Source organism: Streptomyces sp. NPDC059010, assembly GCF_042740355.1.
GTDB lineage: Bacteria > Actinomycetota > Actinomycetes > Streptomycetales > Streptomycetaceae > Streptomyces.
This window is the reverse complement of sequence record NZ_JBHYJA010000035.1, coordinates 1-106,619: the sequence shown is the minus strand read 5'-3', so window position 1 is coordinate 106,619 and position 106,619 is coordinate 1. Positions and strand designations below refer to the sequence as shown.

Here is a 106,619-nt window from a genome sequence, read left to right as displayed (position 1 = left end):
GCACAACACAACACACCACGGATTGGCGTCACTCTGCCTGGGGCCAGCCGGTGTTGACTTTTCCTTTGCAGACGGGGGCCCCGCCGGAGCAGTTCCGGCGGGGCCCGGGGAAGCCTTCTGGGCCACACGGCCCATGTCCGGGTGGACTACTTGCCGGTGAACTTCTCGTACTCCTTGAGGACCTCGTCCGTAGGCCCGTCCATCCGCAGCTCGCCGCGTTCCAGCCACAGGACGCGGTTGCAGGTGTCCCGGATCGACTTGTTGTTGTGGCTGACCAGGAACACCGTGCCCGCTTCCTTGCGCAGCTCGCGGATCCGGGCCTCGGAACGCTTCTGGAAAGAACGGTCGCCGGTGGCCAGCGCCTCGTCGATCATCAGGACGTCGTGGTCCTTGGCCGCGGCGATGGAGAAGCGCAGCCGGGCCGCCATGCCGGAGGAGTAGGTGCGCATGGGGAGGGTGATGAAGTCGCCCTTCTCGTTGATGCCGGAGAAGTCGACGATGTCCTGGTAGCGCTCCTTGATCTGCTCGCGGGACATGCCCATGGCGAGGCCGCCCAATATGACGTTGCGCTCGCCGGTGAGGTCGTTCATCAGGGCCGCGTTCACACCGAGCAGTGAGGGCTGGCCGTCGGTGTAGACCTTGCCCTTCTCCGGCGGGAGCAGGCCGGCGATGGCGCGCAGCAGGGTGGACTTGCCGGAGCCGTTGGAGCCGATCAGGCCGATGGCCTCGCCGCGGTAGGCGACGAAGGAGACGCCGCGCACGGCGTGCACCTTGCGCACACCCCGCTCCTCGCCGCGCTTGACGATGCGGCTCAGAGCCGCGGTGGCGCTGCCCTTGCCGGTCTTGGCGCCGTTGACGCGGTAGACGATGTGCAGCTCGTCGGCGATGACGGTGGGGATGTGGGCATCCGGGTTCTGCTCAGCCACGGCCGTACCTCTCTTCCGCCTTCCAGAAGTAGACGAAGCCGCCGACCGCGAACAGCACGGCCCAGCCGAGCGCGGCCGCCCAGACGTGGTGGGGGAGGTTCTCACGGCCGTAGCCGTCGATGAGGGCGAAGCGCATCAGGTCCATGTAGATGGCCGCCGGGTTCCACTGCAGGACGGTCGACACCCACTGCGGCTTGTCGGCCAGCATGACCGGGATGGAGAACATCACGCCGGAGGCGTACATCCACGTACGCATCACGAAGGGCATGAGCTGGGCCAGGTCCGGGGTCTTCGCGCCCGCGCGGGCCATGATCAGGGCGAGGCCGGTGTTGAAGAGGAACTGCAGGGCGAGCACCGGGAGGATCAGCAGCCAGCTCGCCTTCGGGTAGCTGCCGAAGCCGATCGCCACGACGAACATCACGATCATCGAGTACAGCAGTTGCTGGAGCTGCTGCAGCGCGAAGGAGATGGGCAGCGAGGCGCGCGGGAAGTGCAGGGCGCGCACCAGGCCCAGGTTGCCGGAGATCGCGCGTACGCCCGCCATCACCGAACTCTGGGTGAAGGTGAACACGAAGACGCCCGTGACCAGGAACGGGATGTACACCTCGCGCGGCATGCCGCGGTCGGCCTGGAGGATCACGCCGAAGATGAAGAAGTACACGGCCGCGTTCAGCAGCGGGGTGGCCACCTGCCAGATCTGGCCGAGCTTCGCCTGGCTGTACTGGGCGGTCAGCTTCGCCCGCGAGAACGCGAGGATGAAGTGCCGCCGGTCCCAGAGCTGGCGGACGTACTCGAACAGCGAGGGGCGGGCGCCGCTCACGGCCAGCCCGTACTTGGCGGCGAGCTGCGCCGCCGTGAGTCCCTCGTCGGGCGACGGAGGCTCGCTCACCGCGACCGAACCGTCGTGCGTTGTCTCACTCACCAGTTGAAACTTTCGTCTTCGAGATGCGCAGCCTGTGCCGGCCTGGCATGTACCTGGGGCCGGGTTGCGGCCCTGTGGCTCTCAGGGTCGAGCTTGTCAGATGACCGGAGGTCGGCCCAGTCGAGTCAGCCGCCACACCGTACGCCACTTCATGGGCCTGCGGGGACCGCACGAGGTGGTCCACCCTTCCCGGAATCCGCCGAACCATGCCCTCAGGGCGGAGCGGGAGGGGCGGCGGACGAGGGTGAGCAGCATCCAGACGCCCAGATAGACCGGGACAAGGGGGGCGGGGAGGTTGCGGCGGGCGAGCCAGACGCGGTTGCGGGCGACCATGCGGTGGTAGACCGCGTGCCGCGAGGGTGCGGTCGTCGGGTGGTACAGCACCATGTCGGACCGGTAGTCGATCATCCAGCCCGCGTCGAGAGCCCGCCATGCCAGGTCGGTTTCCTCATGGGCGTAGAAGAATTCGTCCGGGAGCCCGCCGACTTCGGCGAAGACCTGGGTGCGTACGGCGTTGGCGCCGCCGAGGAAGGTGGTGACCCGGGAGGAGCGCATCGGGTCGGAGGCCCGCAGCCGGGGGACGTGGCGGCGCTGGGTGACGCCGGTGTCGGGGTCGGCGATACGGAAGCTGATGATGCCGAGCTTCGGGTCGGCCGCGAAGGCCTCGCGGCACAGCTCGGCGGTGTCGTGCTGGGCGAGGAGGCCGTCGTCGTCGAGGAAGAGCAATATGTCGACGTCCCGGCCGCTGGGGCCGAAGGCCTCGATGCCGACGTTGCGGCCGCCGGGGATGCCGAGGTTCTCGGGCAGCTCGATGGTGCGGACGCCCTCGGGGACGTCCGGGACCGGGGAGCCGTTGCCGACCACGACGACCTCGACGCGGTCGCCGTCCTGCTTGGCGACCGAGTCGAGCAGGGCGCGCAGCTCGTCGGGGCGGTTGCCCATGGTGATGATGACCGCGCCGACCTTCATGGGCGCGCTCACTTGAGCCTGCTCGACGCGAGGATCGACACCAGGTGCAGCAGGGTCTGGAGCAGCGCGATGCCGGCGAGCACGGCGACGCCGAGCCGGGAGAAGAACAGGTCGCCGCGGATCTGGTCGGCGATCGCCAGGACCAGGATCAGCAGCGAGGCCTCGATGCCGAGGATGAGGCGGTGGAACTTGAGCAGGGCGGCGGCCTTGCGGGCCATGGCCATGCCGGAGGAGCGCATCTCGGACGCCGACTCCTGGACCGGGGGCTTGCCGGCCTGGTGGCGGGCCACGCCGACGAGGTCGGTCTCGGCCTTGATCAGGATGGCGCCGAGCGCGGCCAGCGTGCCGAGGAAGGCCCACAGCCAGTCGATACGGCCGCTGCCCCACAGGTCGGCGGCGCGCAGGCCGAAGCCGACGAGCACGGCGGCGTCGGTGAGGTAGGCGCCGACGCGGTCCAGGTAGACGCCGCTCAGCGAGTACTGCTTCTTCCAGCGCGCGATCTCGCCGTCGACGCAGTCCAGCAGCAGATACATCTGGACGCACACCACGCCGAGCACGGCACCCGGGATCCCCGGCACCAGAAGTGCCGGGGCCGCGAGCACACCGAAGACGGTCATCAGGTACGTGAGCTGGTTGGGCGTGACCCTGGTGTTCACCAGGTAGCGGTCGACCCGCAGGGACACCTCGCGCATGTAGAGGCGTCCCATCCAGTGCTCACCGCTGCGCCGGTCCTTCACCCCCGCGGGGTGAACGACGGGGCGGAGTTCAGCTACCGATGGCCTTGACATAGTCGGCGTAGATGTCCTTGATCTGGTCGGTTGTCAGGTCGAGGTGTTCGAGGATCGTGTAGCGGCCGGGCCGGGTCTGCGGAGCGAACTCGACGGCGCGGACGAACTCGTCCACCGTGAAGCCGATCTCCTCCGGCAGTACCGGCAGCCCGTGCCGACGCAGCACCTCGGCCATGTAGGCCGACTCCTCGTGGGCTCCGCGCAGGTACATCGCGAAGGCCGCGCCCAGTCCGCACTGCTCGCCGTGGGCGGCGGCGCGCTTGGGGTAGAGCAGGTCGAAGGCGTGGTTGATCTCGTGGCAGGCGCCGGAGGACGGGCGGGAGTCGCCCGACACCGACATGGCGATACCGCTGAGCACCAGCGCCTCGGCCAGCACCTGCAGGAAGCCGGTGTCCCCGATGCCGCCGGGGTGGCGCAGCACCGCCTCGCCGGCCTGCCGGGCGATCGCGGCGGCGAGGCCGTCGATCTTCTCGCCCTTGACCCGGTTGGCCAGCTCCCAGTCCGCGATCGCGGAGATGTTGGAGACGGCGTCGCCGATGCCGGCCCGCACGAAGCGCACGGGGGCGTCGCGGATGACGTCCAGGTCGATGACGACCGCGATCGGGTTGGGCACGCCGTAGGAGCCGCGCCCGGCGTCGTTGTCGAGGGTGGCGACCGGCGAGCACAGGCCGTCGTGCGCGAGGTTCGTCGGTACGGCGACCAGGGGCAGGCCCACGCGCGCCGCGGCGAACTTGGCGCAGTCGATGATCTTGCCGCCGCCGAGCCCGACGACGGCGTCGTAGTGGCCGGCCTTTATGTCGCCGGCCAGCCGGATCGCGTCGTCGAGGGTGCCGCCGCCGACCTCGTACCAGGAGGCGCCGGGCAGCGCGGGAGCGAGCCGCTCCCTGAGCCGGGCACCGGAGCCGTTGCTGACCGCGACGGCCAGCTTGCCGGAGTGCGAGATGCGCTCGTCGGCGAGCACACAGGCCAGGTCGTCCAGGGCACCCGGGCGGATGTCCACGACGACCGGCGAGGGAATCAGCCTCGTCAGTACTGGCACGCGATCTCCCGTCCGCGGGCGAGATCGTCGTGGTTGTCGATCTCGACCCACTTGACGTCGCCGATCGGCGCCACGTCGATGCGGAAGCCGCGGTTCACGAGCTCCTGGTAGCCGTGCTCGTAGAACTGCTGCGGGTCGGTCTCCCACACCGCCTTGAGGGCGTCGGCCAGCTCGGGGGCGGCGTCGCCCTCGATGAGGGTGACGCCGATGTACTCGCCGGTGGCCTCGGCGGGGTCCATCAGCTTGGTGATCTTCGTCATGCCCTTCTCGGGGTCGACGACGACCTTCATCTCCTCGTCGGCCAGGCTCTTCACCGTGTCCAGGGCGAGGATGATCTTCTTGCCGTCGCCGCGGGCGGCGAGCAGCGTCTTCTCGACGGAGACCGGGTGGACGGTGTCGCCGTTGGCGAGGATCACGCCGTCCTTGAGGGCGTCACGGCCGCACCACAGGGAGTAGGCGTTGTTCCACTCCTCGGCCTTGTCGTTGTCGATGAGGGTGAGCTTGAGGCCGTACTTCTGCTCCAGCGCTTCCTTGCGCGCGTACACGGCTTCCTTGCGGTAGCCGACGATGATCGCGACCTCGGTCAGGCCGATCTCGGCGAAGTTGCCGAGGGTGAGGTCGAGAACCGTGGGTTCGCCCTCTATGCCCGCAGGCCCCACCGGCACCAGCGCCTTGGGAAGGCTGTCGGTGTAGGGGCGCAGACGCCGTCCGGCGCCGGCCGCCAGCACGAGGCCGATCATGCGGGTTCTCCTTCATCGTGTACGGCGGGCGCCCCTGCGGACACCCAGAAGCGGATGCTCTCGACGAGCACCACGAGGGCCACGGCCACGGCGAGGGCCGTGAGCGCGACCGTGAACTGCGAAGCGGTGAGCGCGGCGGCCAGGACGGTGACGAGCAGCGTCCGCCCTTCGTGCCCCCCGACGGCGCGCACCAGCCAGGCCGGTGGCGCTCCGGCGTTGCCGCGGATGCGGTACACCGTGTCGTAGTGATGGTAGGCGACCGCCGCCACCAGGCCGAAAGCCGCAGGAAGGGCTCCGTTCACGTCCGCTTCGGCTGCCAGTACCAGGACGGTGCAGTACTCGGCGGCGCGGAAGACGGGCGGGACGAGCCAGTCGAGGGTGCCCTTGAGAGGGCGGTACAGGGCCTGACCGGCGGTGATCGCGTAGACGACGGCGCCCGCGACGGGCGCCCAGGTCGCCCCGGAGAGCAGGGACACGGCGAGGACGGCCGTCCCGCCCAGCGCGATCAGCAGCGGGGCGCCGAGCACGGCACGCGTGACACGGGCCACGAAGGAGGCCAGCGGTCCGTTGTCCGCGAGGTCGGCCAGTGCCTGCGCGGCCCGGGCCGTGCGCCTGGCCTTCCGCGTCACCGACCGCAGCACCCGGCCCGCGGTGGTGTACGTCGCCGCGAACGCGCAGCCGATGAGCAGCGCGTAGAAGGTGATCCGGGGCGTGGTGACCGCCGTGAGGACGGCGATCATCGCCCAGCGCTCGCCGATCGGCAGCACGATCATCCGCCGCACCCACACCGTCCAGCCGACGCTGTCGAGCTTGTCGGAGAGGGCGGCCGTGGGGCTGGTGTTGGCGGTGGCGTCGTGGTTGGCCTCGTTGAAGGAGAAGTCCACGACGTGCCGGCAGGTCTGGAGGATCATCGCGCCGAGGGCGAGGGCCCAGACGTCGTCGCCGCCGCGTGCCGCGCCGAGGGCGAGTCCGGCGTAGTAGGCGTATTCCTTGGCCCGGTCGAAGGTGGCGTCGAGCCAGGCGCCGAGCGTGGAGTACTGCAGGGAGTAGCGGGCGAGCTGGCCGTCGGTGCAGTCCAGGACGAACGAGAAGATCAGCAGCAGGCCGGCCGCGATGAATCCGCCGCGGGTGCCGGTGGCCGCGCAGCCCGCCGCGATGAGAGCGGTGATCAGGGACGCGGTGGTGACCTGGTTCGGGGTCAGGCCTCGGTTGGCGCACCAGCGGGCGATGTAGCGGGAGTAAGGGCTGATGAAGTACGTCGTGAAGAAGCCGTCACGGGCCTTCACGGCCGACTTCAGGCGTACGGCTTCGTCGTCGACGGCGGCGACGGCCTGCCGTGCCTCGTTGCGGGCCTGCGGGTCGGCCGGGACGGCGGCGACCAGGCTGCCGAGCTCGGGGCGGTGGACGTCGGTGCCGTCGTCGTGGAGGGCGGTGACGACGCGGTCGGCGAGGCTGTCGACGGCGACGGCCGTACCGCCGCCCGCGGAGGTCTCGCGGGCCATCGCGCGGGTCAGGGCCTTGCGGCCGGCCGGCTGTGCCGTCACGGCGCCCGGGATCGCGGCGAGCGGGAAGCGGGGGTCGGTGAGGCCGAGGCGCAGCGCGTGCAGGTGGCCGACGAAGCGGGCGTCGACCAGGGCGACGCGCTGGTCGCCGGGCACCTGGGCGAGGAGCGTCTCGGTGTCGGCCGGGTCGGCGGCGACCCGCACGTCGTAGCCGAGGGACCGCAGATCGCCCTCGATCGACGATCCGGGCACCGGCTGACCGGTGAGGATGGCGGTCGACAACCGAACTCACTCCCTGGGTGCCGGCATGTCCGCGCCGGTCATGTACGTGGGTGGCGGCGCCCGTCGGCGGTGGCGTCCGGGCGGCGTGTCGGCAGAGGCTATCGGACGCATGGAAGCCGACGTTCACCACCCGTTTGGCGGGGCGATCAACGCGGTTTGCCCAGAGCAATGCCGCGATCATCATCGGGGATTCGGGGCCCCACCCACAAACTCGTACTCACAGACGGGACATCGGGGACATTGGTTCCACCGCCGGTCCCCCGGCATAGGGTGGGCGACCATGACATGGCTGATCACCGGCGGAGCCGGCTACATCGGGGCACATGTGGCGCGGGCCATGACCGACGCCGGGGAGCGGGTCCTCGTACTGGACGATCTCTCGGCCGGGCATCCCACGCGGCTTCCGGCGGACGTGCCGCTCGTCGAGGGGTCCTCGCTGGACGGTGACCTGCTGAAGCGAGTGCTGGCCGAGCACTCGGTGTCGGGTGTGGTGCATCTCGCGGCGCGCAAGCAGGTCGGTGAGTCCGTGGCACAGCCCGCGCGCTACTACCGGGAGAACGTGGGCGGTCTCGGCACGCTGCTGGAGGCGGTCGCGGAGGCCGGGGTCGGGCGGTTCGTGTTCTCGTCGTCCGCCGCCGTCTACGGCAACCCGGATGTGGATCTGATCACGGAGGACACCGCGTGCGCGCCGGTGAACCCGTACGGCGAGACCAAGCTCGCCGGGGAGTGGCTGGTGCGGGCTGCGGGCCGGGCACACGGCATCTCCACCGTATGTCTGCGCTATTTCAACGTCGCGGGCGCCGCCGCGCCCGAGCTGGCCGACACGGGCGTCTTCAACATCGTCCCGATGGTCTTCGACCGGCTCACCCGCGACGAGGCCCCGCGGATCTTCGGCGACGACTATCCGACGCCGGACGGCACCTGCGTCCGTGACTACATCCATGTCGCCGACCTCGCCGAGGCGCATCTCGCGGCGGCTCGGCGGCTGAGCGCGGCGGACGCGGACGGTGACCCGGGCGGCGATCTGACGGTCAACATCGGTCGCGGCGAGGGCGTCTCCGTGCGCGAGCTGATCACCGTGATCGGCGAGGTCACCGGCGACCGGCGCCCCGCGGTCATCGAGCCCCGGCGCCCCGGCGACGCCCCGCGCGCGGTCGCCTCGGCCGAGCTGGCCGCCGCGGAACTCGGCTGGACGGCTCGGCGCTGGGTACCCGAGATGGTCGAGTCGGCGTGGCAGGGGTGGCTGCGGCACCGCCGGGCCTGATCCTGCGCAACGCCCTGACCTGCATATCGTTTCCGCAGGTCAGGGCACATGACAACGGTGTTCAGTGCCGCGTTGCCCGATACCCCCCACCCGTAGTTCACTGTGATCCCGGACCGACATTCCGATCGTCTACGGACCGCAGAAGGGCGGCATTTCCATGGGGGCTGGGCACGATCACGGCCATGCGCACTCGCACGCACCGACGACCGGCACGGCGGCGGCCGCGTACCGCGGGAGGCTCCGGGTCGCGCTGTCGATCACGCTCGGCGTCATGGTGGTCGAGATCATCGGCGGTGTGGTCGCGGACTCGCTCGCCCTGATCGCCGACGCGGCGCACATGGCGACGGACGCGCTGGGCCTGGGCATGGCTCTGCTGGCGATCCACTTCGCGAACCGGCCGCCGAGCACGACACGCACCTTCGGCTACGCCCGCGCGGAGATCCTCGCGGCCCTCGCCAACTGTCTGCTGCTGCTCGGCGTCGGCGGCTATGTGCTGTACGAGGCGGTCCAGCGGTTCCTCACGCCCGCGGACACCGAGGGCGGCCTGATGATCGTGTTCGGTGCGATCGGCCTGGTCGCGAACATGATCTCGCTGACGCTGCTGATGCGGGGCCAGAAGGAGAGCCTGAACGTGCGCGGTGCCTTCCTGGAGGTGGCCGCGGACGCGCTGGGCTCACTGGCGGTGCTGATCTCGGCGGTGATCATCCTGACCACCGGCTGGCAGGCCGCCGACCCGATCGCCTCGCTGGTCATCGGCCTGATGATCGTGCCGCGCACCTTCAAGCTGCTGCGCGAGACCCTCGACGTACTGCTGGAGTCGGCCCCCAAGGACGTCGACATGGCGCAGGTGCGGGCCCACATACTCGCCCTGGACGGTGTCGAGGACGTCCATGATCTGCATGCGTGGACGATCACGTCCGGGATGCCGGTGCTGTCGGCCCATGTGGTGGTGCGCTCCGACGTCCTGAACGCGATCGGCCACGAGAAGATGCTGCACGAGCTCCAGGGATGCCTGGGCGACCACTTCGACGTGGAGCACTGCACCTTCCAGCTGGAGCCGGTCGGGCACGCCGAGCACGAGGCCCGGCTGTGCCACTGAGGCCGGGATACGGCTTCGGCACTGAAACAACCGTACGGTCCGATAAAACGTCAGTACGGGCGGAATGCAGCGATCCGGTGGTCGGTCGCGTCCTCATGCTCACAGCGCCCCCGCGGACGGTTCCGTGCCCGCCGCGCCGGGCACGATCAACTGCCGGGAGTGCCGGATTCGTACGGCACACTTGGGGCGCGAAGACCGATGCGAAGGATGGGTATGCCGATCACACCTGCGACCGCGACGCACAGTCCGTCGAACGGCGCCGCAGACGCGATTTTGCTGGAACTGGTCGACGAGAACGGTGTGACGATCGGCACCGCTGAGAAGCTCGCCGCCCATCAGCCGCCGGGGCAGCTGCACCGCGCGTTCTCCGTGTTCCTCTTCGACGAGCAGGGCCGGCTGCTGCTCCAGCAGCGGGCGCTCGGCAAGTACCACTCCCCCGGTGTGTGGTCCAACACCTGCTGCGGACACCCCTACCCCGGCGAGGCCCCCTTCGCGGCCGCGGCCCGGCGCACCCACGAGGAGCTCGGTGTCTCCCCGTCGCTGCTCGCCGAGGCGGGCACCGTCCGCTACAACCACCCGGACCCGGACTCGGGCCTGGTGGAGCAGGAGTACAACCACCTCTTCGTCGGCCTGGTGCAGTCCCGGCCGCGGCCGGACACGGAGGAGGTCGGCGACACCGCCTTCGTGACCTCGGCCGAGCTGGCCGAGCGCCACGCGAAGGACACCTTCTCGTCCTGGTTCATGACCGTGCTCGACGCGGCCCGCCCCGCGATCAGGGAACTGACGGGCCCGTCGGCCGGCTGGTGAGGGCCTAGGGGACGCCCACGGGCTTGAGCGGGACGGCGGCCCAGATCACCTTGCCGCCGCTCGCCGTGTGCTCGACGTCGCAGACGCCGCCCGCCTCCCGCGTGACCTCGCGCACCAGGAGCAGGCCGCGGCCGCCGGTCTGGCCGTGGTCCGCCTCCAGGGCGGTCGGGCGGTAGGGGTGGTTGTCCTCCACCGACACCCGCAGCCACTCGGCTCCGACGGCGACCTCCACGGCGAGCATCGGCGACAGCAGCGCCGCATGCCGTACGGCGTTCGTGACCAGCTCCGAAACGATCAGCAGCAATCCTTGGACAAGGTCGTCCGAGACCGGCACGCCCTGGCGGTACAACAGGTCCCGGACGGCGTGCCGCGCCTGCGGGACCGAGGCCTCGACGGCGGGAGCGGTGAACCGCCAGACGCCTTCGTAAGGCAGTGGATTCGGCGGCCGCTGCCCGAGGGGCTCGTCAGCGTCGCCTGCTGGGCGTGGGCCGGACCCGCGCCCATGGTTCTCCATCGTCCGGTCGCCACCCTCGCGCTCGATTGTCACCACAAGTCGAGTGTTGGTAACGCGCACGTCCGGACCGTAGAACTGAACACAAGTCAGCAGGTATCGAGCGTTTCTGATCGTTGGCGTATGACGGCGTCAGGTGGGGGACCGCTCCTGTCGCGCTGGTGCCGACTTGGCGAACTATTCGGGTTGTACGGGTTTGCCGACGCTGTCGCCCGGTTCCTTCTGCCTGTCCCCTTCGGGGGGCATTTGCTCGGTGACCATGCTGACGACCCGCCGTCCGCCGAAACCGGTCGCGAGCAGACCGAGTCCGTCGAAGAGCAGGGCGAGGGAGAAGAGGGTTCCGACGACGTATCTGCTGCTGGGCCAGGAACTCAGCACCAGGATGCCGAGGAACAGGTCGAAGGCGCCCTGCAGCAGGGTCCAGCCGAACTGCGGACCGCGCACCACCAGGCTGCCGACCACCCGGAACAGCCCGCCCGTCAGGAACAGCAGGGCGGCGAACATGGCCAGCGCCTCGGCCGCCGCCTCCGGTCTGCGGATCACCACCACACCGGCCGCGATATTGAGCGCCGCGACCGCCACACCTAGCCAGAAGAAGTTGCTGCCGCGCGCCTGGACCGCGTGCAGCAGGCCGACGATGCCGCCGATCAGCAGCAGCCAGCCGAACAGAAGCATCGAGGTGAGCGTGGCGAAGCCGGTGTAGAGAAGACCGACGACTCCCGCGACCACCAGGATCACGCCCAGCGCCGCCAGCCAGCCGAAGCCACGGCTCAGCTTGGCGGTCTCGTCCTTGTCTCCCCGCATCCGGGGCCTCCTAGCGCTGCGGCCCCCTTCTTGATCGTACGGTCATGCGGTGCGGCTAGCATCCGACGCATGGAGCCCCAGCTGCAGCACAGCGTCGCCGACTCGGTCGCCACCGTCGTCATCCACCATCCGGCCAAGCGCAACGCGATGACGGCCGCGATGTGGCAGGCGCTGCCGCCGCTGCTCGACACGCTTGCCGCCGATCCCGCGGTGCGGGCGCTGGTGCTGACCGGTGAGGGCGGGACGTTCTGCGCGGGCGCCGACATCTCCACGCTGCAGGGGTCGCCGCAGGAGGCACAGTCACTGGCCGTGGCCGCCGAGGAGGCGCTGGCCGCCTTCGCGAAGCCGACGCTGGCGGCGATCCGGGGGCACTGTGTGGGCGGCGGGTCGCAGCTGGCGGCGGCGTGCGATCTGCGGTTCGCCGAGGAGGGGTCGCTGTTCGGGGTGACTCCGGCCAAGCTCGGGATCGTGTATCCGGCGTCCTCCACCCGGCGGCTGGTGTCGCTGACGGGGCCGGCCGCCGCCAAGTACCTGCTGTTCTCGGGCGAGTTGATCGACACGGCGCGGGCCCTGCGTACGGGCCTGGTGGACGAGGTGCTGCCGGAGGGCGAACTCGGCAAGCGGGTCGTGGAGTTCACCCGGATCCTGGTGTCGCGCTCACAGCTGACACAGGCCGCGGCGAAGGAGTTCGCCGGCGGGCGCACCGACCGGGACGAGCACTGGGCGGAGCAGGCGCGCGCGAGCGGCGACACCGCGGAGGGCGTCGCCGCGTTCCTGGAGCGCAGGCGGCCCCACTTCACCTGGACTACGTCAGGCTGAAGCGGCTGTTGGTGCGGAACTCCTCCACGAGGTGGGCGGGCGCCTTCTGCGGGGAGCCAGCGTCGTAGGGCGGCTGCGGGTCGTACTCGGTCAACAGCTGTACGGCCTGGGCGTGTTCGTCGCCGGCGATCTTCCCGACCAGGGTCAGGCCCATGTCGATGCCCGCGGAGACACCGGCCGCGGTGAGGTACTTGCCGTCGAACACCACGCGCTCACCCGTGGGCTCGGCGCCGTACTGCGGCAGGTAGTCGAGGGTGAGCCAGTGGGAGGTCGCGCGGCGGCCCTTCAGCAGGCCCGCGGCGGCGAGGAGCAGCGAGCCCGAGCAGACGGAGGTCGTCCAGGCGCTGGTGGAGTCGGCGGTCCTGAGCCACTGAAGGAAGGTTCCGTTCTCCAGCTCGGTGGGGGTTCCGGAGCCGCCCGGCACCACGACGACATCGGGGCGCGGTACCTCGGCCAGGGACTTGTCGGCCGTGATGGCGAGGAACCCGGTGTCGGCGCGTACGGGTCCGGCCTGCGCGGCGACGAAGTCGACCTGCACCTCCGGGATACGGCTCAGGACCTCGTAGGGCCCGATGATGTCGAGGGCGGTGAAGCGGTCGTACAGGACCATCGCGATCTGCATGGATTTCCCTTTCCGGGGGGCGGTCTTGGGCTGTGCTTCGGCCGGGCTTCGGCTGTGCTCCGGCCGGTTCACCGGACGGTCGTGGGGCGGAACCGGCGGCGGTACTCGGCCGGGGCCGTCCCGAGGCTCTTGACGAAGGCGCGCCGCATGGCTTCGGGGGTGCCGTAGCCGCAGGCGCGGGAGATCTCCTCGACGCCGTCGTGTGTGTCCTCCAGAAGGCGGCGGGCGTGTTCGAGGCGGACCCGGTCGACGTACCGGCCCGGGGTCATGCCGGTCTCGCTCTGGAAGGCACGGGCGAAGTGACGCGGCGAGAGGGCCGCGCGGGCGGCCAGCGACCCGACCGTCAGGTCGTCGTCGGGGTGCTCGGTGATCCAGCGCTGGACCTCCCTCAGCGGCTCGCGCTGCGCCGTCTGGGCGGCCAGCTGGGCGCTGAACTGGGCCTGGTTTCCAGGTCGGCGCAGGAAGACGACGAGATGGCGGGCCAGGTTGAGGGCCACGTCGCGGCCGAGGTCCTCCTCGACCAGGGCGAGGGCGAGGTCGATGCCCGAGGTCACGCCGGCGGAGGTGGCGACATGGCCGTCGCGCACGAAGATGGGGTCCGGGTCGACCTCGACGGCCGGGTGGTCGCGGGCGAGCTTGTCGCAGTAGGCCCAGTGGGTCGTGGCCCGGCGTCCGTCCAGCAGGCCCGCGGCGGCGAGCAGGATCGCGCCGGTGCAGACGGAGACCAGGCGTTCGGCGCGGGGGCCGCGCTCGCGCAGCCAGTCGGTGAGGGCCGGGTCGGGGTTGCGAGTGCCGTTGCCGCCCGGGACGACGAGGGTGTGCGGGTCCCGGGTGTCGGTGAGCGCGTGGTCCGGTACGACGGTCAAGCCGCTGGAGGTGCGTACGGGAGCGCCGTCCAGGGTGGCCGTACGGATCCGGTACGTGCCCGGAGTGTGCTTCTCGGCTCCGGCGAAGACCTCCAGTGGCCCGGTGACGTCGAGGCTCTGCACGTCGTCGAAGAGAACGAAGAGAACGGTTCGCTGTGCCATGCCGTCGATTCTTCGGGGCGGGAGCGATGGCGGCAATGACGTGCTTCCCACCTTTTCTGCCATCGGCTCGCGCGCGCAGGGGCGGCGTACCAAGCGGTTGGTAACCTGCCGGGCATGACTACTGCCGTCCTCGAACCCCGTGCCGGGCGCCGCTGCCACAACGTGCTCAACTCCCTGCACGCGATGTCGTACTTCGCTCCTGAGCTGGGCACGGAATGCGCCGCCATCGGGATCACGCACCCCAGGGCCGTCAACTTCGCGGTGCGGGCGGCCGCGCTGGGGGCGGTCGGTGCGGGGGCGGTGACGGCGACGTTCTACAACTACAAGTACGAGTTGGTGGCGCGGCACGTCCCTGCGGTCTGGGCCGTCGCCTCGCCCGAGGAGGTGCTGGCGGCACGCACGCGTGCGGTCGACGGGGCGTTGCGGCGGTTGCTCGGTGCGCAGGCGGTGGCGTCGGCGGAGATGGGCGAGGCCGCGCGGCTGGCGCTGCGGGCCGCCGAGGCGTGTTCGCGCAGTGCTCGGCCGTTGTACTCGGCGTATGCGGATCTGCCGGTGCCCGAGGAGCCGCATCTGGCGTACTTCCATGCCGCCACCTTGCTGCGTGAGCATCGGGGCGACGGGCATCTGGCCGTGCTGATGGCGGCCGGCCTCGATGGGCTGGAGGCCGTGGTGACGCATACGGCGACCGGCAAGGGCATGGCGCCGAAGTGGGTGTTCACCACGCGTGGCTGGGCTCAGGAGGACTGGGATGCGGCGTGCGGGCGGCTGCGGGAGCGGGGGCTGCTGGATGGTGAGGGGGGTCTGACGCCGGCGGGTGCTGCACTGCGTGAGGAGATCGAGGCCGAGACGGATCGGCTGGATCGGGGGCCGTATGTGCACCTCGGGGTGGAGGGGGTTGGGCGGCTGACCGAGCTGGGGGCGGGGTTTGCTCGGGCCGTGGTGGCGGCTGGGGCGTTTCCGGTGGATCTGCTGGGCAGGGGGTGAGCGGTCGGGGGTAGGAGGTTGTGCGGGGTGGTGCGGGGTGGTGCGGGGTGGTGCGTTGATGGGGTGCCGCCGGGTTTTCTCGCCCCCGCCGCCCCTACCCGTCCCATCCCCAGGGGCGCTGCCCCTTCGACCCCGGCCCTCCTGGGTGGATTCCTACGAGTCGCCGCCCGGTCTCCGGGACGCCCTGGCTGCTGATCGGACCCGAGTGTTCCCTCGTCCACAGCCCGCGGCCTTCTCCAGCAGTATGCGCTCGGTATGCGCTTCAGTAGGAGATGACGATCTTGCCGAGCCGCTCGTTGTGGGTCAGGTCGGTGAAGGCCGTGCGGAACCGGCCGATGTCGTGGACCGCTTCCACGACGGGCGTGATCTCACCGCGGACGACCATGTCCAGGATGCGGGTCTGCGCCGCGGTGGAGGAGTGCGGGACGTAGACGAACGGCGCCTTCCTCCTGCTGAACAGGGATGCGGCCATGCCTCCGGGGTCCTTGTGCGGATTGACGTTGACGAAGGTCCCGCTCCGGGACAGCTTCTTCCTCACCTCGCCGAAGCGCAGCCTCCCGGAGAGGTCGAAGACGGCGTCGTAGGTCCCGGTCAGGTCCCCGAAGGACGTGTCGCGGTAGGAGTGGACGGTCGTCGCGCCGAGTTCCTTGAGACGCGAACCGGAGTTCCGGCCGCCGATCGCCGTGACGTCGGCACCGAGGGCGGCGGCGATCTGCACGGCGTACACGCCCACACCACCGCTCGCGCCGACGACGAGGACGCTGTCCCCGGGGCGCGGTGCGGCCTTGTCCAGGCCGGTCAGCGCGGTCTCGGCGCCGATGGGCAGGGCCGCGGCCTCGGGAAAGCCGAGGTTGTCGGGAAGCTCGGCGAGGTACTCCTCACGGATGGCGACGTACTGAGCCAGGGCCTTCTCACCCTTCGTCAGATGGGGGCCGCCCATGACCCGCTGCCCCCGTGTGAAGCGCCGGCCGTCCGAGCGGACGACACCGGAGAACTCCAGGCCCAGGCTGACCGCTCTCCGTCTGGTCCTGCGGGTCAGTGAACGCGGGTCGTCGTCCTGGACGAACCCCTTCTCCCAGGCGCTCAGGGCGACGGCCTTGACCTCGACGAGCACCTCGCCGTCGGCGGGCCGCGGGGTGGGCACCGCACCGAGACGGAACTTCTCGGCACCCTTCCCGGCGGGGTCGATCAGCATCGCTTCCACGCGGAGTTCTCCGTTCAACGGTCGGGCAGCCTCACTGAGCCGGCGTCGGAAACAGCCGCATCAGGACGTCGGCGGCCTCGTCCTCGCGCAGACGACGGGCGATGACCGCTTCGCACAGACGGTCCGCGGCTCCCAGGAAGGCCGCGGTCAGGGCGTACGCGGTCCGCTGATCGACCCCGGTCAACTCGGCGACGAGAGGGCAGTACCGTTCGGCGTCGTCGGCGAACACGGCGCCCGGGCGCTCGCCCGCGGCTGCGAGAGCGGCGCCGATGTCCGCGTGGAGGGCGCCGTTCTCCAACGTGCACGCGATGTAGGCATCGCACAGTGCCCGCAGCGCGCCGTCGGCCGCGGTCCCGGTTTCCCGGTAGGCGGCCATCACCTCCATGACGGTGTCCTCGTACTCGGCACCCACACGCTGGAACATGGCGTCCAGCAGCCCGGCGAGGGAGCCGAAGTGCTGGTAGGCGATGGGCTTGCTGACACCGCAGGCATCCGCGAGCCGGGCCAGCGTCAAGGAACCGGCCCCCTCCTCCCGCGCCGTACGCAGCGCGGTCTCCAGCAGCAACTCCTTGCGCGTCGCGGCCGACACCCGCCGCCGCTTCACCGGACTCTCCGAGCCGGCCCCTCCCATGTACACCCCTCTCGCTCCGGACTCCATCGTTATTACCATTCGTAACTTACAGATAGCAGCTTAGGGGCAGCCGACACGGTCAGGACGGCCGGCATTCTGGTGTGTTCGTAGGCGGGTACTCCCGTTGCCGTGCCCTGTCCTCTAGACCGTCTGGTCCTCTAGACCGTCTGGGCCGGAGCGGCTGAACCGGCCTGGCTTCGGGAGAGTTCCGTGAACCGCACGCCCATGGACTGCATGGCGGCGACATCGGCCATGACGTCGTTGGCGCCCTCGGGGAAGGAGATTCCAGGGTGGGGCCGGTCGCGACCGTTCAGCCCCAGCACACGTTCCAGCTGCGTCACCGTGCCGGCCGCCGTGAGATGGGCTTGCCCCTCGGGGTCCTTCACCAGGATTCTGCGGGTGGCCGGGCCGTTCTTGATGGTGACGACGAACTCGTGCGGGGCGCCGTCCTCGTCTCCCGGGTTGTACAGGATCCCGAACCTGCGCTCTTTTGAAAGCCTCGCCCACAGACCGGAGTTCACCAGCGCGGTGAATGCCGCGTTGGCGGGACGGTTGTCGAAGGCCATACGCACCGACACTCCTCGCGCGTGACCCGTGGCGACCAGCGTTGCCTGCTCGGGGCTGCTGAAGAGACGGCAGGAACGGGTCTGTCCGTCACTGAAGTCCACCGCACGAGGTTCCGACATGCCTCGCACGGTGCGTGTCTCGCCGCGCTCCCAGAGCTCGAACGGCAGGTGCACGTCGACGAAGCCGGTCGCGGAGTCGGGGCCGGTCCTGTCCTGGAGGCTCAGCAGGATGTCGATGTCGACATGATCGGCCGGTGCGCCCCATCCGTGCGCCGCCGCGGTCACCGCTGCCGCGCTCGCCATCCAGCCCGAGGCGAGGACGACCGGAGCCGTGACCGTTTCCTGCGCCAGCGTCCGGTGCGCGTCCTCGATGCGCACCAGCCAGCGGGCGATGTCGACGACAGGGATGCCCCGCCGGGCGGCGGAGTGCAGCAGACGGTCGTTGTGATCGTTGACGGCCACGAGGACCGCGTCCGGCAGCGGTTCGACGTCGGCGAGTGGATCCTCGTCCGTGACTTCGATCCGCACCGCACCCGCGAGGCCGTGGAGCCGCGCGGCTGCTTCCGCCGTGAAGAAGCGCCGGCCTCCGACGACCACATCCACGTCCGGATGCCTGCGGGCGATCAGGTCGCTGATGAGCATCCCCACTGTGCCGTACCCACCCACCACGAGAACTCTGTTGCTCTTCGCCATCTCGACGACCCCATAAGTTACGACTGGTAAGTTACTAGTCGTAACTTACCATGGAGGTCAACCGCTGCGGCAGAGCGAACACCTCGACGCCATCGGTCAAGGGGGCCGTGCCCCACTCCGGCCACGACCACCCAAGGAGCTGCTCGCGACCAGGTGACATCCATCCCGACCCGTCACAGCGACGGGCCGGGTTGGTGCCCTGACCCCCGCTTGTCGGTGTCACCTGCCACAATTGCCGCGCAACCTCAGTGAAAAGGCGGACGGGATCGTGATGACACCCCTCGTAGGGTCCATCGAAGGCAGGATCGCCGCGGAGCTCGGCGTACGGGAGCGGCAGGTGAAAGCTGCCGTGGAGCTGCTCGACGGCGGTTCGACGGTGCCCTTCATCGCCCGCTACCGCAAGGAAGCGACCGAGATGCTCGACGATGCGCAGCTGCGCACGGTCGAGGAGCGGCTGCGCTATCTGCGGGAGCTGGAGGAGCGGCGGACGGCGATCCTCGACTCGGTGCGTGAGCAGGGCAAGCTGACCGAGGAACTGGAGGCGCAGATCCGCGGCGCCGAGACCAAGGCGCGGCTTGAGGACATCTATCTGCCGTACAAGTCCAAGCGGCGGACCAAGGCGCAGATCGCCCGGGAGGCCGGTCTTGAGCCGCTCGCCGAAGGGCTGCTCGGCGACCCGGGCGTCGACCCGCTGGCGGCCGCCGCCACGTTCGTCGACGCCGACAAGGGCGTCGCCGATCCACAGGCCGCCCTCGACGGTGCCCGGGCGATCCTCACCGAGCGGTTCTCGGAGGACGCCGACCTGATCGGCGAGCTGCGTGAGCGCATGTGGGTGCGCGGGCGGCTGGCCGCCAAGGTGCGGGACGGCAAGGAGGAGGCGGGCGCGAAGTTCGCCGACTACTTCGACTTCGCCGAGCCGTTCACCGAGCTGCCCTCGCACCGGATCCTCGCCATGCTCCGCGGGGAGAAGGAGGAGGTCCTCGACCTCGTACTGGAGCCGGAGGAGGCCGTCGAGGGGCCCTCGTCGTACGAGGGGATCGTCGCCCACAAGTTCGGGATCGCCGAGCGTGGTCGCCCCGCCGACAAGTGGCTGACGGACACGGTTCGCTGGGCCTGGCGGACGCGCATCCTCGTCCACCTCGGCATCGACCTGCGGCTGCGGCTGCGGACGGCCGCCGAGGACGAGGCCGTGGGTGTGTTCGCGGCCAACCTGCGTGACCTGCTGCTCGCCGCGCCCGCCGGCACACGCGCGACGCTCGGCCTGGACCCGGGCTTCCGTACGGGTGTGAAGGTCGCCGTGGTCGACGCGACCGGCAAGGTCGTGGCCACCGACGTCATCTACCCGCACGTCCCCGCCAACAAGTGGGACGAGGCCATCGCCAAGCTGGCGCGGCTGGCGAAGGAGCACTCCGTCGACCTGGTCGCGATCGGCAACGGCACGGCCTCCCGCGAGACCGACAAGCTCGCCGGTGAACTCATCACCAAGCACCCGGAGTTGAAGCTCACCAAGGTGATGGTGTCCGAGGCGGGTGCCTCCGTGTACTCGGCCTCCGCCTTCGCCTCGCAGGAGCTGCCCGACATGGACGTCTCGCTGCGCGGCGCGGTGTCCATCGCCCGGCGTCTGCAGGACCCGCTCGCCGAGCTGGTGAAGATCGACCCCAAGTCGATCGGTGTCGGCCAGTACCAGCACGACCTGTCCGAGGTGAAGCTGTCGCGCTCGCTGGACGCGGTGGTGGAGGACTGTGTGAACGGCGTCGGTGTCGACGTCAACACCGCCTCCGCGCCGCTCCTCTCGCGCGTCTCCGGCATCACCTCCGGGCTCGCCGAGAACATCGTGTCCCACCGGGACGCCAACGGCCCGTTCACGTCCCGCTCGCAGCTGAAGAACGTGGCGCGGCTCGGCCCGAAGGCGTACGAGCAGTGCGCGGGCTTCCTGCGCATCCGCGGCGGCGACGACCCGCTGGACGCCTCCAGCGTGCACCCGGAGGCCTACCCGGTCGTGCGGCGCATGGTGAAGACGTCGGGCCAGGAGGTGGCCGCGCTCATCGGCAACACGGGCGTGCTGCGCTCGCTGAAGCCGAACGAGTTCGTGGACGAGACGTTCGGTCTGCCGACCGTCACGGACATCCTCAAGGAGCTGGAGAAGCCCGGGCGCGACCCGCGTCCCGCGTTCAAGACGGCCACCTTCAAGGAGGGCGTCGAGAAGATCTCCGACCTCGCGTCCGGGATGGTCCTGGAGGGCGTCGTGACGAACGTGGCGGCCTTCGGGGCGTTCGTGGACGTCGGTGTCCACCAGGACGGGCTGGTGCACGTCTCGGCGATGTCGAAGACGTTCGTGAAGGACCCGCGCGACGTGGTCAAGCCCGGTGACATCGTCAAGGTGAAGGTCCTCGACATCGACATTCCGCGCAAGCGGATCTCCCTGACGCTGCGGCTCGACGACGAGGCGGCCCCGCAGGGCCAGCAGCAGGGCGGGGGCGGCGGCGAGCGTCGCCAGCGCGGCGGGCGTCCGCCTCAGCAGCGGCAGGGCCGCGGCGCCGGTGGCGGTGGGGGCGGCGGCGGTAACCGAGGTGGCGGTTCGCGCCAGGCCGCGCCTCCGGCCAACAGCGCCATGGCCGACGCGCTGCGCCGCGCGGGTCTCCTCGACCCCAAGCAGGGCAAGCGCTGAGCCCGCACGCCAGGCCGGGGCAGCACTGACGCGACACACGGGCCCGGACCCTCCGGTACGACTCGGAGGGTCCGGGCCCGTTCGCCCGTAGGGTGACCGCATGCCGACATCGCGTGTCATCACCTGGGAAGTGTCGGAGAGCAAGGGCATCGAGACCGCCTGGACCGAGTTCGGCGGCGCTGTCCTGCGGGCCCGCGGCCGGGCGGTCGGGACGACGCCGGAGCCTTACTGGGTGTCGTACGAACTCGACACGGGCGACCGTTTCGTGACGCGTCGGCTGTCCGTCGGGGTCGACTCCGCGGGCGGCATGCGCACGCTCGATCTGCGGCACGACGGAGCGGGCCGGTGGACGGCGAACGGTGAGCGGCTGCCCGATGTCGACGGCGCCCTCGACTGCGATCTCGGTCTGTGCCCGCTCACCAACACCATGCCGGTGCTGCGGCACGGACTGCATCGGGCGCCCGGGGAACGGGAGTTGCTGATGGCGTGGGTGTCGGTGCCGGATCTGACCGTGCTGCCGTCGCGGCAGACCTACACGCATCTGGAGCCGGGCCGGATCCGCTTCGTCTCGGGCGACTTCCGCAGTGACATCGAGTTCGACGACGACGGCTTCGTCCTCGACTATCCGAGCCTGGCGAGGCGACTGCGCTGACCGGACCGTGCGGATGATTCGGGCCATCCGGCGGGCCACGGCGGCCCGTTGCGCCAAGTGCAGTAGCACGAGCGGCCGCCCGGCCGCGGGCGGGCAAGGCTGGACGCCCAGTCCTGTGTCCGCCGCCGCTCAGGAGAGCCGATGCCGACCCCGTTGCGCCGCCGTCCCCCGATCGGGCCCCGTCTTGGGGCGGTCTCCCTCATCACCGTCTGTCTGACCCTGCTGTGCCCGCTGTCCCCGGCCGCCGCGGGCACCGCCGCGGAGCCCCGACCGCACCCCGATGAATCCCTCCAGCGGCAGCTGGAGCAGCTGGTCCGTGCGCCGGGTGGCCCGCCGGGCGTCATCGCCGTTCTGCGGGACGGCAGGGGAAGCCGGGTCGTACGGGCCGGTGTCGCGAAGCTGGGCAGCGGGCGCCGGCCCGAGCCGAACGACCACATGCGCATCGCCAGTACGGCCAAGGCGTTCAGCGGGGCGGTGGCGCTGTCCCTGGTGGACCGCCGCCATCTGCGTCTGGACGACACCCTGCGCGAGCGGCTGCCCCGGCTGCCGCGGGCCTGGGGTTCCGTGACGCTGCGCCAGCTGCTGAACCACACCAGCGGCCTGCCCGACTACAGCGAGGCCCCGGCCTTCCTGGACATCCTGTTCGCCGACCCCCGGCACCACTTCGACTCCCGCAGACTGCTCGACTTCGTGGCCGACCGGCCGCTGCGGTTCCCGCCGGGCTCCCGGTACCAGTACTCCAACTCCGACAACATCGCCGTGGCCCTGATGGCCGAGGCGGCGACCCGTGTCCCCTACGAGCGCCTGCTGGACGATCTCGTGTACCGGCCGCTCGGCCTGCGCCGGACCAGCCTGCCGCAGGGCTACCGGATGCCGGTGCCCTATCTGCACGGCTACGACGTGACCCCGCCCGCGCCACCGGTGGACGTCAGCGAGCTCATCAGCATGTCCGGTGTGTGGGCCTCGGGCGGCATCGTCTCCACGCCCGCCGACATGACCCGCTTCGTGCGCGGCTACGCCGGAGGCCGGCTCTACGGCCACCACGTCGTACGGGAGCAGCGGCGCTGGATCCCGGGCGGGGCGTCCGAACCCGCCGGCCCGGGCCGCAATGACGCGGGGCTCGGCATCTTCCGGTACACGACCCGGTGCGGCGTGGTGTTGGGGCACACCGGCAACACCCCCGGCTACACCCAGCTGATCGCGGCGACGCCGGACGGGCGGCGGTCGCTGACCTTCTCCACCACCACCCAGATCAACCAGCGCATGAAGCCCGCTCTGCTGCGGCAAATGCGTGCCGTGCAGGAGAACTTCGTCTGCGCCCTGCTGCGCCGGAGGGGCTGACGGGGGTCGGCACAAGGGCTGATGCGGTCGGCCGGGGCCGGTGGGCACGCCCTAGCGTTCGGTCACCTTGCCGTCGGCGACCTCCAGGCGGCGGGTGACGTGGACCGCGTCGAGCATGCGCCGGTCGTGGGTGACCAGGAGCAGGGTGCCCTCGTAGGCGTCCAGCGCCGATTCCAGTTGCTCGATGGCCGGCAGGTCCAGGTGGTTGGTGGGCTCGTCGAGGACGAGGAGGTTGACGCCCCTGCCCTGGAGGAGGGCCAGGGCGGCGCGGGTGCGTTCGCCCGGGGAGAGGGTGGCCGCGGAGCGCAGGACGTGCTCCCTCTTCAGGCCGAACTTGGCCAGGAGGGTGCGTACTTCGACCGGTTCGGTGTCCGGGACGGCCGCGCAGAAGGCGTCCAGCAGGGATTCCTCGCCGTGGAACAGCTTGCGGGCCTGGTCGACCTCGCCGATCAGGACGCCGGAGCCGAGCGCCGACCCGCCCGCCGTCAGGGGGACCCGGCCCAGTAGGGCGCCCAGCAGCGTGGACTTGCCCGCGCCGTTGGCGCCCGTCACCGCCACCCGGTCCGCCCAGTCGATCTGGAGGGACACCGGGCCGAGCGTGAAGTCGCCGCGTCGTACCTCGGCGTCCCGCAGGGTCGCGACCACCGCGCCCGAGCGGGGTGCCGAGGCGATCTCCATGCGCAGTTCCCACTCCTTGCGCGGCTCGTCGACGACCTCCAGGCGCTCGATCATGCGCTGGGTCTGGCGGGCCTTCGCGGCCTGCTTCTCGCTGGCCTCGCTGCGGAACTTGCGGCCGATCTTGTCGTTGTCGTTGCTCGCCTTGCGCCGGGCGTTCTTGACGCCCTTGTCCATCCAGGAGCGCTGCGTCTGCGCCCGGTCCTGGAGGGCGGCCTTCTTGTCGGCGTACTCCTCGTAGTCGTCGCGGGCGTGCCGGCGGGCCACCTCACGCTCCTCCAGGTAGGCCTCGTAGCCGCCGCCGTAGAGGTTGATCTGCCCCTGGGCCAGGTCGAGTTCGAGGACCTTGGTGACCGTGCGGGTGAGGAACTCGCGGTCGTGGCTGACGACGACCGTGCCGGCGCGCAGGCCGGAGACGAAGCGCTCCAGGCGCTCCAGGCCGTCGAGGTCGAGGTCGTTCGTCGGCTCGTCCAGCAGGAAGACGTCGTAGCGGGACAGCAGCAGGGAGGCCAGTCCGGCGCGGGCCGCCTGGCCGCCGGACAGGGATGTCATCGGCTGGTCCAGGTCCACGGCCAGGCCCAGCGAGTCGGCGACCTCCTCGGCGCGCTCGTCGAGGTCGGCGCCGCCCAGGTCGAGCCAGCGCTCCAGGCTGGTGGCGTACGCGTCGTCCGAGCCCGGCGCGCCGTCCACCAGGGCCTGCGTCGCCTCGTCCATCACGCGCTGGGCCTCGGCGACTCCGGTACGGCGGGCCAGGAACTGCCGTACGGTCTCGCCGGGCCGCCGCTCCGGCTCCTGCGGAAGGTGACCGACGGTCGCCGTCGGCGGGGACAGCCGCAGCTCGCCCTCCTCCGGCGCGATGAGTCCGGCGAGCAGACGGAGCAGCGTGGACTTGCCCGCACCGTTGGCCCCGACCAGGCCGATCACGTCTCCGGGCGCGACGACGAGATCGAGCCCGCTGAACAGGGAACGGTCGCCGTGGCCGGCGGCGAGGTTCTTGGCGACGAGGGTGGCACTCACAGGGAGCGATCCTAATGCGCGCGCCACCCGGAGCGCGTCGGCGTTTCCCGGCCCACAAGATCGCCGGGGGCAGCAGCGCCCCGAAGGGGCGCGGGGCTGCATCGATATGCGGCTCCGCCGCGTGGGCGCGACCAGCCACGACGAGCCCGCGGACGACGACGGCCCATCGCGGCACCCACCTCATCGCGGCACCCAGCGGAGCACTACCGCGCAACCGACTCCACCAGCACGCTCCCCGATGTCCGAGCCACCACGAACGACTCCCCCTTCACCGCCTTCGCGTCCAGCGCGATCCGGTGCCGCCCCGCCTCCAGAACACCGTCGAAGACCTCATGCGCATGCGTCCGGTACAGACGGTCGACGCGATACGCGGTGAGGCTGACCCGGCAGGGCGAGGTGACCTCGACGCCCGCCTCGCCGTCGGCCGCCACCAGCCCGGTCAGCCGGCGCTGTTCGACCGGGCTGCGGTCCAGGGCGTGCTCGATCTGGGCGACCAGCAGCGGCACGATCGGCGCGAGGCCGTCGACGTACGCCACCTCGACGCCCGCGTCCGCGAAGACGCGGCGTACGGCGGCACGCTGCTCCTCGCCGATCGCGCGGCCGAAGGCGACGGCACCGTAGACGCGCAGTTCGTCGGCGGGGACGCCGCCCACGTCATGGGTGATGTCGGCGCCGATGCCGATGGTGCGCAGGGCCGCGGCGAGCTTGGCGAGGAGGGCGACGCGGGCGCCGATGAGGAGGACTCGGCGGCGCGGTGCCTCGGAGCCGGCGTCGAGCAGGGAGCCGAGTGCCGCGCGGTACTCGGCGCCGTGGAAGCGGAAGGGGCCGATGCCGTGGTAGCCGTTGAGTTCGAGGTCGGCGTGTTCGTCGGTCTGCCAGGCGAAGTCCTGCCAGATGTAGTCGTCACCGTCCTTGCCTATGACCGCGGTGACCGCGCCGCAGGCGAGGTCCTCGCAGTCGGGGCAGCCGTAGATGACGTACCTGCCTCCTGGAAGCGGGGCTTCCGCCTCCAGGAGCAGGCTGCGGACCTGGGCGGTGAAGATGGCGGGCGGGACGTCGGAGGCGAGCGGGGAGACGGCGTCGAGGTCGGACAGCTGGAACAGCAGCGGGCGACCGTCGACGATGAAGTCCACGAAGTCCCGGTGCACCTGGTAGTTACCGTTGGCGAGGACGCCACCGGCACGCATCGCCGGTGCCAGGCCGAAGGTCGCGTACTCGGCAGACATGCTGTGAGTATCCCCAGAGCGGGACCGATATGAGCGCGGCATGACATATTCCGGTACGTCCCGCCATGAGAGGCGAACAGGCGGACGACGTGCGGCCGCCCGTACGCCGCTCAGCCGTGGTCGTGGCCCACCGGGTCGCCCTCCGCATCGGTCCCGGGTCCGGGGCCGATCTTGAACTCGAACTCGCCGTCGTACTTCTTGTGGCCCTCGATCACGGCCAGCTCGACGGCCTCGGAGCCCATCTCGCCGCGCACGATGACCGGGTCCCGGCGCAGATCGCGCATGAGGGCGACGCACATGCCGATCATCACGAGGACGAAGGGCGCGGCGGCCAGGATCGTGAGGTTCTGCAGGCCGGTGAGCGCGTCGCCCTGGCCGCTGCCGACGAGCAGCATGATGGCGGCGACGGCTCCGGTGACCACACCCCAGAACACGACGACGAAACGGCCGGGTTCGAGGGCGCCCCGCTGGGAGAGCGTGCCCATCACGATGGACGCGGCGTCGGCTCCGGAGACGAAGAAGATGCCGACCAGGATCATCACGAGCAGGCTGCTAGCGGTGGCGAGGGGGAACTCCTGAAGCACGCCGAAGAGTTGGCCCTCGGGGGTGTCCTCACCGCCGAGCCCGCCGCCCTCCTTCAGCTTCATCGCCGTACCGCCGAAGATCGCGAACCAGACGAGGCTGACGGTGCTGGGCACGAGGATGACGCCGCCGACGAACTGCCGGATGGTGCGGCCACGGCTGATGCGGGCGATGAACATGCCGACGAAGGGCGTCCAGGAGATCCACCAGGCCCAGTAGAAGACGGTCCAGCTGCCGAGCCAGTCCGCGACGCCCTCGCCGCCGCTGGCCTCGGTGCGGCCGGCGAGCTGGGGCAGGTCGCCGAGGTAGGCGAAGATCGAGGTGGGCAGCAGGTCGAGCACGATGATCGTGGGACCGGCGATGAACACGAAGACGGCGAGGATCAGGGCGAGCACCATGTTGGTGTTGGACAGCCACTGGATGCCCCGCTCGATGCCGGAGACGGCGGAGGCGACGAACGCCAGGGTGAGCACGGCGATGATCGCGACGAGCAGGCCGGTGCTGACGTCGTCCATCCAGTTCAGTTCCTGGAAGCCGGAGCCGATCTGGAGGGCGCCCAGGCCCAGGGAGGCCGCGGAGCCGAAGACGGTGGCGATGATCGCGAGGATGTCGATCACCCGTCCCGCCGAGCCGTTCGCGTGCTTCTCCCCGATCAGCGGGGTGAAGACGGCGCTGATGGTCTGGCGGCGGCGTTTGCGGAAGGTGCTGTAGGCGATGGCGAGTCCGACCACCGCGTAGATCGCCCAGGGGTGCAGCGTCCAGTGGAAGAGGGTGGTCGCCATCGCCGTCTCCATGCGTTCGCCGGAGTTGGCGGGGTCCGTGCCCGGGGGCGGGGTCGTGTAGTGCGAGAGCGGTTCGCTGACGCCGTAGAACATCAGGCCGATGCCCATGCCGGCGCTGAACATCATCGCGACCCAGGACACGGTCCTGAACTCGGGTTCCTCGCCCTCGGCGCCGAGGTGGATGCGGCCGTAGCGGCTCATGGCGAGCCACAGCGCGAAGACCACGAAACACGAGGCGGCCAGCATGAAGGCCCAGCCGCCGTTGTGGATCAGGCCGCTCAGCATCTTCGTGGACACGCTCTCCAGCGAGTCCGTGGCCGCCCAGCCCCAGATCACGAAGGCCACCGTTATGGCGGCGGTCACCCCGAACACCACTTGGTCGGTGTGGTGGCCGGGAACGTCGACAGGACGTTCCTGGCCGCCACCTCTCTGCTTCAGATCCTCAGTCATCTGCGGCACCTTCCCCGGTTAACGGTGGATACGCCGGTTCCACGTCGGCTACCAGGGACTACCACAGAACCTGTCGATCTTGGCCGTTTCAGCAGTCGGTGTCGGGCTCACCGACCGTGAGGTGGTACGGCGCCCGCTCGTCGAGGAGCAACGGGATCAGGGCGCGCAGGGACTGGCGGAGCGGCACGTAGGTGCCGTGTGTCCGCACTCCGTGCAGGGCGAGTTCGTCCTTGACCTCCGCGTACTGGTCGTCGGTGAGCCGGTAGCCGCAGGGCGGGTCCTGGATCACCTCGGCGGGTTCGGCCGGGTCGTTGTCGGCGCCGCCGAGGTAGACGGGTCCGGTGTCGGCCCAGCCGGCGAGCCGGGCCCTGCCCGTGGCCGCCTCGACCTGCCGGCGGTGCTCGTCGGCGAAGCCGAACAGGCCGTCCAGCGCCGCGAGTTGGGACGTCACCCGGCGGCGGTTGTTCAGCGCCTCGTCCGCCTTCTCCGCGTCCGTGAGCGGATCGACCCGGCTCTCGATGAGCAGGCCGACCGAGTGCTTGATGCCGGACATGTTGCGCAGGATGCGTTCCTGGCCGTCGCCGGCGACCTGCTTGACCGGGTCGCCGGTGACCGGGTCGGTCCAGATGCCGTAGGTGCCCGTCGAGTGGCCGGCGCTGCGCGCGGCGGGGCGTACGTAGGACTCGGACAGGGCCTGTGCCTCGTCGTGGACGTGTGCGTCCGTGTTGAGGTTGCGCGGCCACAGGTCGAACAGGTCCTTGTCGTAGTACTGCGGGGTGGCGCCGTACTCGTGCAGGTCGTAGACCACGTCGGGGCGTTGGTCGCGGATGACCGCGGCCATGGCGCGGCCCTCGGTGGTCTTCAGCGCGATGTGGTCGCGGTTGATGTCCACGCCGTCGCTGTTGCCGCGGGTGTCGGCGGCCCGGCCGTCGGGGTTGGCGGTGGGTACGACGAGCAGGGTGGTGCGCTCCAGGAAGCGCCGGGTCTCCTGGTCCTCGGCGTAGGCCAGGTCGCGGATGGTGGACAGGCAGGCCTCGCGGCCGGAGGGTTCGTCGCCGTGCTGGCTGCAGACGAGGAGCACCTTGTTGGGGGCGGGGCGGGTGCCGACGCGGACGAGTTGGAGGGGGCGGCCCTGTTTCGTCGTGCCGATGCGGGCGAGGGAGATCCGGTCGCTCGCCTTGTCCACGGCCGCGAGGAAGTCCTGCTCCTCGGACTGCCCGGTCCATCTCGCGCCGGCCGACTGCTCGAAGCCGGTGCGGGGCGGGGATTCGGCGGCCTGGGCCGGTACGGCGACGAGGGATGCGGCGAGGGCCGCCGCGGTGAGGGTGAGGGCTCGGACGCGGGTCACCGGCCTCCCTCCGGGATGCGGTGGGCGCCGCGCGGTGCGGTCACACCGTCGAGGGGCGTGGCCGCGGGAGCCGCGGAGACGGAGCCCGCCGTGGCCCGGGCGAAGGCGGTAGCGCCGCCGACCAGCGGGACCCGGGCCTTCGTACGGGAGAGATCGAGGGTCAGGGTCGGCTTGGTCGACGGAGGGTCGATCAGGTCCTTGTCCGTACCCGCGACGATCAGGGCGAGGCGATGTCCGGCCGGGACGACGTGGTCCGTGGCCGCCAGGTCGAGGGTGATCGTGTACGCCTTGCCCGGGGTGAGCGGTACGCCCTTCAGGTCCGAGGCGTAGTTGCCGAGGTCGGCCCAGCCACGGCTGACGACCGTGTAGTCGACGTCGGCGGTCTTGGCCTTGGTCTCCTTGAAGCAGGCGCTGTCGCCGGTGGTGCTCAGGCCCCAGCAGGTGCGGTCGGTGAGCGTGGAGATGCCCTCGCCGCTGGTCGCGTAGTCGCGGATGGTGTCGGGGCCGAGGTCCACGAGGACGGCGGAGAGGTGGGCCGTCGAGGTGGTCGGGGTGGCGGTGACGGTGACCTCGGAGGAGCCGGACAGTCGCAGGTCGCGGGTGAGCGGCCCGGTCACGAAGCCCGCCTTGTCCGGGGTGGACCGGTCGATGTTCGCGGCCCAGTCGGTCTCGCTGTGCTGCGGGTCGTCGGTGAAGGACTCGGTGCCCTTGCCCTTGGCGGTGCCGAGGGTGCCGACGCCTGCCTGGGTGCCCTTGGCGGGGCGCAGGGTGGTGGTGTCGGTTCCGCGCGGCGGCCAGGCCTTGGACGTCACCCACTGGTCGGGGTGGCGCTCGATGTCGGCCATCGGCTCACGGTCGATGCCGTTGTCGTAGCCGAGGAGTTCGTGGTCGAACCAGCGGTGCAGGGTCTGTACCCACTGGGCGCGTCGGAAGTCGAAGGGGTCGACGTGACCGGTCTGGGAGAGCCAGATCTTGCGCTCGACGCCGTTCTTCGCGAGGGCGTCCCACCACTGGCCGACGTGCTTCATACGGACGTTGAGGTCCTGCATGCCGTGGATGAGGAAGACGCTCGCCTTCACCTTGCGCGCGTCCTTCACGTAGTCGCGCTCGGTCCACAGCGGGGTCCAGTCGCCGGTGCGCGGGGCCCCGTCGACCAGCATCTGCTGGACGGCGCCGCACTTGGCGCGGGCGTCGGGGCTGTCGACGTAGTCGGAGAGCCACTCGGGGCCGGAGTCGTACAGCGGGGCGCCCTGCTGGAAGTAGTAGTCGTACCAGGAGGAGATGGCGCTGATCGGGACGATGGTCTTCAGTCCCTCGACGCCGGTCGCGGCGACGCCGTTGGCGATGGTGCCGTCCCAGCTCTTGCCGATCATGCCGGTGCGGCCGTTGGTCCACCCGGTCGCCGTGGCCTTGGTGGTGCCGGTGCGGGTGGTGTACGCCTTGGCCCGGCCGTTCAGCCAGTCGACGACGGCCTTGGCGGAGAGGATGTCGGAGCGGCCGCCGACGTCCACACAGCCGTCGGAGCGGTTGGTGCCGGCGAGGTCGACGCCGACGAAGGCGTAGCCGCGCGGCACGAAGTAGTTGTCGTAGAACAGCGGCATCTGGACCACGTTGCCGCTCGCGTCGTACGTCTTCTTCTGGCTCTCGTTGCCGCGCCCGCAGCAGGAGTAGTACGGGCTGGCGTCCATGACGACCGGCACCTTGCGGCCCTGCGCGGCGGCCTCGCGGGGCCGGACGATGTCCACGGCGACGCGGTCGTGCTTGCCGTCGCGGTCGTGGTCGAGTCCGGTGTCCACCCATACGGCCTCGCGGATGGCGTTCTCGTACGAGTAGACGGGCTTGCTCTCCCGCGGGGCGGCGTGTGCCGTCATGGGTGCGAGGAACGCGGCCAGCAGGGCGGCCGTGACCGCCGCCACGAGCGGTCTCCAGATCGTGAAGCGCATTCGTTTCGGCATGCGCGGACGCTACATCGATCAACTCCTGTACAGAAGGGGGCGGCTGATGACACGTGAGGTCCATTCGTGGCCTATCGGGTTCCTCGTGGCCGATAAACATCGCTGGTGCGGGATCGGCTCATGTCGGCCGAATGGCGATCGTGTGACAGCGGGGGACATGGACACACCGGGGACACAGGTGGTGAATAGGCTCCGGACAGACTCCACCCCCTACGACTTGGAGCTTTCGTGCACCGCAGAATCATGGCGCCGGGCGCCCTCGCGGCCGCCTCTCTGATGCTGGCGATCCCGGCGTCGGCCGCGAGCACCGCCCCCGGCGCTCCGGGCATCGGCGACCCCTACTACCCGGCCTACGGCAACGGCGGATACGACGTCTCCCACTACGACCTGCGGCTGAAGTACCAGCCGGCCACGGACGAGTTGGCGGGGACGGCGACCCTGCTGGCGAAGACCACACAGGATCTGTCCCGCTTCAATCTGGACTTTCTGCTGGACGTCAGCGAGGTGCGGGTCAATGGCGCGAAGGCGTCGTTCGCGACCTCGGGCGAGCACGAGCTGGAGATCACGCCGAAGCAGCCGCTCGCCAAGGGCACGGCCGTCACCGTGGTCGTGCGCTACCGCGGGGTGCCGTCCACGAAGAAGGCGTACGGCTTCAACGCGTGGCTGCGCACGCCGGACGGCGGGGTCGCGGCGGGTGAGCCCGAGGGGGCCTGGTGGTGGTTCCCGAGCAATGACCACCCGCGGGACAAGGCGACGTTCGACGTGTCGGTGCAGGTGCCGGACGGCACGCAGTTCATCTCCAACGGAACGCTGCAGTCGACGACTTCACGGGCCGGCTGGACCCGCTACAACTGGCGTTCCAACAAGCCGCAGGCGACGTATCTCGCCACGTTCGCGGCCGGCAAGTTCGATGTCACGACCGGGACGTCCGAGAGTGGGATTCCGGTCATCAACGCCTACAGCAAGGACCTCGGCGACACCGCCGGTGCCGCGCGGGCTAGCGTCGAGCGGACCGGGGAGATCGCCGACTGGCTGACCGAGTACTTCGGGCCTTATCCGTACAACGCGCTCGGCGGGTACGTGCCCAACACCCCCGGCGTCGGGTACGCGCTGGAGACCCAGACCCGGCCCTTCTACAGCCCCCGCCAGTTCGGCAACGGGTCGAACGTCTCGGTCGTCGTGCATGAGCTGGCCCACCAGTGGTACGGCGACGACGTGTCGGTCCGGGACTGGAAGGACATCTGGGTCAACGAGGGCTTCGCGCGGTACGCGCAGTGGCTGTGGTCTGAGCACGAGGGTGAGGGGACGGCGCAGGAGATCGCCGACTACGTGTACGCCTCGCGCCCGGCCGACGACGCTTTCTGGACGGTCAAGCCCGGTGATCCCGGGCCGGAGAACCAGTTCCACATAGCTGTCTACGACCGGGGTGCGCTGGCCCTGCAGGCGCTGCGCAACAAGGTCGGGGACGCGGCGTTCTTCGCGATCCTCAAGGGCTGGCCGCAGAAGTTCGCCTACGGCAACGCGTCGGTGGCCGACTTCCAGCGGTACGCCGAGGAGGTGTCCGGCAAGCCGCTGGCGGCGCTGTTCGACACCTGGCTGTTCCAGCCGTCGAAGCCGGCCGGTCCCGCGGCGCGGGAGGCGTCGGTCGCGAAGGTGTCCGGGGTTCCGGCACAGCCGAAGTCGTGGAAGAAGATCGCGGCGACGAACGACGTGCACGACCACGACCACGACCACCAGCGCTGACGCCCTACGGGTTCGGAGCCGCCACGTCCGACTCGGCCACCCGCACGAGGAGTTCGTCCCGCCCGATCGCGTCCGCCTCCGTCGACGGCACGGTGCACGCGTGGGCGCCGGCGATCGCCCCGTACAGGGCGCTGCGCCTGGGCGTCTCGCGGTTCAGCCAGGCGTAGAGGAACGCGGCGGCGAAGGCGTCGCCCGCGCCGTTGGAGTCCACCACCGGTGCGGGCGGCGTCGCGGCGGGTATGCGGGTCAGCTCGTCGTCGGCCAGCAGGTACGCGCCCTTCGCGCCCGCCGTGGCCACGACCACCTCGGCCCGGCCCCGGTCGGCGATCCGGCGCATCGTCCGCTCGGGGTCGGCCAGGGCGGCGGCGGACAGGAAGACGACGTCCGCCGCGTACGCGAACGGCTCGTGATACGGGTTCTCGCCGTCCCAGTCGTGCAGGTCCGTGGAGAGCGTCGCGCCCGACTCGCGCAGCAGCGGCAGGGAATGGGCGCAGGGCTGGGTGATGGTGACGTGCACGTGACGGCTCGCGCCCGCCAGGCCCCGCACCGTGGCCTCCGGAAGGCGGTCGTCGGCGTGACCGCGGCTGGTGTCGTACAACGACAGCCGCCTGCCGTCCGGACCCACGAGATTGACGGCACGCTTCGTCCCCGCGGGCTGCGGAACCGCCGTGAACGCGATCCCCTTCTCGCTGTGCAGGGCACGCACCAGATCGCCCTCGGGATCGTCGCCCAGCATGTCGAGATGGTGGATCCGCAGCCCCAGCGCGCCCAGTCCCAGCGCCACGAAGTCACCGGTCTGCCCGGCCCGCGTCCGGATCCCCGAATCGATCATGTAGCTGTCGGCATACGGCAACGGCAGCTCCGGCACATACACGATGGTGTCCACACCCGCACCACCCAGCACGAGCACGTCGATGTCGCGACTCAACTCCGGCCCTCCCCATGGTCGTAAACGGTGACGGCAATCCCCCGCCGCACCAGTCTCTCGTTGACCAACGGCTCCACACGGGACCACTTGCCACCCGCCAGACCGCACCCTATCCGGGGCATGTGCACGGACGCGCCGAGCTCGGCCGCCTTCGCACCCAGCCTCTCCAGCGCCCCGTCGATCGCCTCGTACCGCACGGGCACGCCTTTGCTGCCCGTGCGGATGCCCCGCTGCCCGACCATGTTGGCCACCCACAGGTAAGGCTCGACCTGGACGAACTGGACCGCGCCCAGCCCGAAGTCGTTCAAGGCGCGGTCTCGGTGCCAGGCGCGGTAGCGCTTCTCCGGCTCCGGCCAGCGGCGCGATATGGCCAGGACGAAGCCCTTCCCCCACCCCCCGATGTCGTTGCAGACATGGGCGATCACCTTGACGCCCTTCACCGAAGGAACGGTGGCGTCACCCCGGATGTAAGTGATCTCCGACATGACGCCACCGTAGAGGCCGCCACTGACAACGGCCTCGGGACTACTTCGTGAGCTCGGTCAGCTCCCGGTCCTCCGCCTTCGCGACCCGGCGGCGGATCGCGTACCAGCCGCCGACCAGCATCAGGGCGATGAGCGGGATCAGCATCAGGGTCTTGCGGCCGACCTCCGGGTCGTTCCACATCATGGCGAGGCAGGCCAGGAGGAAGACGATCGTGGCGATCTCCGTGACCGGGCTGCCGGGAAGGCGGAAGCCGGGGCGGGTGACCAGGCCCTCCTTGGCGCGGCGGACGAAGATCAGGTGGCAGACCATGATGATCACCCAGGTGGAGATGATGCCGAGCGAGGCGACGTTCAGCACGATCTCGAAGGCCTGGCTCGGCATCAGGTAGTTCAGGCCGACGCCGAGCACGCACACCGCGCAGGTGAGCAGGATGCCGCCGTAGGGGACCTGGCTGCGGTTCATGCGCGCGGTGAACTTCGGGGCCGAGCCCGCCATCGCCATGGAGCGCAGGATGCGGCCCGTCGAGTACAGGCCGGAGTTCAGCGAGGACATCGCGGCCGTGAGGACCACCAGGTTCATCACGTCACCCGCCGCCGGAACGCCGATCTTCGACAGGACCGTGACGAAGGGGCTCTGGTCGGCCGAGTACACCGAGCCGGGCAGGAGCAGGGCCAGCAGGACGACAGAGCCGACGTAGAAGAGGCCGACGCGCCACATGATCGAGTTCACCGCGCGCGGGACGACCTTCTCCGGCTCCGCGGTCTCGCCCGCCGCGACACCGACCAGCTCCAGCGCGGCGTACGCGAAGATCACGCCCTGCATGACCAGGACGACCGGCATCATGCCGTGCGGGAAGACGCCGCCGTTGTCGGTGATCACGCTCACGCCGGGCGTCGTCCCGCCCACCTCGTGCTGCGTGGCCAGCAGGAAGATGCCGACGAACATGAAGGCCACCAGCGTGGCGACCTTGATGATCGCGAACCAGAACTCCATCTCGCCGAAGATCTTCACCGAGATCAGGTTCACCGCCAGCACCACGGCCAGCGCGATCAGCGCGAGCACCCACTGGGGGATGCTCGTGAACATGCTCCAGTAGTGCGTGTAGAGCGCGATCGCGGTGATGTCGGCGATACCGGTCGTCGACCAGTTCAGGAAGTACATCCAGCCGGCGACATAGGCGCCCTTCTCACCGAGGAACTCGCGCGCGTACGACACGAAGGAACCGGACGAGGGACGGTAGAGGACGAGCTCACCGAGGGCCCGCACCACGAAGAAGGCGAAGATGCCGCAGACCAGGTAGGCGATGGCCAGTGCCGGTCCCGCGTTGTGGAGGCGTCCGCCGGCGCCCAGGAAGAGGCCGGTGCCGATGGCCCCGCCGATGGCGATCATGTTGACGTGGCGGGCCTTGAGGTCCTTGCTGTAACCGGCGTCGCCCGCGTCCGCGGGCACCTGGGCCGCGTCGGTACGGGATGCGGCCACTGCCGTGTTCACGGCGTCCTTGCTCACGGGGGTACCACTCTCTGGTGCGCCCGAGCGGATCACGCTCGGGTGTCCGGACGTACATATGGCCTGCGCCTTCCGTAAAGGCACAGACCAAGGGGCCACCTTCCCCCGAACAACGCGGCTCACGCGGTGGCGTACGTCACAGAGCGTTACATCTCACACAGTGGTCCCGTCGGCCCCGGCAGGTGTCACAGCACTGGTGAGACAGCGATACTGCTGCGCATGACGACCGGCACCGAGGAACCGACCCTCACGATCGACGAGCTGGCCGCGCGGGCGGGGATGACGGTCCGCACGGTGCGGTTCTACGGCACCAAGGGACTGCTGCCGCCTCCGGTGATCGGTCCGCGCAGAGTCGGGCACTACGGGCGCGAGCACCTGGCCCGGCTCGCGCTCATCGAGGAGCTCCAGCAGCAGGGCATGACGCTGGCGGCCATCGAACGGTACGTCCAGCAGCTGCCGCCCGACCTGGACGCCCATGACCTCGCCGTGCACCGGGCCGTCGTGGCCTCCTGGGCGCCGGACGCCGTGGAGACGGTGACACGGGCGGAGCTGGAGCGGCGGGCCGGGCGGGCGCTCGGCGACGACGACGTGGAACGGCTGGCGGCCATGGGCGTGATCGAGACCGGCGACGACGACTACCGCGTCGACCTCGGGCTGCTGCGGCTCGGCGTCGGACTGCTGGACGTACCCCTGTCGCACGAGGCGATCCTCGCGGCCCGCAACGTCCTCATCGAGCACTCGCGTGCCGCCGCGCATGAACTGTCCCAGCTGTTCCGCGACGAGGTGTCCGAGCGTGCCGCGCAGGACGTGAAGTCGCTCTCCGCCTACATGCAACCCCTGGTGGTCCAGGCCCTGCTGACGACGTTTCAGCGATCCCTGCGCCAGGACCTGCGGGAGTGGCTGGGCGGCATGGCGGAGCCATCGAAGTCAACGGAGCCATCGGAGTCACCGGGGCCATCGGCGTCAGATGAAGGCGGACCCTCCTGACACGTTCAGGGTCTGCCCGGTCAGGAATCCGCTCCCCTCGTCGACCACGTACAGCAGCGTCGAGACCAGGTCGGCCGGTTCCTGGGTGTGGTGTACGGCCTGCCGCTCACGGACGTGCTCGAAGCCGCCGTCCGCGCCCACCGTGCGCTCGGCCGTCGCGGTGCGGACCATGCTCGGCGCGATCGCGTTGACCGTGATGCCGTACGGCGCGAGAGCTGCCGCGAGCGAGCGGGTGAAGCCGATCAGGCCCATCTTCGAGGCGACGTACGGGACCATCGTGGGCGGCGCGGTCAGTACGGCCGCCGAGGCGATGTTGACGACCCGGCCCCAGCCGGCCGCCTTCAGACAGGGCAGCGCCGCCCGGGTCACCAGGAACGGTGCCTCCAGGTTGACCCGTATGACCCGCCGCCACTCCTCGACCGACGTCTCCTCGAACGGCTGCTGCGGATACACACCCGCGTTGTTGACGACGACGTGCAGCGTGCCGAACCGGTCGATGACGCGCTCCAGCCCCTGGCAGACCTGGGTCTCGTCGGTGACGTCGGCCGTCAGCTCCACATAGTCGAGGATCTTCGCGGAGGTCTGCGGCTGTGCGACGAGGTCGAGACCGGCGACCCGGTAGCCGCGCCCGGCGAGCGCGACGGCGAACTCCTGCCCGAGGCCCTGTGCCGCTCCGGTCACCAGGGCGGTACGCGTCTCCATGGGGCGAGTGTGATGACCCGTCAGCCCCCGGGCAAGAGCGCATTCCACTCGCCGGAACGCCACGCCTCACACGCCTCACGCGTCACGAGCGCAGTGGTACGTCGACGAGCAGCGGGCCCGTCAACTTCCCTGCCCGGGCAACCAGTTCACGTAGGTGGGTCGCGCTCTCCGCGCGCACCGCGTCGACCCCGAAGAACTCCGCGGCCAGGGTGAAGTCCAGCGGCCCGAGCTCGGTGCCCGGGCAGACGCCCTTGCCACCCATCGACTCGTAGGTCTCCTGGACGGTGCGGTAGGCGCCGTTTCCCATCACCACGAACAGCACGGGTGCGGCCTGCCGTGCCGCGCTCCACAGGCCCTGCAGACCGAACAGGCTGGAGCCGTCGCCGAGGACCGCGACGACCGGTCGTCCGGGTTCGGCGAGTGCCCGGCCGACGGCGGCGCCGATGCCCCAGCCGAGGCCGCCGCCGACGGTGTGGGTGTAGCTGCCGGGGCGGTCGAGGCGGACCAGGCGGCGCAGTAACAGGCCGACGGTGATGGCCTCTTCCACGACCACGGTGCCGGGCGGCAGCCCGCGGGCCACGGCGTGGGCGGCGGCCCAGGGGGCGAGCGGGGCGCGGGAGTAGGCGGCGCGCGCCGCGGACTCGGCGCGCTCGCGCTCGGCGGAGTGCTGTTCACCGGCGCGCAGCACACGGCCCTCGGCGATGCGGTCGGTGACGCGGTCGCGGAGCAGCTCGGCGAGACGGTGCAGGGAGGGGGCGAGGGAGCCGACGAGTCCGGCGTCGACGGGGAAGTTGCGGCCGATCTCGTCCGGGTCGGAGTCGAGTTGTACGACGGTGAGGCCGGGCGGCAGGGCGGGGCCGGGGGTGTAGTGGTGCGGGGTGAAGGCGTGGGCACCGGCGATCAGCACGGCGTCGTGGGCGGCGAGTGCGGCGCGGATGGCGTCGTGGCGCGGTGGCAGCATCCCGGCGTGCAGGGGGTGCGTGGTCGGGAAGTTCAGGCAGTCGGCCATGGGTTGGTGATGGACGGTCGCCCCGCAGGCCTCCGCCACCCGGACCAGTGCGCCGAGGGCGTCCTCGCGGCCGACGCCGTCGCCGGCGACGATCGCGGGGCGGGCGGCGTCGCCGAGCAGCAGGGCGGCGCGCTCCAGGCCCGGGGCCGGTCCGGGTGCGGGGGCGCGGGTGCGGGCCGGTACCTCGATCTCGGTGTCCTCGGTGAGCAGGTCCGTGGGGACGGAGAGGAACACGGGCCCGGCGGGCGGCCGGACGGCGAGCGCGAAGGCCCGGCGCAGGGCGAGCGGGAGGTCGTGGGCGTGCTGGAGGTCGTACACCGCCTTCACGGCGGGGGTCGCGAGGCCCGTCACGTCGCCCGAGAGCATCGGGTCCTGCTGGAGGTGCCGGCGGTCCTGCTGGCCCGCCATGACGACCAGGGGGGTGCGGGAGCGGCGGGCGTTGAGCAGGCCGATCAGGCCGTTGGCGAGGCCGGCGGCGATGTGCAGGCTCACGAACGCGGGGCGGCCGGTGCCGCGGGCGTATCCGTCGGCCATGGCGACCACGGCGCCCTCGTGGACGCCGAGGACGTACTCGGGGGCGTCGTCGGCCTCCGACAGCGCGGCCAGGAAGGGCAGTTCGGTGGTGCCGGGGTTGCCGAAGACGCGGTCCACGCCCTCCCCGCGCAGGATGTCCAGCAGGGGGAGGGCGGGACGGTATCCCATGGGGGGCTCCTCGTGGGGCGGGGACCGTGCGACGGGTGTTCCCGTCAGCGTCGGTGGCCCCGCCCCGCGAGGGCAAGAACCGCGTGTCGCTCAGCGATACTTCAGCGGCCGTCCGTGAACGTCTCGCCCTGCTCCGCCTTCTGCACCAGCAGCGCGGGCGGCGTGAACCGGTCGCCGTACCGTTCGGCCAGCTCACGCGAGCGAGCCACGAAACCGGGCAGGCCACCCTCGTAGCCGTTGATGTACTGGAGGATGCCGCCGGTCCACCCGGGGAAGCCGATGCCGAAGATGGAGCCGATATTGGCGTCGGCGACGGAAGTAAGGACGCCCTCCTCCAGCAGCTTGACCGTGTCGAGCGCCTCCGAGAAGAGCATGCGCTCCTGCATGTCCTCGAACGGGATCTCGTGCCCCGGCTTGGTGAAGTGCTCCCGCAGCCCCGGCCACAGAGCGGCCCGCTTACCGTCCTCGCCGTACTCGTAGAAGCCCGCGCCGCCGCTGCGGCCGGGGCGGTCGAACTCGTCGACCATGCGGTCGATGACGGCCTCGGCGGGGTGGGTGACCCAGGTGCCGCCCGCCTCCTCGACCGCCCGCTTCGACTCGGCCCGGATCTTGCGCGGCAGCGTCAGCGTCAGTTCGTCCATCAGGGACAGGACCTTGGCCGGGTAGCCCGCCTGGGCCGCCGCCTGCTCGACCGACGCGGGCTCGATGCCCTCGCCGACCATCGCCACGCCCTCGTTGATGAAGTGGCCGATGACCCGGGAGGTGAAGAAGCCGCGCGAGTCGTTGACGACGATCGGCGTCTTGTTGATCTGCCGGACCAGGTCGAACGCCCGGGCCAGCGCCTCGTCGCCGGTCCGCTCGCCCTTGATGATCTCGACCAGCGGCATCTTGTCGACGGGCGAGAAGAAGTGCAGTCCGATGAAGTCGCTCTGGCGCTCCACGCCCTCGGCGAGGGCGGTGATCGGGAGCGTGGAGGTGTTGGAGCACAGCAGCGCGTCCGGCGCCACGATGTGCTCGATCTCCTGGAACACCTTGTGCTTGAGCTCGGGGTTCTCGAAGACCGCCTCGATGACCGCGTCGCAGCCCGCCACGTCCTGCGGGTCGCCCGTGGGCGTGATCCGGGCGAGCAGCGCGTCGGCCTTCTCCTGCGTCGTACGGCCCCGGGAGACCGCCTTGGCGCACAGCTTCTCCGAGTAGCCCTTGCCCTTGGCCGCGGCATCCGTCGACACGTCCTTCAGGACCACGTCGATGCCCGCGCGGGCGCACGAGTAGGCGATGCCCGCGCCCATCATCCCGGCGCCCAGCACGGCGACCTTGCGGACCTTGCGCGGCTCGATGCCCTTGGGGCGGTTGGCGCCCGAGTTGACGGCCTGGAGGTCGAAGAAGAACGCCTGGATCATGTTCTTGGAGGTCTGGCCCGCGGCCAGCTCCACGAAGTAGCGGGCCTCGATGAGCTGTGCCGTCTCGAAGTCGACCTGGGCGCCCTCGACGGCGGCCGCGAGGATGTTGCGCGGGGCCGGGTAGGGGGCGCCGTTGGTCTGCTTGCGCAAGTTGGCCGGGAAGGCGGGCAGGTTGGCCGCGAACTTGGGGTTGGCGGGCGTGCCGCCGGGGATGCGGTAGCCCGGCCTGTCCCAGGGCTGCTGCGACTCGGGGTGGGCCTCGATGAAGGCGCGGGCCTTGGCGAGCAGTTCGTCCTGGGTGGCGGCCACGTCGTCGACCAGGCCGTTCTGCAGGGCGCGCTGCGGGTTGTACTGGGTGCCCTGGAGGAGGACCTTCAGCAGGGCGTCGGCGATGCCGAGGAGGCGGACGGTGCGGACGACGCCGCCTCCGCCGGGCAGCAGGCCGAGGGTGACCTCGGGGCAGCCGATCTTGGAGCCGGGCGCGTCGAGGGCGATGCGGTGGTGGCAGGCGAGGGCGATCTCGTAACCGCCGCCGAGGGCCGCGCCGTTCATCGCGGCGACGACCGGCTTGCCCAGCGTCTCGATGCGGCGCAGGTTGCGCTTGATGGCCATGCCGCCGTCCAGCAGCTCCTGCGCGGTCTCGGGGGTGACCCGGATCAGGTCGCGCAGGTCGCCGCCGGCGAAGAAGGTCTTCTTGGCGGAGGTGATGATGACACCGCGGATGGTGTCCTTCTCGGCCTCCAGACGGTCCGTGATCACGGCGAGGGAGTCGCGGAACGCCTGGTTCATGGTGTTCGCGGACTGGTTGGGGTCGTCCAGGACCAGGGTGACGACGCCGGTGCGGTCCTGTTCCCAGCGGATGGTGGTGCTCTGAGTCATGACGGGGGTCTCCGTAGAAGTCTCTGAAGTCTCTTGGTTCCGCCGGGGTTTCAGGTGCGCTCGACGACGGTGGCGATGCCCATGCCGCCGCCGACGCAGAGGGTCGCGAGGCCGTAGCGCTTGTCCTGGCGCTCCAGTTCGTCCACGAGGGAGCCGAGGATCATCGCGCCGGTCGCGCCGAGGGGGTGGCCGAGGGCGATCGCACCGCCGTTGACGTTGACCTTGTCCAGGGACAGGCCCATGTCCCGCACGAAGCGCAGGACGACGGCCGCGAACGCCTCGTTGATCTCCACGAGGTCGATGTCGTCGATGGTCAGCCCGGCCTTGGCGAGCGCCTTGCGGGTGGCGGGCGCGGGGCCGGTGAGCATGATGGTGGGCTCGGAGCCGGAGACGGCGGCGGAGACGATCCGCGCGCGGGGCGTGAGGCCGTAGCGCTCGCCGACCTCCTTGGAGCCGATGGCGACCAGCGAGGCGCCGTCCACGATGCCGGAGGAGTTGCCCGCGTGGTGGACGTGGTCGATCTTCTCGACCCAGTGGTACTTCTGCAGCGCGACGGCGTCGAAGCCGCCCAGGTCGCCGATGTCCGCGAAGGACGGCTTGAGCTTGCCGAGGGAGTCGGCGGTGGTGCCGGGGCGCAGGTGCTCGTCGTGGTCGAGGACGACCAGGCCACTGCGGTCCTTGACCGGGACGACGGAGCGGTCGAAGCGGCCCTCCTTCCAGGCGGTCGCAGCGCGCTCCTGCGAGAGCGCCGCGTACTCGTCGACGTCCCGGCGGGAGAAGCCCTCGATGGTGGCGATGAGGTCGGCGCCGATGCCCTGGGGCACGAAGTTGACGGCGAGGTTGGTCATCGGGTCGTTGAACCAGGCGCCGCCGTCCGAGGCCATCGGCACCCGGGACATGGACTCGACGCCGCCCGCGAGGACGAGGTCCTCCCAGCCGGAGCGCACCTTGGCGGCGGCCATGTTGACGGCCTCCAGACCCGAGGCACAGAAGCGGTTCTCCTGCACGCCCGCGACCGTGTCCGGCAGCCCGGCGGCGACGGCGGCGATCCGGGCGATGTCGGAGCCCTGGTCGCCGACGGGGCCGACGACGCCGAGCACGATGTCGTCGATCGCCGCCGGGTCCAGGCCGGGGAAGCGGTCGCGGATCTCGTGGATCAGGCCGACGACCAGGTCGATGGGCTTGGTGCCGTGCAGGGCGCCGTTCGCCTTGCCGCGGCCGCGCGGGGTGCGGATCGCGTCGTACACGTACGCTTCGGTGCTCACAAGCAAGCCTTTCGGGGGTGAGGGTCAGCCGGGCGGAAGAGCCTCAGCCGAGCAGGGAACGGCCGATGATCTCCTTCATGATCTCGGTCGTCCCGCCGTAGATGGTCTGGATACGGCCGTCGGTGAAGGCACGGGCGACCGGGTATTCGCTCATGTAGCCGTAGCCGCCGTGCAGTTGCAGACAGCGGTCGGCGACCCGCTTCTGGAGCTCGGTCGCCCACCACTTGGCCATCGAGGCGTGGACGGCGTCGAGCTCCCCGTTCGAGTGGTCCTCGATGCAGCGGTCGAGGAAGGTGCGGGTGACGGCGCATTCGGTGGCCATCTCGGCCACCTCGAAGCGGATGTGCTGCTTGGTGGCCAGCGGCCGGCCGAAGGCCTCGCGCTCCTTGACGTACTCGGTGGTGATCTCCAGCAGGTGCTCGGCGGCGGCGATCGCGGAGACGGCGATGCTCAGCCGCTCCTGGGCGAGGTTCGTCATCAGATGGACGAACGCGCCGTTGAACTCGCCGAGGAGGTTCTCCTTGGGCACGCGCACGTCGTGGAAGAACAGCTCGGCCGTGTCCTGCGCCTTCTGGCCGATCTTGTCGAGGTTGCGGCCGCGCTCGAAGCCGTCCATGCCGCGCTCTACGACGAGCAGCGACAACCCGCGCGCGCCGCCCTCGGGGGTGGTCTTCGCGACGACGATCACCAGGTCGGCGAGGATGCCGTTGGAGATGAACGTCTTGGCGCCGTTGAGCAGCCAGTGGTCGCCGTGGTCCTCGGCGTGGGTGCGGATGCCCTGCAGGTCGGAGCCGGCGCCGGGCTCGGTCATGGCGATGGCCGTGATCAGTGTGCCGTCGCAGAAGCCGGGCAGCCAGCGGCGCTTCTGCTCGTCGGTGGCAAGGCTCGTCAGATAGGGGCCGATGATGTCGTTGTGCAGGCCGAGGGCGAGCCCCGGGGCGCCCGCGCGGGTGAACTCCTCGGCGAGGACGGCGCTGTAGCGGAAGTCGTCGGTGCCGCCGCCTCCGTACTGCTCGGGCACGGCGAAGCCGAGCAGGCCCTGCTTGCCGGCCGCGCGCCAGGCGTCGCGGGAGACGATGCCGTCCTTCTCCCACTGCTCGTAGTACGGCAGCACCTCTCTGGCCAGAAAGCTGCGCACGGTCGCGCGGAACGCGTCGTGCTCGGGGGCGAAGATCTGCCGCTTCATGCGAGGCCCTTCGTTGCGGGGCCGTCTGTTTCGAGGCCCGTCATGAGGTCGGGTACGCCCCAGTCGCGGGCCACCTGCGCGGTGTCGGCGCCGGGCTGCGCGGGGCCGGTGCGTACGGCGGTGGGGGTGGCGGAGAAGCGGGGCGCGGGGGCGGGCTGGGTGATGCCGCCGTGGTCGGTGAAGGTGCCGCGGGCGGCGAGGTGCGGGTGCTGCGGGGCCTCGCGCAGGGACAGGACGGGGGCCACACAGGCGTCGGAGCCCTCGAAGACGGCCGTCCACTCGTCCCTCGTACGGGACTTGAAGCGGGCCGTGACCGCCTCGCGCAGCTCGCCCCAGCGGGCCCAGTCCTTGCGGGCGGACCCGAACTCCGTGATGCCGAGCAGCTCCAGGAACTCGTCGTAGAACTGGGGCTCCAGGGCGCCGACCGCCATGTGCTTGGCGTCGGCGGTCTCGTACGTCCCGTAGTACGGGCAGCCGCCGTCCAGCAGGTTGGCGCCGCGCCGGTCCTGCCAGCCGCCGGCCGCGAGCATGCCGTGGATCATCGCGGCGAGATGGGAGGTGCCGTCCACGATGGCGGCGTCCACGACCTGGCCGGTGCCGGTCGCGCGCGCGTGGTGGAGGGCGGCGAGGACGCCCACGACGAGGTAGAGGGAGCCGCCCGCGTAGTCGCCGACGAGGTTGGCGGGGACGGCCGGCGGTGCGTCGGGGTCGCCGATCATGCCGAGGGTGCCGGTGAGCGCGATGTACGCGATGTCGTGGCCGGCGCGATGGGCGAGCGGCCCCTCCTGGCCCCAGCCGGTCATCCGGCCGTAGACCAGCGCGGGGTTGCGGGCGTGGCAGTCCTCGGGGCCGACGCCGAGGCGCTCGGCGACGCCGGGGCGGTTGCCCTCGATGAGGATGTCGGCGCGGGCGGCGAGGTCGAGCACGCGCGCGGGGCCGTCGGGAGCCTTGAGGTCGATGATCACCGAGCGCTTGTTGCGGTTGGTGATGTCGTACTCGGTGTTGATGGCGAGTCCGGTGCCGCCGGGCCGGTCCACGCGGACGACGTCGGCGCCCAGGTCGGCGAGGAGCATGGCGGCGAACGGGCCGGGCCCGATACCGGCCAGCTCGACCACGCGCACGCCGGTGAGCGGGCCGTGCCCGGGCGTCGTTGCCGTTGTCATCCAGCCCCCATTGGTGTGACACAACCGATGTAACACCAGTGATGCTAAGAACGTGCCCCAGCGGATACAAGAGCAAGCGCTTAGGAAGTTACCCGCCGGAACGCGGTCTGCGAACCGGCGCCGCCGGAATCAGGGCGCGTCCAGCTCGGCTGTCAGCCGCTTGGGCGCGATCGTGCGGTAGCTCTCCTCCACCCAGTCGCACAGCAGCTCAGCCGCCGGGGCGTCCTTCTGCTCCAGCGGGATGCTCACCCAGCCCGACTTGCCCAGACCGTATCCGGCGGGCTCGGCGCCCGGGCAGGTCAGGGCATGGGCGTGGGCCGACTCGTCCTTGAGCTTCACGGTGACGCCCAGCGGATAGCTGCCGTCGTCGACACCGAGGAAGACGAACACCTTCTTGTTGACCTTCGCGACCGTCTCACCCCAGGGGAACTCCTCGGTGGCACCCGGCAGCCCGAGGGCGAACTCGCGCACTTTCTCCCACTTCTTCAGGGCATTCCTGGGCACGGCCACCGCCTACCTCCGGGCTCGTCGTCGGGCTCCGCACACCTCACGCTAGCCTCGGCCACCGACAACGGCGCGTGCTGCGAGACCGAGGGGTGTCATGACCAGGCTGAACAGGACGGATCGTCCGTACGACATCGTGCTCTTCGGGGCGACGGGCTTCGTAGGGACGCTCACCGCGGAGTACCTGGCCGCGCACGCGCCCGAGGGGCTGCGCTGGGCGATCGCGGGCCGCGGCAAGGAGAAGCTGGAGCGGCTGCGCGAGTCACTGCCCGGCGGCGAGGGGATCGGGCTGCTGGAGGCGGACGTCGCCGATCCGGCCTCGATGCGCCGTCTCGCCGAGCACGCGCGCGTGGTGGCCACGACGGTGGGGCCCTATGTGATGTACGGCGAGGACCTCGTCGCCGCCTGCGCGGACACCGGGGCCGACTATCTCGACCTGTCCGGTGAGCCGGAGTTCGTCGACCGGACGTACGTCCTGCACGACGCACGCGCGCGTGAGACGGGCGCCCGGCTGGTGCACGCCTGTGGCTTCGACTCGATCCCGCACGACCTGGGCGCGTACTTCACGGTCCAGCAGCTGCCGGAGGGGGTACCGCTGGCGGTGGACGGGTACGTGACGGCCGACGCCACCTTCTCGGGCGGTACGTTCGCGTCGGCGCTGAACCAGTTCTCGCGCGGGCGCCAGATGCTGGCCGCCGCCCGTGACCGGGCCCGCCACGAGCCGCGGCTGATGGGGCGCCGCGCGCTGGCGCCGACGGGCACGCCCCGGTTCGCCAAGGAGGTCGGCGCGTGGGCGGTGCCGCTGCCGACGATCGACCCGCAGATCGTCAAGCGCTCGGCGCGGGCCCTCGACCGCTACGGCCCCGACTTCCGCTACCGCCACTTCGCCGCCGTACGGCATCTGCCCGTCGCGGTCGGCGGGGTCGCGGCGATGGGCGCGCTCTTCACGGCCGCCCAACTGCCGCCCGCCCGGCGCTGGTTGTCCGACCGGCTCAAGCCCGGTGAGGGGCCGAGCGCCGAGAAGCGCGCGAAGAGCTGGTTCTCGGTCCGCTTCGTCGGCGAGGGCGGTGGCCGGCGGGTGTTCACCGAGGTCGCCGGCGGGGACCCCGGCTACGGCGAGACGGCGAAGATGTTCGCCGAGTCGGCACTCTCCCTGGCCTTCGACGACCTGCCCTCGACGGCCGGGCAGGTCACGACGGCGGTCGCGATGGGCGACGCGCTGATCGACCGACTGCGCGCGGCGGGGATCACCTTCCGGCTGGCGGCGAGCCGCTGAACCGATTCTGCGGCGGCCGGTCCGCGTGGCCCGGGCCCGTCTTCACACAGATCCAGCGGTCGGCCTCCGCAGCCGTCCGGCGGGAGACCTCCCGCCGGGCGGCATCGCCGTGCCACCGCTGCATCCGCCCGATGCGATCGAGTGCTCCCCGCCGTGCGGTCCGCCGCGCGAACGGTCCCGTCAGGGTGGAGACGTCAGGGTTCCCAGGCGGCGCTTCAGGAAGGGCTCCTGGGACAGTACGGCGCCCGCGCTGAGGCCGACGGCGACGGCGACGCACACGACGATCAGCCAGGACAGCAGGACGAAGACCGAACCCGCGGAACCGTACTCGGCCAGTGCCCGGTTGAGCGCCCGTGGCATGTAGAAGTGCGCGGTCACGGACAAGGCGCTGACCCCGATCGCCGTGAGCACGGCCCCTGGCAGGAGCGGCGCCCAGCGGACGACGCCGCCCAGCAGAAGATGCTGGGTCCACCACCACAGGGCCACCTCCATGACCAGGACGACCGGAATTCCCAGCCACGCGCCCAGGCCGAACCCGTCGTGCAGCAGCCCTTGCACGACCAGTGCGCCGAGCCACAGGACGATCCATGCCAGCCACCGCCACGGAGCGACTTTCGCCCCTCCCCGGGGCAGCAGCCAGGCCCGTCTGCACAGCCGCTGCACCGCGCGGCTCACCGCGGTCGCCGACAGCAGCACCATCAGCCCGCCGACCAGGCCGGTCGCCTGGCGCAGTTCGTCGGTCGGGGGCTGGAACGCCTGCTCCACCTGGGCCTTCGCCTGCCCGGTAAGACCGAAGACGGCACTCACCGCATCGGCGACCTCGCTCTGCACCGCCTCCGGCGCGTACGCATCCAGCACGAACAGCAGCGGGACGGCGGTCAGGAAGCACTGCGCGGCGATGCGGGTGGCGGAGTCGAAGATGTTCACCGACACCATGCGGTCCACGAGCCCGGTGACGACCGGAAAGCGGGCCTCCACCCGCGCGTGGACGGCTCTCAGCCAGGCGGTCAGTTCCCGGGAACGGCCGCGCCACCATGACGCGCGCAGCGGGGAGCGCAACCGCCGGCGGTCGGCGGCTTCACTTCCCACCTCGTCGGGCCGGCTCGGCGGCTTGCCGGAGCCCCCGCCCCCGCGCCGCCTCAGTGGCCGGCGCGGGTGGAGCCTGGGCATGGTGTTCCGATCCCCGCTGCCGACGGCACCCGTGCGAAAGTCCCCATCGAGCCGCTCCTTCCGACCTCCAGGGTGCGCGACGAAGCGGGCGGCGGCACCCCACCGCGCGAGACGTGCCTGGGACACAGGGTCGCCCGTCAGGAGATGCTGGGAGGTGCGGCCGCGCATACGCTCGACCCGTACGGTGCCCGATGGGATCGCCCCATGGTCTTCGACCTGCTGCTCATCGCCCTGGCCATCACGCTCGACCCGCTGCCCCTCATGGCGTTCGTCCTGGTGGTGGCATCCGCCAGAGGCGTGAGGACAGGGATCGCCTTCATCTCGGGATGGGTGGCGTGTTTCGTCGTGGTGATCACTCTGGTCCTGACGCTGACCGGCGGTCAGCCTCCGGACCCGAGGTCATCTCCGTCCACGGCGAGCCTGGCGGTCAAGATCCTCATCGGAGTGTTGCTGGTCGTGTACGGCCTCCGCCGGCACCGACGGCCCGTTCGCCACCGCACGCCGCGCGGCGACATCGCCGAGGGGCCGCAGCACGACTCGGTGCGGGTCGACCCGTCCGGCGTCGTCGCCTCGCCGTCGCGCGGGAAGTCGTCCGCGTTCCTCACCGCCCGGATGGACCGCGGCGCGATCTGGCCGGCGGCGGTACTCGCCGTCCTGCTCCAGCCTTGGGGCCTTGTCGCTGCCGGCGCCGTGACCGTGATGGAAGCGGACGGCTCCCACCCCACGACCTGGCTGGTGCTGTTCGCGTTCTGCACCATCGCGACCGCCAGTCTGCTCACCGCCGAAATGTACTTGGTCCTCAAACCGGGGTCGGCCCGACACCGGCTGCGGGAGATGCGCTCCTGGATGGAGGACCACTCGGAACGGGCGATCGTGTTCGGCAGTGTCGTGATCGGCCTGTGGCTGACCGGGAAAAGCATCTACGAGCTGACCAGTTGACGCCGTGCCCTCGACGCGGGCACCACCCGCGCCTGCGGGGGGGGCGTTGCAGGTACGGGCCCTAGAGCGGCCACCCCGCAATGGTGTAGATCATCCCGACGATCCAGCCGAGCCCGGCCAGCGTGGCCAGAACCAGCGCGGCCGTCACGGCCCGCTCGACGGGGCGGTCGGGGTCGGCGAGGGGCTTCGGGGAGCGGTGCGTCGTCATGCGGCACAGCCTGCCGATCACTTCCGGGATGGGCATCCGTACAGGTACTCAGACGACGTACTCAGCCGGGACTCCCCGTGGGCGTCATCGATCGGCGTCACCCGTCGGCGGCCACTCCCCCAGCGCTTCCGCCATCCGGTCCCGCACGGACGGGTCGGGCGCCAAGGTCGCGAGCCGGACGGCGACGGGGCCGATCTGCCAGCCCGCGTGATGGTCGAAGAAGGGAGCGGGCCCCGCCTCGTTGTGGGCGACTTTGCCGACCAGCTCCGCGAGACGAAGCAGCAGCCGCTGCTGCTCCGTCGGGTGCTCCCAGGCATCGTGCCCCCGCCCGCGGACCAGCTCGAACACCTCGCGTCCGCGGCTCCACCGAGCACGGTCGGCCGCGAGTTCCACCGCAGCGTCGATCTCCGGGGTCCGGCCCAGGGCCTCCGCCGCTGTCGCGAGCACCCGCCCCGCCCAGCTCACGGGCAGGGGCTGGCGCTCGAACACGGAACGTCCCCATGTGCGGGTGGGATCCGCCGCAGCTCGGGCGGCGAGTTCCGGCCGCGGACGGGTCGCCTCCTTGAGCGCCTGCCTGCACAGGGAGTCCGCGCGGCGTGTCGTCTCGGGCAGGCGGTACTCGGGGGTCAGGGCCAGCGCGTGGGAGCAGGCGTTGTCGAGGCTCACGCGGTGGCCGACCGAGATGAAGACCGGCTTGACCGCGTCCCGGGTGCGCAGGGCGCGGCCGACCTCCTCGTCGCCCGCCATGAGCGGGGCGGAGGATCCGCGTGCGGTGGCGGGGTCGTCGTAGGTGAAGGTGAACGGGTTCTTGGCGACGCCGATCGTGGGCAGGCCGGTGAGGACGCCCAGGTGGCTGGCGAGGCCGAAGCGGCGGGGGTGGGCGAGGCCGTAGCCGTCGCAGACGACCAGGCCGGGCGGACAGGGCAGGGCGTCGAGGGCGGCCAGCACCGTGGGGATCTCGCGGAAGGCGAGCAGGCCGGGCACGTAGGGGAAGGACATCCGGCCGACGGCCGTGGCCTCGGCGACGACCTTCAGGGTCGCCGCGTCCAGCACGACCGCCGCGGCCGCGACCACGTCGCGCTCGTCGTCATAGGCCACGTCCACGCCTGTCACGTGCCCGGTGCCCGGCGGCGGTCCCGGCTCGTCGAGCACCACCCGCTCGCGCAGCTCGTCCTGAACGGCGCGGGCCTCTTCCTCGGTCGCGGGCCAGCCCGCGGGAATGCTTACGGTCGTCATGGTGGGCATGAGCGTACGGGGGCACGGACGGGCGCCCCGGGCCCAGGGGTAGGCTCGCGATCATGTTCGTGCTGGAGCTGACCTACACCGCCCCTGTCGAGGACGTCGACGCCGTGCTGGAGGCGCATGTGGCGTGGCTCGATGAGCTGTACGAGAAGGGGGTGTTTCTCGCGTCCGGGCGTAAGAACCCCCGCGACGGCGGGGTGATCCTGGCCGTCGCGGAGAGCCGCGGGCAGATCGAGGAGATCGCCGCCACGGATCCGTTCGTCGGTGCCGGTGTGTGTGCGTATCGCATCACCGAGTTCGTCGCCACGAAGACGGCGCCGGCGCTGGAGCGGTATCGCGAGACGCTCGGCTGAGGAGCCTCGTCACTTGCCGCCCAGAGCCTGCTTCAGCTGGCTCTTGTTCATGTCCGAACGGCCCTGGATGTTGCGGCGCTTGGCCTCCTCGTAGAGCTGGTCGTAGGTCGGGCCCTGGGAGCCCTTGCCCGACCTCTGGCCGCCCCGCTTGCCGGAGGACATGTCCTGGGTGGACGTACGGCTGGCGGTCTTCGACTCGCCCGAGCGGGCGCGCTCCTTGTTCACCGTCCGCGCCGCGATCTCCTCGGCGCGCGAGGCGCTCTCGCCCCGGTCCTGGGCGCTCTGCTTGATGTGCTCGTACTGGCGTTCACGCTTGGCACTCGAACCGCGTGGCATGTCGGTCACTCCTCTCGCGGTCCGCGTCCGAGTACCCGCATTCCGGCGTCAGGTCTCCTCCCGCCCCGACGCGCTCCACCGTCAGCCTTCCAGTCGCGCGACCCGCCCCTTCTCTCCCGCCGCCCAGCACCCCAGGTCGGGCGTGCAGTCCACCGTGTCGTACGAACCGCTGTCGACCGTCCGCCAGGTGCGCCCGCCGTCGGTCGTCAGGTCGGTGCCGGTGGGGCCGACCGCGAGGGCGGCGCTGCGGCTGTACGGGAGCCAGGCCACGCCGGAGCGGTAGGCGTTCACCGGCGTTGCGGCGGGCCGCCATGTGGCGCCCCCGTCGGCGGTGCGGGCTGCCGCCTGCGGCGAGGTCTGGTCCGGGCGGTAGTCCCCGCCGACCGCGAGGCCGTGCGTACGGTCCCGGAAGGCGACGGCGAAGACGCCGCGGGCCGGGTCGCCCGCCGGGATCGTCGCGTCGGCAGCCGTCCACGTCAGCCCCCGGTCGCCGGAGTGCAGCACGCGCGCGCGTGCGGCCCCGCCGGTGGCCAGCCAGACATCCTTAGGCCCGGAACTGACCAGGCACTGCCCGCTCGCCGCGAAACCGGCCTCGCCCTCCAGCGCTGCGGGCATCCCCTCGCTGGGCAGCACCTTCCAGGAACGGCCGCCGTCGCTGGTCGACTGGATGCGGAACCGGCCGTCGACCGGGTCGCTCATCGCCAGGCCGTGGCGGCGGTCGAAGAAGGTCATGCAGTCGTAGAAGGCCTTCGCGTCGGTGTTGCGGAAGGACTCGGTCCAGGTCGCCCCGCCGTCGTCCGTGCGGTACACGCGAGACGCCTCGCCCTCGCCGATCGCCAGCACCACGGCCCGCCGCGCGTCGAACGCCTCGACGTCCCGGAACTGCAGCTCACCGGCGCCGGGCGGCGAGACGTTCCGCCAGCTCGCGCCGCCGTCGGTGGTGCGCAGCACGGTGCCCCGGGTTCCGGCCAGCCACGCGGTGTTCCGGCTGACCGCCGCCAGCCCCCGGAACCGCACCTCGGGCGTGCCGCTGTCCTTGAGTTCCCAGTGCGGTCCCCGGCGCTCCGGCTCGTGCGCCTGCGCGGGTACGGCCGTCAGCGCGGCCATCGCCGCCCCGCACGCCACCCCCGCGGCCACTGTCCGAAACGTACGCCCCAACCGTCGCGTGCTCCCCGAACGCCTCATGGCGGGCGAAGCTAGCCGACTGCCACGGCGCCGTCCAGATGGCCACCCCAACCCCGGAAGACCACGCCAGGACCACGCCAAGGCCACGGACGATCACGGGTGACCACAGGGGACAACAGGCGATGACTGTCGATGACAAGCACCCTTCCCGGCACAGGAGGGCGAATCCCTCACTCCCGTGCATGAAGGCGGTGACACAGGTCACTCGACATTCGTGTGCACGGATTGGCCGATTCCATCGTCTCTACCAGTGCCCGGTCTCGTCCGCCCGGATGTTCGTCCAGCCGTCACAAGGGAGCAAGGCGTTGTCCACCCTCATCGAGCAGCCCGTCGAGGCCCGTCTCGTCGCCGCCGCGCCGCGGATGCCGAGCATTCCCGCGACCCTTCACTACGACCGGCGCGACCCGTTCGCCGTCCGCATGACCTTCCCGGCCCCGGCCACGTTGGAGGGCGTTGAGGTCTGCTGGACCTTCAGCCGCGAGCTGCTCCTCGCCGGCCTGGAGGGTCCCGAGGGTCACGGCGACGTCCGGGTGAGACCGTACGGCTTCGACCGCACCGTCCTGGAGTTCCATGCCCCCGAGGGCACCGCGGTCATCCACATCCGCAGCAACGAGGTCCGGCGCTTCCTGCAGTCCACGAGCGACCTGGTCCCCCTCGGCCTGGAGCACCTCCAGCTCGACCTGGACCGCGACCTCGCGGAGCTGATGCGGGACGCCTGCTGAGCTTGTCCTACCGTTTTGGCGCACGGGCCGGACAGTGCAGGTGCGGGCGGATGTTCCGAAACCCCGGGCGGACTCGGGCCGGGGTGAGCTGTGCGGGCTCGGCCGGCTTCTCCCGGCGGCGGCGGAGGTCCGCTGCGGCTTCGCGGGTGAGCCGGAGCTGGGTGTGGGCGGCGATGATCAGCCATGTCCAGCGGTCTCCGGTCGGCGAACACCCAGGTGAGGGGCCTAGTTCGAGGAGTATTTCGATTCATCGATAGCCTGCGTCACCATGATGCGCGCGTGGATCCTGCCGATGCTGCTTGTGCTCAGCGGCTCAGCCGTCGCGACTGGGCTGATCTTCAAGGGGAGCCCCGGCACAGCCGCGGCACTCCTGCTGGCGTTCCTGGCGCTCGCCGGCGTGAACTCGCCCCTGATCTTCCCGAGATCGATCGGCGCGCTGGAGGCACAACGCCGCAGCGCGGCCGACGGCCGGCCGGTCGTCTTCTGGCGGCCGGGCTGCAAGTACTGCATCCGACTGCGCATCCGGCTGGGCCGCAGCTCCCGCCGGCTGCACTGGGTCAACATCTGGCGCGACCCGGCTGCAGCCGCAGCGGTGAGAGCAGCCAACGACGGTAACGAGACCGTGCCGACCGTCGTCGTGGCGGGCCAGCCACACACCAACCCCGATCCCGAATGGGTACGCCAACAGCTCTCCTCTTCCGCGTGATCAGTAACCACGCTCTACCGAAGAGGCGCCCGCATGTGGGCCGGCGGTCAACTGGCTCTCGTTGAGACGATCCGTCTGGCCCCCACTGAGGCGGTGGTGTTGGGACCACCCCTCTTTCGGTGTTCAGGGCCAGCGACGACGCCCTCCGCGAGCGGCAGGATTCACACGTCGGCAAACGGACCGACGCGCATCCACCACACGCATCGCCCCGGGGGACACCCATGACTGAAACCTTCGCGCGCCGCCTGACCGGCGTCGCGGGAATCGCTGCCGCAGCCGCCCTCATCATCGAAGTGCCCCTGTACTTCGTCTACTCGGGCCCGCCACCGGACGTGAACGTGCTGAGCAGGCTGCTGATCGGGATCGTCGCCCTGGCCTGCCTGGTCGTGTTCGTGACCTCCCTGCGGGAACTGGTCAAGCGGGTGAGCCCGGCCTATGAGTGGGCCGGCTCGATCGCCTTCACCACGGGACTGGTCTATGCGACGATCACGCTGGTCTCCAGCGGTCTGGAAGCCGGCGCGGTCATCGCCGCCGACCACCCGATCGACCCGACCATCGCGGTCAGCGGCACATACATCCTGTACGGGTCGATCTCCCGCCTGATGCTGGCACTGTTCCTGACCACCGTCGGCTTCATCGTCTCGCGCACGAACCTGCTGCCGCGCTGGACCAGCCGGTCGGCCTACGCACTGGCGGGGATCAACCTGGCCTTCGTGCCGTCCCTGTTCTTCGGCAACAACCCCGCGCATTTCTACGCGGCCAACGGCTGGGGCACCACCGCCCTGATGGGGGCGGTCCTCAGCTACTGGCTGCTGGCGCTGGGCATCTCCACCTACCGCAGCGGCGCCCGGCCGCCCGCTGCAACCCGAACACCGGCGACGGAGTACTGACAGCCTCCGCAGCAGGTGCATGTGGTGCCGCCCCATCACGGGCCGGCACCACATGCATCACATCGAGCGCACTTGCTCAGTCGTCCCGCCGGCCGGGCACGGCCCGGCTAACGCTCCTGGCCCAGCAGGGAGTTGAGCTCGCCGTAGTCGAGCCCGCCCGCCAGCGTCTCGTACGTCCCGGCGTCGAGGAGCTCCCGCGCGGCGCGCCGGACGAGAGCATGGGCGGCCTGGGCGATGGCCGAGCCGGCGCTGACGCGGGCCACCCCGAGCCCGGCCAGTTCGGCGACGGACGGTGCGCCGGGTCCGACCAGGACGTTCAGTGGCGCGTCGATCCCGTCGACCAGCAGCTTCACGGTCCCTGGGTCGACGGCCCCGGGGACGAAGATCCCGTCGGCACCCGCGGCGAGGAAAGCGGCCGCCCGCTCCAGCGTGGCGTCCACTCCCCCGGCGCCCCGCAGGAAGGTGTCGATGCGGGCGTTCACGAACAGCGGCACCCCCTGATCGTCGGCCGCCTCGCGGGCCGCGGAGATCCGCTCGGCCTGGTCGGACACCGAGCGGAGCGGTCCCGCGCCGCCCTCGTACAGGGCGTCCTCGATGTTGACCCCCACCGCGCCCAGCCCCAGCACCGCCCGGATCGTCTCGGCGACGCCCGCCGGATCCTGTGCGTAGCCGCTCTCGATGTCCGCGGTGACGGGCACGTCCACGGCCGCCACGACGCGCGCGACCGCCTCCAGGGCCCGGTCGCGGTCCAGCCGGTCGCCGTCCGCGGCGCCGAGGGCCCAGGCCAGCCCCGCGCTGGTGGTGGCCACGGCGGCGGCCCCGGCGTCCTCGACGATGCGGGCGCCGGCGGTGTCCCAGACGTTCGGCAGGACGAGTGGAGTGCCGGGGACGTGCAGGGAACGGAAGGCGAGAGCGCGGTCGAGCGAGGTCCCGCCACGCTGGTCGGTGTCCTTGGTCATGCGTTCCAGCCAACCAGCCGCGCACGGGCGAGAGCTGGCAGGAATCCGACATCAACGTGAGGCGTGAGCGGGCCCTCGATCGATTACAGACCCCCGACTACAGGCGTCGACCACGGCGTCGATCACAAGCCTCGATCACCGGCCTCCGATTAATTGCGTTGACACCCTCCCGGCCCTCTCCTACGGTGTACAGCGGTCCTGTTGCCGTCGATTGGAGAAGGACGTTGCTCGTCTGAGGTCCTGAGACACCGCGTCACACCTGAGGTGTGCGCCGCGTGCGACCTCGGCGTTCGAGCCGTCCTCCGGAGCAGGGCTTTTCTCATGCCCCTCCGCTTCGAGGCCTCTCCCGTTGGTCGCCGGTGTCTCGATACGCGTTTGCCCCTGATCCATTTCGAGCAACCGCGGAGGCGCCCTTATGCCTACTTCCATCACCTGTACCTCCCTTTCCTTCGCCTGGTCCGACGGCACCCCCGTCTTCGAGGACCTGGACGCCGCGTTCGGTCCCGGCAGGACCGGGCTCGTCGGCGTCAACGGGTCAGGAAAATCAACCCTGTTGAAGCTCATCGCCGGTGAGCTGACCCCGGCCGACGGCGGCGTGCGCGTCGCGGGCGAGGTCGGCTACCTCCCGCAGAACGTCACGCTCGACACCGCACTGAAGGTCGACGAGGCCCTCGGTATCGCCGCACAGCGGGCCGCGCTGCACGCCATCGAGGCGGGCGACGTGACCGAGGAGCACTTCGAGACCGTCGGCGACGACTGGGACGTGGAGGAGCGCGCTCTCGCCACCCTCGGCGAACTCGGGCTCGGCCACGTCGAGTTGGACCGCACGATCGGCGAGGTGTCGGGCGGCGAGTCGGTACTGCTGCGGCTGGCCGCACTGCTGCTGCGCCGACCCGACGTTCTGCTGCTGGACGAGCCCACCAACAACCTCGACCTGTACGCACGCAGGCGGCTGTACGCGGCCGTCGAGTCCTGGCCGGGGGTGATGGTGGTGGTCAGCCACGACCGTGAACTCCTGGACCTGGTCGACCAGATCGCCGATCTGCGCTCCGGGGAGATCACCCGGTACGGCGGCAACTACTCGGCGTACGAGGAGGCTCTCGCCACCGAGCAGGAGGCGGCCGAGCGTATGGTGCGGGTCGCCGAGGCCGACCTGAAGAAGCAGAAGCGTGAACTGGTCGACGCCCAGGTCAAGTTGGCCCGCCGCAAGCGGTACGGCCAGAAGATGTGGGACCAGAAGCGCGAGCCGAAGATCGTCATGGGTGCGCGCAAGCGCGCGGCGCAGGAGTCCGCGGGCAAGCACCGGATCATGCACGAGGAGAAGCTCGCCGATGCCAAGGACCGGCTGGATGAGGCGGTGGAGGCCGTGCGGGACGACGACGAGATCCGCGTCGACCTGCCGTACACGGCCGTACCGCCGGGCCGCAGCGTGCTCACGCTGCGCGACCTGGAGCTGGTGTACGGCGCGCGGGTGGCCGGTCTCGATCTGCACGGTCCGGAGCGGATCGCGCTGATCGGGCGCAACGGCTCGGGCAAGACGACGCTGCTGCGGACGGTCGCCGGCGAGCTGGCGCCGGTGGCGGGCGAGGCGACGGCGCATGTGCCGCTGCGCTTCCTGCCGCAGCGCCTCGACGTCCTCGACGACGAGCTGTCGGTCGCCGAGAACGTGGCCCGGTTCGCGCCGGGTGCCACCAACAACCGGATCCGGGCACGCCTGGCCCGCTTCCTGTTCCGGGGCGCCCGAGCCGACCAGAAGGCGGCGACGCTCTCCGGCGGCGAACGCTTCCGGGCGACGCTGGCCGCGCTGATGCTGGCGGAGCCCGCGCCGCAGCTGCTGATGCTGGACGAGCCGACGAACAACCTGGACATGGCGAGCGTGCGGCAGCTCACCACCGCCCTGGAGTCGTACGAGGGCGCGCTGATCGTGGCCAGTCACGATCTGCCGTTCCTGGAGTCGATCGGCATCACGCGCTGGCTGATGGTGGAGGAGGGAGAACTAAAGGAAATCACGCCAGAAGCTGTCGGGTATTCCGCCTAGCTTCGGGGGCATGCCCGATTCCACGCCCCAGTTCATCACCATCACCAAAGCGAGCGAGAACAACCTCAAGGACGTCTCCCTCCGTATCCCGAAAGGCCGGCTGACCGTGTTCACCGGCGTTTCGGGATCGGGGAAGTCGTCCGTCGTCTTCGACACGATCGCGGTGGAGTCGCAGCGTCAGCTGAACGAGACGTTCACCTGGTTCGTCCGCAACCGGCTGCCCAAGTACGAGCGCCCGCACGCGGAGGCGCTTCAGGACCTCTCCCCCGCGATCGTCGTGGACCAGCGGCCAATCGGGGGCCACTCCCGGTCCACCGTCGGCACGATGACCGATATCTACTCGGTGATGCGGGTGCTGTTCTCCCGGCACGGCACGCCGAGCGCCGGACCGGCGACCGCGTACTCGTTCAACGACCCCTCCGGCATGTGCCCGGAGTGCGACGGCCTGGGCCGGACGGTACGGCCGGACTGGGACCGCCTCCTCGACCCGGCCCGCACCCTCGCCGACGGCGCGGTCCGCTTCCCGCCGTTCGCCGCGGGCACCTGGCAGGGGCAGGCGTACACCAACAGCGCCGACCTCGACCCGCACAAGCCCGTTCGCGACTTCACCGCCGCCGAGCGGGAGTTCCTGATGCGGGGCCGCCCCGGCAGCAAGGTCACCGTCAACGGGTCGGGCGGCACCTGGACCACCGACTACGAGGGCCTCGCCACCCGCTTCGAGCGGCTGTATCTGAAGCGGGACCTGTCGGCGATGAGCCAGAAGACCCGCGACCTGGTGCGCGCGTTCCTGGTGGAGGGCGCCTGCCCGGTCTGCGACGGCGCCCGCCTGAACGCGGCGGCACTCGACACCCGCATCAACGGCCTGACCATCGCCGACTGCACCCGCATGCAGGTCACCGACCTGATCGCGGCGCTGAAGGCCCTCGACGACCCGGTCGCCGGACCCATCGCCCGCGCCGCCGTCACCGCCCTCGACCGCATCGACGCCATCGGCCTCGGCTACCTCAGCCTCGACCGGGAGACGGCCACCCTGTCCGGCGGCGAGGGGCAGCGCCTGAAGACCGTGCGGCACCTGGGCTCCAGCCTCACCGGCATGACGTACATCTTCGACGAGCCCAGTGTCGGACTGCACCCGCGGGACGTCGGCCAGCTCGGCGATCTGCTGCTGCGGCTGCGCGACAAGGGCAACACCGTGCTGGTGGTCGAGCACGACCCGGACGTCATCGCGCTGGCCGATCACGTGGTCGACATGGGGCCCGGGGCCGGCGCGGGCGGCGGGCAGGTCGTGTTCGAGGGGACGCCGGGTGAGCTGGCCGGGTCGGACACGGTGACCGGGCGGTGCCTGGGCCGTCGTACCGCGGTCAAGGAGGAGGTGCGACCGGCGCGCGGTGGGCTCTGGGTGAAGGGGGCCCACCGGCACAACCTGCGGGACGTGACGGTCGAGTTCCCGACCGGGGTGCTCACGGTGGTGACCGGGGTCGCCGGGTCCGGGAAGAGCACACTGGTCAGGGAGTTCACCGTCGCCCATGCCGACGCGGTGGTCGTGGACCAGTCGTCGATCGGGATCTCCGGGCGGTCGACCCCGGCGACGTACCTGGGGATCATGGACACGGTACGGAAGATCTTCGCGCGCCGGACCGGCGCCGAGGCGGGCCTGTTCAGCTTCAACTCCTCCGGCGCCTGCGGCACCTGTGAGGGCCGCGGAATCATCTACACCGACCTCGCCTTCATGGACCCGGTGACCACGACCTGCCACGACTGCGAAGGGCGGCGCTTCAAGGACGAGGTACTGCGGCTGACCATGGACGGCAACTCCATCGCCGACGTGCTGGCGATGACGGCCGATCAGGCGCTGGGGACCTTCCAGGACGAGGGTGTACGACGTCGTCTGCGCGCCCTGCGGGACGTCGGGCTGACGTATCTCACGCTCGGGCAGCCGCTGTCCACGCTCTCCGGAGGTGAGCGGCAGAGGATCAAGCTGGCGACGCGGCTGCACCGCACCGGAGCGGTGTACGTCCTGGACGAGCCCACGACCGGGCTGCACATGTCGGACGTCGACGGGCTGCTCGCGCTGCTGGACCGGCTGGTCGACGCGGGCAACACGGTGGTGGTCGTCGAGCACAATCTGGACGTGGTGGCGCACGCGGACCGGATCATCGACCTGGGGCCGGGCGGCGGCCGGGACGGCGGTCGGGTGATCTTCGAAGGAACGCCACGAGAGCTCCTCAAGGCCGGCGATTCCTTCACCGCGGAGCATCTCAGGAGGGCCACAGCCTGACAACGAGGGTTTTGTGCGGGCGGACCGGGCCTGCATGATGGCAGACCGGTGCCCGGCACATCATGGGGCGCCGAACCCGCAATCGATCCGGAGATCCCGTCGTGCCCAGCAAGAAGGCCCTCGTCCGCCGCCCGAGCCCGCGCCTCGCCGAAGGGCTGGTGACGCATATCGAGCGGGAGAAGGTCGATGCCGGTCTCGCGGTCGAGCAGTGGGAGGCGTACGTCGAGGCCCTGCAGACGCACGGCTGGGAGACGATCGAGGTGGACCCGGCCGACGACTGCCCCGACTCGGTGTTCGTCGAGGACACGGTCGTGATGTACCGCAACGTCGCGCTGATCGCCCGCTCCGGCGCCGAGTCCCGGCGCGAGGAGACCGAGGGCGTCGAGGAGGCCGTCGCCTCGCTCGGCTGCTCGGTGAACTGGATCTGGGAGCCGGGCACGCTGGACGGCGGCGACGTCCTGAAGGTCGGCGACACGATCTACGTCGGCCGGGGCGGCCGGACCAACGCGGCCGGCGTCCAGCAGCTGCGGGCCGCCTTCGAGCCGCTCGGGGCGCGGGTCGTCGCCGTACCGGTGAGCAAGGTGCTGCATCTGAAGTCGGCGATCACGGCGCTGCCCGACGGAACGATTCTGGGCCGCATCCCGCAGCTGGACGCCCCGTCGCTGTTCCCGCGCTTCCTGCCGGTGCCGGAGGAGTCCGGGGCGCATGTGGTGCTGCTCGGCGGCGAGAAGCTGCTGATGGCCGCGAGTGCCCCGAAGACGGCGGAGCTGCTCGCCGACCTCGGCCACGAGCCCGTACTGGTCGACATCAGCGAGTTCGAGAAGCTCGAAGGGTGTGTGACATGTCTCTCGGTGCGGATGCGGGAGCTGTACGCCTGACGACTGAGTGGATCGCTCTTTCAGCCCCGGGACCTGCGGGTCCCCGGGGCTTTGCGCATGCCCGTGAACTCCCCGCCGAATGGCTGCTGATCAGCAGTCTTTACACGGCCCTTAACCTACGGCTTCGTAACCTACGGGTTCGTAGCCTACGATCCCGTAGGTTCCGGCAACCGCTCGCCGGGCACCTTCTCGTGTCGTGCGTCCCCCTGGAGTTCCTGTGACCATTACTTCCCCTCACCTCGGAAGCCCTGCCGTCTGGACCGACGCCCGGCTGCTGCACGCGCTGGAGGAAGTGGTCGAGACGGAACTCAACCGGCATCTGAAGGTCGCGAAGGACTGGATGCCGCACGAGTACGTGCCGTGGACGGACGGCCGCAACTTCCCCGGCCTCTTCGAGGACGGCGAGAGCTGGGACAAGGAGCAGTCCAAGGTCACCGAGATCGGCCGGATCGCCCTCGTGGTGAACCTCCTCACCGAGGACAACCTGCCCAGCTACCACCACGAGATCGCCTCGCTCTTCGGCCGTGACGGCGCCTGGGGCACCTGGGTGCACCGCTGGACCGCCGAGGAGGGCCGGCACGGCATCGTGATGCGTGACTACCTGCTCACCTCGCGCGCGGTGGACCCGGACAAGCTGGAGCAGTTCCGCATGTCCCACATGAGCGAGGGCTTCGAGTCGGACAACCGCCACTCGATGCTCCACTCGGTCGCCTACGTCGCCTTCCAGGAGCTCGCGACCCGCATCTCGCACCGCAACACCGGCCACCAGTCGGGCGACCCGGTCTGCGACCGCATGCTGGCGCGCATCGCGACCGACGAGAACCTCCACATGATCTTCTACCGGAACCTGCTCAAGGCCGCCTTCGAGCTCGCGCCGGACCTGACGATGCAGGCGGTGCGGGACGTCGTCGTGAACTTCCGTATGCCCGGCCACGGCATCCCCGGATTCGAGCGCGCCGCCGCCCAGATGGCCATCGGCGAGGTCTACAACATGCGCATCCACCACGACGACGTCCTCCAGCCCGTGCTGCGCTTCCTGAAGATCATGGAGATCGACGGCCTCGGCCCGGAGGGCCAGAAGGCTCAGGAGGAGCTGGGCCTGTTCATGGGCGGCCTGGACAGCGAGGCCTCGAAGTTCGACGAGAAGCTCGCGGCGCGCAAGGCCCGGATGGCGGCTCGCGCCGGAGGCTGACCCTCCGCCGGAGGCCGGCCCTCCGTCCTGTTGTAGCGATTTACGACCACCCCCTGCGGTGCCACGGTGCCCGAAGGGGGTGAACACCATGGCCCAGACCCATGAATGGATGTTCTACGAGGTCATGTGGCGCGCCTGGGCGGGGCGGGACCGGCTCCCGTATCCCGTGCCCTGGTGGGCGCAGCAGGCCTTCCGGCGCTGGAGCGACGACTTCGACTCCGGCACCTACGAATCCAAGGAGGCGGCTCTCGCCTCGAACGCCCTGTACCGCTACTGGCACATGGTCGGGGTGAAGGACCACCGCCAGGAGTCCCTGATCGGGCAGGCGGGCGAGATCGAGCCCGTCTACGACAAGTACTGCCTGGCCTTCTTCCTGCACGACCCGGCGACGGGCTCCTTACGACTGCCCCAGCTCCCGGACGGCGGACTGGTGGAGCAGCGGATGGCGGCCCCGCATCTGCCGGTCGTGCTCACGACCTTCCGGACGCCCGAGGGCGTCGAGTTCGTGCAGCGGACGTTCGCCTCGACGGTCGGTCCCAGCCGGCGCGACCTGGTCGTCAGCCGCCTCACCGTGGGCAGTCCGACCGGGCAGCCGCGCGAGGGGCTGCTGTGCGCGGCCGTACTGCCGGCGGGGCCGAGCGGGTTCCAGCGGCACGACCGCAACGGACGGCAGATCACCGACCGGCGGCTGACGTTCCTGCGGCATCTGCCGGACGAGGGGCGGGTGGAGACGAACGCGGGCTGGGGTCCCGTCTTCGACACCCCGCCCGAGCAGTACGGCGTCTACGGCAACACCGACCAGTCCTTCGACCCGGACTCCTATCTCACCCACAGCGCGTTCCACGACCTGGTCGTCGGCGGCAAGCTGAACGGCGCGCTGGAGGCGCAGGACCAGGTGGCGGGGCTGTGCAGCGCGGTGTTCGCCTGGCCGTTCCGGGTGGTGGACGACGAGGTCTTCGAGATCGACGTACGGCTGCCCGTCGATCTGTTCAGCGGACCGGGCGACCTGGCCGAGCTGAGGGGCACGCCGAGCGCCGAACTGGAGGCGGCCAACCGGGACTTCTGGACCGCGAAGCTGCTCGGTCAAGGGCTCCAGCCGTCGCTGCCGCGCCCGGTGGCGCACCTCAGCGACCTGTTCCGGCAGGCACGGTCGCAGTTGCTGATCCTCTCCGACCACGGAGAGATCCATCCGGGCCCCACGGTCTACGACTCCTTCTGGATCCGCGACTCGTCCGTGGAGGCGACCGCCTGCTCGCTCGTCGGCGATTCGGCCCTGGCCGAGCGGCAGTTGGGCACGCACTACCCGCTGAGGTTCAACCGAGGCCCGGGACGCATCGGGCCGTGCGCCGAGTACGGCTTCTACGGCGGCCCGCACGAGAAGGACGACCGGGAGTGGGACAGCAACGGCCAGGCGCTGTGGGCGATCGGCCGCTACGACCGTACGAGCGGCCCGCGTTCGGCCTTCGGCGCCCGGCTGTACCTCCCGTACGTACGCGACGCGGCCCGCTGGATCCGGGACAACCGCGACCAGTACGGCCTGCTGCACAGCGGCTGGAGCGCCGAGCACCTGGGCGAGCGCGACAAGCCGCACTACTGGGACGACCTCTGGGCGCTCGCCGGGCTGTACGAGGCGGCGCGGCTGGCCGAGCGGATCGGGGCGCCGGAGGTCGGTGAGCTGTGGGGCGCCTTCGACGACGTGAAGCGGGCCACCGGCGACTCGATCCGCTGGGTGCTGGGCGAGCAGCGGCGGCGCGGGGCGTGGGAGACGTACATTCCGACCGGGCCCGCCGACGTCGGCCGCCTCGACTCCACGATGATCGGCGCGGCCGCCTACTTCCATCCGCTGCGCCTGCACATGGGCAACAAGCTGGGCGACGACATCGACCTGGCGGCACGCTTCACGCTCGACACGATGTACGCCCACTTCGTCACCGGCGGCTTCCGGCACGAGGCGGCCTGGAACGCGTACGGGCCCTATCTGACCATGCAGTTGGCGCACGCGTATCTGCTGGCCGGTGATCCGGCGCGGATGGACGCGCTGCTCGGCTGGACGGTCGCCGCGGGCTTCCCGAAGGTGGCCGGGCGGGCGGTGGCGCTGGGTGCCTGGAACGAGCAGCACGCCTTCCCGGTGGCGTCGGACTTCCGTGAAGTGCCGTACGGCCGTTGGTACATGGGCGACATGCCGCACGGCTGGGCGGCCGCCGAGTATCTGCTGCTGCTCCGCGACATCCTGTTCTTCGAGGCCGACGAGGACCGCGACCCGCACCTGTACATCGCGCCCGGGGTGCGGCCGCACTGGGTGCCTGCCAGGGAACGGCTGACGGTGGACGACGCTCCGACCCTCTTCGGGTCGCCGTTCGGCTACCGGCTCGCGCACGACCCGGCGGAGCGGACGGTGACCGTCGACATCACGCAGGCGCCGGAGGCGGTGCGGTTCGTCTATCCGTGCCGGTTCGGTGAGGTGCGGTCGGTGTCGGCGGACGGGCGGGAGCTCGCGGTCACGGGCCAGGACGTGCGGGTGCCGGCCGGGACCGGGCGGTTCAGTGTGACGTACGCCTGATCTCCAGGCGTTCCTTCTCCGACAGGCCGCCCCAGACACCGAAGCGTTCGTCGTTGTCGAGGGCGTAGTCCAGACAGGCGGAGCGGATCGGGCACAGACCGCAGATCCGCTTCGCCTCCCGGACGGAACTTCCTGGTTCGGGGAAGAAGAAGTCCGCCCCGGTCTGTGCGCACAACGCCTCCTGCTGCCAGGTCAGGTCGGGCGAGGTGATCGTTGTGATCGTGTCGAAGTGCATGGTCAGGATCGTGCCGGGCAGCGAAAAACGTTCGATCAACGCCCGATCAACGCCGCGCCCCAGGGCCTCCGGCCGACTCGATGGTCCCCCTCCGCAGGCCGCCGCGCACGGCGGCGCGCGGAAGCGGTTGAAAACAAGAAGGGGCCACGGCTGTCACACACGGTGACCATGGGGGCGGGTCGGCCGTCGGTGGCGTTCCGGCAGCGATTGTCAGTGGGCGGTGCAAGACTCGGCAGAGCAGACATCGACAGAGCGGACGAGGAGACCCTTCCGAGGAGGGCGATGATGCTCACCACCCGTTACGTCACCGGCGCGCCGAACTGGATCGACCTCGGCACACCCGACATCGAGGGTGCCCGTGCCTTCTACGGCGGCCTGTTCGGCTGGCGGTTCCAGCCCGGCGGGCCCGAGACCGGCGGTTACGGCCTCTTCCAGCTCGACGGCAGGACCGTGGCCGGCGGTATGCAGACCACCGAGGAACAGGGGCCGCCGTCCTGGACGGTGTACTTCCAGACCCCCGACGCGGACGCCACCGCGAAGGCCGCCGAGCAGGCGCACGGCTCGGTGCTGGTGCAGCCGATGGATGTGCTGGACCTGGGCCGCATGGCCATCCTGGCCGACAAGGCGAGTGTGCCGTTCGGCCTGTGGCAGCCCGGCGCCAACAAGGGACTCGACGTCGTCCAGGAGGCCGGCTCGCTGTGCTGGCTGGAGCTGTACACGACGGACGTACCGGCCGCCGCGGGGTTCTACAACGCGACGCTCGGCCTGGAGACCTTCGCCCTCGACTTCTACGGCGGCACCTACACGACGTTCAGCCCCGGCGGGCAGGGCGAGGACGCCATGTTCGGCGGTGTCGTCGACAAGGCCGACGACCCGGTGGAGGCGGAGGGTCCCGCGTACTGGCTGCCGTACTTCGAGGTGAACGACACCGACGCCACGGTCGCCAAGGCGCGGGAGCTGGGCGGCACGGTCCGGATGCAGGCCACGGATCTGCCGGACGTCGGCCGGATCGCCAAGCTCAGCGACCCGTACGGGGCACGGTTCGCGGTGATCAAGAGCGCGTCGGCGCAGGGCTGAGGGGACGCGGGACTGAGGGGACGCAGGGCTGAGGGGGCGAGCCATACGAGTGGAGACGAGACGTACCGTTCTGCTACGGTAGGCATGTGACTTTCTACTTCTTTCTCTGAGTCCGGGCACGGCCGACGCCGCCGTTTCCGCTGCCCGTAGACCCTTCACATCCCCAGGGAAAGTCACATGCGCGAACGCGCCCATATCTCCGTGCCCGCTGCCGTGGCACAGCTGTCCGTCAAAGGCGTCAGCAAGTCCTACGGCACCCGGCTCGTCCTCGACCAGGTCTCCTTCACCGTCCGCCCGGGCGAGAGGGCCGCCGTCATCGGCGAGAACGGCTCGGGGAAGTCCACCCTGCTGCGCCTGCTCGCGGCGGCCGAGGTGCCGGACGCCGGCGAGCTCACCGTCGGCTTCCCCGGCGGCATGGGCCACCTCGCCCAGACCCTCGACCTCGACCCGGACCGCACCGTGCAGGACGCCGTCGATCTCGCCCTCGCCGAACTCCGCGACATGGAGCGCCGGCTGCGCACGGCCGAGGAGGGGCTCGGCGATGCGTCGGAAGACGAACTCGCCGCTTACGGTGAGCTGCTGATGGCGTACGAGGAACGCGGCGGATACGAGGCGGACGCCCGCGTGGATGCCGCGATGCACGGACTCGGGCTCGCCGGGATCACCCGCGACCGTCGGCTCGGGTCGCTCTCCGGCGGCGAGCAGTCGCGGCTCGCGCTCGCCTGTGTGCTGGCCGCCGCCCCCGAGCTGCTGCTCCTCGACGAGCCGACGAACCATCTCGATTCTGCGGCCGTGCGCTGGCTGGAGGAGCGTCTGCGCGCACACCGCGGCACGGTCGTCGCGGTCACTCACGACCGCGGCTTCCTGGAGCACATCGCCACCACGATCCTCGAAGTCGACCGCGCCGCGCACACGGTGCACCGGTACGGCGACGGCTGGGCCGGCTACCGCGCCGCGAAGGCCGCCGCCCGGCGCCGCGCGGAGCAGGAGCACGCGGACTGGCTGCAGGACGTCGCCCGGACCGAGGAGCTGCTCGACGCCGCCGGGAAACGGCTGGCCACGACCGGCGGGGATCCCCGGCAGGGCTTCGGCAAGCACCGCCGCTCGCACGAGGCGAAGCTCGGCGGGCAGGTGCGCGCGGTCCGTGACCGCCTGGCCCAACTGCGGCGCAACCCGGTGGCGGCGCCGCCACAGCCGCTGCGATTCACGGCTCCGCTGCCGACGGCGGGGGGCGGGCATCCCGGCGACCGGCCGCTCGCCGAACTCGACGGCGTCACGGTCGGCGCGCGACTGCGGCTGGACGGACCGCTGGCCGTCACGCCCGGGCAACGGCTGCTGGTCACGGGCGAGAACGGAGCGGGCAAGACGACGCTGCTGCGGGTCCTGGCCGGCGACCTGGAGCCGGACGCGGGCACGGTCCGCCGCCCCGCCCGCATCGGGCACCTGCCCCAGGAGCTGCCCGCGCGCTCCACCCGGCTCCCGCTGCTCGCCGCCTTCGCGGCCGGGCGTCCCGGGCTGCCGGAGGAGTACGCCGAACAGCTGCTGGCACTGGGCCTGTTCCGCGAGGAGGACCTGTATGTCCCGGTCCCGGCGCTGTCCGCCGGCCAGCAGCGGCGGCTGCAGATCGCGCACCTGGTGACCCGGCCCGCGGACCTTCTCGTACTCGACGAGCCGACCAACCACATCGCGCTCGACCTGGTCGAGGACCTGGAGGCGGCGCTCGCGGCGTATCCCGGAGCGGTGGTCGCGGTCTCGCACGACCGCGGCTTTCGCGAACGGTTCCCCGGGGAGCGGCTGGAACTGCGCGACGGCCGACGGGAGTCGGACTCGCTGTGCGCGTGCGCGCCCTGAGCCCTGTCCGGAGGTGGGCTTACGCGGACGTCCGCCGTACCAGCGTGGTCGGCAGCACCACGCTGGACGGCGCGACGCCGATGCCCGGTGCGGCGGCATGCCGGTCGAGTCCGCGGAACAGCAGCCGGGCCATCAACCGGCCCATCTCCTCTATGTCCTGACGGACCGTCGTGAGCGGTGGGTCGCTCTGCTCCGCCACCGGCAGCATGTCGTCGAACCCCACGACCGCGACGTCCTGCGGCACCCGCCGCCCCGACTCGCGCAACACCCGCAGCGCCCCCGCCGCGGTGAGATCGTTGGCGGCGAACACGGCGTCCAGGTCCGGACAGCGGGCGAGCAGCTCACGCATCGCCCGTTCACCACCGGCCGGTGTGAAGTCGCCCTCGACGATGAGCCGTGGGTCGGCGTCGACCATGACGTCCCGGTAGCCGTCGAGCCGGTCCACCGCCGACGTCTGGTCGAGGGCGCCGGTGATGTGCGCGATGCGGGCGCGGCCGAGGCCGACGAGATGCCGTACGGCCTCGCGGGCGCCACCCCGGTTGTCGCTGTCGACGTACACCACGCCCCGTTGGTCGCCGCTCCAGCCGGGCCGTCCGCCGAAGACGGTGGGGACTCCGGCGCGCTGGATCAGTCCGGGCAGCGGGTCGTCGAGGTGCAGGGAGAAGACGAGCGCCCCGTCGACATGGCCGCCGGCGAGGTAGCGGGCGACGCGGGCGTGGTCGTCGCGGCCCTCCGTGAGGAGCAGTACGAGCTGGTTGTCGTGGGCCGTCAACTCCTTGCTGATGCCTCGGAGTTGGAGCGCGAAGAACGGGTCGGCGAAGACGCGGGTCTCCGGTTCGGCCACCACCACGGCGACGGCGTCGTGCCGCCGGGTCACCAGGCTGCGGGCGGCCTGATTGGGCACGTACCCGAGCTCCTCCACCGCCTTGCGCACCCGCTCGACGAGCGGCTCCCGGACCCCGTCCCCGCCGTTGACCACCCGGGACACGGTGGCCCGCGAGACGCCGGCCCGTGCGGCCACGGCCTCCAGGGTGGGACGCGGGGCGGTTTCGGTCACTGCACGGCTCCTCATGGGCGGTTGCCGATCAGGATAGCCCCGCCGCGCACAGGCACGTGAGAGCGCTCTCGCCCCTGCAGAACGCGCACTCCGGAACGACCGACATCACGCCGGCGAATCCACCCGCCCCCCGGCCCCCTCCCGCCCCGCCACCCGGTGAGCCATTCCGTCAGTGCTCATGCGGCTCGTACCCGGGAATCGTCCCGTCCGCCTTCTTCACCAGGAACAACCCCGCCATGCCCATGTCGGAGTGGCTCTGGACGTGGCAGTGGTACATCCACGCCCCGGCGCCGACGCCCTCCCCCGCGATCACCTGGAAGCCGAAGGAGTCCGCCGGGCCGACGATCTTGTTGTCGATGACCTGGCTGGGGTCGTCGGGGCCGGTGAGCATGCCTGTGCGGTTGTCGGCCCAGCGGTGACCGTGCATATGGAAGGTGTGGTAGTACTCGCCGTGCGTGATCATCACGAACTCGACGCGATCGCCCACCGTGGCCTCGAAGTCGGGGCCGCTGTGCGCGGGCTTGTTGTTGATGAGCATGTCGTTGAAGACGATCGTGTGGGTCGCGTCCGGCAGGATGTCGCCCTTGCGGCGGACGATCACCGGCCCGTAGAGGCCCTTGCGGATGCCGCCCGTGCCGTGCTCGGTGCCGACGACGTGGTCGTGGTAGTGCCAGTAACCGGCGCTGCCCGCCCGCCAGGTGCCGTCCTTGCGTCGGCCGGGGGCGTGGGTGCGCCAGGTGTAGGTGCGGGTGCCGCCGGGCTCGACGTCGCTCTTGTTCAACTTGGTGCCGTCGCTGGTGACTTCGTAGTCGAGGCCGTGGACGTGCAGGCTCACCGGTACGTCCATCGCGTTCTCGAACTCGATGTGCAGCGTGTCGCCCTCGTTGAGCTCGATCAGCGGGCCGGGGACGGTCGCCTTGCCCTTCTCGAAGCCGTAGCCCATCTGCCCGTCGGCGAGCTTCTCGGCGTACAGCTTGATGTGCCGCACCTCGCCGCCCGCCGGAGCGGTCCTCGGCGGTGTGTCCGCGCCCGCTGCCTCGGGTACGGACGCCAGGGACAACGATGTCGCGACGGTCGCACCGCCCAGCAGCACACGCCTGTTGAAGCCACGTCTGTCGAAGCCACGTCTGTCCATGCCGAACTCCCCACGGCGGTACGGAATTTACGGGGATGAACCGGTGAGACGGTACCGGCCACTCTCCCGTTTATCCACACTCAGGACAAAGTTCGTCCCAGTGCGGTCATAGGTATTGGCGAGTCGTTCAAAGGGGTCTAGCTTCCTTGTCGCTGTTGCTGTGACCGTGGAGGTGCGCATGCGCTTACGAGGGTTGAGCACGAGAAGACAGACCTGGGTGGCCACTGTGACCGCCGGGATCGTCGCCGCCGGACTGATGTCGGCCCCGGCCGCCGACGCACGCCCGGCCCCGGACCCGCCCCTGACAACGATGTCCGTCAAGTCGCCGCCGGGCGGCGCGAATGTACGGGTGCTCATCTTCTACGGGTCCGCGGCAGCGGGCGACGAGTCGCCGCTGGTGAACGCCGGTATCGAGGCGATCGAGAAGATCGGCCTGTCCGGCCCGGCCGACCAGCGTTTCAAGGTCGAGGCCACGAACGACGCCTCGGTCTTCACCGACGAGGCCGAACTGGGCCGTTTCAACTCGATCGTGTTCCTCACCGGTGGCGGCGACGTCCTCGACCCCGAGCAGGAGGCGGGCCTGGAGGCGTACATGGAGGCGGGCGGCGGTTTCGTCGGCGTCCATGACGCGGCCCGCGCCGAGCCCTACTCGGACTGGTACACCGGGCTGATCGGCGCCCGCCCGGCGGCCGGCGGCCCGACGAACGTACAGAGGGCCGTCGTCGAGGTCGGTGACCGGCGGCATCCGGCCACCAAGGAGCTTCCGGTGCAGTGGAAACGGCCGGACAAGTGGCTGAACTGGACGAAGAACCCGTCGGGTGCGGTGCACACCGTGGCCCGGGTGCGAGAATCGTCCTACCAGCCGGGCGCGGGCGCCAACGGCTGGGATCACCCGGTGAGTTGGTGCCGTGACTACGACGGCGGCCGCTCCTTCTACACCGGGATGGGCGGCACGGTGTCGTCGTACGACGAGACCGACTTCCGTACCCATCTGCGCGGTGCCCTGCTGTGGACGACCCGGCTGGTGCAGGCGGACTGCAAGGCCACCATCACCGGCAACTACAAGGCCGAGCGCCTCACACAGCCCAACCAGCCCGGCCAGAACGACCAGATCGGCGAGCCGCACGGACTGGTCACGGCCCCCGACGGCCGCGTCCTCTACATCGGCCGGGGCGGCGCCGACTCCTCGCAGCCGGTGGTCACCGACTGGAACAACCCGGACATCGGCAAGGGCAAGGGCGAGATCCATGTCTACGACCCGAAGACCAAGAAGGTCACCCTGGCCGGTGCGCTCACGGTCTTCGGCAACAAGGGCGGCGGCGACGAGCTGATCAAGGTCGAGGAGGGGCTCCTCGGTATCGAGCTCGACCCGCGCTTCGAGCAGAACGGGTGGGTGTATCTGCACTACACCCCGCACTCGCAGCTCAACCGCGACACCCGGATGGCCGAGCGGCGCGTCTCCCGCTTCACGCTTGACCTCGCCACCGACAAGCTGGACCTGAGCAGCGAGAAGGTGCTGCTCAAGTGGCCGGTGCAGGTGCACAGCTGCTGCCACGCGGGCGGCGGGATGTCCTGGGACTCCAAGGGCAACCTGTACATCGCGACCGGCGACAACAACTCCAGCCGCTTCAGCGACGGTTACTCGGGAAACAACCCCCAGCCCAACTACAAGGGTGTCTCCTTCGCCGACGCGCGCCGCACCGCCGGCAACACCAACAACCTCAACGGCAAGATCCTGCGCATCCACCCCGAGCCGGACGGCACGTACACACTGCCGGACGGCAACCTCTTCACGGGCCGGGAGACCGACGAGGGCGGCGGCAAGACGCGCGGCGAGATCTATGTGATGGGCGTCAGGAACCCCGCCCGTATCTTCGTCGACCGGCAGACCGACATCCTCTACGCGGGCTGGGTCGGCCCGGACGCCTCGGCGCCGTCCACGACCTGGGGCCCGGCCAAGTACGACACCTTCGCCGTCATCACCAAGGCGGGTAACCGGGGCTGGCCGTACTGCATGGGCAACAAGCAGCCCTACCGGGACCGCAATCTGCCCGATCCGAGCAAGCCGCTGGGCTGGTACGACTGCAACCACCCGAAGAACGAGTCCCCGAACAACGACGGCCTCGTCAACCTGCCGCCGGTCACCGGCAACAACATCTGGTACTCCCCCCAGGGCGGCGCCCCGGACTTCCCGCGCGACGCGAACGGTGTGCCGTCGTACAAGCAGGAGGAGTCCACCTATCTGCTGCCGTGGCTCAAGGGCGGCGGACAGGCCGCGATGAACGGGCCGGTCTACCGGTACGACGCCGTCTCGGCCACCAGCGACGTCAAGTGGCCGGCCTACTGGGACGGCAAGTGGTTCGTCGGCGACTTCTACGACGCCGACCAGCCGCGCAACGCGGTGATCACCGACCCGAAGACGCATGGCGACGGCGGTCTGCCGGTCCACTCGGAGTCGTTGTAGAAGATCGTGCCGATCGGCAACGACGGCATCAAGAACCTCATGGACTGGAAGTTCGGTCCGGACGGCGCCCTGTACGTGCTCGACTACGGCCGCGGCTTCTTCACCTCGGACCCCAAGTCGGCGCTGTGGCGGGTCACTTACACGGGCGGCGGACCGACCCCGGCCGCCGATCGGCTGGCGAGAGGAGGAGACCGGTGATACGCCGACGACATCAGCGAAGAGTCTGGACGGCCCTGGTGGCCGTGCTGCTCGTGATGCTGGGGCTGCAGTCCGCGCCCGTCGCGGTCGGACAGCCCGACGCCCCGACCGCGTCCGCCGCGCAGGTGCTCACCTGGACGGCGGGCGACGACATCACCAAGTACGGGTCGGCACCCACGACGGCCGTCGCGGGCACGACGACGATCGTCTTCGAGAACAGCACGGCGACCGGCAACACCATGGGGATGCCGCACACGTTGACGTTCGACACCTCCGACCCGGAGTTCAACAACGACGTCCAGCTGAACATCCTCGCCAACCCGAACGACGACCAGGGCGGCCGGCACACCGCCGAGGTCACCCTCACCCCGGGCCGCTACCGCTACTACTGCACGATCCCTGGCCACGGGCAGATGCAGGGCATCCTCGTGGTGACCGAGGGCGGCGGCCAGGACACCACACCGCCCGAGGCGTCGGCCCACGTCAGCGGGACACAGAACGCGCAGGGGCAGTACGTCGGTTCGGCGAGCGTGGCCGTCCACGCCACCGACAACGAGGGCGGCTCCGGCGTCGACCGCGTCGAGTACGCGGTCGGTGACGCGGGCGCCTGGACGCCGTACACCACCCCGGTCGTCGTAGACCGGGTCGGCGATCACAAGATCCGCTACCGCGCCTTCGACAAGGCGGGGAACGTCTCGGCGGAGAAGAGCGCCGCGTTCACGGTGGTCGCGCCGCCGACCGACGACACGGCGCCGCCGGAGACGTCGGCGACGGTCAGCGGTGAGCGCAATCCCGACGGCACGTACATCGACATGGCGACGGTCACGGTGTCCGCCTCCGACACCGGTTCCGGCGTGAACACCGTCGAGTACGCGATCGGCTCGGGTGCCTGGCAGGCGTACACCGCCCCCGTGATGGTGCATCAGGTCGGTACGCATACGGTGCGCTACCGGGCCACCGACAAGGCGGGCAACGTCGCGGCGGAGAAGAGTGTGCAGTTCACGGTCGTGGCGTCGCCCGAGCCGGACACGACGCCGCCGGTGACCGGCGTGAGTGTCGAGGGCACGAAGAACTCCGACGGTGCCTACATCGGCAACGCGAAGGTGACCCTCTCGGCGACCGACGCGCACGGCTCGGGCGTCGACCGGATCGAGTACTCGATCGACGGCGGACCGTACCTCGCGTACACCGGCCCCGTGGTCGTCGACCGCGCCGGCACCCACACCCTCGCGTACCGGGCCACCGACAAGGCGGGCAACACCTCCGCCGCCCGTACGGTGACCTTCACCGTGGTGGCCGGCCAGGTCCCGGCGCCCAACTGCCCCGAGTTCGACGAGCGGTTGACCGTGATCGTCGGCACGGTCGACTCCGGTGTGCCGAACCGGTTCACCAACAGCCGGTGCCGGATCAACGAGCTGATCGAGGACGAGAAGGAGTGGTCGTCCCAGGCGCTGTTCCTCAAGCATGTGAAGACGGTCCTGGACAAGCTGCTCAAGGACGGCGTGGTCGACCAGCGCGAGTACAACGCCGTCCGCAAGGCCGCCCGTGAGTCGGGGATCGGCAAGCCCGGGCAGACCGAGGGCTACCGCACGATCCTCGACGGCAGCGCGGAGTCGTTCGCCAAGTGGCAGCAGGTGGGCGGCGGTTCGTTCGCGCGGAACACCGACGGGACGATCACGAGCGGGACGACGAAGCCGGGCCTGGGCATGCTGTGGTTCCCGCAGCGCAAGTACGGCGACTTCTCGCTCCGCCTCCAGTGGCGGGACGACGCTCCGGGCACCGGCAACGCCAACTCGGGTGTGTTCGTGCGCTTCCCGTGGGTCCATGACCACCCCGAGGAGTCGCGGCCGGAGTGGGTCGCCATCAAGTACGGGCACGAGGTGCAGGTGCTCGACCGGCCCGACGGCGACATGTACAAGACGGGCTCGGTCTACGGCTTCGACCGGGTGGGCCTCGCCGGTGCCGGTGTCACACAGAAGGGGACCTGGAACGACTACGAGATCCGCGTGGTCGACCAGCACTACTCGGTCTACCGCAACGGCGTACTGATCAACGAGTTCGACAACACCGGCGGCCAGGACTTCACCCCGCCCCGCTCGGACGACCCGGGCACGGACGGGCGACGCTTCGCCTCCGGGTACATCGGGCTCCAGGTGCACGGCACGACGGATGTGGTGTCGTACCGGGACATCCGGGTCAAGGAACTGTAGGCGGGCTACGAGAAGGCGGCAGTCCGGCGCGTCACCACCATGAGCAGAGGGCTGGGCCGCATGGTCCCCTTGACCAGCGGAACCACCGTCCGCCCGGTGGCGTGCCGGAACCGCCAGTGCCGCAGCAGAGTCCCGACGATCAGCGGGATCTCCGTCTGGCCGTACATGTCACCGATGCACTTGCGGGTACCGACGCCGAACGGCATCTGGGCGTCCTTCTGCCCGGCCGTCACCCGGTCGGGCAGCCACCGGTCCGGCTCGAATCGGTGCGGTCGGGGGAAGGCTTCCGGGGCGCGCTGCAGGCAGTACAGGCTGAACACCACGTCGGCCCGGGCGGGGATGCGGTAGCCGCCGAGTTCGGACGGCCGGGTGGTGACGCGGCTCAGCAGCCAGAAGGGCGGGTACAGGCGCAGCACTTCGGTCATGGCTCGCCTCAGCACCGGAAGGCTGCCCGCGTCGTGGGCGTTCAGGTCACGGTCGCCCACGGTGTCGCGCAGTTCCGCGAGGACGGCCTCTTCCACCTCGGGGTGCGTGGCAAGGCTGTGCAGGAGCCAGGCCGCCGCGCTGCCGGTGGTCTCGATGGCCGCCATCAGCATGCCGATGACCTGCTCGTTCAGTTCGGTGTCGGTCAGGGTGGCGCCGGTGCGTTCGTCCCTGGCGTGCATCATCGCGGACAGCAGGTCGCCCCGGTCCCGTCCGTCAGCGCGGTAGCCGGCTATCTCCTGCGCGATGATGCGCCGGATGCCGTGCAGTGCCGCGTCGAACTCGGTGTTGGCGGGCAGCGGAAGCCGGTGCGGCCAGGCCACGGGGACGATCAACCTGCGGTACAGCCCGGCCAGCATGGGCGGGAAGAGCCGCTGGATCTCCCGGGCGGCGTGGGCGGCACCGGGCCCGGAGAACAGGGTTCTGGTGACGACGTCGGCGGCGAGCCGGTGCAGGACGCGCACCACGTCCAGGTGTTGCCCGTCGTGCCAGGACCGGGAGAGCTCGTCGGTGCCGGCCCGCATCGCCGTGGAGTACTCGACGATCCTGCGGCGGTGGAAGGCGGGTTGCAGGATGGGGCGTTGCACCGCGTGGTCCGCGGTGGGGCAGGTGGCCACGCCGTTGCCGGCCAGGGCCCGCACCCCGTCGATGAAGATGCCGCCCTTGTCGAAGGTCACGGGGTCGGTCAGCAGCCGGCGCACCAGGCCGGGCCGGGTGACCAGGTGGACCGGCTTCGGGCCGATCCGCACCACGACCACACCGGCGCCCCGGTGCTGCCGTTCGAAGAAGAGGAGCGGGTTGCGGACGAGCTGCCAGAGGTGTCCGGCGAGCGGCAGGGCGCCGGGTGCGGCCGGAGGGGCGGGGAGCGTCGTGATCGGATCCATGTCTCACTCCTGCGCGTACTCGAACTCGGTCCGATCGGAGTGCAGTACGAGCGCGGTGGGCGGGCGGCCGTCCCAGGTGTGGGCGGGGCCGTGGTAGCGCGTGGACTCGCAGTGCCAGGCGAGGTTCCCGGCCATCATCAGGCCCACCGCCTCCAGGTAGCGGTGAACGGTGTCGCCCAGCGGGTGGTGCCGGTAGCGCGTCCGCAGCAGGTCGCTGGTGCGGGTGTAGGCGTAGTGCGCGTCCCTGATCCGTCCCACCAGGATGTCCACGGCCGCCTGCGCATCGAGGTCCTGGTGGTGCATGAGCGACAGCATGAGGTTCATGCCGTCGCCGGAGACCACCTCCTTGCGCATCGAGAACAGGTCGTTGACGAGCACCAGGTGGGCCCCGGCGACCTGCCACAGCTGCGCGAGGTCCGCGTCCTCGTCCAGGAGCGGGGTGAGGTCGATGCCCAGGCCGTACTCGATGGGCACCAGGATCGTCTCGCCGCCGGTGGAGATGCGGCGCAGCGGGAAGCACACGTCGGGGTGGACGGTGCGGCCGGTGGCGCGGATCGCGTTCTCCATGGCCAGCGCCTCGGCCCAGCGCTGCTGTGTGCGCAGTTGCCGGGCTCGGACCCCCGCGGGCATGGTCCCGGTCAGCTCCGACCACACGTCCTTGTACGCGGCGGCGTAGGGGCCGGTGTCGTCGCCGGTGCCGTCGAGCATCCGCAGGAAGCCGTCGTAGGTGTCCCAGTCGTGGACGGCCCGGTCGTCGAGGGCGAACAGCAGTGTGTACAGGCGGCTGATGCCATCGATCCGGGTGCGTCCGGCGGTCGGATAGCACCAGCACGCCCAGCGCGGAGTCCGCTCCCTGAGGAACGCCTCCCTGCTGTGCCGGTCGGCGAAGGGCACCTCGGCCCGCAGCCAGGCGTGGTCGGCCTCCGTCACGGCGGCGTGGTCGGGGTGCAGACGTGCCTGCACCGGGCAGGGAATCTCGTCGACGTGTATGCGGGTTCCGGGATGCACAGCTGTTGAACGGGTCGCCATGGGCCCCTCACGGTCAGGACGGGCCCTGTCGGCCGGGACATGTCCCCAGGCCGGCTCGGGTGCCGTTTGAGCCCGTACCGTCGCAGCTTCGGTCGCCGCGCCGGAAGGCGCCCCGCGGAGCGCCCGTTGCACCCCCAAGGCTCACCGCCGCGTCCGTACGCCCCGCGTGTCAGGTCTTGCGAGCCCGGCTGGGCTGCACCCGCTTCGGCTCCCCCGGCATCTTCGGGTACTCGGGCGGGTAGGGCAGGTCGCCGAGGCCGTGGTCGTGTTCGTCCTTGTTGGCCAGCTCCAGCAGGGCGTCCAGGGAGAAGCGGTGGTCGTCCATGTCGGCGTGTACGTCGCCGAGTTCGGCGAAGCGGGCCGGCATGGTGGCGATGTCGAAGTCACGGGGGTGCGCGGTGCCGACCTCGTCCCAGGTCAGGGGCGCGGAGACCGGGGCGTGCGGGCGCGGGCGCACCGAGTAGGCGGAGGCGATCGTGCGGTCGCGGGCCGTCTGGTTGTAGTCGACGAAGATGCGCTCGCCCCGCTCCTCCTTCCACCACTTGATGGTCACCTGCTCCGGCATCCGGCGTTCCAGCTCCCGGCCGACGGCGATGGCGGCGCGTCGGACCTGGGTGAAGGTCCAGCGCGGCTCGATCGGCACGAAGACGTGCAGCCCACGGCCGCCGGACGTCTTGGGCCAGCCGCGCAGGCCGCCGAACTCGTCGAGAACGGCGCGTAGTTCGTGGGCGGCGCGGACGGCGTCGTCGAAGTCGGTGCCGGGCTGCGGGTCGAGGTCGATGCGCAGTTCGTCGGGGCGGTCGACGTCGTCGCGGCGGACGGGCCAGGGGTGGAAGGTGAGCGTGCCGTACTGGGCGGCCCACAGGACGGCGGCCTCCTCGGTGGGGCACATCTCGTCGGCGCTGCGGCCGCTGGGGAAGGTGATGTGGGCGGTGGGGATCCAGTCGGGCATGTTCTTGGGCGCCCGTTTCTGGAAGAAGGACTCGCCACTCACCCCGTCCGGGTAGCGCTCCAGGGTGGTGGGGCGGTCGCGCAGGGCGCGCAGGATGCCGGGGCCGACGGCGATGTAGTACTGGGCGAGGTCCAGCTTGGTGAAGCCGGGTTCCGGGAAGAAGATCTTGCCCGGGTTGGAGAGGCGCACGGTCCTGCCGCCCGCCTCCAGCTCCACCGCTTCGCCCATGCGAGCCACGGTAGGCGCACCACGGGTACCTCGCACACCGGGCGTTCATGGTCGTGTGCGAGCAGAATCGGACCATGGACCTGCCGGTGATGCCGCCCGTGAAGCCGATGCTCGCCAAGTCGGTGGCGAAGATCCCGCCGGGCATGCAGTACGAGGCGAAGTGGGACGGGTTCCGGGCGATCGTGTTCCGCGACGGGGACGAGATCGAGCTGGGCAGTCGTACCACCAAGCCGCTGACCAGGTACTTTCCCGAGCTGGCGGAGGGGCTGAAGGAGCGGTTGCCCAAGCGGTGCGTGCTGGACGGGGAGATCGTCATCGCGCGGGAGGGGCGGCTGGACTTCGACGCCCTCACCGAACGCATCCACCCGGCGGACTCCCGGGTGCGGATGCTGGCCGAGCGGACCCCGGCGTCGTTCGTGGCCTTCGACCTGCTGGCACTGGCCGACCAGTCGCTGCTTCAGACGCCGCTGGCGGACCGGCGGGCGCTGCTCACGATGGCGTTGTCCGCAGTGACGGCGCCCGTGCATGTGGCGCCGGCGACGACCGACATCGAGACGGCGCGGGGGTGGTTCGAGCAGTACGAGGGGGCGGGTCTGGACGGTGTCATCGCCAAGCCGCTCACCCTGCGCTATCTCCAGGACGAGCGCGCCATGTTCAAGATCAAGCACGAGCGGACGGCGGATGTCGTCGTCGCGGGCTACCGGCTGCACAAGAGCGGGCCGATCGTGGGTTCCCTGCTCCTCGGTCTGTACGACGACCAGGGCACGCTCCAGCATGTGGGCGTGTCGGCCGCGTTCTCCATGAAGCGGCGGGCCGAGCTGATCGAGGAGCTGGAGCCGCTGCGCATGCAGGACGCCGCGGGGCATCCGTGGGCGGCCTGGTCCGAGGAGGCGGCCCATGAGTCGGCGCGGCTGCCGGGCGCGCCGAGCCGCTGGTCGGGCAAGAAGGACCTGTCCTGGGTGCCGCTGCGGCCGGAGCGGGTGGCCGAGGTGGCGTACGACCACATGGAGAACGGCGTGCGCTTCCGGCACACGGCCCGCTTCCGCCGCTGGCGCCCGGACCGCACTCCGGCCGGCTGCACCTACGCGCAGCTGGAGGAGCCGGTGCGCTACGACCTCGCGGAGATCTTCGCGCCACAGGCCTGACGGGCCGCAAGGCACGGGACCGAGCAGGCCGCGAGGCACGGGACCGCTGTCACGGCTGCATCAGCACCTTCACCGCGCCGTCCTGCTTGTGCTGGAACATCTCGTACGCGTGCGGCGCGTCCGTCAGCGGCAGTCGGTGGGTGGCGAAGTCGTCCACGCCGAGCGGGTCCTCGTCGGTCAGATACGGCAGGATGTCGTCGCTCCAGCGGCGCACATTGGCCTGCCCCATCCGGATCTGGATCTGCTTGTCGAACAGGGTGAGCATCGGCAGCGGGTCCGCGGTGCCGCCGTACACCCCGGACAGGGAGATCGTGCCGCCGCGCCGCACCAGGTCGATGGCGGTGTGGAGGGCGGCGAGCCGGTCGACGCTGAAGCGTTCGGCGAGCGGTCCGCCCAGCTTGCGCGGCAGCATCGCGGAGGCCTGCTGGGCCAGCCGGGCGGCGGCGCTGCCGTGCGCCTCGGTGCCGACCGCGTCGATCACGGCGTCGGGGCCACGGCCGTCGGTCTCGTCACGGATGGCGGCGACGAGCTCCTTCTCGTCGTGGAAGCTCCTCAGGTCGTACGTCTCCACGCCCCGCGCCCGGGCCCGCTGAAGCCGGTCGGACACCAGGTCCACACCGAACACCCGCCCCGCGCCCTGCACCTGGGCGACCCGGCAGGCCATGTCACCGATGGGGCCGAGGCCGAGCACGGCGATGCTGCCGCCCTGCGGGACCTCGGCGTAGCGGACCGCCTGCCAGGCGGTGGGCAGGACGTCGGAGAGGTAGACGAACCGGTCGTCGGGCGGGCCGTCGGGGATCTTGATCGGGCCGAACTGTGCCTGCGGGACCCGCAGATACTCTGCCTGGGCGCCCGGCACGGCGCCGTACAGACGGGTGTAGCCGAACAGGGCGGCGCCCATGCCCTCGCCGGTGACCTGGGTGGTCTCGCACTGGGTCGGCAGCCCGGTCAGGCACATCCAGCAGTTGCCGCAGGCGATCTGGAACGGCACCACGACCCGGTCCCCCGCCTGCAGATCGGGCACCGCGGCACCGACCTCCTCGACGATGCCGATCGGCTCATGGCCGAGGATGTCCCCCGGCGTCATGAACGGCGTGAGCACCTCGTACAGATGCAGGTCGGAACCGCACAGCCCGGTGGACGTGATCCGGACGACCGCGTCCGTCGGCGCCTCGATCCGCGGATCCGGCACGTTCTCCACACGCACTTCGCGCTTGCCCTGCCAGGTCACAGCCCTCATCGCCCCGTGCTCCCTCCGTCACGTGTGCGTCCGCTCCTACGGTGGCCGCCGGGTACCCCCGCGCTCCCCCGCCGAACCGTCGCCGCGGGCCATGGGCCGATCGATGGATTCCCGCGCGCGGCGCAAACCGATCACGCATGGGCACCTATTAACTGATAAGCGCACAATTGGTGAAATGAACTGAGTGGGTGGTGGCGGGTGGCAACGGTGGGCAGACAGCGAAGGGTGCGCGCGAGAGGCACCACGGCGACGGCGGCTCTGCTGGCCGCCCTGATGACCGCCTCCTTGGCGGCCGGCTGCACGACCTCCGACGACTCACGTGACGACGGCCGCGGCCGGCCGCAGCCCCAGGCGCCGAGTGAGAGCAAGAGCAGGGCGAAGTACAAGTCCATCCTCGCCGTGAAGATCGACAACGTGCGCGCCGCACGGCCCCACACGGGCCTGAACGAGGCGGACATCGTGTACGTCGAGCAGGTCGAGGGCGGGCTCAGCCGGCTGATGGCGATGTACGCGCAGAAGCTGCCGAAGGTGGTCGGGCCGGTACGCAGCGCCCGCGAGAGCGATCTGGAGCTGCTGCGCCAGTTCGACCGGCCGGTGCTCGCCTTCTCCGGGGCGCAGCGCAAGCTCCTGCCGCTGATCGACAAGACGTCGGTGCTGGCGGAGCCGCCCGAGAAGGCGACCAAGGCGTACTTCCGCTACAAGGCCAGGCCCTCACCGCACAACCTCTATCTGCGGCCCCGCCGGCTGATGTCCCCCGCCCCGGGCACGGACGTCCTGACGACCGGCTTCCGCTTCGGTGCCGCCCCCGCGGGCGGCAAGGCCGTGCACTCGCGGACGGTGCGCTTCGAAGCGGCCCGGTACACCTTCACCTGGTCCAGTAGCCGCAACTGCTGGCTGGTCGCCATGGACGGTAAGGCCGCCAGGACGACGGACGGGCGACGGGTCAAGGCAGGGACGGTCATCGTGCAGTACGTGAAGGTGCGCGAGTCCAGGTTCCATGACTTCCTCGGCAACAACACGCCGTACTCCGAGACGGTCGGCGCCGGGAAGGCGACGGTGCTGCGGGACGGACTCGCCTACGACGGTGTGAAGTGGAAGCGTCCGAAGGCCTCGGGCGGCACGACGTTCACGACCCGGAACGGCAAGCCGATGAAGTTCCAGCACGGCCAGGTGTGGGTGGTGTTCGCCACGGCGCACTGAGCGTCCGGGCGGCGGACAGGGCAGCGGTCGGAGCTGCGGTCACAGGTGCGGTCAGGGCTGCGCGACGAGGCGTTCCGCCGGATTGCGCAGCCCCTCGGCCGCGTCCGAGACCCGCCGGATCAGATCGAAGAACAGCGTCTGCTCCTCGGCGGACAGCGGGGCCAGGAAGACCTGGTTCATCCGGGCCGTGCGCACGGTCAGCTTCTTGTGCGTGCGCAGCCCCTCGTCCGTCAGACGCAGCAGGAAGCGGCGGCCGTCCTGGGGGTCACGGACCTTGTCGAGCAGCCCACGGCGGCCGAGCCGGCTGATCACCTCGGCGATGGTGGACCGGTCGAGCCCGACCCGCTCCCCCACCGTCCGCTGGTCCAGGCCGGGCTCGGCGACGAGCGTGTTGAGGACGGCGAACTGGGGCGAGGTGATCTCCTCGGACACCATCGTGTTCCACAGCAGGTAGTGCGCCTGCTGGAGCCGCCGGGCCAGATGCCCGGGGTGGGTGGTGAGGTCCACCGCCGCCATGTGTACTCCCGAGGGTCAATTCATCCGTGCACTGAACAATACCGGGCCGCATCGCACCTTGTCTCCAGGACGGCACAGCCCATTGACCTCGCCCTTCTCCAGGGTCTTGACGCTGCATCCCACAAGTGGCAGCGTGAAGGAAACTTCACTCAAATGCTCAGTACCCTGATTAACTGAGGATGCCGGGCGCTCGGACGGGATGGGGCTTCACGGATGGACAAGGTGGTCGCCACGGCCCTGGAGGCGGTGGCCGATGTGGGCGACGGGGCGTCGCTCGCGGTGGGCGGTTTCGGGCTGAGTGGTGTGCCGAACGTATTGATCCAGGCGCTGTTCGAGCGTGGGGTCGGCGGACTGCGGGTGGTCTCGAACAACTGCGGGGCGATGGAGTCCGGCCTGGCGGTGCTGCTGGCGGCGGGGCGGATCGGTCGGGTGACCGGCTCCTACATCGGGGCGAACAAGGAGTTCGCGCGGCAGTACCTGGCCGGGGAGCTGGAGGTGGAGATGATCCCGCAGGGCACGCTGGCGGAGCGGTTGCGGGCCGGCGGGGCCGGGATCCCCGCCTTCTACACGCCGGCCGGGGTGGGCACGCAGGTCGCCGAGGGCGGGCTGCCCTGGCGCTACGACGGCTCCGGCGGGGTGGCGCTGGCCTCCCCGCCGAAGGAGGTGCGGGAGTTCGACGGCACCGAGTATGTGCTGGAGCGCGGCATCCGCACCGACTTCGCGCTGGTCCGCGCGGCCAAGGGCGACCGGCACGGCAACCTCGTCTTCAACAAGTCGTCCCGGAACTTCAACCCCCTCGCCGCGATGGCCGGTCGGGTGACCATCGCCGAGGTGGAGGAACTCGTGGAGCCGGGCGCGATCGATCCGGACGCGGTACACCTGCCGGGGATCTTCGTACAGCGGGTGGTGGCCCTCACCCCCGAGCAGGCCGCCGACAAGAGGATCGAGCAGCGGACGGTGAGCAGCTGATGGCCTGGACACGCGAGGAGATGGCGGCGCGCGCGGCGCGCGAGCTCGAAGACGGCCAGTACGTCAATCTCGGCATCGGCCTGCCGACGCTGATCCCCAACTATCTCCCCGAGGGGGTGGAGGTGGTCCTGGAGTCGGAGAACGGCATTCTCGGCACCGGCCCCTACCCCACGGAGGACCAGGTCGACCCGGACCTGATCAACGCCGGGAAGGAGACCGTGACGGTCCTGCCGGGGGCGTCCTTCTTCGACTCGGCGCTGTCCTTCTCGATGATCCGCGGCGGGCACATCGACGTCGCCGTACTCGGCGCGATGCAGGTCTCCGAGAAGGGCGATCTGGCGAACTGGGCCATCCCCGGAAAGATGATCACCGGGATCGGCGGGGCGATGGACCTGGTGCACGGGGCCCGCACGGTCATCGTCGTGATGACCCACACCGCCAAGGACGGCTCGCCGAAGATCCTCGCCGAGTGCGCGCTGCCGCTCACCGGCAAGGCGTGTGTGAACCGGATCATCACCGACCTCGGTGTCCTCGACGTCACCGACGACGGTCTGGTGCTGACCGAGACCGCGCCCGGCGTGAGCGCGGACGAGATCATCGCGAAGACCGACACCGAACTCACCGTCGCGGAGGGCCTGTTGTGAAGACCGTCTATCTCGTGGACGCGGTCCGCACCCCGGTCGGCCGCTACAACGGCGGCCTGGCGAGCGTGCGCCCGGACGACCTGGCCGCGCACGCCGTCCGTGAACTCCTCGCCCGTACGCCCGACCTGGACCCGTCCCGGATCGAGGACGTCTACCTCGGCAACGCCAACGGCGCCGGCGAGGAGAACCGCAACGTCGCCCGGATGGCCGCCCTCCTGGCCGGCCTGCCCACCTCTGTGCCCGGCGTGACGGTCAACCGGCTGTGCGCCTCCGGCCTCGAAGCGGTGATCCAGGCGGCCCGCGCCATCGCCGTCGGGGACGCCTCCATCGCCGTGGCCGGAGGTGTCGAGTCGATGACGAGGGCGCCGTACGTCCTGCCCAAGTCCGACAAGCCCTTCCCCGCCGCCCACACCGAGCTGTACTCCACCACCCTGGGCTGGCGCATGGTCAACCCGCGGATGGAGCCGCAGTGGACCATCCCGCTCGGTGAGTCGGCCGAGCTCATCGCCGACAAGCACAAGATCGGCCGGGAGCAGCAGGACGAGTACGCGCTGGCCTCCCATCAAAAGGCCGCGCGGGCCCGGCAGCAGGGCCTGTTCGACGCCGAGCTGGCGCCCGTGCCGATCCCGCAGCGCAAGGGCGACCCGGTCGTCTTCGCCGCCGACGAGTGCGTACGCCCCGACGCCTCCCTGGCCGCGATGGCCAGGCTGAAGCCGTCGTTCCGCACCGAGAACGGCACCGTCACCGCGGGCAACGCCTCCCCGCTCAACGACGGCGCCGCAGCCCTGCTGCTGACCGACGAGGAGGGCCTGAAGGCCACCGGCCGCGAACCCCTCGCCCGGATCTCCGCCACCGGCGTCCACGCGCTCGACCCGCACTACTTCGGCCTCGCCCCCGTCGAAGCCGTCAACCGCGCCCTGGCCAAGGCGGGCAGGACCTTCGCCGACCTGGACGTGCTGGAGCTGAACGAGGCCTTCGCCGCCCAGGTGCTGGGCTGTGTCGCCGAGTGGCCCGAGTTCGACCCGGCGATCCTCAACCCGCAGGGCGGCGCGATCGCCCTCGGCCACCCGCTCGGCGCGTCCGGTGCCCGGCTCGCCGGGACGGTCGCCCACCAACTCGCCCGCAAGGGCACCGGCGTCGGCGTCGCCACCCTGTGCATCGGCGTCGGCCAGGGCCTCGCCCTCGTCCTCGAACGCTGAAGACCCCCGAGGAAACCCCATGACTCTCACCCAGCACGACATCGACCAGGAGATCGCGGCCGAGCACGCCGCGTACGAGAAGCGGATCGCCGACGGAGCCCCCGTCGAGCACCAGCCGCGCCGCGACTACGCGCCGTACCGCTCCTCGGTCCTGCGCCATCCCAAGCAGCCGCCCGTCTCCATCGACGTCAGCAAGGACCCGGAGCTGGTGGAGCTGCACTCCCCCGCCTTCGGTGAGCGCGACATCACCGAGATCGACAACGACCTCACCCGGCAGCACAACGGGGAGCCGATCGGCGAGCGCATCACCGTCGAGGGCCGCCTTCTCGACGCGAAGGGCCGCCCGATCCGCGGCCAGCTGATCGAGATCTGGCAGGCGAACTCGGCGGGCCGCTACGCGCACCAGCGTGAGCAGCACGACGCACCGCTGGACCCGAACTTCACGGGCGTCGGACGCACCCTGACCGACGACAGCGGCCTCTACCGCTTCACCACCGTCCAGCCGGGCCCGTACCCGTGGCGCCAGCACGTCAACGCGTGGCGGCCGGCCCACATCCACTTCTCGCTGTTCGGCACGGCGTTCACCCAGCGGCTCGTGACGCAGATGTACTTCCCGAGCGACCCGCTGTTCCCGTACGACCCGATCATCCAGTCCGTCACGGACGACGCGGCCCGGCAGCGGCTGGTCGCGACGTACGACCACAGCCTGTCGGTGCCGGAGTTCTCGATGGGCTACCACTGGGACATCGTGCTCGACGGGCCGAACGCCACGTGGATCGAAGAAGGGCGCTGACCTGCCATGACGAAGATCGACACAAACCGTCCCGAGACCGTGCTCCCCACTCCGTCGCACACGGTCGGCCCCTTCTACGGCCACGCCCTGCCCTTCCCCGGCGGCGGCGACATCGCGCCCGTCGGCCACCCGGACACGATCGCCCTCCAGGGATACGTCCTGGACGGCGAGGGCAATCCGCTCCCGGACGCCTTCGTGGAGCTGTGGGGCGCCGACCCGGACGGCCATGTCCCGCAGGTCGACGGCTCGATGCGGCGCGACCCGGCGAGCGGTGGCTTCCTGGGGCGCAACGGGGTGGAGTTCACCGGCTGGGGGCGGATCCAGACGGACGCGAACGGCCACTGGACGGCGCGGACGCTGCGGCCCGGCGCGCGCGGGCGGAGCGCGCCGTACCTCAGCGTGTGTGTGTTCGCGCGCGGGCTGCTGGTGCACCTGTTCACCCGGATCTATCTGCCGGGCGACGAGGCCGCGCTCGCCGCGGACCCGCTGCTGTCCCGGGTGGACGCGGAGCGCCGCGACACGCTGATCGCGGTGGAGCAGGGCAACGGAACGTACCGTTTCGACATCCGCCTTCAGGGCGAAGGCGAGACGGTCTTCCTGGAGTTCCAGTGACATCACCCGCCGATCCCGCCGAGACCGAGACAGAAGCCGAGACCGACCCCGTCACCGACACCGGCCTGCTCGCCCCGGGATGGGCAGGCTCCCCCGCCGCCTCCGCGACCGGCGACACGGCCTACCTTCAGGCCCTGCTCGACGCGGAGGCCGCCCTCACCCGGGCCCAGGCGGCCCTTGACCTCGCCCCGGCCGAGGCCGCGTCGGCGGTGACCGGGGCCGCCGACGCCGGCCGCTTCGACCTGCGCTCCCTCGCCGGGCGCGCCCGGGCCGGCGGCAACCCGGTCATCCCCCTGGTCGGCGAGCTGACGAAGGCCGTCGGCAAGGAGTACGGCCCCTATGTCCACCGGGGTGCGACCAGCCAGGACATCATGGACACGGCGACGATGCTGGTCGCCGCCCGCACCCTCGACCTGGTCCTCGGCGACCTCGGCCGCACCGAACGGGCGCTCGCCCGGCTGGCCGCAGAGCACCGCGACACCGCGATGCCGGGACGGACGCTCACCCAGCACGCCGTACCGACGACGTTCGGGCTGAAGGCGGCCGGCTGGCGGGCGCTGGTCCTCGACGCACGGGACCGGGTGTCGGCCGTACGGGGCTCGCTGCCTTCCCAACTCGGGGGCGCGGCAGGGACGTTGGCCGCCTTCGGGGCGTACGGCGCGAGCGATCCGACCGCGCTTCCGGCGGCGTACGCCCGCGAACTCGGCCTCCGCGCCCCCGGCCTGCCCTGGCACACCCTGCGCACACCGATCGCCGATCTCGCCGGATGCCTGGCCTTCACGGCGGGCGCGCTCGGCAAGGTCGCCGTGGATGTCCTCACCCTCTCCCGCACCGAGATCGCCGAGGTCGCGGAGGGCAGTGGCGGGGGCTCGTCCGCGATGCCGCACAAGTCCAATCCGGTACGGTCCACGCTGATCGTCTCCGCGGCGCGGCGGGCGCCTCAGCTCGCGGCCACGCTGTACGGGTCGCTGCCGGCGGAGGACGAGCGTCCGGCGGGGGCCTGGCATGCCGAGTGGGAGCCGCTGCGGGAGCTGCTGCGGCTGGTCGGCGGAGCCGCCCGGGATGCCGTGGAACTGGCCGAGGGGCTGAAGGTCAGGCCCGAGGTGATGCGTGAACACCTCGATCTCACCCACGGGTTGATCGTCTCCGAGCGGCTCTCCGCCGAGCTGGCCCCGGTACTGGGCCGGGCCCGCGCCAAGGAACTGCTCACCCGGCTGGCGTCCGAGGGACGCTCGCTCGCCGAGGCACCGGAGCTGGCCGACGTCGACCTCGACCCCACCCACTACACCGGCTCCGCCGGAGCCCTCACCGACCGTGCTCTGGAGCGACGTTGACCCACGAACTCCTCGACCACCGCGCCGAAGGGCCCACTTCCGCACCCCCGCTGCTGCTCGGGCCCTCGCTCGGCACGTCGTACGCCGTGTGGGACAAGGTCGCGCCCGAGCTGTCGATCACCCATCGGGTGGTCCGCTGGGATCTGCCGGGGCACGGCGGCTCGGCGGCCGGCCTCATCGGGGCCGGTGCGACGGTCGGTGACCTCGCCACACTGGTGCTCGCGCTCGCCGACTCCCTCGGCATCGAGCGGTTCGCGTATGCGGGGGTCTCGCTCGGTGGTGCGGTGGGCCTGCATCTGGCGGTGCACCACCCGGAGCGGGTCACCTCCCTCGCCGTGATCTGTTCGTCGGCGCACTTCAACGGCGCCAAGCCGTGGGAGGAGCGGGCCGCGCAGGTGCGCAGCGAGGGGCTCGCCGCTCTGGCGGAGAACGCGAACGCCCGCTGGTTCACGCCCGGCTTCACCGTGCCGCGGCTGGTCCAGGACCACCGGGACGCCGACCCGGCCGCCTACGCCGCCTGCTGTGACGCGCTGGCCGCCTTCGACCTCCGTGACCGGCTGGCCGAGATCTCCGCGCCGACGCTGCTGATCGCCGGGCGCGAGGACCCCGCCACCCCGCCCGCCCATCTGCGGGAGATCGCGGACGCCGTGCCCGCAGCCGCGCTGGTCGAGATCCCGGGGGCCTCCCACCTGGCGCCCGCGCAGTGCCCGGAAGCGGTGCTGACTGCGCTGCGCGCGCACCTCGACGGCCATGCCAAGCGGGGCATGGAGGTGCGGCGCGAGGTGCTCGGCGACACCCACGTCGACCGCGCGCAGGCCCGGCAGACCCCGTTCACCGCACGCTTCCAGGACTTCATCTCGCGCTACGCCTGGGGCGAGATCTGGACCGACCCCACCCTCACCCGCCGCGAGCGCAGCATGATCACCCTGACGGCCCTGGTCGCGCACGGTCACTACGACGAGCTGGCCATGCACGTCCGGGCGGCCCGCCGCAACGGGCTGACACCGGAGGAGATCGGCGCCGTACTGCTGCAGACGGCCGTGTACTGCGGTGTTCCGGCGGCCAACTCGGCCTTCGCGGCGGCGCAGCACGTCCTCGCGGAGGAAGCGGAGGAGGCGGAGAAGGAAGGGTGACCCTGCTGGTCGTAGCTTCAGCAGCACCTCGCACATGCCGCCGCCCCGTGCCTACGGTGGAGGCATGTCCACCATTCTGATCACCGGCGCCACCTCGGGTCTCGGTCGCTACGTCGCCTTCGAGCTGGTCCGTGCCGGACACCGGGTGCTCGCGCACGGCCGGGACGCGGGCCGTACGGAGCAGCTGGTGGAGGAGCTGCGCGGCGAGGGCGAGGCCGAGGGGTTCGTCGCGGATCTGGCCTCGCTGGGGCAGGTGCGGGAGCTGGCCGCCCATGTCGCCGGGGAGCATCCCGAGCTCGACGTACTGATCAACAATGCGGGGGTGGGCTTCGGCTCACCCGACGCGGGCCGTGAGCTCAGCGTCGACGGGCATGAACTGCGGCTGGCGGTGAACTACTTGGCACCGGTCGCGCTCACTCGCGCCCTGCTTCCCGTCCTGCGCGCCAACGCGCCCGCGCGGATCGTGAACGTCGGCTCCGCCGGCCAGGAGCCCCTCGACTTCGACGACCCCGAGCTGACCCGCGGCTACGACGGTGTCTCGGCGTACCGCCGCAGCAAGTTCGCCCTCGCCGCCCATACGTTCGCTCTCGCCGAGGAACTGGAGGGCACCGGCGTCTGTGTCAACGTGCTGCACCCGGCGACCTATATGGACACCGGCATGGTGCGGGAGGGCGGCATCACGCCCTGGAGCTCGGTCGCGGACGGCGCGCCCGGGGTCCTGGCCCTCGCCACCCGGGACCTGGGCTCGGGCGGCTACTTCGACGGGACGTCCCGGGCGCGGGCACACGAGGGGACGTACGACCCCGAGGTACGCAAGCGGCTGGCCGCGGTCACCGACCAGCTGCTGGCCCTCTGACCCGCCTCACCACAGCCCGTCCGACCCGCCTCACATCACGCCCGCGGCCAACGCAGCCTCAGCCTGCAGTACCAGGCCGTCCGCCCTGCACGACTGCGCCAGGGTCAGACCCCGCCGGAGTTCCGTGGACGAGCGGGCGGCGATGCCGTACTCGACGCGGGCGGCCGCGTGTTCGTACTGGCAGGGCGAGGCCTCCAGATAGGTGACGGCCTGTTCGGCGAGGCGTACCGCGCGCTGACCGGTCTCCAGGGCGGCGGCACAGCGCAGGGCCTCGCCGATCGCGGTGTCGGTGCCGAAGCGCTCGGCGTGCCGTCGGACGTCGCCGGCGAGCCGGGCGGCACGCGCCGGGTCCTCGCTCGCGAGAGCTCTGGCGAGGTCGACGGCCCAGGGGACGAGGACCGGGTTGTGGTGGGCGCGGACGGCTGCCGCCTTCTCCGCCGCCTCCAGTTCGTTGATGCCGTCCTTGGTGCGGCCGACGGCGAGGAGCAGACGGCCGCGGACCGAGCGCGGGTCCGGCAGGACGATGGTGGACGGGTAGGGCGGAGCGAAGCCGTACTGCTCGGCGATCTCCCAGGCCTGGTCGACATGGCCGCGGGCGATCAGGGTGTCGACGAGGTTGCAGGTGGCGGACCAGTGCAGGGGCAGTCGGCGGCCGACGCGCTCGGCGAGCGCCAGCGACTTGCGCAGGGAGGCCTCCGCCTCACGGAGCCGTCCCCGCCTGCGCAGACCGAGTCCGACATAGGCGTGGGCCAGGGCGAGGTGGCCGCCGCTCCAACCTGCGGACTCGTAGGCGCGCAGCGCCTCGTTGTACAGGGCCTCGGCCCGGTCGAGCCGGTCGGTGTAGGCATAGGCGCTGGCCAGCATCATCGGCAGCTCGATGCCCCACTCCGGGTCGGTCCAGCCCAGCCCGGGGGCGAGGCGGCCGTTGACGAGGGCGCGGTCGCACAGTTCGACCACTTCCTCGGCGTTCTCGCCGCGGGCCATGGCATCGAAGCCGCGCAGTATGAGCAGGGCGCGCTCGGAGTTGTGGCGGCCGGTGCAGGTCCTGGCGAGTTCGGCGAGGCGGGCCGAGCGTCCGGGGGAGGCCGCCTCGCCCGCGTAGAGGCCCTCCCACATGAACTGCACCGCCTGGAGCCGCAGTTTGACGGGACCGGCCGGGTGCTTCGCGGCCTCCGCCTCGACGGTGCGGACGGCTTCCTCCAACTGGTCGTTGTGGAGGAGGGCCTGGGAGAGGCGGTAGACGGCGTCGACGCGTTCGTCACCGACGAGGCCGGGCATGGCGAGGGCGGTCTGCAGATGGTCGATGGTGGTCGCGGGCGCGGTGAGCAGGGTGACGCAGCCCAGTTCGTGGAGCACGCGCGCGTGCACCTCGGGCAGCGGCGGCTCCAGCAGGGCGCGCTCCAGGCAGCGGCGGGCCGCGTCGGGGGCGCCGACGGCAAGGTGTTCGCGGGCGGCCTCGCGCAGCTGCTCGACGAGTTCCTCGTCGTGGTCCGGGTGGACCTCCATGAGGTGGCGGGCGGCGACCGCGGCCCCGCGTCCGTTGTCGGTGACGACGCGGGCGGCGATGCCGTGCATGGCGGTGCGCAGGGCGTCGGGGATGGAGTTGTAGACGGCGGTGGCGATCAGCGGGTGGACGAACTGCAGGTCGCCGTCGTCGGGCTGGGCCGCGGCCGGGTCGGGCTCGGTGAGGATACGGGCGGCGCGCAGCAGGTCGGCGCAGCCCACGGCGTCATCCAGGCTCATGGTGGCGAGCTCGGCCACCAGGTCGACGGAGATGCCGGCGCCGAGGATGGCGGCCGCCCAGGCGAACCGGGTGGCCTCGATGCCGAGGGTCTCCAGGCGGGCGACGAGGCCGCCGCCGCGTGCCGCGCGGTTCAGGGCGCGCAGTTCACCGGCCGAGGCCTCGGTCGGCTCGAACTCGCTGTCCTGCACCTTGGCGAGGAGCTCGACGGTCTCGTACGGGTTGCCGCCGGTGACCGCCCAGACCTCGCGGCAGAACGGGGCGTCGGCGTGCGCGCCCAGGGTGGCGCGGGTGAGGCCGGCGGTGGCATCCGGGGTGAGGGCGCTGAGGTTGGCGACGGAGGAGCCCGCGGCGGCGACCGTGTCCAGATGGCGGGCGGCGTCGCCGCTGACACCGCCGGGGCGGCGGGCCACGATGACCAGGACGCTCTGTTCGGCGAGGCGTTCGGCGAAGGCGGCGAGCCAGCGCAGGGTCTCCTGGTCGGCCCAGTGGGCGTCGTCGACCAGCAGCACCAACGGCCAGTCGCGCCGGGCCAGTCGGCGTACGGCGGCGACCAGTCCGTCGCACACGCCCTGCGGGTCGGCCTGGCGCTCGCCGGGTTCCGCTATGCCGAGGGCGGGTCCGGCGATGTCGTACCAGTCGCCGAGGTATTCGCGCGCCTCTTCCGGCATCAGCGACAGCAGCGCGGGCTGCAGCAACTGCCGCACCACGTTGAAGGGGACGGAACTCAGGGTCTCGCTGCCGCGCGCGGACCACACCGTGCAGTTGCGGGCCTCGGCGATGCGGCGTGTCTCGGCCAGCAGCGCGGTCTTCCCCAGTCCCGCCTCGCCCCGCAGCACCAGCAGACCGCCCGACGAGGACTCGTCGGCGCACAGGGTGTCGAGGGCCCGCTCGACGGCGGCGAGTTCCTCGTCGCGCTCCCACAGGGAGGCCGAGGCGGCCTGTGTGGGCCGTACCTCCGTCATCCCGATACCTCCCCAAGTCGCCCGAACGACGTACAGAGCTTGAGCGTAGCCGTCCGATTGACTGAGTGGAGGCCGGTCCGGGCAGCTCTTGCCGTGATGGGTGAATCCGGGTGCGGGCGGGCGACGCGCAGGGCCCGTGACCTGCCCCGGAAAACCCGACGGAGAGTCAAGAACCGACGGCCGAACCGACAGTGAAGAGGCGCGGGAATGACGCTGACGATCCATGACCGGGGCACGGTCCGGCCCCGCAGGGCCCTGCTCGCGGGCTCGGTGGGCAACTTCATCGAGTGGTACGAGTTCGGGGTCTACGGCTACTTCGCGACGATCATCGCGGCGCGCTTCTTCACGCCCGAGGGCGGCAGCGAGGCCGAGGCGCTGGTGAGGACGTACGCGTCGTTCGCGCTGGCGTTCTTCTTCCGGCCCGTCGGGGCGGCCCTGTTCGGCCGGCTCGGCGACCGGATCGGCCGCAGGCCCGTGCTGATCGTGGTGATCCTGCTGATGACAGGGGCTACGACACTGATCGGCGCGCTGCCGACGTACGCCACGGTCGGCGCCCTCGCGCCCTGGCTGCTGACGTTCCTGCGGGTGCTGCAAGGGCTGTCGGCGGGCGGGGAGTTCGGGGGCGCGGTGGCGGTGATGACCGAGTTCGCGCCGCCCGGGCGGCGCGGGCTGTACGGGTCGTGGCAGTCGTTCACCGTGGCGCTGGGGCTGCTGGGCGGTGCGGGGGCGGCGCTGCTGGCCACGGTGCTGACGGAGCATCAACTCAACGCGTGGGGCTGGCGGTTGCCGTTTTTGCTGACGCTGCCGCTGGGGCTGGGCGCCCTGTGGCTGCGGCTGAGGCTGGACGAGACACCCGCGTTCCGGGAGGAGCGGGCGGCCGAGCGGCCTCCCGTGCGCGAGGTTTTGGGGGCGATCGCGCTGGGCGCGGGGCGGATCATGGGGTGGGCGGCGGCCGGGTACACCTTCCTGGTGGTGCTGCCGTCCTATCTGCAGTCCACGCTGGAGGCGACCTTCCAGCAGGCGCTGGTCGCGACGGTGCTGGCCAACCTTGGGTTCGCGCTGACCATCCTCCCGGCCGGTCTGCTCAGCGACCGGATCGGCCGGCGGCCAGTGATGCTGACGGGGGCGGTGCTGGTGGTGGTCCTCGCGGTGCCGCTGCTCAACCTTCTGCAGGCCCCCGGCGTTTCCCTCACCCTGAAGGGGGCAGCCGTGTGTGGCGCGGGCGCCGTGGTGGGGCTGATGGCGGGGCCCGGACCGGCGATGCTCGCGGAGCTGTTCCCGACGAACGTGCGCTACACGGGCCTGGGACTCGCCTACGCGTTGTCCAATGCGGTGTTCTCGGGGTGTGCCGGGCTCATCATCACGGAGACGATCGAACGGACCGGGAACGTGGACATCCCCGCGTACTACGCGGCGGCGACCTGCGCGGTGAGCATCCTTGCGCTGGCCAAGTCCCCCACGACCACGTCCCGACCGACCAAGTCTCCTGAAGGAAAAGTGAGTTGAGCGGATGCGGGTGATCGGTCTGATGTCGGGCACGTCGTGCGACGCCATCGACGCGGCCGCCGCCGACCTGAGCCTCGTCGGCGACAGCCTCGTCCTGAAGCCGCTGGGGCTGGTGAGCGAGCCGTACGACGACGGGCTGCGCGAGGCGCTCGCGCAGGCGCTGCCGCCGGGGGCGGCCTCGATGGCCGAGGTGTGCCGGCTCGACACGCGGATCGGGCAGGCGTTCGCGGTGGCGGCCACCCGCGCGGACCGTGAACTGTGCGACGGGCGGGCCGAGTTGGTCGCCTCGCACGGGCAGACCGTGTACCACTGGGCCGAGCACGGGCGGGTCCACGGCACGCTCCAGCTCGGACAGCCGGCCTGGATCGCCGAGGCCACCGGGCTGCCCGTGGTCGCCGACTTCCGGCCGCGCGACATCGCCGCCGGAGGGCAGGGAGCGCCGCTGGTCAGCCTGGTCGACCTGCTGTGGCTGCGCGGCCGGCCGGGCACCCCGGTCGCCCTCAACCTGGGCGGCATCGCCAACCTCACCGCACCCGACGGCACCGCCTTCGACACGGGGCCGGGCTGTGCGCTGATCGACGCGGCGGCGAGCGGGTTCAGCGGCGGACGGTTCGCCTATGACGTGGACGGGGCGCTGGCCGGTCACGGCAGCGTCCGTGAAGCGCTGCTGGAACGGCTGCTGGAGGAGCCGTACTACGCGCTGCCCGCGCCGAAGACGACCGGCAAGGAGCTCTTCCATCTCGGGTATCTGCGGGACGCGCTGGCCGGGTTCGGGACGCTGCGTGCCGAGGACGTCGTCGCCACGCTGACCATGCTCACGGCGCGGACGGTCGCCGACGCCGTGCGTACGGTGGGCGCCACGGAGGTGATCGCCTCGGGGGGCGGGACACGCAACCCCGTGCTCATGCGGATGCTCGGGCAGCAGCTGGCGGGGGTGACGCTGCGTACGTCCGACGTGCTGGGGCTGCCGGCCGCCGCGAAGGAGGCGTACGCCTTCGCCGTACTGGGATTCCTGACCGCGCACGGCCTGCCGGGAACCGACCCGGCGGCCACCGGCGCCCGGCACGCCCGCGTGCTCGGCTCCCTCACCCCGGGCCGGGAGGGCCTGCGGCTGCCGTCGCCCGCGCGGGAGCGGCCGGTGCGGCTCGTGCTGGAGTGACGCCGACCTGAATCCTCGGACGGCCGACACCCCGGGGCGGCGGGGCATTTTCGCGGCCGTCGGGCCGGATCCTCTCATCCGGCTTTCACCGACACCTCATACGGTGGGTACATGACGCAGGTGACTCCTCCCGGCTGGTATCCCGACCCCGGCCGGAAAAGTGACGGTCCGCCCACCGAGCGCTGGTGGGACGGCAAGGCATGGACGGACCAGGTCCGGCCCACGGGGTCGGCCGCCGAGGCGGCTCCTCCGCAGGAGCCGTCGGCGGACGGGGCCGTGCCCGCGTATCCGGTGCAGTCACCGGCCGACGGGGCGTATCCGGCGTATCCCGTGCAGCCGGCCGCCGACGGGGCCTACCCGGCGTATCCGGTGCATCCGGGCTACCCGGGGCAGGTGCAGCCGAGCGGGCGGCGCGGTCTGCGCACGGGCATAGCCGTGGGAGTGGCGGCGGTCGTCCTCGCGAGCATAGGCGTCGGCGTGTACGCGCTGACCGCCGACGGCTCGGGCGGCGGCGCCAACTCCCAGCAGGGCCCGGGCGGCCCGGGTGGACAGGGCCCCGGCGGTGGTCAGGGCGGGCCCTTCGGCGGCCCCGGCGGCGGCGACGGCGGTTCCGGGGGCGGCAACGGCGGTTCCGGCGGGCAGTCGCCCTCCCCCGAGGGCTCCGAGGCGCCGAAGATCGACAGCGGTGCGGTGACCGACCCGGTGAGCGGGATCAGCATCCCCATCCCGGACGGCTGGTACGGCCAGCAGATCAGCTGGGGCGCGCACGTGGGGTCGGACAAGACGTACAAGTGCCCCTCGGACACCTCCCAGACCTGTATGAAGGGCGGCGCCTACTCGGCGCCCGCGCTCGCGCTCGGCACCAAGGGCAAGACGGCCGAGGAGATCGCCAAGGCGGACATCTCGGCGAACGCCGACGAGTCCTACGGCAAGGGGTACGGCAAGATCACCTCGCACGAGGTGCTGGCCTCCAAGGCGGTCACCGTGGCCGGGCAGAAGGGCTATCTGGTCCGCTGGAAGGCGGTCACGAGCAAGGGCGCCGACGGTTACGTCGAGTCGCTCGCCTTCCCCTCCCCCGTCAGTGCGCAGCAGATGGTCGTGGTCCGCATCGGCGTCGACGCCGGGGAGCAGTCGGTCATCGACAAGATCACCGAGGGCATCAAGGTGTCCACGGGCGGCGGCAACGGCCAGGACGTCTGATCCGGCCCGCAACGTGATGCGGCCGGGTGGGGCGCCCCTCCGCTCAAGAGGAACCCCACCCGGCCGGGGGGTGCGCGCCGCCCCCGTCCCCACGGTGCGGCGCGGAACAGGTCACCGTCCAGTCATCCCGTGGACGGCGGCCTGAGTCTCAGGTCAGGCCCAGTGTCGGCAGCACGGCGGCCTCCACGAACCGGACGATGTATGCGGGGTCGGCGTCCTGGCCCTCCAGGACGGGCCGGGCCCGCAGCACGCCGAAGATCTGCGCCGGGATGTACTCCAGCGCCGGATGGTCCCCGGCGACCTCGCCCCGCTCGACCCCGCGCCGGAGGATCTCCTTCAGCGCGTCGATCTCGGGGTCGATGAGCGCCTCGCGCAGCGCCCGCTGGAGTTCCGGGTCCTGCATGACGGCATGGCCGAGGGCCTGGAACAGCCGGGTGTCCTTGCCCGACCACGCCCCGGCGGCCCGGGCGGCCTCGCGCAGGTCCCCCGCGAGCGTCCCGGTGTCGATGCCGTCGAAACGCGTCTGCCGGCTGGCGCGCAGGGCGGCGGCCACGAACTGCGGCTTGGTCTTCCACTGCCGGTAGAGCGTGGACTTGCTGCAGCGCGCGCTGGCGGCGACGCCCTCCATGGTGACGGAGTCGTAGCCGCACGCGCGGATCTGTTCGAGCACGGCGTCGAAGAACTCCTGCTCACGCTCGGGCGTGATCTTGGAGCGGCGCGAGGCGGCGACCGTCTCCGGTCCGTCCGCGGCCTGCGACGTCATGACTCTCCTCCTCGTTGGTGTGCGTTCGCCGAACCCTTGGCGGGTCCTGCTCTCCAGTGTGTCGCACGTCTATCGATACGTCACTGTACCGGAACGCCGACGTATCGGTACAGTGGCGTATCGGTACTCTGGCGTATCGGTACGCCATTGTTTCGATGCACCACCCACCGTTCAGCGAAAGGGCCGGGGGAATGAATGCCCGCACCGAGCCTGCACAGGCGGAGACAGCCGCGATAGCGCGGCCTCCGCTGGTCCGTGAGCTCCTGCTCGTCGCAGGGCTCTTCCTCGTCTACAAGCTGGGCCGGCAGCTGGCCACCGGCCACACCGGCGAGGCCTTCCGCAACGCCGACCGCGTGTGGGACCTCGAACGTGCCGTCCACCTGCCCGGCGAGGGCTCGGTGCAGAACGCTCTGCTGCACAGCGACACGCTCATACACATCGCGAACACCTACTACGCGACCGTCCACTTCCCGGCCACCGCCGCCTTCCTGGTCTGGCTGTACCTGAGGCGCCCCGCGCACTACGTCTGGGCCCGCCGCGTCCTCGCCGCGGTCACCGCCGCCGCGCTGCTGGTGCATCTGACGTTCCCGCTGGCCCCGCCTCGCATGCTCGCCGCGGCCGGTCTGCTCGACACCGGGCAGCTGTACGGCCCCTCCGTGTACGGCTCCCCCGAGACCGACCACCTGTCGAACCAGTTCGCGGCGATGCCCTCGCTGCACTTCGGCTGGGCCCTGATGGTGGCGATCGGCCTGATCGCGGCGACCCGCTCCCGCTATCGCCTGCTGTGGCTGCTGCACCCGCTGCTGACCCTGCTGGTCATAGTCGGCACGGCCAACCACTACTGGCTCGACGCGATCGTGGCGGCGGCCATGCTCGCTCTCGCCCTCGCGGTGATCCGGCTGCCGAAGCGCACGGCGACGACGGCCGGAAGCGGCGCCCGCGAGCCCGTGCCGACGGCCCGCGGCGAAGAGGGCGAAGAGGCCGGAGAAGCGGTCGACGGAGATTCCGTACTCGTGGGAGCGGCCCGATGAACGCCACCGTCCTCGCCATCGCCCTGTCCCTGTTCTCCGCCGTCGCCTACGCCGCCGCGGCCGTCGCCCAGGAGCGGCTGGCCTCCCGCGCCCCCGGCTCGGGCCTGCTGCGGCTCCTGGGCTCCGGCGCCTGGTGGGGATCGGTCCTGCTCAACGGCTCCGGCGCGCTGCTGCACGTGGTGGCTCTGAAGTACGGTCCGCTGACCGTCGTCCAGCCGCTCGGCGCGCTCACCCTCGTGGCCGCGGTGCCGCTGGGCGCGCGCCTCGCGGGGCGGCGGGTCAGCGGGCCCGAGTGGCGCGGTACGGCGCTGACGCTGGTCGGCCTCGGCGCGATCCTCGTCACGGCGTCCGGGCCCGCGCCCGAGGAGGTGCTGAGCACGTCCGAGGCGCTGGCCGTCGCGGCGGTGACGGTGGCGCTGATCGGCGTGCTGTCGCGGCCGGGCGCCCGGCCGGGGCTGCGGCACGCGACCGCGTCCGGTTTCGCCTCCGGCGTCGCCTCGGCGCTCACCCAGACGGTGACGGTCGCCGCGACGGACCACTCGGCCCCGCTGCTCAGCCCGCAGGTGGTCGGCGTGGCGTTGCTGGTCGCGGCCCTCGCGGCGAGCGGACTGCTGCTGTCGCAGACCGCCTACCGGGGCGGGCTCGGCGCCCCGCTCGCGGTGGTGACGCTGGCGAACCCGCTGGCGGCCGTGGTGATCGGGCTGGTCCTGCTCGGCGAGCGGCTGCAGGGCGGCGCGACGGGCATCCTGCTCGCGCTGGCCGGGGCGGGCCTGGCGTCCTGGGGTGTGGTGCTGCTCAGCCGCGCGACCCCCGAACCGGCGGCCTCACCCGCCCCCGCACCCGAACCCGCGCTCACGCCGGCCGCCCCCGCCGCGGACGAGGAGCACCCCGTGGCCGCCGTACTGGCACTGGAGTCGGCGTCGACGTCGGCGGCGCAGGAACGGGTGCTGCTGCCCGGGTCGGCCGCGCCCGGACCGGCGTTGGTGCCCCGGCAGCCGGGGCCGGGGCACCTCACACCGCTGTGAGCAGCTCTGCGCTGCGGGCTACTCCGTGATGATCGCCGGGTCGCTCACACCCGGCCGCCCGTTCTCGACGCGCCCGGCGAACCGCCGCAGGAACGCCGGGTCGCCGTCGGCCGTGACGGTCAGGTCGTACCAGCGACGGCTGGCCAGAAGGCCGATGCAGCGCCGCGCCGTGGCACCGGGCGCGACCGTCACCGTCGTGGCGGGACCGCCGTACCCGTTGGCCACCTTCAGGCGGACGCTCGCCGTCCCCTTGTTGGTGAACGTCAGCTCGATGTCGTCGCCCTTGTGCCGGGCGGTGACCTCGGGACCGGCCGTCTTGTTCGAGCCCTTGAAGTAGCGCACGAAACCGGCCGGGCCGTGCACGGTCAGGTCGTACGAGCCGTTCGAGTACGCCGAGTTCCAGGTGTCCGTGAGGGACTTGCCGGCCTCGGTGGTGTACATCCAGGGGCCGTCGGTGCGGTTGCCGGACGTGATGTGGAAGGCGGCACCGGCCTTGGCGCCGGAGGCGAGGGCCAGCGTGAACTTCCCGGCCGCCGCGTCCACCGAGCCGTCCACGTACGGGGCGTACTTCAGTGGGCGCGAGGGGCGCAGACCGCGCTCCTGCTTCGGCATGTCCGGGTCGGCGGGCGGCGTCGGCTTGTAGTCGGGGTGACGCTCGCGGTCCTGCGGCTCGTACTCGTCCGTCCCCGGCAGCGCGGCCGGGCGGCTGTCGTTGCGCGAGAAGTCGAAGGCCGAGGTCAGGTCGCCGCAGATGGCCCGGCGCCAGGGGGAGACATTCGTCTCCTTGACGCCGAAGCGGGCCTCCATGAACCGCAGGATGGAGGTGTGGTCGAGCGTCTCGGAGCAGACGTAACCGCCCTTGCTCCACGGCGAGACGACCAGCATCGGCACCCGCGGGCCGAGGCCGTAGGCGCCGGCCGGGCGCTTGCTGTCGCCCTTGTACAGGTCGAGCGAGACGTCGACGGTGGACTTGCCCTGGGAGGCGTCCTTCGGCGGCAGCGGCGGGACGACGTGGTCGAAGAAGCCGTCGTTCTCGTCGAAGGTGATGAACAGGGCCGTCTTCGACCAGACCTCCGGATTGGAGGTGAGGGCGTCCAGGACCTGGGCGATGTACCAGGCGCCGTAGTTGGACGGCCAGTTGGAGTGCTCGGAGAAGGCCTCGGGCGCGGCGATCCAGGAGATCTTCGGCAGCTTCCCGGCCTTCACGTCGGCCTTCAGCTGGTCGAAGTAGCCGTCGCCGCTCTTGGCGTCGGTGCCGGTGCGGGCCTTGTCGTACCAGGGCTCGCCCGCCTTGGCGTTGCGGTACTTGTTGAAGTACAGCAGGGAGTTGTCGCCGTAGTTGCCCCGGTAGGCGTCCTCGATCCAGCCCCAGGAGCCGGCCGCGTCCAGGCCGTTGCCGATGTCCTGGTAGATCTTCCAGGAGACACCGGCCTGCTCCAGGCGCTCGGGGTAGGTCGTCCAGCCGTAGCCGAGCTCGTCGTTGCCGAGGACCGGGCCGCCGCCGGTGCCGTCGTTGCCCGTGTAGCCCGTCCACATGTAGTAGCGGTTCGGGTCGGTGGAGCCGATGAACGAGCAGTGGTAGGCGTCGCAGACGGTGAAGGCGTCGGCGAGGGCGTAGTGGAAGGGGATGTCCTCGCGGGTCAGGTACGCCATGGTCGTGGTGCCCTTGGCGGGGACCCACTTGTCGTACTTGCCGCCGTTGTACGCCTGCTGGCCGTCGGTCCAGCCGTGCGGAAGGCCCTCCAGGAACTGCATGCCGAGGTCGTCGGCGTCCGGGTGGAACGGCAGGATGTCCTTGGTGCCGTTCGACTGGTGCCAGTTGGACTTGCCGTTGTCCAGCTTCACCGGGCGCGGGTCGCCGAAGCCGCGGACGCCGCGCAGCTTTCCGAAGTAGTGGTCGAAGGAACGGTTTTCCTGCATCAGGACGACTATGTGCTCGATGTCCTCGATGGACCCTGTGCGATGGTTCGCCGGGATCGCGGCGGCCCGCTGGATGCTGCTCGACAGAGCCGTGAACGCCGTGGTCGCGCCCGCGAGTTGAAGGAATCTGCGGCGATTGACTTCGGGCATGAGTGAGGGACCTCTTCCCATTGAGGGTGATTTGACCGAACGGCATGTGACGGAATGCGCGCGGAAGGAGTGTTCCAGGAGCACCAAACGTCAGGGAAGGGTCCGGTGGCGCTCGTGTGAAAGTAGGGGGTACGTGAGGTGTGCCGGGGCCGCCGTCCGGGGATGGTCGCGATCATGACAGAGACGACGCGCACGGATTCCCCGCCGGCCTCCCGGCCCGTACGCCAGCTCCTCGCCGCCTCGGTCGGCAACGCCGTGGAGTGGTACGACTGGTACGCCTACACCTTCCTCGCCACCTATATCGCGGCCGAGGTGTTCCCGAAGAGCGCGGACAACTCGCTGGTGCCGCTGCTGTCGACGTTCGCCGTCTTCGCGGTGGGTTTCTTCATGCGTCCGGTGGGCGGGCTGCTCATGGGCGCGATCGCGGACCGCCGCGGCCGGCGCGCCGCGCTGACGATCACCATCCTGCTGATGGGCGGCAGCAGTCTGCTGGTCGGGCTGACGCCGACATACGAGACCGTGGGCGTCCTCGCTCCGGTGACCCTCGTCCTCGCCCGGCTCCTCCAAGGCCTGTCCGTGGGCGGCGAGTTCGCGGCGTCGACGACCTTCCTGGTGGAGTCGGCGGGACCGGGACGGCGCGGGCTGTTCTCCAGCTTCCAGTACGTGTCGACGACCGCCGGACAACTGGTCGCCTCCGGCATCGCGACGCTACTGGTGGGCACGCTGAACGACGGGCAGATGAACGGCTGGGGCTGGCGGGTGCCGTTCGTCCTCGGTGCCGTACTCAGCCTGGTCGGCTTCTGGATCCGGCAGGGCGCCGAGGAGACCAGGAGCGCCGAGCAGCAACAGGCCCCGCGCCCCGGTCTGTTGGAGGCGCTGCGCCGCCATCCCCGCCAGTCGCTGCTGATCTGCGGCATCACCGCCGGCGGCACCATCGCCTACTACACCTGGACGTCGTACCTGCCGACGTACGCCGAACTCAACGCGGGCATCGAGAAGTCGGACGCGCTGCTAGCGGGGACCATCTCGCTGGCCTTCTTCGCCCTGCTCCAGCCGATCGGCGGCCTCCTCTCGGACCGCTTCGGACGCCGCCCCCTGCTGCTCTTCTTCGGACTGGGCTTCACCCTGCTCACCGTCCCTCTCCTGCACTCCCTGCACGACTCGTTCGCGGTGCTGCTGCTGGTGCAGTGCGCGGGCATGGTGCTGCTGACCGGGTTCACCTCGATCAGCGCGGCCGTGAACGCCGAGCTGTTCCCGCCCCGGGTGCGGGCGGCGGGCATCGGGTTCCCGTACTCGCTGACGGTCGCGATGTTCGGGGGGACGGCGCCGTATGTCGGCACCCTGTTCAAGGAGATCGGCCACGCGGGCCTCTTCCCCTGGTACGTCGCCGCACTGTGCCTCGGCTCGTCGCTGGTGTATCTGCGCCTCCCCGAAACCGCGCACCGGCCGCTGGAGCGATGAGCCCGTCAGCGCACCGACACGCCCGTCAACTCCATTGAGTACTAGCGGAGTTGGCGGGAACGGCCCTGTTCGGGACCGATGAGGACGCCCCGCGCGAGCTCCCGCCGGGCCGGGGTGGGGATCGCCACGCTCCACCGCCGGCTCGCCGGCGGGAACGACCGCCCGTTCGTCGACTCAGCGGCGTGACGCTGGAGCGGCGGGCCTTCCCCCGTTCAGCGCGGCGCCGCGATGCTCCCCCGCACGACCAGCTCCGGGGTGAGGACCACCTCTCGGGGCTCGGTGCGGTCCTGGTCCAGGCGTTCCACGGCGGCGGCGACCGCGTACCGGGCCTGTTCGCGGGCGCCCTGGCTGACCGTGGTCAGGTTGAAGCAGCTCAGGCGGGACAGCGTGTCGTCGTCGTAGCCGGCCACGGAGACCTCGCCGGGGACGGACACTCCGGCGCGCGCGAGGGCGGTGAGGACGCCGATGGCGCACTGGTCGTTGTAGGCGAGGACGGCCGTGGGGAGGTCGCCGGAGTCGAGGAGCTGGCGGGCGGCTCGCTCACCGGCCTCTTCCGTGTTCTCCCCGCGCAGGACCCTGATGTGCGCGTCCAGGCCGTGCCGGCGCATGGCGGTGCGGTACCCGCGGCGCCGGTCCGTGGCGATCACGCCCTTGCCGCCGTCGACGTGCGCGATCGCTCGGTGACCGAGACCCACCAGGTGGTCGACGACCTGGCCGACCCCTTCGTCGTCGGCGCTGCGTACGACGTCCAGCTCACCTTCGGCGATCCGGCGGCCGACGACGATGACGGGGGCCTTCTGGTCCAGGGAGGCGAGTGTGTCGGCGGGGGCGGTCGGGCCGAGCAGGATCAGGGCCTCGCTGCGGAAGGCGAGCAGCGTCTCGACGGCGGTGTGCTCGTCGCGGGTGCGGGTCATGGTGCTCAGGACGAGGTCGTAGCCGACCTCCTCGGCGGCCGTGTGCAGATGCTCGACCAGTTCGGCGTGGAACGGGCTGTGCACGTCGATCATGACGCCGAGCAGCCGGGTGCGCCTGCTGGCGAGCATGCTGGCGGTGCGGTCCACCTGGTAGCCGAGGTCGGCGGCGGCCTTCAGGACCCGCTGCCGGGTGCGTTCACTGGGTCCGGGCACACCGCGCAGCACGAGGGACACGGACGCGGTGGACACGCCCACACGGGCCGCGACGTCCTCCAGTCGCGGACGCTTGCCGGCGCCGCCGCGGCGACGCTCGGACTCCGCTTCCCCCACTTCGGCCCTCCCGTCCGCGATCTGCTCGGGCAACACCCTTGACACGCTCTGGAAACGAGCCGATAGTACCAGCACTTAAAGCGCTTTAAATTGTCCTGTTGTTCCAACCAAGAAAGCACTGAGAGTCACGTCGACCGGGTCGGCCTCATCAACGCCGACGACGCCCACAAGGCGTCCCACCCACGACACGGCCACCCCTGCGGTTCCCCGCCTGCCGATGCCGACCACGGCATCGTCTCCCCGACCACGTCCATGACATCGCGGTCGTTGCCCGATCCCGGCCCATCCAGCAGCCGTGGCCCCCACCTGTTCGCCCCATCTGTTCTCCCCGCCATTCGCACAGCGAGGTGCACGCACCATGAACCGTTCCATCCTTCCCCGCTCCCGCAGACTCGCCCCCGCCGTGGCCGTGGCCGCCGCGGCCACGCTGGTCCTCGCCGGCTGTTCCAGCAGCTCCGGCGGCAAGAAGGCCGAGGACGCCGACAGCGGCGTGTCCGCGGGCAAGGCCACCACACCCCGCATGACGATCGCGATGGTCGCCCACGCGCCTGCCGGCGACACCTTCTGGGACACCATCCGCAAGGGCGCCGAGGTCGCCGCGGCCAAGGACAACGTCAAGCTGGTCTACTCCAGCGACGAGACCGCCGCCGATCAGGCGGCCCTGGTGCAGAACGCGATCGACCAGAAGGTCGACGGCATCGCCGTCACCCTCGCCAAGCCGGACGCCATGAAGGACGTCGTCGCCAAGGCCGTCAAGGCCGGCATCCCGGTCGTCGGCTTCAACGCGGGCATGCCCGACTGGCAGAAGCAGGGCCTGCTGTCCTTCTTCGGCCAGGACGAGGCCATCTCCGGCGAGGCGCTCGGCACCAAGCTCAACTCCACCGGCGCCAAGCACGCCCTGTGCGTGGTCCAGGTCCAGGGCGCGGTCAACCTGGAGCAGCGCTGCGCCGGTGTGGAGAAGGGCTTCAAGGGCAAGACCGACAAGCTCTACGTCAACGGCGCGGACATGCCGTCCGTGAAGTCGACGATCACCGCCAAGCTCAAGCAGGACTCCTCGATCGACCAGGTGGTCACGCTCGGCGCCCCGATCGCGCTGACGGCCGCACAGTCGGTCGACGAGACCGGCAGCAAGGCGAAGATCGCGACGTTCGACCTGAACAAGGAGCTGATCGCGGCGATCAAGGACGGCTCCATCGAGTTCGCCGTCGACCAGCAGCCCTACCTCCAGGGCTACCTGGCGGTCGACTCTCTCTGGCTCTACAAGAACAACGGCAACTACAGCGGCGGCGGTGAGGCGCCGATCCTGACCGGCCCGGCCTTCGTCGACAAGTCCAACGTCGAGGCGATCGGCAAGTTCGCCGCGAAGGGCACCCGGTGATGAGTATGACCCAACAGGCTGCGCCGGCGGTGCCCACACCGCCGGCCTCCGGCCCCGGCAAGGAGACCGACGGCCGGACCCAGGAGCGGCCGCTCGCGCTGCGGCTGCTCGCACGTCCCGAGATCGGTGTCTTCCTCGGTGCCGTCGCGGTGTTCATCTTCTTCCTCGTCGCGGCGCCGCCGGTGCGCGACGGCAGCTCGATGGCCAACATCCTCTACCAGTCGTCGACCATCGGGATCATGGCGCTCCCGGTCGCGCTGCTGATGATCGGCGGCGAGTTCGACCTGTCGGCCGGTGTCGCGGTGATCACCTCCGCGCTCACCGCGAGCATGACGGCCTATCAGCTGAGCATGAACGTCTGGGTGGGCGTGATCGTCGCCCTGGCCGTGTCCCTCGCGGTCGGTCTCTTCAACGGCTGGATGCTGGTCAGGACGGGCCTGCCGAGCTTCCTGATCACCCTGGGCAGCTTCCTGATCCTGCAGGGCGTGAACCTGGCGGTGACGAAGCTGATCACCGGCAATGTCGCCACCGACGACATCCAGGACATGGACGGCTTCGACCAGGCCAAGGCGGTCTTCGCCTCGTCCTTCGAAATCGGCGGCGTCAACGTGAAGATCACGGTCGTGTGGTGGCTGGTCTTCGCGGCTCTGGCGACGTGGGTCCTGCTGCGCACCAAGTACGGCAACTGGATCTTCTCGGTCGGCGGCAACCAGCAGTCCGCCCGCGCGGTCGGTGTCCCGGTGACCTTCACCAAGATCTCGCTGTTCATGCTGGTCGGCTTCGGCGCCTGGTTCGTCGGCATGCACCAGCTCTTCGCCTTCAACACGGTGCAGTCCGGGGAGGGCGTCGGCCAGGAGCTCATCTACATCGCCGCAGCCGTTATCGGCGGCTGCCTCCTGACCGGAGGCTCCGGCTCTGCGATCGGCCCGGTCTTCGGGGCCTTCATGTTCGGCATGGTCCAGCAGGGCATCGTCTACGCCGGCTGGAACCCCGACTGGTTCAAGGCCTTCCTCGGCGTGATGCTCCTCGGCGCCACGCTCATCAATCTGTGGGTCAGCCGCACGGCGACCAGGAGGTGACCCCCATGACGACCACCCAAGGAACCGGCACCCACGGCGCCGTCCTGCAGGACACCGCACCAGCCGACGGCGCCGCCGTCGTCGAACTGCGCAACGCCGGCAAGTCCTACGGCAACATCCGCGCCCTGCACGGCGTGAGCCTGGCCGTCCATCCCGGCAAGGTGACCTGTGTGCTCGGCGACAACGGGGCCGGCAAGTCCACCCTCATCAAGATCATCTCGGGTCTGCACCAGCACACCGAGGGCGAGTTCCTCGTCGACGGCCG

General features: G+C 70.9%; 89 protein-coding genes and 3 pseudogenes. 44 read left to right on the top strand and 48 right to left on the bottom strand.

Annotated elements, in window-relative coordinates; all coding sequences use genetic code 11:
• Positions 1-146 precede the first annotated feature (146 nt).
• The 7 genes from ACFWYS_RS32160 to ACFWYS_RS32130 all read right to left on the bottom strand — a co-directional run bounded on the left by ACFWYS_RS32160 (position 147) and on the right by ACFWYS_RS32130 (position 7,168).
• Positions 147-926, bottom strand: coding sequence for an ABC transporter ATP-binding protein (locus ACFWYS_RS32160; RefSeq protein WP_384776363.1), 780 nt, complete (start codon positions 924-926; stop codon positions 147-149).
• Complete coding sequence (locus tag ACFWYS_RS32155; RefSeq protein WP_384776361.1) at positions 919-1,848, bottom strand: ABC transporter permease; 930 nt, start codon at positions 1,846-1,848, stop codon at positions 919-921. Before ACFWYS_RS32155 ends, ACFWYS_RS32160 begins: the two co-directional genes overlap by 8 nt.
• 96 nt (positions 1,849-1,944) lie before the next feature.
• Positions 1,945-2,817, bottom strand: a complete 873-nt coding sequence (locus ACFWYS_RS32150) for a glycosyltransferase family 2 protein (RefSeq protein WP_384776375.1) — start codon at positions 2,815-2,817, stop codon at positions 1,945-1,947.
• A gap of 8 nt (positions 2,818-2,825) precedes the next feature.
• Complete coding sequence (locus ACFWYS_RS32145; protein ID WP_384776359.1) at positions 2,826-3,605, bottom strand: CDP-alcohol phosphatidyltransferase family protein; 780 nt, start codon at positions 3,603-3,605, stop codon at positions 2,826-2,828.
• Positions 3,583-4,644 (bottom strand): iron-containing alcohol dehydrogenase family protein, encoded by a 1,062-nt coding sequence (locus ACFWYS_RS32140; protein ID WP_384776357.1) that lies wholly within the window; start codon positions 4,642-4,644, stop codon positions 3,583-3,585. Before ACFWYS_RS32140 ends, ACFWYS_RS32145 begins: the two co-directional genes overlap by 23 nt.
• Positions 4,632-5,384: a sugar phosphate nucleotidyltransferase gene (locus ACFWYS_RS32135; protein ID WP_369274749.1), complete on the bottom strand. Its 753-nt coding sequence runs from the start codon at positions 5,382-5,384 to the stop codon at positions 4,632-4,634. Before ACFWYS_RS32135 ends, ACFWYS_RS32140 begins: the two co-directional genes overlap by 13 nt.
• Positions 5,381-7,168: a DUF5941 domain-containing protein gene (locus ACFWYS_RS32130; RefSeq protein WP_384776355.1), complete on the bottom strand. Its 1,788-nt coding sequence runs from the start codon at positions 7,166-7,168 to the stop codon at positions 5,381-5,383. Before ACFWYS_RS32130 ends, ACFWYS_RS32135 begins: the two co-directional genes overlap by 4 nt.
• A 280-nt stretch (positions 7,169-7,448) precedes the next feature.
• Between ACFWYS_RS32130 and galE the strand changes: the two genes are divergently transcribed.
• From galE to idi, 3 genes are all read left to right on the top strand, one after another.
• Positions 7,449-8,432, top strand: a complete 984-nt coding sequence (gene galE, locus ACFWYS_RS32125; protein WP_384776353.1) for a UDP-glucose 4-epimerase GalE — start codon at positions 7,449-7,451, stop codon at positions 8,430-8,432.
• 157 nt (positions 8,433-8,589) lie between these two features.
• Positions 8,590-9,531, top strand: a complete 942-nt coding sequence (locus tag ACFWYS_RS32120) for a cation diffusion facilitator family transporter (RefSeq protein ID WP_384776351.1) — start codon at positions 8,590-8,592, stop codon at positions 9,529-9,531.
• A gap of 213 nt (positions 9,532-9,744) precedes the next feature.
• On the top strand, positions 9,745-10,338 hold the full coding sequence (gene idi, locus ACFWYS_RS32115) for an isopentenyl-diphosphate Delta-isomerase (RefSeq protein WP_384776349.1): 594 nt from the start codon (positions 9,745-9,747) through the stop codon (positions 10,336-10,338).
• 4 nt (positions 10,339-10,342) lie between these two features.
• On the opposite strand, the gene ACFWYS_RS32110 is transcribed toward idi, so the two are convergent.
• A complete protein-coding gene (locus ACFWYS_RS32110) occupies positions 10,343-10,852 on the bottom strand; it encodes an ATP-binding protein (protein ID WP_384776373.1) in 510 nt (169 codons plus the stop codon).
• 174 nt (positions 10,853-11,026) lie between these two features.
• Positions 11,027-11,653 (bottom strand): HdeD family acid-resistance protein, encoded by a 627-nt coding sequence (locus ACFWYS_RS32105; protein ID WP_384776347.1) that lies wholly within the window; start codon positions 11,651-11,653, stop codon positions 11,027-11,029.
• Positions 11,654-11,722: 69 nt separating this feature from the next.
• Here ACFWYS_RS32105 and ACFWYS_RS32100 point away from each other — a divergent pair, with 69 nt between their 5' ends.
• Entirely contained in the window at positions 11,723-12,472 is a 750-nt protein-coding gene (locus ACFWYS_RS32100) for an enoyl-CoA hydratase/isomerase family protein (protein ID WP_384776345.1), read from the top strand.
• On the opposite strand, the gene ACFWYS_RS32095 is transcribed toward ACFWYS_RS32100, so the two are convergent.
• Positions 12,459-13,094 (bottom strand): DJ-1/PfpI family protein, encoded by a 636-nt coding sequence (locus tag ACFWYS_RS32095; RefSeq protein WP_384776343.1) that lies wholly within the window; start codon positions 13,092-13,094, stop codon positions 12,459-12,461. The two genes, ACFWYS_RS32100 and ACFWYS_RS32095, sit on opposite strands and share 14 nt — an antisense overlap.
• Positions 13,095-13,162: 68 nt before the next feature.
• Positions 13,163-14,122, bottom strand: a complete 960-nt coding sequence (locus ACFWYS_RS32090; protein WP_384776341.1) for a GlxA family transcriptional regulator — start codon at positions 14,120-14,122, stop codon at positions 13,163-13,165.
• Between the two features lie 114 nt (positions 14,123-14,236).
• Here ACFWYS_RS32090 and ACFWYS_RS32085 point away from each other — a divergent pair, with 114 nt between their 5' ends.
• Positions 14,237-15,106, top strand: coding sequence for a hypothetical protein (locus tag ACFWYS_RS32085; protein ID WP_384776339.1), 870 nt, complete (start codon positions 14,237-14,239; stop codon positions 15,104-15,106).
• 262 nt (positions 15,107-15,368) lie between these two features.
• On the opposite strand, the gene ACFWYS_RS32080 is transcribed toward ACFWYS_RS32085, so the two are convergent.
• The 3 genes from ACFWYS_RS32080 to ACFWYS_RS32070 all read right to left on the bottom strand — a co-directional run bounded on the left by ACFWYS_RS32080 (position 15,369) and on the right by ACFWYS_RS32070 (position 18,200).
• Entirely contained in the window at positions 15,369-16,301 is a 933-nt protein-coding gene (locus tag ACFWYS_RS32080; RefSeq protein ID WP_384776371.1) for an NAD(P)-dependent alcohol dehydrogenase, read from the bottom strand.
• A 40-nt stretch (positions 16,302-16,341) separates the two neighbouring features.
• A complete protein-coding gene (locus ACFWYS_RS32075) occupies positions 16,342-16,941 on the bottom strand; it encodes a TetR/AcrR family transcriptional regulator (RefSeq protein WP_384776337.1) in 600 nt (199 codons plus the stop codon).
• Between the two features lie 158 nt (positions 16,942-17,099).
• Positions 17,100-18,200, bottom strand: coding sequence for a hypothetical protein (locus ACFWYS_RS32070; RefSeq protein WP_384776335.1), 1,101 nt, complete (start codon positions 18,198-18,200; stop codon positions 17,100-17,102).
• A gap of 268 nt (positions 18,201-18,468) precedes the next feature.
• Between ACFWYS_RS32070 and ACFWYS_RS32065 the strand changes: the two genes are divergently transcribed.
• From ACFWYS_RS32065 to ACFWYS_RS32055, 3 genes are all read left to right on the top strand, one after another.
• Positions 18,469-20,868 carry a Tex family protein gene (locus ACFWYS_RS32065; protein ID WP_384776333.1) on the top strand — a complete coding sequence of 800 codons (2,400 nt, stop codon included), beginning with the start codon at positions 18,469-18,471 and terminating at the stop codon, positions 20,866-20,868.
• A 100-nt stretch (positions 20,869-20,968) separates the two neighbouring features.
• Positions 20,969-21,520 (top strand): putative glycolipid-binding domain-containing protein, encoded by a 552-nt coding sequence (locus ACFWYS_RS32060; RefSeq protein WP_384776331.1) that lies wholly within the window; start codon positions 20,969-20,971, stop codon positions 21,518-21,520.
• A 141-nt stretch (positions 21,521-21,661) separates the two neighbouring features.
• A complete protein-coding gene (locus ACFWYS_RS32055; protein WP_384776329.1) occupies positions 21,662-22,861 on the top strand; it encodes a serine hydrolase domain-containing protein in 1,200 nt (399 codons plus the stop codon).
• Between the two features lie 51 nt (positions 22,862-22,912).
• Here ACFWYS_RS32055 and ACFWYS_RS32050 read toward each other — a convergent pair whose 3' ends face one another.
• From ACFWYS_RS32050 to ACFWYS_RS32030, 5 genes are all read right to left on the bottom strand, one after another.
• Positions 22,913-24,553: an ABC-F family ATP-binding cassette domain-containing protein gene (locus ACFWYS_RS32050; RefSeq protein WP_384776327.1), complete on the bottom strand. Its 1,641-nt coding sequence runs from the start codon at positions 24,551-24,553 to the stop codon at positions 22,913-22,915.
• Between the two features lie 203 nt (positions 24,554-24,756).
• Positions 24,757-25,779 (bottom strand): oxidoreductase, encoded by a 1,023-nt coding sequence (locus ACFWYS_RS32045; protein ID WP_384776325.1) that lies wholly within the window; start codon positions 25,777-25,779, stop codon positions 24,757-24,759.
• Positions 25,780-25,889: 110 nt separating this feature from the next.
• Entirely contained in the window at positions 25,890-27,593 is a 1,704-nt protein-coding gene (locus tag ACFWYS_RS32040; RefSeq protein WP_384776322.1) for a BCCT family transporter, read from the bottom strand.
• 88 nt (positions 27,594-27,681) lie between these two features.
• Positions 27,682-28,941 carry a M14 family metallocarboxypeptidase gene (locus tag ACFWYS_RS32035; protein ID WP_384776320.1) on the bottom strand — a complete coding sequence of 420 codons (1,260 nt, stop codon included), beginning with the start codon at positions 28,939-28,941 and terminating at the stop codon, positions 27,682-27,684.
• Entirely contained in the window at positions 28,938-30,896 is a 1,959-nt protein-coding gene (locus ACFWYS_RS32030) for a Xaa-Pro dipeptidyl-peptidase (RefSeq protein ID WP_384776318.1), read from the bottom strand. Before ACFWYS_RS32030 ends, ACFWYS_RS32035 begins: the two co-directional genes overlap by 4 nt.
• A 228-nt stretch (positions 30,897-31,124) precedes the next feature.
• Here ACFWYS_RS32030 and ACFWYS_RS32025 point away from each other — a divergent pair, with 228 nt between their 5' ends.
• Positions 31,125-32,639: a M1 family metallopeptidase gene (locus ACFWYS_RS32025; protein WP_384776316.1), complete on the top strand. Its 1,515-nt coding sequence runs from the start codon at positions 31,125-31,127 to the stop codon at positions 32,637-32,639.
• A 4-nt stretch (positions 32,640-32,643) separates the two neighbouring features.
• Here the strand turns inward: ACFWYS_RS32025 and ACFWYS_RS32020 are convergent, their stop codons facing one another.
• From ACFWYS_RS32020 to ACFWYS_RS32010, 3 genes are read right to left on the bottom strand one after another with little or no spacing between them, the layout of a single operon-like run.
• On the bottom strand, positions 32,644-33,567 hold the full coding sequence (locus ACFWYS_RS32020) for a PfkB family carbohydrate kinase (protein WP_384776314.1): 924 nt from the start codon (positions 33,565-33,567) through the stop codon (positions 32,644-32,646).
• Positions 33,564-34,052: a macro domain-containing protein gene (locus tag ACFWYS_RS32015; RefSeq protein WP_384776312.1), complete on the bottom strand. Its 489-nt coding sequence runs from the start codon at positions 34,050-34,052 to the stop codon at positions 33,564-33,566. Before ACFWYS_RS32015 ends, ACFWYS_RS32020 begins: the two co-directional genes overlap by 4 nt.
• A gap of 40 nt (positions 34,053-34,092) precedes the next feature.
• Positions 34,093-35,559 carry an amino acid permease gene (locus tag ACFWYS_RS32010; RefSeq protein WP_384776310.1) on the bottom strand — a complete coding sequence of 489 codons (1,467 nt, stop codon included), beginning with the start codon at positions 35,557-35,559 and terminating at the stop codon, positions 34,093-34,095.
• Between the two features lie 219 nt (positions 35,560-35,778).
• Here ACFWYS_RS32010 and ACFWYS_RS32005 point away from each other — a divergent pair, with 219 nt between their 5' ends.
• Positions 35,779-36,546, top strand: a complete 768-nt coding sequence (locus ACFWYS_RS32005) for a MerR family transcriptional regulator (protein ID WP_384776308.1) — start codon at positions 35,779-35,781, stop codon at positions 36,544-36,546.
• On the opposite strand, the gene ACFWYS_RS32000 is transcribed toward ACFWYS_RS32005, so the two are convergent.
• The 7 genes from ACFWYS_RS32000 to ACFWYS_RS31970 form a co-directional block, all read right to left on the bottom strand.
• Positions 36,523-37,248, bottom strand: a complete 726-nt coding sequence (locus ACFWYS_RS32000) for an SDR family NAD(P)-dependent oxidoreductase (protein ID WP_384776306.1) — start codon at positions 37,246-37,248, stop codon at positions 36,523-36,525. The two genes, ACFWYS_RS32005 and ACFWYS_RS32000, sit on opposite strands and share 24 nt — an antisense overlap.
• Before the next feature lie 82 nt (positions 37,249-37,330).
• Positions 37,331-38,959, bottom strand: a complete 1,629-nt coding sequence (locus ACFWYS_RS31995; RefSeq protein ID WP_384776303.1) for a thiamine pyrophosphate-binding protein — start codon at positions 38,957-38,959, stop codon at positions 37,331-37,333.
• 101 nt (positions 38,960-39,060) lie between these two features.
• On the bottom strand, positions 39,061-41,238 hold the full coding sequence (locus tag ACFWYS_RS31990) for a 3-hydroxyacyl-CoA dehydrogenase NAD-binding domain-containing protein (RefSeq protein ID WP_384776301.1): 2,178 nt from the start codon (positions 41,236-41,238) through the stop codon (positions 39,061-39,063).
• Positions 41,239-41,288: 50 nt separating this feature from the next.
• On the bottom strand, positions 41,289-42,503 hold the full coding sequence (locus tag ACFWYS_RS31985) for an acetyl-CoA C-acetyltransferase (protein WP_384776299.1): 1,215 nt from the start codon (positions 42,501-42,503) through the stop codon (positions 41,289-41,291).
• Positions 42,504-42,546: 43 nt separating this feature from the next.
• Positions 42,547-43,689: an acyl-CoA dehydrogenase family protein gene (locus ACFWYS_RS31980; protein ID WP_384776297.1), complete on the bottom strand. Its 1,143-nt coding sequence runs from the start codon at positions 43,687-43,689 to the stop codon at positions 42,547-42,549.
• Entirely contained in the window at positions 43,686-44,852 is a 1,167-nt protein-coding gene (locus ACFWYS_RS31975; protein WP_384776295.1) for a CaiB/BaiF CoA transferase family protein, read from the bottom strand. The genes ACFWYS_RS31980 and ACFWYS_RS31975 overlap by 4 nt, the downstream gene beginning before the upstream one ends.
• 129 nt (positions 44,853-44,981) lie before the next feature.
• Positions 44,982-45,362 carry an MmcQ/YjbR family DNA-binding protein gene (locus ACFWYS_RS31970; RefSeq protein ID WP_384776293.1) on the bottom strand — a complete coding sequence of 127 codons (381 nt, stop codon included), beginning with the start codon at positions 45,360-45,362 and terminating at the stop codon, positions 44,982-44,984.
• 91 nt (positions 45,363-45,453) lie between these two features.
• Here ACFWYS_RS31970 and ACFWYS_RS31965 point away from each other — a divergent pair, with 91 nt between their 5' ends.
• The gene (locus ACFWYS_RS31965; RefSeq protein ID WP_384776291.1) at positions 45,454-46,632 is read left to right on the top strand and encodes a saccharopine dehydrogenase family protein; all 1,179 of its coding nucleotides are present in this window, start codon (positions 45,454-45,456) and stop codon (positions 46,630-46,632) included.
• A gap of 180 nt (positions 46,633-46,812) precedes the next feature.
• On the opposite strand, the gene ACFWYS_RS31960 is transcribed toward ACFWYS_RS31965, so the two are convergent.
• Complete coding sequence (locus ACFWYS_RS31960; RefSeq protein WP_384776289.1) at positions 46,813-47,802, bottom strand: YhjD/YihY/BrkB family envelope integrity protein; 990 nt, start codon at positions 47,800-47,802, stop codon at positions 46,813-46,815.
• A 204-nt stretch (positions 47,803-48,006) separates the two neighbouring features.
• Here ACFWYS_RS31960 and ACFWYS_RS31955 point away from each other — a divergent pair, with 204 nt between their 5' ends.
• On the top strand, positions 48,007-48,741 hold the full coding sequence (locus ACFWYS_RS31955; protein WP_384776287.1) for a GAP family protein: 735 nt from the start codon (positions 48,007-48,009) through the stop codon (positions 48,739-48,741).
• A gap of 61 nt (positions 48,742-48,802) precedes the next feature.
• Here ACFWYS_RS31955 and mmpA read toward each other — a convergent pair whose 3' ends face one another.
• Positions 48,803-48,949: a morphogenic membrane protein MmpA gene (mmpA, locus tag ACFWYS_RS31950; RefSeq protein ID WP_164905106.1), complete on the bottom strand. Its 147-nt coding sequence runs from the start codon at positions 48,947-48,949 to the stop codon at positions 48,803-48,805.
• A gap of 552 nt (positions 48,950-49,501) precedes the next feature.
• Positions 49,502-50,185 (bottom strand): annotated as a pseudogene (locus tag ACFWYS_RS31945) (endonuclease V); the annotation flags it as partial.
• A gap of 62 nt (positions 50,186-50,247) precedes the next feature.
• Here ACFWYS_RS31945 and ACFWYS_RS31940 point away from each other — a divergent pair.
• Entirely contained in the window at positions 50,248-50,544 is a 297-nt protein-coding gene (locus ACFWYS_RS31940; RefSeq protein ID WP_384776285.1) for a YciI family protein, read from the top strand.
• Positions 50,545-50,553: 9 nt separating this feature from the next.
• Here ACFWYS_RS31940 and ACFWYS_RS31935 read toward each other — a convergent pair whose 3' ends face one another.
• Entirely contained in the window at positions 50,554-50,880 is a 327-nt protein-coding gene (locus ACFWYS_RS31935; RefSeq protein ID WP_384776283.1) for a plasmid stabilization protein, read from the bottom strand.
• Between the two features lie 81 nt (positions 50,881-50,961).
• Entirely contained in the window at positions 50,962-51,987 is a 1,026-nt protein-coding gene (locus ACFWYS_RS31930) for a WD40/YVTN/BNR-like repeat-containing protein (protein ID WP_384776369.1), read from the bottom strand.
• Positions 51,988-52,370: 383 nt separating this feature from the next.
• On the opposite strand from ACFWYS_RS31930, the gene ACFWYS_RS31925 reads away from it, so the two are divergent.
• Complete coding sequence (locus ACFWYS_RS31925) at positions 52,371-52,787, top strand: SsgA family sporulation/cell division regulator (protein ID WP_384776281.1); 417 nt, start codon at positions 52,371-52,373, stop codon at positions 52,785-52,787.
• 13 nt (positions 52,788-52,800) lie between these two features.
• Here the strand turns inward: ACFWYS_RS31925 and ACFWYS_RS31920 are convergent.
• A pseudogene (locus ACFWYS_RS31920) lies at positions 52,801-52,983 on the bottom strand (transposase); the annotation flags it as partial.
• A gap of 72 nt (positions 52,984-53,055) precedes the next feature.
• On the opposite strand from ACFWYS_RS31920, the gene ACFWYS_RS31915 reads away from it, so the two are divergent.
• A complete protein-coding gene (locus tag ACFWYS_RS31915) occupies positions 53,056-53,493 on the top strand; it encodes a glutaredoxin domain-containing protein (RefSeq protein ID WP_384776279.1) in 438 nt (145 codons plus the stop codon).
• A 221-nt stretch (positions 53,494-53,714) separates the two neighbouring features.
• Positions 53,715-54,383, top strand: a complete 669-nt coding sequence (locus ACFWYS_RS31910) for a hypothetical protein (RefSeq protein WP_384776277.1) — start codon at positions 53,715-53,717, stop codon at positions 54,381-54,383.
• Positions 54,384-54,490: 107 nt separating this feature from the next.
• Here ACFWYS_RS31910 and ACFWYS_RS31905 read toward each other — a convergent pair whose 3' ends face one another.
• Complete coding sequence (locus tag ACFWYS_RS31905; RefSeq protein ID WP_384776275.1) at positions 54,491-55,342, bottom strand: isocitrate lyase/phosphoenolpyruvate mutase family protein; 852 nt, start codon at positions 55,340-55,342, stop codon at positions 54,491-54,493.
• Positions 55,343-55,757: 415 nt separating this feature from the next.
• Between ACFWYS_RS31905 and ACFWYS_RS31900 the strand changes: the two genes are divergently transcribed.
• The 5 genes from ACFWYS_RS31900 (at position 55,758) to ACFWYS_RS31880 (ending at position 64,288) form a co-directional block, all read left to right on the top strand.
• Positions 55,758-57,380, top strand: a complete 1,623-nt coding sequence (locus ACFWYS_RS31900; protein WP_384776273.1) for an ABC-F family ATP-binding cassette domain-containing protein — start codon at positions 55,758-55,760, stop codon at positions 57,378-57,380.
• A gap of 10 nt (positions 57,381-57,390) precedes the next feature.
• Entirely contained in the window at positions 57,391-59,658 is a 2,268-nt protein-coding gene (locus ACFWYS_RS31895) for an ATP-binding cassette domain-containing protein (protein WP_384776271.1), read from the top strand.
• 101 nt (positions 59,659-59,759) lie between these two features.
• Positions 59,760-60,536 (top strand): dimethylargininase, encoded by a 777-nt coding sequence (gene ddaH, locus ACFWYS_RS31890; RefSeq protein WP_384776269.1) that lies wholly within the window; start codon positions 59,760-59,762, stop codon positions 60,534-60,536.
• 217 nt (positions 60,537-60,753) lie between these two features.
• On the top strand, positions 60,754-61,728 hold the full coding sequence (locus tag ACFWYS_RS31885) for an acyl-ACP desaturase (protein WP_384776267.1): 975 nt from the start codon (positions 60,754-60,756) through the stop codon (positions 61,726-61,728).
• Between the two features lie 88 nt (positions 61,729-61,816).
• Positions 61,817-64,288 (top strand): hypothetical protein, encoded by a 2,472-nt coding sequence (locus tag ACFWYS_RS31880; protein WP_384776265.1) that lies wholly within the window; start codon positions 61,817-61,819, stop codon positions 64,286-64,288.
• Here the strand turns inward: ACFWYS_RS31880 and ACFWYS_RS31875 are convergent.
• Entirely contained in the window at positions 64,269-64,523 is a 255-nt protein-coding gene (locus ACFWYS_RS31875; RefSeq protein WP_384776263.1) for a WhiB family transcriptional regulator, read from the bottom strand. The genes ACFWYS_RS31880 and ACFWYS_RS31875 overlap by 20 nt on opposite strands.
• A 285-nt stretch (positions 64,524-64,808) precedes the next feature.
• Here ACFWYS_RS31875 and ACFWYS_RS31870 point away from each other — a divergent pair, with 285 nt between their 5' ends.
• Both ACFWYS_RS31870 and abc-f read left to right on the top strand, forming a co-directional pair.
• Positions 64,809-65,600 carry a VOC family protein gene (locus ACFWYS_RS31870; protein ID WP_384776367.1) on the top strand — a complete coding sequence of 264 codons (792 nt, stop codon included), beginning with the start codon at positions 64,809-64,811 and terminating at the stop codon, positions 65,598-65,600.
• A 177-nt stretch (positions 65,601-65,777) separates the two neighbouring features.
• The gene (gene abc-f / locus ACFWYS_RS31865; protein ID WP_384776261.1) at positions 65,778-67,451 is read left to right on the top strand and encodes a ribosomal protection-like ABC-F family protein; all 1,674 of its coding nucleotides are present in this window, start codon (positions 65,778-65,780) and stop codon (positions 67,449-67,451) included.
• A gap of 19 nt (positions 67,452-67,470) precedes the next feature.
• On the opposite strand, the gene ACFWYS_RS31860 is transcribed toward abc-f, so the two are convergent.
• Together ACFWYS_RS31860 and ACFWYS_RS31855 are read right to left on the bottom strand one after the other, a co-directional pair.
• Positions 67,471-68,508: a LacI family DNA-binding transcriptional regulator gene (locus ACFWYS_RS31860; protein WP_384776259.1), complete on the bottom strand. Its 1,038-nt coding sequence runs from the start codon at positions 68,506-68,508 to the stop codon at positions 67,471-67,473.
• 169 nt (positions 68,509-68,677) lie between these two features.
• Positions 68,678-69,643 (bottom strand): multicopper oxidase domain-containing protein, encoded by a 966-nt coding sequence (locus ACFWYS_RS31855; protein ID WP_384776257.1) that lies wholly within the window; start codon positions 69,641-69,643, stop codon positions 68,678-68,680.
• Between the two features lie 178 nt (positions 69,644-69,821).
• On the opposite strand from ACFWYS_RS31855, the pseudogene ACFWYS_RS31850 reads away from it, so the two are divergent.
• A pseudogene (locus tag ACFWYS_RS31850) lies at positions 69,822-72,305 on the top strand (ThuA domain-containing protein).
• 56 nt (positions 72,306-72,361) lie between these two features.
• On the top strand, positions 72,362-74,515 hold the full coding sequence (locus ACFWYS_RS31845) for an OmpL47-type beta-barrel domain-containing protein (protein WP_384776365.1): 2,154 nt from the start codon (positions 72,362-72,364) through the stop codon (positions 74,513-74,515).
• 5 nt (positions 74,516-74,520) lie between these two features.
• On the opposite strand, the gene ACFWYS_RS31840 is transcribed toward ACFWYS_RS31845, so the two are convergent.
• The 3 genes from ACFWYS_RS31840 to ligD form a co-directional block, all read right to left on the bottom strand.
• Positions 74,521-75,882 carry a cytochrome P450 gene (locus tag ACFWYS_RS31840; protein WP_384776255.1) on the bottom strand — a complete coding sequence of 454 codons (1,362 nt, stop codon included), beginning with the start codon at positions 75,880-75,882 and terminating at the stop codon, positions 74,521-74,523.
• A gap of 3 nt (positions 75,883-75,885) precedes the next feature.
• Entirely contained in the window at positions 75,886-76,845 is a 960-nt protein-coding gene (locus ACFWYS_RS31835) for a terpene synthase family protein (RefSeq protein WP_384776253.1), read from the bottom strand.
• Between the two features lie 235 nt (positions 76,846-77,080).
• A complete protein-coding gene (gene ligD / locus ACFWYS_RS31830; RefSeq protein WP_384776251.1) occupies positions 77,081-78,091 on the bottom strand; it encodes a non-homologous end-joining DNA ligase in 1,011 nt (336 codons plus the stop codon).
• A 74-nt stretch (positions 78,092-78,165) separates the two neighbouring features.
• On the opposite strand from ligD, the gene ACFWYS_RS31825 reads away from it, so the two are divergent.
• On the top strand, positions 78,166-79,236 hold the full coding sequence (locus ACFWYS_RS31825) for an ATP-dependent DNA ligase (RefSeq protein WP_384776249.1): 1,071 nt from the start codon (positions 78,166-78,168) through the stop codon (positions 79,234-79,236).
• A gap of 49 nt (positions 79,237-79,285) precedes the next feature.
• Here the strand turns inward: ACFWYS_RS31825 and ACFWYS_RS31820 are convergent, their stop codons facing one another.
• Positions 79,286-80,476, bottom strand: coding sequence for a zinc-dependent alcohol dehydrogenase (locus tag ACFWYS_RS31820; protein WP_384776247.1), 1,191 nt, complete (start codon positions 80,474-80,476; stop codon positions 79,286-79,288).
• Positions 80,477-80,701: 225 nt separating this feature from the next.
• On the opposite strand from ACFWYS_RS31820, the gene ACFWYS_RS31815 reads away from it, so the two are divergent.
• A complete protein-coding gene (locus tag ACFWYS_RS31815; RefSeq protein WP_384776245.1) occupies positions 80,702-81,676 on the top strand; it encodes a DUF3048 domain-containing protein in 975 nt (324 codons plus the stop codon).
• Between the two features lie 51 nt (positions 81,677-81,727).
• Here ACFWYS_RS31815 and ACFWYS_RS31810 read toward each other — a convergent pair whose 3' ends face one another.
• Positions 81,728-82,192 carry a MarR family winged helix-turn-helix transcriptional regulator gene (locus tag ACFWYS_RS31810; RefSeq protein WP_384776243.1) on the bottom strand — a complete coding sequence of 155 codons (465 nt, stop codon included), beginning with the start codon at positions 82,190-82,192 and terminating at the stop codon, positions 81,728-81,730.
• Between the two features lie 213 nt (positions 82,193-82,405).
• On the opposite strand from ACFWYS_RS31810, the gene ACFWYS_RS31805 reads away from it, so the two are divergent.
• The 8 genes from ACFWYS_RS31805 (at position 82,406) to ACFWYS_RS31770 (ending at position 89,732) form a co-directional block, all read left to right on the top strand.
• The gene (locus ACFWYS_RS31805) at positions 82,406-83,161 is read left to right on the top strand and encodes a CoA transferase subunit A (protein WP_384776241.1); all 756 of its coding nucleotides are present in this window, start codon (positions 82,406-82,408) and stop codon (positions 83,159-83,161) included.
• Complete coding sequence (locus ACFWYS_RS31800) at positions 83,161-83,805, top strand: CoA transferase subunit B (protein ID WP_384776239.1); 645 nt, start codon at positions 83,161-83,163, stop codon at positions 83,803-83,805. Before ACFWYS_RS31805 ends, ACFWYS_RS31800 begins: the two co-directional genes overlap by 1 nt.
• Positions 83,802-85,004 carry a thiolase family protein gene (locus ACFWYS_RS31795; RefSeq protein WP_384776237.1) on the top strand — a complete coding sequence of 401 codons (1,203 nt, stop codon included), beginning with the start codon at positions 83,802-83,804 and terminating at the stop codon, positions 85,002-85,004. Before ACFWYS_RS31800 ends, ACFWYS_RS31795 begins: the two co-directional genes overlap by 4 nt.
• A 19-nt stretch (positions 85,005-85,023) precedes the next feature.
• On the top strand, positions 85,024-85,797 hold the full coding sequence (gene pcaH, locus ACFWYS_RS31790) for a protocatechuate 3,4-dioxygenase subunit beta (RefSeq protein WP_384776235.1): 774 nt from the start codon (positions 85,024-85,026) through the stop codon (positions 85,795-85,797).
• Between the two features lie 6 nt (positions 85,798-85,803).
• The gene (gene pcaG, locus ACFWYS_RS31785; protein ID WP_384776233.1) at positions 85,804-86,409 is read left to right on the top strand and encodes a protocatechuate 3,4-dioxygenase subunit alpha; all 606 of its coding nucleotides are present in this window, start codon (positions 85,804-85,806) and stop codon (positions 86,407-86,409) included.
• On the top strand, positions 86,406-87,743 hold the full coding sequence (gene pcaB, locus ACFWYS_RS31780; protein WP_384776231.1) for a 3-carboxy-cis,cis-muconate cycloisomerase: 1,338 nt from the start codon (positions 86,406-86,408) through the stop codon (positions 87,741-87,743). Before pcaG ends, pcaB begins: the two co-directional genes overlap by 4 nt.
• Positions 87,740-88,876 (top strand): 3-oxoadipate enol-lactonase, encoded by a 1,137-nt coding sequence (gene pcaD / locus ACFWYS_RS31775; RefSeq protein WP_384776229.1) that lies wholly within the window; start codon positions 87,740-87,742, stop codon positions 88,874-88,876. Before pcaB ends, pcaD begins: the two co-directional genes overlap by 4 nt.
• A gap of 64 nt (positions 88,877-88,940) precedes the next feature.
• On the top strand, positions 88,941-89,732 hold the full coding sequence (locus ACFWYS_RS31770; RefSeq protein ID WP_384776227.1) for an SDR family NAD(P)-dependent oxidoreductase: 792 nt from the start codon (positions 88,941-88,943) through the stop codon (positions 89,730-89,732).
• Positions 89,733-89,762: 30 nt separating this feature from the next.
• Here ACFWYS_RS31770 and ACFWYS_RS31765 read toward each other — a convergent pair whose 3' ends face one another.
• Positions 89,763-92,438 (bottom strand): ATP-binding protein, encoded by a 2,676-nt coding sequence (locus ACFWYS_RS31765; RefSeq protein WP_384776225.1) that lies wholly within the window; start codon positions 92,436-92,438, stop codon positions 89,763-89,765.
• A 207-nt stretch (positions 92,439-92,645) separates the two neighbouring features.
• On the opposite strand from ACFWYS_RS31765, the gene ACFWYS_RS31760 reads away from it, so the two are divergent.
• The 3 genes from ACFWYS_RS31760 (at position 92,646) to ACFWYS_RS31750 (ending at position 96,303) form a co-directional block, all read left to right on the top strand.
• On the top strand, positions 92,646-93,944 hold the full coding sequence (locus ACFWYS_RS31760; protein WP_384776223.1) for an MFS transporter: 1,299 nt from the start codon (positions 92,646-92,648) through the stop codon (positions 93,942-93,944).
• 4 nt (positions 93,945-93,948) lie between these two features.
• Positions 93,949-95,103, top strand: coding sequence for an anhydro-N-acetylmuramic acid kinase (locus ACFWYS_RS31755; RefSeq protein ID WP_384776221.1), 1,155 nt, complete (start codon positions 93,949-93,951; stop codon positions 95,101-95,103).
• 111 nt (positions 95,104-95,214) lie between these two features.
• Positions 95,215-96,303 (top strand): DUF2510 domain-containing protein, encoded by a 1,089-nt coding sequence (locus ACFWYS_RS31750; protein ID WP_384776219.1) that lies wholly within the window; start codon positions 95,215-95,217, stop codon positions 96,301-96,303.
• 148 nt (positions 96,304-96,451) lie between these two features.
• Here ACFWYS_RS31750 and ACFWYS_RS31745 read toward each other — a convergent pair whose 3' ends face one another.
• A complete protein-coding gene (locus tag ACFWYS_RS31745; protein ID WP_384776217.1) occupies positions 96,452-97,066 on the bottom strand; it encodes a TetR/AcrR family transcriptional regulator in 615 nt (204 codons plus the stop codon).
• Between the two features lie 191 nt (positions 97,067-97,257).
• On the opposite strand from ACFWYS_RS31745, the gene ACFWYS_RS31740 reads away from it, so the two are divergent.
• Together ACFWYS_RS31740 and ACFWYS_RS31735 are read left to right on the top strand one after the other, a co-directional pair.
• The gene (locus ACFWYS_RS31740; RefSeq protein WP_384776215.1) at positions 97,258-98,097 is read left to right on the top strand and encodes a phosphatase PAP2 family protein; all 840 of its coding nucleotides are present in this window, start codon (positions 97,258-97,260) and stop codon (positions 98,095-98,097) included.
• Positions 98,094-99,122, top strand: coding sequence for a hypothetical protein (locus tag ACFWYS_RS31735; protein ID WP_384776213.1), 1,029 nt, complete (start codon positions 98,094-98,096; stop codon positions 99,120-99,122). The genes ACFWYS_RS31740 and ACFWYS_RS31735 overlap by 4 nt, the downstream gene beginning before the upstream one ends.
• 18 nt (positions 99,123-99,140) lie before the next feature.
• Here the strand turns inward: ACFWYS_RS31735 and ACFWYS_RS31730 are convergent, their stop codons facing one another.
• Positions 99,141-101,192 (bottom strand): phosphocholine-specific phospholipase C, encoded by a 2,052-nt coding sequence (locus tag ACFWYS_RS31730; protein ID WP_384776211.1) that lies wholly within the window; start codon positions 101,190-101,192, stop codon positions 99,141-99,143.
• A gap of 162 nt (positions 101,193-101,354) precedes the next feature.
• Between ACFWYS_RS31730 and ACFWYS_RS31725 the strand changes: the two genes are divergently transcribed.
• A complete protein-coding gene (locus ACFWYS_RS31725) occupies positions 101,355-102,653 on the top strand; it encodes an MFS transporter (RefSeq protein ID WP_384776209.1) in 1,299 nt (432 codons plus the stop codon).
• Positions 102,654-102,865: 212 nt separating this feature from the next.
• Here the strand turns inward: ACFWYS_RS31725 and ACFWYS_RS31720 are convergent, their stop codons facing one another.
• Complete coding sequence (locus tag ACFWYS_RS31720) at positions 102,866-103,897, bottom strand: LacI family DNA-binding transcriptional regulator (RefSeq protein ID WP_384776207.1); 1,032 nt, start codon at positions 103,895-103,897, stop codon at positions 102,866-102,868.
• Positions 103,898-104,255: 358 nt separating this feature from the next.
• Between ACFWYS_RS31720 and ACFWYS_RS31715 the strand changes: the two genes are divergently transcribed.
• The 3 genes from ACFWYS_RS31715 to ACFWYS_RS31705 all read left to right on the top strand — a co-directional run.
• Positions 104,256-105,275 (top strand): sugar ABC transporter substrate-binding protein, encoded by a 1,020-nt coding sequence (locus ACFWYS_RS31715; RefSeq protein ID WP_384776205.1) that lies wholly within the window; start codon positions 104,256-104,258, stop codon positions 105,273-105,275.
• The gene (locus ACFWYS_RS31710; protein WP_384776202.1) at positions 105,275-106,354 is read left to right on the top strand and encodes an ABC transporter permease; all 1,080 of its coding nucleotides are present in this window, start codon (positions 105,275-105,277) and stop codon (positions 106,352-106,354) included. Before ACFWYS_RS31715 ends, ACFWYS_RS31710 begins: the two co-directional genes overlap by 1 nt.
• A 5-nt stretch (positions 106,355-106,359) precedes the next feature.
• A partial coding sequence (locus tag ACFWYS_RS31705) for an ATP-binding cassette domain-containing protein (RefSeq protein WP_384776200.1) occupies positions 106,360-106,619 on the top strand: 260 nt, incomplete at its 3' end.

Excerpts from the sequence above, each read along its gene's own strand:
- ACFWYS_RS32110 (WP_384776373.1), bottom strand. The coding sequence starts at position 10,852 with ATGGAGAACCATGGGCGCGGGTCCGGCCCACGCCCAGCAGGCGACGCT.
- ACFWYS_RS32120 (WP_384776351.1), top strand. The coding sequence starts at position 8,590 with ATGGGGGCTGGGCACGATCACGGCCATGCGCACTCGCACGCACCGACG.
- ACFWYS_RS31935 (WP_384776283.1), bottom strand. The coding sequence starts at position 50,880 with ATGCCACGCGGTTCGAGTGCCAAGCGTGAACGCCAGTACGAGCACATC.
- ACFWYS_RS32005 (WP_384776308.1), top strand. The coding sequence starts at position 35,779 with ATGACGACCGGCACCGAGGAACCGACCCTCACGATCGACGAGCTGGCC.
- galE (WP_384776353.1), top strand. The coding sequence starts at position 7,449 with ATGACATGGCTGATCACCGGCGGAGCCGGCTACATCGGGGCACATGTG.
- ACFWYS_RS31755 (WP_384776221.1), top strand. The coding sequence starts at position 93,949 with ATGCGGGTGATCGGTCTGATGTCGGGCACGTCGTGCGACGCCATCGAC.
- ACFWYS_RS31905 (WP_384776275.1), bottom strand. The coding sequence starts at position 55,342 with ATGACCAAGGACACCGACCAGCGTGGCGGGACCTCGCTCGACCGCGCT.
- ACFWYS_RS31975 (WP_384776295.1), bottom strand. The coding sequence starts at position 44,852 with ATGACAACGGCAACGACGCCCGGGCACGGCCCGCTCACCGGCGTGCGC.
- ACFWYS_RS32015 (WP_384776312.1), bottom strand. The coding sequence starts at position 34,052 with ATGTCGGAGATCACTTACATCCGGGGTGACGCCACCGTTCCTTCGGTG.
- ACFWYS_RS32090 (WP_384776341.1), bottom strand. The coding sequence starts at position 14,122 with ATGGCACAGCGAACCGTTCTCTTCGTTCTCTTCGACGACGTGCAGAGC.
- ACFWYS_RS31940 (WP_384776285.1), top strand. The coding sequence starts at position 50,248 with ATGTTCGTGCTGGAGCTGACCTACACCGCCCCTGTCGAGGACGTCGAC.
- ACFWYS_RS31855 (WP_384776257.1), bottom strand. The coding sequence starts at position 69,643 with ATGGACAGACGTGGCTTCGACAGACGTGGCTTCAACAGGCGTGTGCTG.
- ACFWYS_RS31900 (WP_384776273.1), top strand. The coding sequence starts at position 55,758 with ATGCCTACTTCCATCACCTGTACCTCCCTTTCCTTCGCCTGGTCCGAC.
- ACFWYS_RS31730 (WP_384776211.1), bottom strand. The coding sequence starts at position 101,192 with ATGCCCGAAGTCAATCGCCGCAGATTCCTTCAACTCGCGGGCGCGACC.
- ACFWYS_RS32030 (WP_384776318.1), bottom strand. The coding sequence starts at position 30,896 with ATGCCGAAACGAATGCGCTTCACGATCTGGAGACCGCTCGTGGCGGCG.
- ACFWYS_RS31965 (WP_384776291.1), top strand. The coding sequence starts at position 45,454 with ATGACCAGGCTGAACAGGACGGATCGTCCGTACGACATCGTGCTCTTC.
- ACFWYS_RS32135 (WP_369274749.1), bottom strand. The coding sequence starts at position 5,384 with ATGATCGGCCTCGTGCTGGCGGCCGGCGCCGGACGGCGTCTGCGCCCC.
- ACFWYS_RS31990 (WP_384776301.1), bottom strand. The coding sequence starts at position 41,238 with ATGACTCAGAGCACCACCATCCGCTGGGAACAGGACCGCACCGGCGTC.
- ACFWYS_RS31840 (WP_384776255.1), bottom strand. The coding sequence starts at position 75,882 with ATGGATCCGATCACGACGCTCCCCGCCCCTCCGGCCGCACCCGGCGCC.
- ACFWYS_RS31735 (WP_384776213.1), top strand. The coding sequence starts at position 98,094 with ATGAACGCCACCGTCCTCGCCATCGCCCTGTCCCTGTTCTCCGCCGTC.
- abc-f (WP_384776261.1), top strand. The coding sequence starts at position 65,778 with ATGCGCGAACGCGCCCATATCTCCGTGCCCGCTGCCGTGGCACAGCTG.
- ACFWYS_RS32145 (WP_384776359.1), bottom strand. The coding sequence starts at position 3,605 with ATGTCAAGGCCATCGGTAGCTGAACTCCGCCCCGTCGTTCACCCCGCG.
- ACFWYS_RS31995 (WP_384776303.1), bottom strand. The coding sequence starts at position 38,959 with ATGGGATACCGTCCCGCCCTCCCCCTGCTGGACATCCTGCGCGGGGAG.
- ACFWYS_RS31770 (WP_384776227.1), top strand. The coding sequence starts at position 88,941 with ATGTCCACCATTCTGATCACCGGCGCCACCTCGGGTCTCGGTCGCTAC.
- ACFWYS_RS32105 (WP_384776347.1), bottom strand. The coding sequence starts at position 11,653 with ATGCGGGGAGACAAGGACGAGACCGCCAAGCTGAGCCGTGGCTTCGGC.
- ACFWYS_RS32075 (WP_384776337.1), bottom strand. The coding sequence starts at position 16,941 with ATGGGAGGGGCCGGCTCGGAGAGTCCGGTGAAGCGGCGGCGGGTGTCG.
- pcaG (WP_384776233.1), top strand. The coding sequence starts at position 85,804 with ATGACGAAGATCGACACAAACCGTCCCGAGACCGTGCTCCCCACTCCG.
- ACFWYS_RS31915 (WP_384776279.1), top strand. The coding sequence starts at position 53,056 with ATGATGCGCGCGTGGATCCTGCCGATGCTGCTTGTGCTCAGCGGCTCA.
- ACFWYS_RS31870 (WP_384776367.1), top strand. The coding sequence starts at position 64,809 with ATGCTCACCACCCGTTACGTCACCGGCGCGCCGAACTGGATCGACCTC.
- ACFWYS_RS31800 (WP_384776239.1), top strand. The coding sequence starts at position 83,161 with ATGGCCTGGACACGCGAGGAGATGGCGGCGCGCGCGGCGCGCGAGCTC.
- ACFWYS_RS31810 (WP_384776243.1), bottom strand. The coding sequence starts at position 82,192 with ATGGCGGCGGTGGACCTCACCACCCACCCCGGGCATCTGGCCCGGCGG.
- ACFWYS_RS31825 (WP_384776249.1), top strand. The coding sequence starts at position 78,166 with ATGGACCTGCCGGTGATGCCGCCCGTGAAGCCGATGCTCGCCAAGTCG.
- ACFWYS_RS31760 (WP_384776223.1), top strand. The coding sequence starts at position 92,646 with ATGACGCTGACGATCCATGACCGGGGCACGGTCCGGCCCCGCAGGGCC.
- idi (WP_384776349.1), top strand. The coding sequence starts at position 9,745 with ATGCCGATCACACCTGCGACCGCGACGCACAGTCCGTCGAACGGCGCC.
- ACFWYS_RS32085 (WP_384776339.1), top strand. The coding sequence starts at position 14,237 with ATGACTACTGCCGTCCTCGAACCCCGTGCCGGGCGCCGCTGCCACAAC.
- ACFWYS_RS31930 (WP_384776369.1), bottom strand. The coding sequence starts at position 51,987 with ATGGCCGCGCTGACGGCCGTACCCGCGCAGGCGCACGAGCCGGAGCGC.
- ACFWYS_RS31820 (WP_384776247.1), bottom strand. The coding sequence starts at position 80,476 with ATGAGGGCTGTGACCTGGCAGGGCAAGCGCGAAGTGCGTGTGGAGAAC.
- ACFWYS_RS32000 (WP_384776306.1), bottom strand. The coding sequence starts at position 37,248 with ATGGAGACGCGTACCGCCCTGGTGACCGGAGCGGCACAGGGCCTCGGG.
- ACFWYS_RS31880 (WP_384776265.1), top strand. The coding sequence starts at position 61,817 with ATGGCCCAGACCCATGAATGGATGTTCTACGAGGTCATGTGGCGCGCC.
- ACFWYS_RS32040 (WP_384776322.1), bottom strand. The coding sequence starts at position 27,593 with ATGACTGAGGATCTGAAGCAGAGAGGTGGCGGCCAGGAACGTCCTGTC.
- ACFWYS_RS31955 (WP_384776287.1), top strand. The coding sequence starts at position 48,007 with ATGGTCTTCGACCTGCTGCTCATCGCCCTGGCCATCACGCTCGACCCG.
- ACFWYS_RS31960 (WP_384776289.1), bottom strand. The coding sequence starts at position 47,802 with ATGCCCAGGCTCCACCCGCGCCGGCCACTGAGGCGGCGCGGGGGCGGG.
- ACFWYS_RS32070 (WP_384776335.1), bottom strand. The coding sequence starts at position 18,200 with ATGGCGAAGAGCAACAGAGTTCTCGTGGTGGGTGGGTACGGCACAGTG.
- ACFWYS_RS31740 (WP_384776215.1), top strand. The coding sequence starts at position 97,258 with ATGAATGCCCGCACCGAGCCTGCACAGGCGGAGACAGCCGCGATAGCG.
- ACFWYS_RS31715 (WP_384776205.1), top strand. The coding sequence starts at position 104,256 with ATGAACCGTTCCATCCTTCCCCGCTCCCGCAGACTCGCCCCCGCCGTG.
- ACFWYS_RS31805 (WP_384776241.1), top strand. The coding sequence starts at position 82,406 with ATGGACAAGGTGGTCGCCACGGCCCTGGAGGCGGTGGCCGATGTGGGC.
- ACFWYS_RS31710 (WP_384776202.1), top strand. The coding sequence starts at position 105,275 with ATGAGTATGACCCAACAGGCTGCGCCGGCGGTGCCCACACCGCCGGCC.
- mmpA (WP_164905106.1), bottom strand. The coding sequence starts at position 48,949 with ATGACGACGCACCGCTCCCCGAAGCCCCTCGCCGACCCCGACCGCCCC.
- ACFWYS_RS31725 (WP_384776209.1), top strand. The coding sequence starts at position 101,355 with ATGGTCGCGATCATGACAGAGACGACGCGCACGGATTCCCCGCCGGCC.
- ACFWYS_RS31845 (WP_384776365.1), top strand. The coding sequence starts at position 72,362 with ATGCTGGGGCTGCAGTCCGCGCCCGTCGCGGTCGGACAGCCCGACGCC.
- pcaH (WP_384776235.1), top strand. The coding sequence starts at position 85,024 with ATGACTCTCACCCAGCACGACATCGACCAGGAGATCGCGGCCGAGCAC.
- ACFWYS_RS32100 (WP_384776345.1), top strand. The coding sequence starts at position 11,723 with ATGGAGCCCCAGCTGCAGCACAGCGTCGCCGACTCGGTCGCCACCGTC.
- ACFWYS_RS31875 (WP_384776263.1), bottom strand. The coding sequence starts at position 64,523 with ATGCACTTCGACACGATCACAACGATCACCTCGCCCGACCTGACCTGG.
- ACFWYS_RS32055 (WP_384776329.1), top strand. The coding sequence starts at position 21,662 with ATGCCGACCCCGTTGCGCCGCCGTCCCCCGATCGGGCCCCGTCTTGGG.
- ACFWYS_RS32095 (WP_384776343.1), bottom strand. The coding sequence starts at position 13,094 with ATGCAGATCGCGATGGTCCTGTACGACCGCTTCACCGCCCTCGACATC.
- ACFWYS_RS32150 (WP_384776375.1), bottom strand. The coding sequence starts at position 2,817 with ATGAAGGTCGGCGCGGTCATCATCACCATGGGCAACCGCCCCGACGAG.
- ACFWYS_RS32045 (WP_384776325.1), bottom strand. The coding sequence starts at position 25,779 with ATGTCTGCCGAGTACGCGACCTTCGGCCTGGCACCGGCGATGCGTGCC.
- ACFWYS_RS32060 (WP_384776331.1), top strand. The coding sequence starts at position 20,969 with ATGCCGACATCGCGTGTCATCACCTGGGAAGTGTCGGAGAGCAAGGGC.
- ACFWYS_RS31745 (WP_384776217.1), bottom strand. The coding sequence starts at position 97,066 with ATGACGTCGCAGGCCGCGGACGGACCGGAGACGGTCGCCGCCTCGCGC.
- ACFWYS_RS32080 (WP_384776371.1), bottom strand. The coding sequence starts at position 16,301 with ATGCTGATCGACCCCGCCGGGAAGGGTGCCGAGAAGTTCCGTCTCGGT.
- ACFWYS_RS31895 (WP_384776271.1), top strand. The coding sequence starts at position 57,391 with ATGCCCGATTCCACGCCCCAGTTCATCACCATCACCAAAGCGAGCGAG.
- ligD (WP_384776251.1), bottom strand. The coding sequence starts at position 78,091 with ATGGGCGAAGCGGTGGAGCTGGAGGCGGGCGGCAGGACCGTGCGCCTC.
- ACFWYS_RS31750 (WP_384776219.1), top strand. The coding sequence starts at position 95,215 with ATGACGCAGGTGACTCCTCCCGGCTGGTATCCCGACCCCGGCCGGAAA.
- ACFWYS_RS31910 (WP_384776277.1), top strand. The coding sequence starts at position 53,715 with ATGACTGAAACCTTCGCGCGCCGCCTGACCGGCGTCGCGGGAATCGCT.
- ACFWYS_RS31765 (WP_384776225.1), bottom strand. The coding sequence starts at position 92,438 with ATGACGGAGGTACGGCCCACACAGGCCGCCTCGGCCTCCCTGTGGGAG.
- ACFWYS_RS31980 (WP_384776297.1), bottom strand. The coding sequence starts at position 43,689 with ATGAAGCGGCAGATCTTCGCCCCCGAGCACGACGCGTTCCGCGCGACC.